This window comes from Ruegeria sp. CDSC025 (genome assembly GCF_059610805.1).
Genome location: NZ_JBXWOJ010000003.1, coordinates 114,225 through 228,678 on the forward strand (window position 1 = coordinate 114,225; position 114,454 = coordinate 228,678).

107 protein-coding genes and 1 tRNA gene (2 of these 108 only partly in view) are annotated in these 114,454 nt (G+C 57.4%); 42 read left to right on the forward strand and 66 right to left on the reverse strand.

The window, feature by feature from the left end:
* The 4 genes from AC2FH8_RS06015 to AC2FH8_RS06030 all read right to left on the reverse strand — a co-directional run.
* On the reverse strand, positions 1-270 hold the 5' end (the start) of the coding sequence (locus AC2FH8_RS06015; protein WP_496676366.1) for a xanthine dehydrogenase family protein molybdopterin-binding subunit. 1,986 nt of this gene lie to the left of the window's left edge; only the first 270 of its 2,256 coding nucleotides appear in the window; its start codon is at positions 268-270; its stop codon lies beyond the left edge, outside the window.
* Entirely contained in the window at positions 270-749 is a 480-nt protein-coding gene (locus tag AC2FH8_RS06020; protein WP_142635794.1) for a (2Fe-2S)-binding protein, read from the reverse strand. Before AC2FH8_RS06020 ends, AC2FH8_RS06015 begins: the two co-directional genes overlap by 1 nt.
* Complete coding sequence (locus AC2FH8_RS06025; RefSeq protein WP_496688818.1) at positions 746-1,612, reverse strand: FAD binding domain-containing protein; 867 nt, start codon at positions 1,610-1,612, stop codon at positions 746-748. The genes AC2FH8_RS06020 and AC2FH8_RS06025 overlap by 4 nt, the downstream gene beginning before the upstream one ends.
* Positions 1,613-1,740: 128 nt before the next feature.
* Positions 1,741-4,953: a reductive dehalogenase gene (locus AC2FH8_RS06030; RefSeq protein ID WP_496688820.1), complete on the reverse strand. Its 3,213-nt coding sequence runs from the start codon at positions 4,951-4,953 to the stop codon at positions 1,741-1,743.
* Between the two features lie 76 nt (positions 4,954-5,029).
* On the opposite strand from AC2FH8_RS06030, the gene AC2FH8_RS06035 reads away from it, so the two are divergent.
* Positions 5,030-5,935, forward strand: a complete 906-nt coding sequence (locus AC2FH8_RS06035; RefSeq protein WP_496688822.1) for a LysR family transcriptional regulator — start codon at positions 5,030-5,032, stop codon at positions 5,933-5,935.
* On the opposite strand, the gene AC2FH8_RS06040 is transcribed toward AC2FH8_RS06035, so the two are convergent.
* The 4 genes from AC2FH8_RS06040 to AC2FH8_RS06055 are packed head-to-tail and all read right to left on the reverse strand — an operon-like array spanning position 5,922 to position 11,635.
* Positions 5,922-7,190 (reverse strand): NAD(P)/FAD-dependent oxidoreductase, encoded by a 1,269-nt coding sequence (locus AC2FH8_RS06040; protein ID WP_496688824.1) that lies wholly within the window; start codon positions 7,188-7,190, stop codon positions 5,922-5,924. The two genes, AC2FH8_RS06035 and AC2FH8_RS06040, sit on opposite strands and share 14 nt — an antisense overlap.
* A 41-nt stretch (positions 7,191-7,231) precedes the next feature.
* Positions 7,232-8,266: an ACP S-malonyltransferase gene (locus tag AC2FH8_RS06045; protein WP_282021580.1), complete on the reverse strand. Its 1,035-nt coding sequence runs from the start codon at positions 8,264-8,266 to the stop codon at positions 7,232-7,234.
* The gene (locus AC2FH8_RS06050) at positions 8,263-10,455 is read right to left on the reverse strand and encodes a dehydrogenase E1 component subunit alpha/beta (protein WP_496688826.1); all 2,193 of its coding nucleotides are present in this window, start codon (positions 10,453-10,455) and stop codon (positions 8,263-8,265) included. The genes AC2FH8_RS06045 and AC2FH8_RS06050 overlap by 4 nt, the downstream gene beginning before the upstream one ends.
* Before the next feature lie 10 nt (positions 10,456-10,465).
* Positions 10,466-11,635: a pyridoxal phosphate-dependent aminotransferase gene (locus tag AC2FH8_RS06055; protein WP_496689151.1), complete on the reverse strand. Its 1,170-nt coding sequence runs from the start codon at positions 11,633-11,635 to the stop codon at positions 10,466-10,468.
* Positions 11,636-11,733: 98 nt separating this feature from the next.
* Between AC2FH8_RS06055 and AC2FH8_RS06060 the strand changes: the two genes are divergently transcribed.
* A complete protein-coding gene (locus AC2FH8_RS06060) occupies positions 11,734-12,627 on the forward strand; it encodes a LysR substrate-binding domain-containing protein (RefSeq protein ID WP_142635780.1) in 894 nt (297 codons plus the stop codon).
* A 55-nt stretch (positions 12,628-12,682) separates the two neighbouring features.
* Here AC2FH8_RS06060 and AC2FH8_RS06065 read toward each other — a convergent pair whose 3' ends face one another.
* Entirely contained in the window at positions 12,683-13,840 is a 1,158-nt protein-coding gene (locus AC2FH8_RS06065) for an acyl-CoA dehydrogenase family protein (protein WP_496688828.1), read from the reverse strand.
* 106 nt (positions 13,841-13,946) lie between these two features.
* Positions 13,947-14,522, reverse strand: a complete 576-nt coding sequence (locus tag AC2FH8_RS06070) for a TetR/AcrR family transcriptional regulator (protein ID WP_496688830.1) — start codon at positions 14,520-14,522, stop codon at positions 13,947-13,949.
* Between the two features lie 296 nt (positions 14,523-14,818).
* Here AC2FH8_RS06070 and AC2FH8_RS06075 point away from each other — a divergent pair, with 296 nt between their 5' ends.
* The 7 genes from AC2FH8_RS06075 (at position 14,819) to AC2FH8_RS06105 (ending at position 23,239) form a co-directional block, all read left to right on the forward strand.
* Positions 14,819-15,283: a nuclear transport factor 2 family protein gene (locus AC2FH8_RS06075; protein ID WP_142635774.1), complete on the forward strand. Its 465-nt coding sequence runs from the start codon at positions 14,819-14,821 to the stop codon at positions 15,281-15,283.
* Positions 15,284-15,295: 12 nt separating this feature from the next.
* The gene (locus tag AC2FH8_RS06080) at positions 15,296-15,916 is read left to right on the forward strand and encodes a pyridoxamine 5'-phosphate oxidase family protein (RefSeq protein ID WP_496688835.1); all 621 of its coding nucleotides are present in this window, start codon (positions 15,296-15,298) and stop codon (positions 15,914-15,916) included.
* Positions 15,917-15,963: 47 nt separating this feature from the next.
* Positions 15,964-16,125 (forward strand): hypothetical protein, encoded by a 162-nt coding sequence (locus tag AC2FH8_RS06085; RefSeq protein WP_185956647.1) that lies wholly within the window; start codon positions 15,964-15,966, stop codon positions 16,123-16,125.
* 103 nt (positions 16,126-16,228) lie between these two features.
* Positions 16,229-18,709, forward strand: a complete 2,481-nt coding sequence (locus AC2FH8_RS06090) for a heavy metal translocating P-type ATPase (RefSeq protein ID WP_496688837.1) — start codon at positions 16,229-16,231, stop codon at positions 18,707-18,709.
* The gene (gene cueR / locus AC2FH8_RS06095) at positions 18,706-19,095 is read left to right on the forward strand and encodes a Cu(I)-responsive transcriptional regulator (protein ID WP_142635768.1); all 390 of its coding nucleotides are present in this window, start codon (positions 18,706-18,708) and stop codon (positions 19,093-19,095) included. The genes AC2FH8_RS06090 and cueR overlap by 4 nt, the downstream gene beginning before the upstream one ends.
* A gap of 97 nt (positions 19,096-19,192) precedes the next feature.
* Positions 19,193-20,065 (forward strand): NAD(P)-dependent oxidoreductase, encoded by an 873-nt coding sequence (locus tag AC2FH8_RS06100; RefSeq protein ID WP_281972465.1) that lies wholly within the window; start codon positions 19,193-19,195, stop codon positions 20,063-20,065.
* A 108-nt stretch (positions 20,066-20,173) separates the two neighbouring features.
* Positions 20,174-23,239, forward strand: coding sequence for an aminotransferase class III-fold pyridoxal phosphate-dependent enzyme (locus AC2FH8_RS06105; RefSeq protein ID WP_496688839.1), 3,066 nt, complete (start codon positions 20,174-20,176; stop codon positions 23,237-23,239).
* Between the two features lie 52 nt (positions 23,240-23,291).
* Here AC2FH8_RS06105 and AC2FH8_RS06110 read toward each other — a convergent pair whose 3' ends face one another.
* Together AC2FH8_RS06110 and hemP are read right to left on the reverse strand one after the other, a co-directional pair.
* A complete protein-coding gene (locus AC2FH8_RS06110) occupies positions 23,292-23,768 on the reverse strand; it encodes a hypothetical protein (RefSeq protein WP_142635764.1) in 477 nt (158 codons plus the stop codon).
* Positions 23,765-23,932, reverse strand: coding sequence for a hemin uptake protein HemP (gene hemP / locus AC2FH8_RS06115; protein ID WP_142635762.1), 168 nt, complete (start codon positions 23,930-23,932; stop codon positions 23,765-23,767). The genes AC2FH8_RS06110 and hemP overlap by 4 nt, the downstream gene beginning before the upstream one ends.
* 220 nt (positions 23,933-24,152) lie before the next feature.
* Here hemP and gph point away from each other — a divergent pair, with 220 nt between their 5' ends.
* Complete coding sequence (gene gph / locus AC2FH8_RS06120) at positions 24,153-24,818, forward strand: phosphoglycolate phosphatase (RefSeq protein WP_496688840.1); 666 nt, start codon at positions 24,153-24,155, stop codon at positions 24,816-24,818.
* Positions 24,819-25,142: 324 nt separating this feature from the next.
* Here the strand turns inward: gph and AC2FH8_RS06125 are convergent, their stop codons facing one another.
* The 5 genes from AC2FH8_RS06125 to AC2FH8_RS06145 all read right to left on the reverse strand — a co-directional run bounded on the left by AC2FH8_RS06125 (position 25,143) and on the right by AC2FH8_RS06145 (position 30,356).
* The gene (locus tag AC2FH8_RS06125) at positions 25,143-25,898 is read right to left on the reverse strand and encodes an ABC transporter ATP-binding protein (protein WP_142635758.1); all 756 of its coding nucleotides are present in this window, start codon (positions 25,896-25,898) and stop codon (positions 25,143-25,145) included.
* Between the two features lie 9 nt (positions 25,899-25,907).
* Positions 25,908-26,663, reverse strand: coding sequence for an ABC transporter ATP-binding protein (locus tag AC2FH8_RS06130; RefSeq protein WP_142635756.1), 756 nt, complete (start codon positions 26,661-26,663; stop codon positions 25,908-25,910).
* A gap of 9 nt (positions 26,664-26,672) precedes the next feature.
* On the reverse strand, positions 26,673-27,878 hold the full coding sequence (locus tag AC2FH8_RS06135; RefSeq protein WP_142635754.1) for a branched-chain amino acid ABC transporter permease: 1,206 nt from the start codon (positions 27,876-27,878) through the stop codon (positions 26,673-26,675).
* 3 nt (positions 27,879-27,881) lie between these two features.
* The gene (locus tag AC2FH8_RS06140) at positions 27,882-28,913 is read right to left on the reverse strand and encodes a branched-chain amino acid ABC transporter permease (protein ID WP_142635752.1); all 1,032 of its coding nucleotides are present in this window, start codon (positions 28,911-28,913) and stop codon (positions 27,882-27,884) included.
* A gap of 96 nt (positions 28,914-29,009) precedes the next feature.
* On the reverse strand, positions 29,010-30,356 hold the full coding sequence (locus AC2FH8_RS06145) for a substrate-binding protein (protein ID WP_142635750.1): 1,347 nt from the start codon (positions 30,354-30,356) through the stop codon (positions 29,010-29,012).
* 759 nt (positions 30,357-31,115) lie between these two features.
* On the opposite strand from AC2FH8_RS06145, the gene AC2FH8_RS06150 reads away from it, so the two are divergent.
* Together AC2FH8_RS06150 and AC2FH8_RS06155 are read left to right on the forward strand one after the other, a co-directional pair.
* The gene (locus AC2FH8_RS06150) at positions 31,116-31,961 is read left to right on the forward strand and encodes a helix-turn-helix transcriptional regulator (protein WP_496689153.1); all 846 of its coding nucleotides are present in this window, start codon (positions 31,116-31,118) and stop codon (positions 31,959-31,961) included.
* Complete coding sequence (locus AC2FH8_RS06155; RefSeq protein ID WP_496688841.1) at positions 31,961-32,452, forward strand: A24 family peptidase; 492 nt, start codon at positions 31,961-31,963, stop codon at positions 32,450-32,452. The genes AC2FH8_RS06150 and AC2FH8_RS06155 overlap by 1 nt, the downstream gene beginning before the upstream one ends.
* A gap of 13 nt (positions 32,453-32,465) precedes the next feature.
* On the opposite strand, the gene AC2FH8_RS06160 is transcribed toward AC2FH8_RS06155, so the two are convergent.
* The 9 genes from AC2FH8_RS06160 to AC2FH8_RS06200 all read right to left on the reverse strand — a co-directional run bounded on the left by AC2FH8_RS06160 (position 32,466) and on the right by AC2FH8_RS06200 (position 40,983).
* Positions 32,466-33,440 (reverse strand): type II secretion system F family protein, encoded by a 975-nt coding sequence (locus AC2FH8_RS06160; RefSeq protein WP_496688843.1) that lies wholly within the window; start codon positions 33,438-33,440, stop codon positions 32,466-32,468.
* A gap of 22 nt (positions 33,441-33,462) precedes the next feature.
* Positions 33,463-34,491: a type II secretion system F family protein gene (locus AC2FH8_RS06165; protein ID WP_496688845.1), complete on the reverse strand. Its 1,029-nt coding sequence runs from the start codon at positions 34,489-34,491 to the stop codon at positions 33,463-33,465.
* Between the two features lie 11 nt (positions 34,492-34,502).
* Positions 34,503-35,900: a TadA family conjugal transfer-associated ATPase gene (locus AC2FH8_RS06170; RefSeq protein ID WP_142635741.1), complete on the reverse strand. Its 1,398-nt coding sequence runs from the start codon at positions 35,898-35,900 to the stop codon at positions 34,503-34,505.
* A 48-nt stretch (positions 35,901-35,948) separates the two neighbouring features.
* Complete coding sequence (locus AC2FH8_RS06175) at positions 35,949-37,154, reverse strand: CpaE/TadZ family protein (protein ID WP_142635739.1); 1,206 nt, start codon at positions 37,152-37,154, stop codon at positions 35,949-35,951.
* A gap of 11 nt (positions 37,155-37,165) precedes the next feature.
* Positions 37,166-37,804, reverse strand: a complete 639-nt coding sequence (locus AC2FH8_RS06180) for a TadE/TadG family type IV pilus assembly protein (protein ID WP_281995342.1) — start codon at positions 37,802-37,804, stop codon at positions 37,166-37,168.
* The gene (locus AC2FH8_RS06185; protein WP_142635735.1) at positions 37,801-38,292 is read right to left on the reverse strand and encodes a TadE/TadG family type IV pilus assembly protein; all 492 of its coding nucleotides are present in this window, start codon (positions 38,290-38,292) and stop codon (positions 37,801-37,803) included. Before AC2FH8_RS06185 ends, AC2FH8_RS06180 begins: the two co-directional genes overlap by 4 nt.
* Positions 38,289-39,773, reverse strand: a complete 1,485-nt coding sequence (locus AC2FH8_RS06190; RefSeq protein ID WP_142635733.1) for a pilus assembly protein TadG-related protein — start codon at positions 39,771-39,773, stop codon at positions 38,289-38,291. The genes AC2FH8_RS06185 and AC2FH8_RS06190 overlap by 4 nt, the downstream gene beginning before the upstream one ends.
* A gap of 30 nt (positions 39,774-39,803) precedes the next feature.
* Positions 39,804-40,631 (reverse strand): Flp pilus assembly protein CpaB, encoded by an 828-nt coding sequence (cpaB, locus tag AC2FH8_RS06195; RefSeq protein ID WP_142635731.1) that lies wholly within the window; start codon positions 40,629-40,631, stop codon positions 39,804-39,806.
* A gap of 163 nt (positions 40,632-40,794) precedes the next feature.
* Positions 40,795-40,983 carry a Flp family type IVb pilin gene (locus AC2FH8_RS06200; RefSeq protein ID WP_281972471.1) on the reverse strand — a complete coding sequence of 63 codons (189 nt, stop codon included), beginning with the start codon at positions 40,981-40,983 and terminating at the stop codon, positions 40,795-40,797.
* 381 nt (positions 40,984-41,364) lie between these two features.
* Here AC2FH8_RS06200 and AC2FH8_RS06205 point away from each other — a divergent pair, with 381 nt between their 5' ends.
* Complete coding sequence (locus AC2FH8_RS06205) at positions 41,365-42,363, forward strand: LacI family DNA-binding transcriptional regulator (RefSeq protein WP_496688849.1); 999 nt, start codon at positions 41,365-41,367, stop codon at positions 42,361-42,363.
* On the opposite strand, the gene AC2FH8_RS06210 is transcribed toward AC2FH8_RS06205, so the two are convergent.
* Together AC2FH8_RS06210 and AC2FH8_RS06215 are read right to left on the reverse strand one after the other, a co-directional pair.
* A complete protein-coding gene (locus AC2FH8_RS06210; protein ID WP_496688851.1) occupies positions 42,364-43,497 on the reverse strand; it encodes a Gfo/Idh/MocA family protein in 1,134 nt (377 codons plus the stop codon).
* Between the two features lie 37 nt (positions 43,498-43,534).
* Positions 43,535-44,638, reverse strand: coding sequence for a Gfo/Idh/MocA family protein (locus AC2FH8_RS06215; RefSeq protein WP_281995346.1), 1,104 nt, complete (start codon positions 44,636-44,638; stop codon positions 43,535-43,537).
* A gap of 126 nt (positions 44,639-44,764) precedes the next feature.
* On the opposite strand from AC2FH8_RS06215, the gene iolC reads away from it, so the two are divergent.
* The 3 genes from iolC to AC2FH8_RS06230 are packed head-to-tail and all read left to right on the forward strand — an operon-like array spanning position 44,765 to position 47,415.
* On the forward strand, positions 44,765-45,733 hold the full coding sequence (iolC, locus tag AC2FH8_RS06220) for a 5-dehydro-2-deoxygluconokinase (protein WP_496689155.1): 969 nt from the start codon (positions 44,765-44,767) through the stop codon (positions 45,731-45,733).
* A gap of 9 nt (positions 45,734-45,742) precedes the next feature.
* Entirely contained in the window at positions 45,743-46,579 is an 837-nt protein-coding gene (locus AC2FH8_RS06225; protein WP_496688854.1) for a 5-deoxy-glucuronate isomerase, read from the forward strand.
* Complete coding sequence (locus tag AC2FH8_RS06230) at positions 46,576-47,415, forward strand: class II fructose-bisphosphate aldolase (RefSeq protein ID WP_496688856.1); 840 nt, start codon at positions 46,576-46,578, stop codon at positions 47,413-47,415. The genes AC2FH8_RS06225 and AC2FH8_RS06230 overlap by 4 nt, the downstream gene beginning before the upstream one ends.
* 49 nt (positions 47,416-47,464) lie before the next feature.
* Here AC2FH8_RS06230 and AC2FH8_RS06235 read toward each other — a convergent pair whose 3' ends face one another.
* The 9 genes from AC2FH8_RS06235 to iolG all read right to left on the reverse strand — a co-directional run bounded on the left by AC2FH8_RS06235 (position 47,465) and on the right by iolG (position 57,157).
* Positions 47,465-48,223 (reverse strand): SDR family NAD(P)-dependent oxidoreductase, encoded by a 759-nt coding sequence (locus tag AC2FH8_RS06235; RefSeq protein ID WP_496688858.1) that lies wholly within the window; start codon positions 48,221-48,223, stop codon positions 47,465-47,467.
* Positions 48,220-49,026 carry a 5-deoxy-glucuronate isomerase gene (gene iolB / locus AC2FH8_RS06240; protein WP_281995349.1) on the reverse strand — a complete coding sequence of 269 codons (807 nt, stop codon included), beginning with the start codon at positions 49,024-49,026 and terminating at the stop codon, positions 48,220-48,222. The genes AC2FH8_RS06235 and iolB overlap by 4 nt, the downstream gene beginning before the upstream one ends.
* Positions 49,027-49,065: 39 nt before the next feature.
* Entirely contained in the window at positions 49,066-50,247 is a 1,182-nt protein-coding gene (locus AC2FH8_RS06245) for a phytanoyl-CoA dioxygenase family protein (protein ID WP_281995350.1), read from the reverse strand.
* Between the two features lie 48 nt (positions 50,248-50,295).
* A complete protein-coding gene (iolE, locus tag AC2FH8_RS06250) occupies positions 50,296-51,195 on the reverse strand; it encodes a myo-inosose-2 dehydratase (RefSeq protein ID WP_281995351.1) in 900 nt (299 codons plus the stop codon).
* The gene (gene iolD / locus AC2FH8_RS06255; protein WP_496688861.1) at positions 51,192-53,024 is read right to left on the reverse strand and encodes a 3D-(3,5/4)-trihydroxycyclohexane-1,2-dione acylhydrolase (decyclizing); all 1,833 of its coding nucleotides are present in this window, start codon (positions 53,022-53,024) and stop codon (positions 51,192-51,194) included. Before iolD ends, iolE begins: the two co-directional genes overlap by 4 nt.
* A gap of 83 nt (positions 53,025-53,107) precedes the next feature.
* Positions 53,108-53,929 (reverse strand): ATP-binding cassette domain-containing protein, encoded by an 822-nt coding sequence (locus AC2FH8_RS06260; protein WP_142635708.1) that lies wholly within the window; start codon positions 53,927-53,929, stop codon positions 53,108-53,110.
* 1 nt (position 53,930) lies between these two features.
* Positions 53,931-55,037: an ABC transporter permease gene (locus AC2FH8_RS06265; RefSeq protein WP_142635706.1), complete on the reverse strand. Its 1,107-nt coding sequence runs from the start codon at positions 55,035-55,037 to the stop codon at positions 53,931-53,933.
* A gap of 68 nt (positions 55,038-55,105) precedes the next feature.
* Positions 55,106-56,026: a sugar ABC transporter substrate-binding protein gene (locus AC2FH8_RS06270; RefSeq protein WP_142635704.1), complete on the reverse strand. Its 921-nt coding sequence runs from the start codon at positions 56,024-56,026 to the stop codon at positions 55,106-55,108.
* 117 nt (positions 56,027-56,143) lie between these two features.
* Entirely contained in the window at positions 56,144-57,157 is a 1,014-nt protein-coding gene (gene iolG, locus AC2FH8_RS06275) for an inositol 2-dehydrogenase (RefSeq protein WP_271948273.1), read from the reverse strand.
* Positions 57,158-57,522: 365 nt separating this feature from the next.
* Here iolG and AC2FH8_RS06280 point away from each other — a divergent pair, with 365 nt between their 5' ends.
* The 6 genes from AC2FH8_RS06280 to AC2FH8_RS06305 are packed head-to-tail and all read left to right on the forward strand — an operon-like array spanning position 57,523 to position 68,221.
* Positions 57,523-58,950 (forward strand): tyrosinase family protein, encoded by a 1,428-nt coding sequence (locus AC2FH8_RS06280; protein WP_496688863.1) that lies wholly within the window; start codon positions 57,523-57,525, stop codon positions 58,948-58,950.
* A 6-nt stretch (positions 58,951-58,956) separates the two neighbouring features.
* Positions 58,957-59,658, forward strand: coding sequence for a copper chaperone (locus tag AC2FH8_RS06285; RefSeq protein WP_281995353.1), 702 nt, complete (start codon positions 58,957-58,959; stop codon positions 59,656-59,658).
* Positions 59,645-61,252 carry a S8 family peptidase gene (locus AC2FH8_RS06290; RefSeq protein ID WP_496688865.1) on the forward strand — a complete coding sequence of 536 codons (1,608 nt, stop codon included), beginning with the start codon at positions 59,645-59,647 and terminating at the stop codon, positions 61,250-61,252. Before AC2FH8_RS06285 ends, AC2FH8_RS06290 begins: the two co-directional genes overlap by 14 nt.
* Before the next feature lie 7 nt (positions 61,253-61,259).
* Positions 61,260-63,068 (forward strand): S1 family peptidase, encoded by a 1,809-nt coding sequence (locus tag AC2FH8_RS06295; protein ID WP_496688867.1) that lies wholly within the window; start codon positions 61,260-61,262, stop codon positions 63,066-63,068.
* On the forward strand, positions 63,065-66,202 hold the full coding sequence (locus tag AC2FH8_RS06300; protein WP_496688869.1) for an ATP-binding protein: 3,138 nt from the start codon (positions 63,065-63,067) through the stop codon (positions 66,200-66,202). Before AC2FH8_RS06295 ends, AC2FH8_RS06300 begins: the two co-directional genes overlap by 4 nt.
* 36 nt (positions 66,203-66,238) lie before the next feature.
* Positions 66,239-68,221, forward strand: a complete 1,983-nt coding sequence (locus AC2FH8_RS06305; protein ID WP_496688871.1) for a DNA/RNA non-specific endonuclease — start codon at positions 66,239-66,241, stop codon at positions 68,219-68,221.
* 37 nt (positions 68,222-68,258) lie between these two features.
* On the opposite strand, the gene AC2FH8_RS06310 is transcribed toward AC2FH8_RS06305, so the two are convergent.
* From AC2FH8_RS06310 to hutC, 5 genes are all read right to left on the reverse strand, one after another.
* Positions 68,259-68,336 (reverse strand) — tRNA-Arg (locus AC2FH8_RS06310).
* Between the two features lie 313 nt (positions 68,337-68,649).
* Positions 68,650-68,787, reverse strand: coding sequence for a hypothetical protein (locus AC2FH8_RS06315; protein WP_496688873.1), 138 nt, complete (start codon positions 68,785-68,787; stop codon positions 68,650-68,652).
* 175 nt (positions 68,788-68,962) lie between these two features.
* The gene (locus AC2FH8_RS06320) at positions 68,963-70,339 is read right to left on the reverse strand and encodes a formimidoylglutamate deiminase (RefSeq protein WP_496688875.1); all 1,377 of its coding nucleotides are present in this window, start codon (positions 70,337-70,339) and stop codon (positions 68,963-68,965) included.
* A 44-nt stretch (positions 70,340-70,383) separates the two neighbouring features.
* Positions 70,384-71,187 (reverse strand): N-formylglutamate deformylase, encoded by an 804-nt coding sequence (gene hutG, locus AC2FH8_RS06325; protein WP_496688877.1) that lies wholly within the window; start codon positions 71,185-71,187, stop codon positions 70,384-70,386.
* Positions 71,188-71,283: 96 nt separating this feature from the next.
* Complete coding sequence (hutC, locus tag AC2FH8_RS06330) at positions 71,284-71,988, reverse strand: histidine utilization transcriptional repressor HutC (RefSeq protein WP_496688879.1); 705 nt, start codon at positions 71,986-71,988, stop codon at positions 71,284-71,286.
* Positions 71,989-72,204: 216 nt separating this feature from the next.
* Here hutC and hutI point away from each other — a divergent pair, with 216 nt between their 5' ends.
* The 3 genes from hutI (at position 72,205) to hutU (ending at position 76,724) form a co-directional block, all read left to right on the forward strand.
* On the forward strand, positions 72,205-73,413 hold the full coding sequence (hutI, locus tag AC2FH8_RS06335; RefSeq protein WP_496688881.1) for an imidazolonepropionase: 1,209 nt from the start codon (positions 72,205-72,207) through the stop codon (positions 73,411-73,413).
* Positions 73,410-74,945: a histidine ammonia-lyase gene (gene hutH, locus AC2FH8_RS06340; RefSeq protein WP_142635679.1), complete on the forward strand. Its 1,536-nt coding sequence runs from the start codon at positions 73,410-73,412 to the stop codon at positions 74,943-74,945. The genes hutI and hutH overlap by 4 nt, the downstream gene beginning before the upstream one ends.
* A 105-nt stretch (positions 74,946-75,050) precedes the next feature.
* On the forward strand, positions 75,051-76,724 hold the full coding sequence (gene hutU / locus AC2FH8_RS06345; protein WP_496688883.1) for a urocanate hydratase: 1,674 nt from the start codon (positions 75,051-75,053) through the stop codon (positions 76,722-76,724).
* A gap of 101 nt (positions 76,725-76,825) precedes the next feature.
* Here the strand turns inward: hutU and glyA are convergent, their stop codons facing one another.
* Positions 76,826-78,133, reverse strand: a complete 1,308-nt coding sequence (gene glyA, locus AC2FH8_RS06350; RefSeq protein WP_142635675.1) for a serine hydroxymethyltransferase — start codon at positions 78,131-78,133, stop codon at positions 76,826-76,828.
* Between the two features lie 103 nt (positions 78,134-78,236).
* Between glyA and AC2FH8_RS06355 the strand changes: the two genes are divergently transcribed.
* A complete protein-coding gene (locus AC2FH8_RS06355; RefSeq protein ID WP_496688886.1) occupies positions 78,237-79,106 on the forward strand; it encodes a LysR family transcriptional regulator in 870 nt (289 codons plus the stop codon).
* An 8-nt stretch (positions 79,107-79,114) separates the two neighbouring features.
* Here the strand turns inward: AC2FH8_RS06355 and AC2FH8_RS06360 are convergent, their stop codons facing one another.
* The gene (locus tag AC2FH8_RS06360) at positions 79,115-79,591 is read right to left on the reverse strand and encodes a GNAT family N-acetyltransferase (protein WP_142635670.1); all 477 of its coding nucleotides are present in this window, start codon (positions 79,589-79,591) and stop codon (positions 79,115-79,117) included.
* Positions 79,592-79,903: an ETC complex I subunit gene (locus tag AC2FH8_RS06365; RefSeq protein WP_496688888.1), complete on the reverse strand. Its 312-nt coding sequence runs from the start codon at positions 79,901-79,903 to the stop codon at positions 79,592-79,594.
* A gap of 158 nt (positions 79,904-80,061) precedes the next feature.
* Here AC2FH8_RS06365 and AC2FH8_RS06370 point away from each other — a divergent pair, with 158 nt between their 5' ends.
* Both AC2FH8_RS06370 and uvrB read left to right on the forward strand, forming a co-directional pair.
* On the forward strand, positions 80,062-80,541 hold the full coding sequence (locus AC2FH8_RS06370; RefSeq protein ID WP_281972492.1) for an SRPBCC family protein: 480 nt from the start codon (positions 80,062-80,064) through the stop codon (positions 80,539-80,541).
* 81 nt (positions 80,542-80,622) lie between these two features.
* Positions 80,623-82,809, forward strand: a complete 2,187-nt coding sequence (gene uvrB, locus AC2FH8_RS06375; protein WP_496676451.1) for an excinuclease ABC subunit UvrB — start codon at positions 80,623-80,625, stop codon at positions 82,807-82,809.
* A gap of 832 nt (positions 82,810-83,641) precedes the next feature.
* Here the strand turns inward: uvrB and AC2FH8_RS06380 are convergent.
* A complete protein-coding gene (locus AC2FH8_RS06380) occupies positions 83,642-83,932 on the reverse strand; it encodes an antibiotic biosynthesis monooxygenase family protein (protein ID WP_142635662.1) in 291 nt (96 codons plus the stop codon).
* 275 nt (positions 83,933-84,207) lie between these two features.
* Positions 84,208-84,654 (reverse strand): MarR family winged helix-turn-helix transcriptional regulator, encoded by a 447-nt coding sequence (locus tag AC2FH8_RS06385; protein ID WP_271948315.1) that lies wholly within the window; start codon positions 84,652-84,654, stop codon positions 84,208-84,210.
* Positions 84,655-84,764: 110 nt separating this feature from the next.
* On the opposite strand from AC2FH8_RS06385, the gene AC2FH8_RS06390 reads away from it, so the two are divergent.
* Entirely contained in the window at positions 84,765-84,989 is a 225-nt protein-coding gene (locus AC2FH8_RS06390; protein ID WP_142635660.1) for a hexameric tyrosine-coordinated heme protein, read from the forward strand.
* Positions 84,990-85,032: 43 nt separating this feature from the next.
* Here AC2FH8_RS06390 and AC2FH8_RS06395 read toward each other — a convergent pair whose 3' ends face one another.
* The 4 genes from AC2FH8_RS06395 to AC2FH8_RS06410 form a co-directional block, all read right to left on the reverse strand.
* Positions 85,033-85,386: an MmcQ/YjbR family DNA-binding protein gene (locus AC2FH8_RS06395; RefSeq protein ID WP_142635658.1), complete on the reverse strand. Its 354-nt coding sequence runs from the start codon at positions 85,384-85,386 to the stop codon at positions 85,033-85,035.
* A gap of 38 nt (positions 85,387-85,424) precedes the next feature.
* On the reverse strand, positions 85,425-85,826 hold the full coding sequence (locus AC2FH8_RS06400; protein ID WP_496688891.1) for an excalibur calcium-binding domain-containing protein: 402 nt from the start codon (positions 85,824-85,826) through the stop codon (positions 85,425-85,427).
* Positions 85,827-85,984: 158 nt separating this feature from the next.
* Positions 85,985-86,392 (reverse strand): universal stress protein, encoded by a 408-nt coding sequence (locus AC2FH8_RS06405; protein WP_496688893.1) that lies wholly within the window; start codon positions 86,390-86,392, stop codon positions 85,985-85,987.
* Positions 86,393-86,463: 71 nt separating this feature from the next.
* Positions 86,464-86,784: an antibiotic biosynthesis monooxygenase family protein gene (locus AC2FH8_RS06410; protein ID WP_142635654.1), complete on the reverse strand. Its 321-nt coding sequence runs from the start codon at positions 86,782-86,784 to the stop codon at positions 86,464-86,466.
* 123 nt (positions 86,785-86,907) lie between these two features.
* Between AC2FH8_RS06410 and AC2FH8_RS06415 the strand changes: the two genes are divergently transcribed.
* Positions 86,908-87,591, forward strand: a complete 684-nt coding sequence (locus AC2FH8_RS06415; protein WP_246097186.1) for a hypothetical protein — start codon at positions 86,908-86,910, stop codon at positions 87,589-87,591.
* 43 nt (positions 87,592-87,634) lie between these two features.
* Here the strand turns inward: AC2FH8_RS06415 and AC2FH8_RS06420 are convergent, their stop codons facing one another.
* The 5 genes from AC2FH8_RS06420 to phhA all read right to left on the reverse strand — a co-directional run bounded on the left by AC2FH8_RS06420 (position 87,635) and on the right by phhA (position 93,370).
* Positions 87,635-89,923 carry a glycosyl hydrolase family 28-related protein gene (locus tag AC2FH8_RS06420; protein ID WP_496688895.1) on the reverse strand — a complete coding sequence of 763 codons (2,289 nt, stop codon included), beginning with the start codon at positions 89,921-89,923 and terminating at the stop codon, positions 87,635-87,637.
* 138 nt (positions 89,924-90,061) lie between these two features.
* Positions 90,062-90,463 carry a DUF4864 domain-containing protein gene (locus tag AC2FH8_RS06425; RefSeq protein WP_496688897.1) on the reverse strand — a complete coding sequence of 134 codons (402 nt, stop codon included), beginning with the start codon at positions 90,461-90,463 and terminating at the stop codon, positions 90,062-90,064.
* Between the two features lie 48 nt (positions 90,464-90,511).
* Complete coding sequence (locus AC2FH8_RS06430) at positions 90,512-92,086, reverse strand: lysine--tRNA ligase (protein WP_496688899.1); 1,575 nt, start codon at positions 92,084-92,086, stop codon at positions 90,512-90,514.
* A gap of 122 nt (positions 92,087-92,208) precedes the next feature.
* Complete coding sequence (locus AC2FH8_RS06435) at positions 92,209-92,562, reverse strand: 4a-hydroxytetrahydrobiopterin dehydratase (RefSeq protein ID WP_496688901.1); 354 nt, start codon at positions 92,560-92,562, stop codon at positions 92,209-92,211.
* A 7-nt stretch (positions 92,563-92,569) separates the two neighbouring features.
* Positions 92,570-93,370, reverse strand: a complete 801-nt coding sequence (phhA, locus tag AC2FH8_RS06440; RefSeq protein ID WP_496688903.1) for a phenylalanine 4-monooxygenase — start codon at positions 93,368-93,370, stop codon at positions 92,570-92,572.
* Positions 93,371-93,476: 106 nt separating this feature from the next.
* Between phhA and AC2FH8_RS06445 the strand changes: the two genes are divergently transcribed.
* Positions 93,477-93,944, forward strand: a complete 468-nt coding sequence (locus AC2FH8_RS06445; protein WP_246097185.1) for an Lrp/AsnC family transcriptional regulator — start codon at positions 93,477-93,479, stop codon at positions 93,942-93,944.
* Positions 93,945-94,025: 81 nt separating this feature from the next.
* A complete protein-coding gene (locus AC2FH8_RS06450; protein WP_142635642.1) occupies positions 94,026-94,448 on the forward strand; it encodes a tellurite resistance TerB family protein in 423 nt (140 codons plus the stop codon).
* A 2-nt stretch (positions 94,449-94,450) separates the two neighbouring features.
* Here the strand turns inward: AC2FH8_RS06450 and dacB are convergent, their stop codons facing one another.
* The 3 genes from dacB to AC2FH8_RS06465 all read right to left on the reverse strand — a co-directional run bounded on the left by dacB (position 94,451) and on the right by AC2FH8_RS06465 (position 96,903).
* Positions 94,451-95,932, reverse strand: a complete 1,482-nt coding sequence (dacB, locus tag AC2FH8_RS06455) for a D-alanyl-D-alanine carboxypeptidase/D-alanyl-D-alanine endopeptidase (protein ID WP_496688906.1) — start codon at positions 95,930-95,932, stop codon at positions 94,451-94,453.
* Between the two features lie 66 nt (positions 95,933-95,998).
* Positions 95,999-96,619, reverse strand: a complete 621-nt coding sequence (locus AC2FH8_RS06460; protein WP_496688908.1) for a nicotinate-nucleotide adenylyltransferase — start codon at positions 96,617-96,619, stop codon at positions 95,999-96,001.
* 32 nt (positions 96,620-96,651) lie between these two features.
* Positions 96,652-96,903, reverse strand: a complete 252-nt coding sequence (locus AC2FH8_RS06465; RefSeq protein ID WP_416383917.1) for an MOSC domain-containing protein — start codon at positions 96,901-96,903, stop codon at positions 96,652-96,654.
* A gap of 415 nt (positions 96,904-97,318) precedes the next feature.
* Between AC2FH8_RS06465 and AC2FH8_RS06470 the strand changes: the two genes are divergently transcribed.
* The 5 genes from AC2FH8_RS06470 (at position 97,319) to AC2FH8_RS06490 (ending at position 101,563) form a co-directional block, all read left to right on the forward strand.
* Positions 97,319-97,828: a DUF2059 domain-containing protein gene (locus tag AC2FH8_RS06470; protein WP_496688910.1), complete on the forward strand. Its 510-nt coding sequence runs from the start codon at positions 97,319-97,321 to the stop codon at positions 97,826-97,828.
* An 81-nt stretch (positions 97,829-97,909) separates the two neighbouring features.
* Positions 97,910-99,565, forward strand: a complete 1,656-nt coding sequence (gene ettA, locus AC2FH8_RS06475) for an energy-dependent translational throttle protein EttA (protein ID WP_496688912.1) — start codon at positions 97,910-97,912, stop codon at positions 99,563-99,565.
* Positions 99,562-100,308 (forward strand): hypothetical protein, encoded by a 747-nt coding sequence (locus AC2FH8_RS06480; protein WP_142635632.1) that lies wholly within the window; start codon positions 99,562-99,564, stop codon positions 100,306-100,308. Before ettA ends, AC2FH8_RS06480 begins: the two co-directional genes overlap by 4 nt.
* A 311-nt stretch (positions 100,309-100,619) precedes the next feature.
* Positions 100,620-100,826, forward strand: coding sequence for a cold-shock protein (locus AC2FH8_RS06485; RefSeq protein WP_142635630.1), 207 nt, complete (start codon positions 100,620-100,622; stop codon positions 100,824-100,826).
* Positions 100,827-101,005: 179 nt separating this feature from the next.
* Entirely contained in the window at positions 101,006-101,563 is a 558-nt protein-coding gene (locus AC2FH8_RS06490) for a L,D-transpeptidase (protein ID WP_142635628.1), read from the forward strand.
* On the opposite strand, the gene AC2FH8_RS06495 is transcribed toward AC2FH8_RS06490, so the two are convergent.
* Complete coding sequence (locus tag AC2FH8_RS06495; protein WP_496688914.1) at positions 101,564-102,223, reverse strand: arylesterase; 660 nt, start codon at positions 102,221-102,223, stop codon at positions 101,564-101,566. It abuts the gene before it with no gap.
* 26 nt (positions 102,224-102,249) lie between these two features.
* Here AC2FH8_RS06495 and AC2FH8_RS06500 point away from each other — a divergent pair, with 26 nt between their 5' ends.
* Entirely contained in the window at positions 102,250-102,945 is a 696-nt protein-coding gene (locus AC2FH8_RS06500; protein ID WP_271948339.1) for an ABC transporter ATP-binding protein, read from the forward strand.
* Entirely contained in the window at positions 102,942-105,470 is a 2,529-nt protein-coding gene (locus tag AC2FH8_RS06505) for an ABC transporter permease (RefSeq protein WP_496688916.1), read from the forward strand. The genes AC2FH8_RS06500 and AC2FH8_RS06505 overlap by 4 nt, the downstream gene beginning before the upstream one ends.
* 2 nt (positions 105,471-105,472) lie before the next feature.
* Here AC2FH8_RS06505 and AC2FH8_RS06510 read toward each other — a convergent pair whose 3' ends face one another.
* Positions 105,473-105,919 (reverse strand): RrF2 family transcriptional regulator, encoded by a 447-nt coding sequence (locus AC2FH8_RS06510; RefSeq protein WP_142635622.1) that lies wholly within the window; start codon positions 105,917-105,919, stop codon positions 105,473-105,475.
* A 93-nt stretch (positions 105,920-106,012) separates the two neighbouring features.
* Here AC2FH8_RS06510 and AC2FH8_RS06515 point away from each other — a divergent pair, with 93 nt between their 5' ends.
* Positions 106,013-106,579, forward strand: coding sequence for a gamma-glutamylcyclotransferase family protein (locus tag AC2FH8_RS06515; RefSeq protein WP_496688918.1), 567 nt, complete (start codon positions 106,013-106,015; stop codon positions 106,577-106,579).
* Positions 106,580-106,634: 55 nt separating this feature from the next.
* Here AC2FH8_RS06515 and gltX read toward each other — a convergent pair whose 3' ends face one another.
* The gene (gltX, locus tag AC2FH8_RS06520) at positions 106,635-107,960 is read right to left on the reverse strand and encodes a glutamate--tRNA ligase (RefSeq protein ID WP_496688920.1); all 1,326 of its coding nucleotides are present in this window, start codon (positions 107,958-107,960) and stop codon (positions 106,635-106,637) included.
* Between the two features lie 140 nt (positions 107,961-108,100).
* On the opposite strand from gltX, the gene AC2FH8_RS06525 reads away from it, so the two are divergent.
* Positions 108,101-109,033 (forward strand): MBL fold metallo-hydrolase, encoded by a 933-nt coding sequence (locus tag AC2FH8_RS06525; RefSeq protein ID WP_496688922.1) that lies wholly within the window; start codon positions 108,101-108,103, stop codon positions 109,031-109,033.
* 3 nt (positions 109,034-109,036) lie between these two features.
* Here the strand turns inward: AC2FH8_RS06525 and AC2FH8_RS06530 are convergent, their stop codons facing one another.
* The 3 genes from AC2FH8_RS06530 to AC2FH8_RS06540 form a co-directional block, all read right to left on the reverse strand.
* Complete coding sequence (locus AC2FH8_RS06530) at positions 109,037-110,365, reverse strand: NAD(P)/FAD-dependent oxidoreductase (protein ID WP_496689157.1); 1,329 nt, start codon at positions 110,363-110,365, stop codon at positions 109,037-109,039.
* Between the two features lie 154 nt (positions 110,366-110,519).
* Positions 110,520-110,771 (reverse strand): hypothetical protein, encoded by a 252-nt coding sequence (locus AC2FH8_RS06535; protein ID WP_281972510.1) that lies wholly within the window; start codon positions 110,769-110,771, stop codon positions 110,520-110,522.
* Positions 110,772-111,059: 288 nt separating this feature from the next.
* Complete coding sequence (locus tag AC2FH8_RS06540; RefSeq protein WP_281995373.1) at positions 111,060-112,718, reverse strand: NAD+ synthase; 1,659 nt, start codon at positions 112,716-112,718, stop codon at positions 111,060-111,062.
* A gap of 146 nt (positions 112,719-112,864) precedes the next feature.
* On the opposite strand from AC2FH8_RS06540, the gene AC2FH8_RS06545 reads away from it, so the two are divergent.
* Positions 112,865-114,334, forward strand: a complete 1,470-nt coding sequence (locus AC2FH8_RS06545) for an MORN repeat-containing protein (protein ID WP_142635608.1) — start codon at positions 112,865-112,867, stop codon at positions 114,332-114,334.
* A 6-nt stretch (positions 114,335-114,340) separates the two neighbouring features.
* Here the strand turns inward: AC2FH8_RS06545 and AC2FH8_RS06550 are convergent, their stop codons facing one another.
* Positions 114,341-114,454, reverse strand: the 3' portion of a protein-coding gene (locus tag AC2FH8_RS06550) for an SDR family NAD(P)-dependent oxidoreductase (protein ID WP_496688925.1). The gene runs 552 nt beyond the window's last position; only the last 114 of its 666 coding nucleotides appear in the window; its start codon lies beyond the right edge, outside the window; its stop codon occupies positions 114,341-114,343.

The following is a 114,454-nucleotide window of genomic DNA, read 5'->3' on the forward strand; positions in this document are numbered from 1 at the left end:
ACCTTCAAGACCGGGCTTAAACGGCACCTCAGCGAAATCGTCACGGGTCACAACGGCTTTGACGTCTTTATGCGCTTGGGCCTTGGAGGTGTCGATCTTTACGATCCGCGCATGGGCATGGGGCGAGCGCAGAATAGCCCCGTGCAACATGCCCGGCGCGGTGGCGTCAGCACCAAATTTCGCGCGCCCCGTGACCTTGTCCAGCCCGTCAGGGCGGTTCGGTCGGGTGCCAACGAAAGTGAATTCAGATTTGCGATCGTCGAGTGCCATTACGAAGCCTCCCGCAGTTCAGCCGCTGTATCCATCACGGCGCGAATGATCTTGTCATACCCGGTGCAGCGGCAGAGATTACCAGCCAACCAATACCGTGTCTCTTCCTCGGTCGGGTTCGGGTTCTTTTCCAGCAACGATTTGGCCGCGACCAGAATACCGGGGGTGCAGATACCGCATTGAAGAGCAGCATATTCAATCATCTTCTTCTGCAGCGGATGCAGAACGTCCCCGTCTGCAATACCTTCGACCGTCTCGATCTGTTTACCCTCTGCTTCGATCCCAAGCATCAGGCAGGAACAAACCAAACGGCCATCGACAGTTACCGAGCAGGCACCGCAATCGCCGGTGCCGCAGCCTTCTTTCGCACCAGTAAGGTTCAGCTTGTCGCGCAGACAGTCCAGCAGGGTCTCGCGTGGGTCACACAGGTATTCGACCGTGTCACCATTGACGGTGGTGGATACGTGGAACTTGCTCATGCTTGCTCTCCCTTGGCGCGGGTATAGGCGATTTTCGCGGCGCGTTTGGCCAGAACCCCGGCCACTTCGGTACGGAATGCGATTGTGCCGCGCTTATCGTCGATCGGGTTACAGGCAGTAGATGCGGCAGCGGCAAGCGCGTCCAATGCAGCATCGTCAAGGGTGCTGCCCATGATCGCCTTGGCGCAGTCTTCGACAAGCAGAACAGTCGGAGCCACAGCGCCCAGCGACACGCGGACCTCGGTGATGGTATCCCCGTCCAGACGGAGATTCACACCTACGCCAACCACCGCAATATCCATCTCGGTCCTGGGGATGAACCGCAGATAGGCATCACCTCCGTTTTCGCCGCGTGCAGGAATATTGACCGCCGAGATCAGTTCACCCTTGGCCAAGGACGTTCTGCCCGGGCCGGTCGGAATATCTTCGACGGCAACCTCACGGGTGCCACCTGGTCCGGTTACTGTCACGGTCACGCCCGCTGCCACCATGGCTGGCACCGAATCCGCCGCAGGCGAGCCATTGCACAGGTTGCCAGTCAGCGTCGCCCGCCCCTGCACCTGAGTCGATCCGATCAAATCCATCGCTTCGACCACGCCGGGCCAATCGCGGCCCAACCCGGGATGTTCGCTCATTTCCGCACCCGTCGCCGCCACGCCCAGCGTCCAGCTGCCGTCAGCATTGCGGGTGATATCGCTTACGCCATTGATTTTCTTGATGTCTATCAATGTATCAGGCGTCACCAATTCCGAGCGCAACTGCACCAGAACATCGGTGCCACCGGCAAGAAACCGTGTAACGCCATTTGCATTTTCTGCCAGAGCCGACGCCTCGGCAAAGCTGGCAGGGCTGTGATAATCCATGATTTTACCTCGCGCCTGTTGGTCAGGATCCACTGGGGTTCGCAGGGACGTTAGTGCAGCAACACACTGGCGTCCATGGCAAGAACGACCTATTTTTCGATCCCGAAATGTCGTTTCCAGACCTCGGATCAGAGGTCGATCTCGACCACCCCGTCCGGGTCCGCAGCACGGCTTTGGCACAGGATGATTGCACCTTCGCGCTGCTTGTTCGACAGCACGAAATCCCTATGCTCGATTTTACCCGAAATCACACCGCATTTACAGACGCCGCAAATTCCGTCCGAACATTTCACATCGACCTGAATTCCAGCTTCGTTCAGCACCTGCGCCGCGTGTTTGTCGGCGGGAACCTGCAGCTCTCGCCCCGATTTGGCCAGTTTCAGCGTGAAAGAATGGTTCTCATATTCGGGCTGCTCGGGGACCGAGAAATACTCCAGATGCCGCGCCTCGTCTGGGAACCCCTGACGTTCAGCTGCCTGTATCACGCCTTCCATGTACCGATCTGGGCCGCAGGTATAGACGTGCCAACCTGCCTGATATCCCGACAGGATTGACTGTAAATCAGCGCGCGTACCTTCGTCCGAGAAATGATAGTGCACGTGATCGGCCCAGGGCATTGCAGCCAGATCGTCCAGATACCCCGCCCCAGCGCGGGTACTGGCCGAGTAATGCAGGTCAAAGGGTTTGCCCAGACTGTGCAGGCGGTGGGCAAAAGCGATCATCGGCGTGATACCGATCCCGCCGCCCATCAGGAATGTCCTGGTGGCGGTCTCATCCAGTTCGAAATGGTTGATCGGTTTCGAGATGAAAACCTTGCGCCCTTCGGTAAAAATCCGATGCAACAGGGCCGAGCCGCCCCGCCCCTCATCCTCGCGCAAGACACCGATCTGATAGGTCACTGGGTTCGCTGGATCGCCGGACATTGAATATTGCCGCAGGAACTCTGGCGCGACCAGCACGTCCAGATGGGCGCCTGCGGTCCACTGAGGCAGCGGCGCACCATCCAACGTTGAGAACTCGTACTTGGTTACATCATCCGTCATCCGGTCGACCATGCTCAGCTCGACCCGCATGACAGGGGCATCACCTGCGATGGAATAGTTGTGAACAACAGACATGTCCCCGGCGGCCTTGCGTGCCTTGTACTCCTCTGCCGTGACCATCGCTTCATAAGCTGCAATCCCGGCTTCGCGGTCCATGGCAAAAGGATAGGGCCAGGGATGCGGGGCCAGATAGGCGGGATAGACCGCCAGCGTCTGATCCTCATATTTCAGGGCAAGGTCCGTCTGCAGGTTGCGCCGGTTCAGCGGATGCTGGGTCGGGCGATACGCGCCGTCGGGCTGCAATTCGATATCCCACCACCATTTCTTGGTGTCGTTCAAGCCACCATTGCCCACCGCATCGTCCAGTTTCGCCAGCGCTGGCGCGGCTTGGGGGAAGTTCATCGCGGCCCAGCGGAAGGGACGCTCCTTGAAGATGCCTTCCAGATTCCATGGGCAGGTTTTCATGCACCGCCCGCACATCGCACCACCCGATGTTGTCACACGGTAAGTTGCGCATTTCTGGCTGTCGGACTTCCAGATTTCATAGCCGTTGAACATCAGTTTTGGCCCGGCGGTGATCGCCCCCGAGGGGCATTCTCGCGCGCATTTATTGCAGCTTTCACAAAAACTCTGCAGTCCGAAATCTATCGGCTTGTCATGAGCCAGAGGCATATCTGTTGTGACCGCACCGGATTTCAGACGCGGGCCCAGATAGGGGTTCAGGATGACCTCGCCAATCCGGCTGACCTCTCCCAGCCCCGACAACAGCAACAGCGGAGGTTGCAGCACCTCACCATCCATCACCGTATGAGCCTTGGCCTTATACCCAAGGTTGCGGATTTGCTGTGCCATTACCCCGCCCAAAAGCGAGAACCGCAGATAGGCGCGCATGGATTGAGCGACCGCAATCCAGTCGTCACCGCTGGATCCCTCCATCGTCTCATAACCTTGGTCGATGATCATGCTGATGGCTTGATCATGTGGCGGTGTAATCTCTTCTCCGGCGGCATCATGTGAATACCACGCCCATTCGGGGCAGCGGCTGAGGCCCACCGCATCCGCACCAAGGAAATAGCTCGCCGCTTTGATATTGGCGGCGTTCCGGACGGCATCTGTCGGCGGCGCTGTCTGGGCACTGTCCCCATCCTGCAGCAGAACAAAGGCGCCCAGCGCGCGCCGCTGCGCGAAACTGGGGGCCGCCTTGCGCACGTAATGCCCGCCCTTGGCCGCGTCCTGCATGGGTTTTCCCATGTCGCCGAATTGCGCCCGTGCAAACATGTCGGCCCGTTTGGGGACGCGGGCGACGTTTTCTTCATCAATGTAGGTGGTCGGCGTTTCGACGCGCTTGAGCTTTTCGAACGGATGCGCCCCATCCACATAACGGCGCTTAGCATAGGGGTCGCGGTTCAGCGCATTCTTGGCAAAACCCGACCCCAACCACCATGCCGGACCTTGCGTACGAAACCACGGTTGTTGAGCCATCGGACACAGCGGCTTGTCATGCGTGATCTGCAGCTCGGTCGTTACCACGGCCAACCCGAACCGGGTCCCAAGCCACGGGGCAACAAGTTGTCCACCTTCGGCCGAGGCCAATCCCGCGGCGACCGCCAGTTTGCCCAGATCAACATCCGACGACATCGCCGTATGCGCCCGTGCATCAAAGCCAAGCAATCGGATGTAGTTGGCAATCACCACCGCATTCTCGGTTGCCAACAAACAAGCGCGATGATCCTGCGCATCCACGATCCAATCGGTTCCGGGCTCGGACAGGTCCGGGTCTCGGTTGTGTTCGTACAGAAACACGATTGCATGGCGGTGGCTGTCGATTGGCTTTGGCGCAGCCTCGATACTGTCCTTCAAATCCGCCATGATGACATCAATGCCCGAGGCCAGCGTCTTGGTTTGCCGTGTCCTCAGGGCATCAGCCAGCCGGTCTATATCAGGGTTGCGGCGCGGCTCGGGCAACAGTGCTTCGGGCGGCAGTGGTCCGCACCCAATCATCGACGCATCGTTGAAATAACCAAAGGCTTTCAGATGGTTGGCGCGCGCATTCGGATCTGACGGGATATCGCCCATTGCCGGGTTCACCAACCCGTCGCGGATCGCATCCATCATCGCCTGAAACTCACCCATCGCATTGACGATGCTGTGGGGCTGATCGGGGCGGCGAAAACTAAGATCGCCCATAGGCGGCACCTGTGACAGGTCCGGCATTGTGTCTTGCCGCGCCAACCGCTCTAGCGGGTAGCCGCCCATATGAACTGGCCTGTTCCGGTCTGAAAAGAAACGGATTCCCATAGCGTGCCTCCCCTAGCCCGTCTGACCCTTAATGCCCGGTAGACAGCAAAACCATTCATACTTAATCATAAATAATATGAATAAAAATGATTTTACTGATTTGGACGGCAAAGTCCTGCGGGTCTTTCTGACAATACTCGAGGAAAGCTCGGTCTCGAAAGCAGCGGATCGGCTGGGGGTCACGCAATCGGCAATCAGCCACACGCTGTCCAAACTGCGGCAGGTGCTGGGCGATCCGTTGTTTGTACGTTCAGGTCAGGGCCTGACCCCGACCGAACGTGCCTTGTCCCTGAAGGACCCTATTCAAACGGTGCTGGACGGGATGCGTGCCTTGACTGACGGTCGCCCCTTTGACCCGTTATCCGAACAGATCGACATTCGCATCGCCACAAATGACATGCCACGCGAAGTGATATTCCCAAGGCTGTTGCGCGACACACGCGCCGAGGGTGCACGGCTACGGTTGGAGTTCATCCCATCGGGCGTTCCCGATCCGGACCTGTTGCGCAGCGACCGGTGTCAGTTGATGGTCACCCCTCTGCCACCGGATGGGCCGGACATTTACCAGAAACGGCTGCTCGAAAGCCCGCTGATGATGTTTTATGATGCCGGCCATTGCACCCCGCCAAACAGTTGGCAGACCTACTGCGAGAGCGACCATATCGAGGTTCGCTTTTCCGATGGCCGCAACACCCGTGCCGTCATGCGGGGCGTTGATCAAAGCCAGATCAGGGCACCGGTTGTGACTCTGCCCCATTTCAACGCGATACCGGCCTTTGTGCGGGGCAGCTCGTTGATCTCGACCGATACCGCCTTGATGAGACAAGGTCCTCTGGCCGGGTTGGACTGTGCGCATTTGCCCTTCGAATGCACCCCGGTTCCGCTTTACATGGTCTGGCACCAAAGGTCGGCCAATGACCCGGCGCATCGTTGGCTGCGCAGAAGGATCGAAGCCATAGCAGCTGACATCAGCGCGCCTTGATCAAATGGGTCAGTGCAGCACCGGTTTCAAAGTAGGCGTGACGCAGGCGGGTCCAGCGTTCAGTATGTTCCGCCACAGCGGGAACTGGCAGCAACGCCGGATCCCCTGCCAAAAGGCTCTCAGCCGCCATACGGCCAAACACCGTGCCCGGCCCGATACCCCGGCCTGAATAGCCATGGATCGAAACCGCATCCGGTCCGATCCGGGTGATCTTGGGAATGTGGTCCGAGGTCATCGCAATGCGGCCATGCCATCCCTGCTGCAAGGGTTGATCCGCAAGCTGAGGATAAAGCTCTGACAGTTTGCGCTTGATCCATCCGGTGTGCGCGGCGCTGCCCGCATGTTCTAGATTGCCCATTGCGCCGAGGATAAAGCGCCCGTCGTGATCCATTCGGAAAGAGGTCATGATCAGGCCGGTATCCCAACATCCTTCGGCTCCGGGAAGAATACTCGCGCGCAGATTGTCGGACAACGGCGCAGTAGTGAATTGAAAATACGAGACAGGAACATAGGCCGGTGCCGTATCGGGCAGGTTCCGATGATACGCGTTGGTGGCCTGGATCACTGATTTGGCGCGCACCGTGGCCTGCGGGGTTTCCAACAGCCACTGGCCATCGACATGGCGCATCGTCATCACTGGGCTGTGCGTGTGAACGCGTGCCCCGGTTGCGGCAGCCGCGCGGGCCAGACCACGCACATATGCCATCGGCTGGATCGTTCCGGCGCGCGGGTCGAACAGAGCTCCACGAAAGGTGGCGCTGCCCGTGCGCTGGTACGTCTTGTCCGACGACAGCAACTCGACCGGAGCGCCTGCCTGACGCAACTGTGCATGGCGTATTTTCAAATCAGCAAGACCAGAGCCAGAATGCGCACAATGCAACGTGCCCTTGCGCATCGGCTCGCACTCGATCCCATGTGTCTGGATCACGCTGAATACTTCACTTGGGGCCGCCGCAAGGATTTCGATCAGACGCGTTCCGTCCGCATCCCCCAGATGGGCGCAAATGTCAGCAGGGCGCACCCAGAGTCCGGCATTGACCAGCCCCACATTGCGCCCGGATCCCCCATGCCCGATCTCCTGTGCCTCCAAGACACAGACCGAGGCTCCGGCCCGTGCGGCCGTCAAAGCCGCGGAACAGCCAGTATAACCGCCGCCGATCACCGCAAGGTCCACAGACAAATCGCTGGTCAGCGGGGCGCTCTCCACATGCTCGCGGCAGGTGTTTAGCCAAAGGGATTGATCGTAGTCGCTCAATGCGGGCTCCTTGCGGTGTCAAAAACCATTAGGACGCGGGATCAGGTCGTCGCAAGAGCCCTTTGATCCTCACGCCCCATCGCGATCAGGAAAGGCCGCGCCTTTTGCTGCGACTGAAACGCTGCCCGATCGCACATCCCCTGCCACCCGGCCAGAACCAGCGATTGCGCAACGGCACCGCCCAAAGTCGCTCCGGGGCCTGTCACGATGAACAGGTCAGGCGCGAATTCGCGCGCGGCGGTCTGGATTGCGCGGGTGAAGTCATAGGCAGCGGTCACCTGATGTCCCAGGGTGTAATCCCACAGTGCCTGCGTGTCCGTCGCACCCGGCCACCAGATTTTGCCACGCCCGTCGATCAGAGGCCGGTCAGGCTGTTTGAACAGCTCCGCACCAAGTTGCGTGCGCCCTTCCGCAGCCACCGGAGCTTGAAGGTGGGTGTGAAATGCGGCGTGATTTGCCAACCTCATGGGAAACCTGTCTTGCACACTCGGCCACGATGCCTCGAACGCTCGCAAGCCCTCTTCGTTGCCCGCCAGAACCAGCATTCCACCCAGATCAATCGACAATGCCAGAACCTGACCGTCCTGCGCGTTGATCCGCGCCACATCGGCCAGCAATTCAGCCTTACGCTGTGGGTCATCCGCCCAGCTATTGTCTGTGAATGGGTATACGAGCTGCCCACCAATTAGGTGGTCCTGCATCAACGTCCCCATTGTATTCACCACACGAAAGCCATCCTCAGGCGACACCGCGCCTCCGGCGGCGAGGGCGATGTACCAGCCCATCGAGTTGCCGGTGACAGCCACCACTTCAATGTCATCGGCCAGCACCTGAGCATCAGCCAAAGAGGCCGCATAAATCAGGGGTGAGGCCACATCACCGCGCGAGTACTTACTGACCGTGAACCGATCAGCACCGTCCAGCGCCGTGACTGCCGCTTGCCCCGCATTGGCGCGGATGGCGTCAAACCCGCCAATCATCTGCATCCGGTTTGCGTGATGACGGTGCAAATACCCCAGCTCGGCCTTGTTATAGGTGCCCCGACCCGGGCAGATCACAACGGCGGTACGGGTCATGAGCGGTTTCCAGTCAGATTGAGCGCAGCGGTGACAATATTATCCTTTGACGGCAATGGCGCAGCATATGCAGGCCCGGTCGCGATAAAGCTGTCTTCTGCCACTACCCGGGCGATTGGGGTGTCGGGGCTTTCTTCGACGAAGAAAGTTGTCAGCGCCTCTGACTGGCTTCCGGTCCGGCGGCATTCGTCAACGACCAGAATATGCGCACAGGTTTTGCTGGCCTCGCGCAACGCTTCTGCAGGTAATGGAGCCAACCATCGCATGTCGATAATCCGGGTTCGGATCCCTGCGGCCTCAAGTTCGGGCAAGGCTTGCCGCGACAGGTAGTGGCCGTTGCCATAGGTCACAATCGCCAGATCGGTGCCGTCCCCCTGTACCCCGACCTCGCCCAGGCGGATGCTGCGATCCGGCGAAGGATAGGTCGTCATCCATCCGGCATCCTGCGCCTGATGAAGGTCGCGCATCGGATAAAGCGCAATGGGTTCCAAGAATGCCACGACGCGTTGTTCTTCGCGCGCCAGCCTTACGCATTCGCGCAGCATCTGCACCGCGTCCGAACCGGTCGAGGGGCAGGCAATGATCACACCGGGAATATCGCGCAGAACGGCCAGAGAGTTGTCGTTGTGGAAATGCCCTCCAAACCCCTTCTGATATCCCAGCCCCGCGATCCGCAGGACCATCGGGTTGGTGAATTGCCCGTTCGAGAAAAACGGCAAGGTCGCGGCCTCGCCCCTGATCTGGTCCTCGGCATTGTGCAAATAGGCAAGAAACTGAATTTCAGGGATCGGGACAAAGCCGTTATGCCCCATACCGATGGCCAGCCCCAGAATGGACTGTTCGTCCAACAGCGTGTCGATCACCCGATCCGGGCCGAACCGCTGTTGCAGCTTTTGGGTCACGCCATAGACGCCACCCTTGCGTCCCACATCTTCGCCCATACACACGATCTCGGCGTGTTCCAGCATCAGATCGGTCAGTGCCCAGTTAATCAGACGACTCATCGGCTGGGGATCGTCCATCGCGCGCATGTCGCCGCCAAAAGCGGCTGCACGGGCCTCGGCCCCCGGACCATTGGTGGGTTTGCAGGTGCGTTTTGGTGGGATCAAGCTGGCCATGACTTCGGACGCGGTGGTCAGATGCGGGCGGGTCACGGCCTCTGCCGCGATCCTGTCGGTGCGGGCGCAGGTATCCTGATATATCTTCAGCGCCTGATCCGACGATAGCGCCCCGGCCTGTTCCAACAGCCGCACCGAATGCAGCAGCGGATCATTTGCCTCATCAGCTTCGACTTCGGATTTCGCCATATAGGTCGTCGGGACGTCCGCCCCCGCATGGCCATAAAGCCGAACGGTTCTTAGATGCAGGAAAGCCGGTTTGCGCCGAGTGCGCACGTATTCCGCTGCCTCTTTCGCAACCGCATAGGTTTCGAAAATATCCAAACCGTTGGCCTGAAAATATTTGATCCCCGGCCGGTGCTGCATCGACGCTTGAACCCATCCCTTTGGCGTTCTGACCGAGATACCGATCCCATTATCCTCACAGACGAACAACAGGGGCAAAGGGGTCGACTGTACGCTGGTCCACCCCGCCGTATTGATCGCCCCCTGCGCAGTCGAGTGGTTGGCCGATGCGTCCCCGAAGGAACACATGGCGATCCCGTCGGCAGGCAGTTCGCGATGGTCGGGCGGGTGCCGCCGTGCCGCGCCAAGCGAATAGGCCGCACCCACAGCTTTGGGCAGATGACTGGCGATTGTCGAGGTCTGCGGCGGGATCATCAGTGCCTTCGAGCCCAGTACCTTGTGCCGACCACCCGAGATCGGGTCCTCTTTCGAGCAGGCGAAACTCAGTAACATATCCCAGGCGATCTGCTGACCCGGCACTTGTTCGGAACGTGCGATCTGAAAGGCGGCATCTCGGTAGTGCAAAAACGCGATGTCCGTGGGCCGCAGCGCGTGGGCGACAGCCGCCATGCCCTCATGCCCGGAAGAGCCGATGGTATAGAACCCCTGCCCCGCCTTCTGCATTGCGCGGCTGGTACGGTCCAGTGCCCGGCTGAGAACCTGAGACCGGTACAGCGACACCGCATCGGCGTTGCTTAATCCCGGTCGCGGTGCGGCGCCGTCAGGCAGGTGGTGCTGCGCCACGCGTGTCAGGAAATTCTCATGAACGATCTGAGCGCGATCCATGGCGGCCCCTCTACTTCAATCTGGCGGTCGCAACAGAAATGCGCCGCAACCCTTCTTGCAGGCTTTCGGTGGCGTAAGCAAAAGAAAGCCGCAGGTGGCCCGGCAAACCAAAGGCACGCCCCGGCACCAGTGCCACCCCGACTTCGTCCAGCAGATACCGGCAGAATTCGTGATCGACCGGCATTTCAGCCGGTGTTTTGGGAAAGACATAGAACGCGCCATCTGGAACGGCACACTCCAGACCCGCGGCATTCAACCCAGCAACCACAAGATCACGGCGCGCCCGCATCGCCTGCAGGCGTTCGCCCAAAAGCGTTTGCGGCCCGGTAATCGCAGCCAATGCTGCCGCCTGCGCGATGGAACATGCGCCAGATGTAATCTGTCCCTGAACAGCGATCATCGCCTTGATCAGGGGGGACGGCCCGATGCCCCAACCGATCCGCCACCCGGTCATCGAATATGCCTTGGAAACCCCGTTCACGGTCAGCACCCGATCCGCCAGATGCGGCAGGGCCTGAACAAAGGGCGTGAACGGGACATAGGACAGATGCTGATAAATCTCATCCGAGATCACCCAGACATGGGGATGCCTGTCCAAGACGCGGCCCAACGCCTGCAGTTCCGATTCTGTATAGACGGCGCCGGTCGGATTTGAGGGAGTGTTCAGCAAAAGCCAACGGGTGCGCAGCGTAATCGCGGCCTCAAGCTGTGCGGGGGTCAGTTTGAACCCCTGAGACACAGGACAGTCCAGAACGACCGGAACTCCGCCGGACAGTCTGACCATATCCGCATAGCTGGTCCAGAACGGCGCGGCGGTGATCACCTCATCCCCGGGGTCCAGCGTTGCCATCAGCGCGCCCGACAAAACCTGTTTGGCCCCGGTTGAGACGATCACGTTTTGCGACTGCACACCGGCGTCCTCGGCTATGGCCGCCCGGAGGTCCGGCGCCCCTGCCGTCGCCGGGTACCGTGTTTGCCCGGCCAGCGCCGCTTTATGGGCCGCTTCGACCACATGTTCAGGGGTCGGAAAATCAGGCTCGCCGGTACTGAGCGCGACCACATCGACACCCTGCGCCTTAAGGCGCGCAGCCTGCTCAGAGATCTGAACAATCTCTGACAACTCAATCCCGCGCAGCCTGTCTGCACGCCTAAAACTATCTGCTGCGATTTCCCTGGACACTGCCAACGTCTCTCTTGACCAAAATATTCATTTGGTATCGGGCTGGCGGGCCCTAAAAGCCAGTGATATTCCATCCGAAAGGTATGAGGAATTATCATATGATCGCCCCCCGTCGTTTTCTGCCGTCTATCCCCTCTCTGCTGGCACTCGAGGCCGTTGACCGCCTTGGCAGTGCTTCAGCGGCAGCGGAAGAGCTTTCGCTGACCCAAAGCGCCATCAGCCGACAGCTCAAGTCGATGGAGGAACAGCTGGGCATCGAACTGATCCAGCGAACCCAGATGCGGCTGCAGCTTACCCCGGCGGCAAAAGAATACGTTCAGGTCGCGCGCAAAAGCTTGCACCAACTGGCGCAGGCCTCCCTAAAACTCAGAGCCAATCCGACCGGAGGATCGCTGAACCTGTCGATCCTGCCGGCGTTTGGGATGCATTGGCTGGCGCCGCGTCTTCAGGACTTTGCTCGCCGACATCCCGAGGTGACCGTCAATCTGAACACCCGGCTTCGCCCCTTCGATTTCGAAACGGAACATTTCGACGCCGCGATTCATTTCGGGCGTCGAGATTGGCACGGCGTCAACTACCTGCCGATCATGCGTGAAAATGTTGTACCGGTTTGCGCTCCGGAAATTCTGCCCAAAAACCCGGAACAGATTGACTGGCTAATGAATGCCCCGCTGCTGCACCTGGAAACGCGCCCTGATGCCTGGGAGCAATGGTTTGCCGCACAAGGGCTTGTGGCATCAGGGCTTGGCGGCATGTTGTTCGACCAATTCTCGACCATGGGACAAGCCACAATTCATGGGCTTGGGGTGGCGCTGCTGCCCAGCTATCTGGTCGAAGACGACCTGAAAACCGGGCGACTCGTTCCCGCCTGGAAAGGCCCGGGCGTCAGTCTGGGCGATTTCTTTCTGGTCTGGCCGCAATCCCGGGTGGCATCCGAGCCGCTGAAGTCGTTCTGTTCTTGGCTGCAAGGCCAAGTCGACCAAATCTCGTGACCGGGCCATTCCGACCACCCTAGAAAACTGCGGGGCGGGAGCGTTCCGAACAGGATTATGTGTCCAACGACCGAGCGATGAGTTCCTTCATGATCTCATTTGTCCCGCCATAGATCATCTGAACCCGCGCATCCGCGTAAAGCCGAGCAATCGGATATTCCATCATGAACCCATAGCCACCAAACAGCTGCAGACATTCGTGCATGATCTCATTCTGCACCTCAGACCCCCAGTATTTGGCCATCGACGCGGTCGATGCATCCAAAGTTCCAGCCTCAAGCCGGGCAATACAGTCGTTGACAAAACTGCGCAGCACTTCGGCCTTGGTTTTACACTCGGCAAGCTTGAAGCGGGTATTCTGGAAATCCATCACGCGCTGACCGAAGGCTTTGCGCTCCTGCGTGTATTTCACTGTTTCGGCAATCGCGAAATCAATCGCACCCAGGGCACCGATTGCAATCGTCAGGCGTTCCCAGGGAAGTTGCCGCATCATCTGGTAAAAACCCTGCCCCTCTTCCGCACCAATCAGGTTTGTCATCGGGACCTTGACGTCCTCAAAGAACAGCTCGGCCGTGTCATTGGACTTCATGCCCAGTTTCTTGAGGTTCCGCCCCTTGCGGAACCCATCTGCACCCTGCGTTTCGACCGCGACCAACGATACCCCTTTCGACCCTTGGGTCTTGTCGGTCTTTGCGGCCACAAGGATCAAGTCCGCAGATTGCCCATTGGTGATAAAGATCTTGGACCCGCTCAGACAGTAGGAGTTACCGTTCTTTTCCGCAGTTGTGCGGATCGACTGCACATCCGAACCGGTTCCGGGCTCTGTCATGGCCAGCGCGCCGACCATCTCGCCCGAGGCGAGTTTCGGCAGCCATTTCAGCTTTTGATCTTCGCTGCCATAAGCGGTGATATAGTGGATGACAATCGACTGGATCGCATAGCCCCAACCGGAATCTCCGTGCGAGGTCTGGGCGTACATGGTCAGAGCATCAAATCCCATGCCACCACCGACACCACCGTGTTCTTCGGTGATCGCGCCAGCCATCAGTCCCATGTCACCGGCCTTGCGCCAGAACGCACGATCAACAACCCCGTTTTCGGTCCAGCGCTCGATATTGGGCACCAGTTCGTCCTGCATGAAACGGTCCGCCATTTCGGCAAACATCTGGTGCTCTTCTGACACCCAGCTGGATGTAGGGGTAATAAGAGACATTGCGCATCCTCCAAGATCAACTTGCTGCCAGCGTAATTTGGACCGCCAAGTAATCCAATGCGTTGGATGAAACGCTACGCAACGTCTTTTGGAAGATTTCGCCGGGTCACGGGATCGGTGCGGCCAACGCGTTTTCCAGCAAGACCCGCGCTGCAGCTTTGGCATCTTGCGCGGGATCACAGCTTTTCAACAGAACCGCCGTCACGATTGCCCCTTCTTTCAGCAGAAGAATCTGACATCCCAGGCTTTCAGGGTCGAAGGCACCGGCTTTGCGGGCCAGATCCGTGAAATATTCCAACAACAACCGCTTGTGCTCCGCCGCCTGCACGTGGATCGGGTGCTCTTTCTCCTGGAACTCGGCGCCAGCCTTGATGAACATGCAGCCGCAAAACCCGTCTTCGGCGAACCACTCGCCCAGTGCATCAAAGCTTGAAATCAACTGGTCCGCAGGGGTCTCGGCCAATTCCTCGACACGACGCATGAACCAGTTGCGGAAATTCTCGTCCCGCAAGCGCAAAGCCGCCAGTATCAGATCTTCCTTGGTGCGGAAATGTTTGTACATCGAAGTCTTCGACACACCCGTCTCAGCCACCAGCTTGTCCATGCCGGTCGCATGAAAACCGTCACGATAAAAGACCTTCAGGGCCTTGCGGACCAGCTCATCCCTTTTGTTTGGGCGCATGATTCGCCTCCTATACGTACCGATCTGTACATAATTATACCCTCCATAATCCGCAAGGGCCACCAATGTTCAGGAAATTCTCTTTATTTTCCACCTGGATAGAGAAAAATTTTAGATATTTTACAGGCGCCCCTTGCAAAGAGGTACCGATCAGTACACCTTAACGACACGATGTACCGATCAGTTAACTATGGAGCCGTCATGAAACGCCGTACCAGCCCCTTCAACCGCCAGTACATCCCATTTCTGTTGACCCTCGCGCTGCTCGCTGCATCGCTGACCTGAAGGACCATGACATGAGCCGCCCCCCTCTGCCGCCATTCACTGCTGAGACCGCTACACAAAAGGTCCGCATGGCTGAAAATGCTTGGAACAGCCGCGATCCGGATATCGTGACGCCCGCCTATACCGAGGACAGCCAATGGCGGAATCGGGCGGAGTTTGTCGCGGGCCATGCTGAAATTCACGCGCTTTTGACCCGCAAGTGGAGAAATGAGCAGGAGTACCGGCTGATCAAAGAACTCTGGGCCTATTCGGAAAACCGTATTGCCGTGCGCTATGCCTATGAATGGCGGAACGACAGCGGCCAGTGGTTCCGCTCATATGGTAACGAGAACTGGGAATTCGATAGGGATGGTCGGATGGCCAAACGTCATGCCTCGCTGAACGACCTTCCGATCAGGCAGCAGGATCGGGTTTTCCTTTGGCCTCTTGGTCCGCGCCCTGACGACCATCCCGGCCTGTCTGATCTGGGCCTGTAGAAAGGACCTATTATGCCACGTGCTTTTTCCAAACTAACCTTCACGCCTGCCGTTCTCATCCATCAAGAAAGGATGGGATCGGCAAAAACCTATGCGAAATTCCTGGAAAGCGGCCCTGTGCAGGGTCACGAAATTAGAGCCGCCGAAAAAGAGTTCATCGAGGCCCGCGACGGGTTCTACCAATCAACCGTGTCCGAGACCGGCTGGCCATATGTGCAGTATCGTGGCGGACCCGCGGGGTTTTTACGAGTTCTTGATGCGCAGACCATCGGGTATGCTGATCTTTCGGGCAACAAACAGTATATCTCGCGCGGGAATTTGGATGGCAATGACCGGGTTGCGCTGATCCTGATGGATTATGCCAACCAGCGACGCCTGAAAATACTTGGGCGTGTCGAAATTGCCGAAGGCGCTGCGGCGGCTGCCAGCCCCTCCCCTGAAGGCACCCAGACCCCGGCCGAGCGCGCCGTCATTATCAAGGTCGAAGGTCTGGACTGGAATTGCCCAAGTCACATTACCCCACGATTCACCGAGGCCGAGCTGCGCCCCCACCTGAACGAATTGGGCCAGCAGCTGGCCCAACTTCAGGCGGAAAATGACCGGCTGAAACGGGAACTGGAAAATAAGAAATAAGCCCCAGTGCCAGGCATTCCCCAACTTGTGATTTAAGGACTGACACCATGATAACGTTAACGCTGCACCGAGCCTTCATAGTCCTGTTTGGTTTCGCTCTGTCGATTGCCTTTCTTATGCTGGGATTTTTCGCATCCCCCGAAGCTGTTCGGACATCCCCGCCCGCGCTTTATAATTCGCTGCTGCTGGAAAAACTGGCCCAAGACTAAGAACCGTACGGCCCTCGAAACAATAGATTGTGCCTAAATCATGATCTCTGCCCTTGACCTTCCTGTGACTGGAACCCCCATCTAGGGTTGGAAACAGGACAGGATGAGTCGATTGGCCACTCCACATACTATCAGACTGAAGGTCACCGGAATGAACTGCGCATCCTGCGTAGGCCGCGTGGAATCTGCGTTGCGCAATGTTCCCGGGGTTACCGAGGCTTCGGTCAACTTCCCAACCGAGACCGCACAGGTCACTTATGACGGGCCGATCAGCGACCTGACCGGCGCGCTGGACAAAGCTGGTTATCCGGTGTCAGTGGCAGAAGCCGTTCTGCAAATTGACGGTATGAATTGTGCTTCTTGCGTCGCAAGGATTGAACGAGCACTCTGCGCAGATCCGGCCGTCATAAGTGCTCGGGTCAACCTGGCCACTGAAACCGCGACCATTCGTTTTGCCGACGGGGCAACTGATCCTGTGAAGCTGGCGCAGCTAAGCACCAAAGCGGGCTATCCGGCGCATCCTTCCAGAATGGCCGAAAGCAAAGATGAGAAACCGGGTGAAGCCTCTGCGCTGATTCGTACCACCCTGATCGCTGCGGCGCTGGCTTTGCCCGTGTTTATACTCGAGATGGGCGGGCACATGATCCCAGCCTTTCATCACTGGGTTCAGGCGACAATCGGGATTCAGACCAGCCATCTCATCCAGTTTGTGCTGACATCGGTTCTCCTGATCGGCCCCGGAAGGGTGTTCTATGCCAAGGGTATCCCGGCCTTGCTGCGCGGGACACCTGATATGAATGCGCTGGTCGCGATGGGAACCGGTGCCGCCTATCTGTATTCCGTCCTGGCCACCTTTGCGCCTCAGGTTCTGCCGCAAGGCAGTGCAAATGTGTATTACGAGGCCGCCTCGGTCATCGTGGTCCTTATCCTGCTGGGTCGCGCGATGGAGGCGCGGGCAAAAGGCCGGACCGGGGCCGCTATTCGCAAACTGGTCGGGCTTCAACCGAAAACAGCCCGGCTAGAACAGGACGGGGGCACGGTCGATCGGCCCATATCCGAAATCCTGGTTGGCGATGTGCTGCAGATCCGACCCGGAGAGCGCGTCCCAGTGGATGCTCAAGTGTTGGACGGCACCTCATACGTGGATGAAAGCATGATTACCGGCGAACCCGTTCCTATAGGGAAATCGGCCGAAGATCAGGTGATAGGGGGCACGGTCAACGGCACGGGCGCGCTGCGCGTGCGCGCCACGCGTGTTGGGTCCGAAACGGTGCTGGCGCAGGTCATCCAGATGGTTCAGCAAGCTCAGGGTGCCAAGTTGCCGATACAGGGGCTAGTCGACCGGATCACGGCGTGGTTTGTTCCCGTTGTGATTGGCGTTGCCCTACTGACCATTGCGATCTGGCTGATCTTTGGCCCTGCGCCTGCCTTGCCGATGGCGCTGGTCGCAGGGGTTTCGGTTTTGATCATTGCCTGCCCCTGCGCCATGGGGCTGGCGACTCCGACGTCGATCATGGTGGGCACGGGGCGCGCGGCTGAACTGGGCGTGCTGTTCCGCAAAGGCGATGCTTTGCAGCAGTTGCAACAGGCCAAGATCATCGCTTTGGACAAGACCGGGACTCTGACACTGGGGCGCCCTGAACTGGCGAATGTCACGACCATAAATGGGTTTGACCGCGATACCGTTTTACGGCTGGCCGCTGCGGTCGAGGCGCGATCCGAGCATCCGATTGCCACGGCCATCACGCGGGCCGGACCGGCGGACCTGCCCCCTATCGCCGGCTTTGAATCGTTGACTGGGCTGGGCGCCCGCGCGTCTGTCGATGGGCACGATCTGCTGATCGGCTCACCCAGATTAATGGCGCAGAACGGCATTGATCTATCCGCGCTGAGCCAACAGGCCGACCAGCATGCCGCCGAAGGGGCAACCCCCGTATTCGTCGCGATCAACGGTCAGGCTGCGGCACTTCTTACGGTCTCGGATCCGGTCAAACCGGGCACGATCGAAGCTTTGCACCGGCTGCACACTATGGGCCTAACGCTGGCGATGGTCACCGGGGACAACGCCCTGACTGCGCAGGCTTTGGCAGACAAGCTGGGCATCGATCATGTCACAGCCGAGGTCCTGCCGGACGGAAAGCTCGCTACAATCAACGCCCTGCGCGACCAGTTCGGAGAGCTGGCCTTTGTCGGTGACGGGATTAACGACGCCCCGGCATTGGCTGCGGCGGATGTCGGCATCGCTATCGGCACGGGTACAGATGTGGCGATTGAAACGGCGGATGTGGTACTGATGTCGGGCGATCTGCGCGCGGTTGCCAATGCAGTCGAAATCAGTCGCCGGACCATGAGCAATATCCAACAGAATCTGGGCTGGGCGTTTGGATATAATGTTTTGCTGATACCTGTCGCCGCCGGGATTCTGTATCCTTTTGGCGGCCCGCTTCTTTCCCCGGTTCTGGCGGCTGGAGCCATGGCTTTGTCCAGCGTCTTTGTCGTCACCAACGCGTTGCGACTTCGCAGGGTTCGCGCCAGCCTGCCCGAGGGATCACATACGGCGGCTCCACAAATGGTGACGTCATGAATATCGGCGACGTTTCCAACCAAACCGGTCTCCCGGCCAAGACCATCCGCTATTACGAAGATATCGGACTGATCAAACCGCTGCGCGATGATAATGGCTATCGCCGGTTCCGCAGTCAGGATGTGCACAAACTGAACTTTTTGGGCCGGGCCCGCGCATTGGGATTTACGATCGAAGATTGCCGGACCCTGATGGCCTTGTATGAGGATGAAACCCGCGCAAGTGCAGATGTGAAGAAGGTTGCCCGCGCGCATATGGTCCAGATCGAAGCGAAGATCGCCGACCTTAATGCGATGCGCGATACGTTGGGTCATTTAATTGACGCCTGCGCCGGCGACGACAGGCCTGATTGTCCGATCCTGAAGGATTTGGGCGGACAACCCTGACACGGGGTTGCCCTTTGTCTTCAGCTTTGCTTTGTCTCTGCCAAACAATCCGGCTTGCGGCGTCTGACCGGACCCGGACAGCAGAGAGGTTCACCAAATGGCAAAAGTTGCGTTCCTTGGTTTGGGTGTCATGGGATATCCAATGGCCGGCCACCTGCAGGCTGCAGGTCATGAGGTCACGGTTTTCAACCGAACAACCGCTAAGGCCGAGGCTTGGGTCGCCCAATATGGCGGCTCAATGGCCGCTACCCCGCGCGAGGCGGCTGAGCGAGCCGAGTTTGTCATGGCTTGTGTGGGCAATGACGATGATCTGCGCATGGTCTGCACCGGCGACGATGGTGCCTTCGGCGCAATGTCAAGCGGCGCGGTTTTCGTCGACCATACGACCGTCTCGGCAAAGGTAACCCGAGAGCTTTATGGCGCGGGCAAAGCCGCAGGGATTGCCTTTGTGGACGCGCCGATTTCGGGCGGTCAGGCCGGGGCTGAAAACGGCGTTCTGTCGATCATGTGCGGGGGGGATCAGGCTGCCTATGACGCGGCCGAGCCCATTATGCAGGTCTATTCCAAAATCTGTCGCCGCATTGGGGACAGTGGCGCCGGTCAGATGACCAAGATGTGCAACCAGATCGCCATTGCCGGACTGGTTCAGGGCCTCAGCGAGGCGCTGCATTTTGCCGAAAAAGCCGGGCTGGATGGCCGGGCGGTTGTGGAAGTGATCAGTCAGGGGGCCGCAGGCAGTTGGCAGATGGCGAACCGCTATGAAACCATGTTGGACGATCATTTCGAGCACGGTTTCGCGGTGGACTGGATGCGCAAGGATCTGGGAATTTGCTTGGATACCGCAGATGAAACAGGGGCATCCCTGCCGGTGACGGCTTTGGTTGATCAGTTCTATAAGGATGTGCAGAAAATGGGCGGGAATCGGTGGGATACTTCCTCGCTTATTAAACGGTTGCGCGCATTGGGGTAACGGGAAAAGGGGGCTGTCTGCCCCCTCTTGGCCCGCAGGGCCAATTCACTCCCGAAGATATTTTTAGCCAGATGAAAAGGACCCCGGTTTACTGGGACAGGGTTTCAAATGAACGACATCATCGCATTTTGGGCTAATGCTTTGCGGCAAAACTGGGGGCTGGACGCGCGGCTGACCCGATTGGACGGCGAATACGATCTTAATTTTCTGGTCCGGGCAACCAACGGACAGGATTATGTTCTGAAAGTCATGCGCCCCGGATGCGAAGCAGAGCTTGTGGACCTCCAGGTCAAAGCCTTGGAACATATCGCCTCAGAAGCACCGGGGCTGCCATTTCCTACAGTGTTTCCCGATTTGCAGGGGGATTATCTGCCCCGGATCGAAGATCACGAGGGGGTACCGCGCCTTGTTTGGTTGCTGGAATGCCTGCCTGGGCAATGCTATGCGAAATCGGCACCCAAATCCGAAGAGTTGATCCTAAAGCTGGGTCGCGTTCTGGGTGCTACAGACCGTGCATTAGAGCGGTTCACTCATGAGGGTTTGGCCCGGGGCGATTTCAAATGGAATCTGACGCAGGCAGGGTGGATCGAACAGCATCTGGACACCGTTAGTAGCCCCGCACGGCAGGCAGTGCTGGCCGAGATATGTTCCGAATTCAATGCGATATCAGACAAGCTGGCAGGCTTGCCCAGTCAGGCGATTCATAATGACGCCAATGATTATAACGTTCTGGTCGAAGCAGAGCCTGGCCAGCGCCCGGGGGTGTCGGGCTTGATTGACCTTGGCGATATGTGTGCCGCGCCACGCGTTTGCGATCTGGCGATTGCCGGGGCCTATATCGTATTGGATCATCCGCAACCCGATCGCGCATTGGCGGCACTGGTGCGCGGCTATCAGGCGGCAAACCCCCTGCGCGCGGACGAAGTCGAACTGATCTGGCCTCTCTTGCGGATGCGACTGGCTGTGTCGGTTGTGAACTCGACCCTGATGGCCCTTGAAAACCCGGATGATCCTTATGTCACTATCAGTCAGGCGCCGGCCTGGCGGTTTCTTGAGGACCAAAGCGTCAACGGCGGATTGATGCCAGCGCGCCTGCGCGTCGCCTGTAGTCTGCCGGTCACCGATGGGGCCGAACGCATCCATGCCTATCTGTCCGCGCATCGCGGTCAATTCGCCGAGATGTTTGGGCAGGGACTAAAAGATGTGCCCATTGGCTCGCTATCGGTCGAAAACTCGGTGTGGCCGCAAAATCCTTTCCACATGCCCCTGGCCGAGGCGGCACGTGTTGGCGAGGAATATGGCACAGACTTCTGGTTGGGATATTACAATGAACCCCGCCTGATTTACGCAGAGCCGGGGTTCCGCAAAGGGCCATGGAAAGCTTCGGACCGACGCACCGTGCATCTGGCGGTGGATGTGTTCGCGCCTGCCGGCACTGTCCTGAATGCCCCGATCAGTGGCCGGGTCGAGGCGGTCGAGAATCGCGACAGTCACCTTGACTATGGCGGGGTGGTGATCCTGCATCACGAAACACCCCAAGGCGATCCGTTCTATACACTCTACGGACATTTGGACCCCGAGGTCTGCGACAGGCTGAACCCGGGCGATCCAGTCGCACAGGGAGCGGCGTTTGCACGGCTTGGGGATGTCACACAGAACGGGGGCTGGGCCCCACATGTACATTTCCAGCTGGCCCTGACTACGAACGGGATGCGGGCCAACTGGCCGGGTGTTGGCGACCCTGACGAGCTTGAACTGTGGCACGCCGTCTGCCCGAATCCGGCGGCTCTGCTGAACCTTCCCGATGACAAGGTGTTCTATCGGCCGACCGATAAACAGGCGATCCTGCAGGGACGGCAGGACCACTTCGGAGGCAACCTGTCCCTGACCTATGACGATCCAGTCATGCTGGTACGCGGTTGGAAGCATCACCTGTTTGACGAATGGGGTCGCCCTTATCTGGATGCGTATAACAATGTACCCCATGTGGGCCACGCCCACCCGCGCATTCAGGCTGTCGCAGCAGATCAGCTCAAGCGGATGAATTCCAACACCCGGTATCTGCATCCGGCCCAGACGGCTTTTGCCGATAAGGTTCTGTCCAAGCTGCCCGATCACCTCGAGGTCTGCTTCTTTGTGAATTCCGGCACCGAAGCCAATGAGCTCGCCCTGCGGCTGGCCCGCGCCCATACCGGCGCCAAAGGGATCGTGACGCCCGATCACGGGTATCACGGCAATACCACCGCCGCCGTGGCAATTTCGGCCTATAAGTTCAACAAACCGGGCGGAGTTGGTCAGGCGGATTGGGTGGAACTGGTTGAGGTCGCGGATGACTACCGAGGGTCTTTCCGGCGCGACGACCCCGATCGCGCCCAGAAGTTTGCAGATCTAGTGGACCCAGCGATTGCAGCCCTACAGGACAAAGGTCAGGGCGTTGCCGGTTTCATTGCCGAGACCTTCCCTTCAGTTGGCGGGCAGATCATACCACCCAAAGGCTATCTGCCCGCGGTTTATGAGAAAATCCGCGCCGCTGGTGGTGTCTGCATCGCCGACGAGGTGCAGACAGGTCTGGGGCGTCTGGGCGAATATTATTTCGGCTTTGAGCATCAAGGCGCGCTGCCGGATATCGTGGTCATGGGCAAACCCATTGGCAACGGTCATCCATTGGGCGTTCTGGTTACTACCAAAGAGATCGCCCGCAGCTTTGATAACGGGATCGAGTTCTTTTCGACCTTTGGCGGATCGACCCTGTCCTGCCGCATCGGCAAAGAAGTTCTGGATATCGTCGATGATGAAGGCTTGCAGGACAATGCCCGCCTGATGGGCGACAGGTTGATGACAGGCCTGCGTCAGATCGAGACCGATTTCGGATCTGTCGGTGATGTGCGCGGCATGGGCCTGTTCGTTGGAGTCGAACTGATCAACCCCGATGGCTCTGAAGGCCGTGAGATCTGCCAATATGTCAAAAACCGGATGCGCGACCACCGGATTCTTATTGGCAGCGAAGGCCCAAAGGACAGCATCCTGAAAATTCGCCCGCCGCTGACGATCGAGGCGGAAGATGTGGACATGATCCTGTGGGCATTACGGGATGTGCTGGCAGAAGTTGGTGATTACAGCCCGCCACCCTCATGCGATCATGACCATCACCAAGCAGGGTGCGGCTGCTGCTGAAGGCACGGAACCCCGGCGCGCATTCGCCGGGGTTCTGCACCTGCCCTGCTGCTTAGTGCAGCGTGGCAGTGGGGTTCTGATGTCTTGGGGTTGGCATCGGGATCGAGACCGTCATGCGTCGCAAAGCCAGCCCTAATTCCTCAGACAAAGCGGCCAATGCGGGGGCAAAATCGGGACGGACGATCAGGGACGCCATCATCATAGCGTCTTCGCGCGCGCCTTCTGATGCCGCCGCAATCATCTGGGCGAAACAGTTTTCATCCGCGCCAAGGCAGACACAGCCCAACCCATGCCGGATCAGCGGGCGCCGCCCGTGATGGGCACAAAGCGAGCACAGCCGGTCCAGCGTCAACATCGCTGCCCGGCCCTGATCCGTACCCAGGGCGATCTGAAAGTCCTGCGCCGCATCCATACGCGTTTGCATTCCGTCCCCCCAGAGGCGCAGATACATGACCGCACCGGCCTCGACAGGGCTTAGGTCGGACAGACGGCCAACGGTCGCGCCACCCCGGGCTGCAGGCGCGCTCATTTCGTCAAGATCAGTTTGCCCGCGCGCGTGATGCGCAGGGTGTACAGCTGATCGCCCAGCTCGATATGGGCCAGATTGCCCCCTTTGGTCAGATCTTCAGCCTTATGTGCAGGCAGCATTGATACGGCAAAAGACTGGCTGGGATTCGGGTTCTGAACATTCATCAGGATCACTCCGGAAGGTTTCGGGCAATGCGCCTTATCGGTTTACTTTTCAGGTATCTGGCTGGCCCGATTCTGGGGTTGCTGACGGCTTGAAATATAATCTGATTATTTTAGTCAGGTATGTCAAGCCTCAATATCTCACTCTCGCAACCGGGTTGAATTGCACTGCCTGAACACACCAGTTAGGACTTGCGGTGCAGCTTCAGAGGCAAGGATTTCAATGAGCGCTACAATTATGTTCGATTTGGACGGAACACTGGTCGACAGCCTTCCGGACATCACCGCCGCTGCGAATGCAATGCTGCGGGACACTGGTGTCTCGCCCCTGCCCCAGGACACGATCAAACAATTCGTCGGCAATGGCCTCCCGAAATTGGTAGAACGCATGATGTTTCATTGCGACCTGCCTATGGATCGCCATGCCGAGCTATCGGAACTGACGCTGACCCACTACAACGCAGCCTCCAGCGACAAAACCGTCGTCTACCCCGGCGTGGCCGAAGCGCTTGAACAGCTGCGCCAGATGGGATGTGTTCTGGGTGTTTGTACAAACAAACCCAAAGCACCGGCTGACCATGTTCTGAAGTCGATGGGCCTGACCCATCATTTCGATGCCACCCTGGGTGGTGACAGCCTGGCCACGCGCAAACCAGACCCAGCCCATCTTGAGGCAAGTTTTAACGCAGTGGCCGCTATAGGTCCGCGCCTGTTCGTGGGTGACAGTGAGGTCGATGCAGAAACCGCTGAACGGGCCCAGGTTCCCTTTTTGCTATTCACGGAAGGTTATCGGAAAAGCCCGGTTTCTGAACTGTATCATACCCGTAACTTCGCCGACTGGTACGAAGTGCCTGCGCTTGTAAGTGAGCTTTTGGGGGAATTGGGTTGATGTCCCCCAACTAGTGAGGGGCCGGCCGAGGGGGTAAGTAGCCAGCCCCTCAAGGGGGAAAAGTGGTAGGTCCTTGGAAACTCCTTGGATGATTTGAAGTTAACGAATCGCTCCAATCAAAGATATAGGGGGTTTCCCGTAGCCCTAGATAGGGTATTGAAATTACATAATAAATTATCCGTAAATTCTAGAAATTCGTTGAATATTGTCATTTTCCGTTGGTGACCCGGCCCCAGGACACCGCCAATCGAAAATTGAACAACGAAAAAGGGCGGGGATGAACACCCCGCCCGACGGTTCAGAAAAATTGCTGAATCCGCATGTTCAGATTGCCAGATATTCCTCGCGCAGCTGTGGATTCTCTAACACCTCGCTGGCGGCTCCATCAAACACGATGCTGCCCGTATCCAGAATGATCGCACGGTCCGCCAATTCCAGGGCGCGCACCGCGTTCTGCTCGACAATGATCGTGGTCATACCCTGCTGTTTGACGTGAAGCAGAGTCTTTTCGATCTCATCCACAATCACCGGGGCAAGCCCCTCATAGGGTTCATCCAGAAGCAACACCTTGATGTCCCGTGCCAAAGCCCGCGCAATCGACAGCATCTGCTGCTCTCCGCCAGACAGGGTAATTCCTTCTTGCTTGCGGCGCTCACCCAGCCTTGGGAACAGCTCATAAAGCCGTTCCAGCGACCAGCCGACAGGTGGAGCGATCTGGGCGAGTTGCAGGTTCTCTTCGACCGTCAGACCGGGGATGATACGGCGATCCTCGGGCACAAGGCCAAGGCCTGCGGCGGCGGCCTCATAGCTGGTCATTTTGTGCAGCGGCTTGTGATCCAGCCAGATTTCACCATGACGCACCTCGGGGTCACTGACCCGCGCGATGGATCTGAGCGTCGAGGTTTTGCCAGCACCATTCCGGCCCAGCAGGGCCAGAATTTCACCTTCGTGCACGTTAAAGCTGACGCCCTGCACGATATAGCTTTCGCCATAGTATGAATGCATGTCCCATACGGACAAAAACGCAGGGGCGGTGCTGGCCATATTGGCGTTTTTCGAAAAGTCAGGTTTCTCGTTCATTGCTTTTCCTTACGCGGCCTCACCCAGATAAGCTTCGCGAACCTTGGGATGCCCGCGGATGTTTTCTGGCGTATCTTCGACCAGAGGTGTTCCCTGCGCCAGAACGGTGATGCGCTCGGCCAGGCTGAACACCACATGCATGTCATGTTCAATGATGGCGATGGTAATGTCACGCTCGTCCTTGATCTGTTTGAGCAGGTCGATCGTGTTGTTGGTATCTGCCCGGGCCATCCCGGCGGTGGGTTCGTCCAGCAAAAGCAGGCGCGGGTTCTGGCTGAGGCACATGCCGATCTCAAGTCGTCGCTTGTCCCCACGTGACAGCGATGCCGCGTGCATCTCGCGTTTGTCAGCCATGTTCATCTCTAACAGCATCGCCTCGGCCTGCTCGACAATCGCCTTTTCACTGGAGATGGTTTCATAGGCGTGCATCCGAAAAGCGCCGTCCCGCATCGCAAAGATCGGGATCAACATGTTCTCCATCACAGTCAAATCGCCGAAAATTTCGGGCGTCTGGAACACACGGCTGATACCCATCTGGTTGATCTGATAGGGTTCCAACCCCAGAACAGAATTGTTGTCGAACAAAACAGAACCGGTATCCGGCATCAGCTTTCCCACCAAACAGTTCAGCAAGGTTGACTTGCCCGCACCGTTCGGGCCGATGATCGCGTGGACCGAGTTTTCTTCGACGTTGAGGTTCACATCCGACAGCGCCTTGAGGCCACCGAAGCGTTTGCTGACGTCTTTGACTCGTAGAATTGCCATGGTGCCCCCTTATTCCGCTGGCTCGGTTTTGCCCTTCGGGGCATCATCGGCGCCCGGTTTCTTACGCTTGAACCAGCCCATCAGCCGCTGACCACCTTCAACCAGCCCACCCGGCAGATAGATCACCACCAGCATGAACAGGATACCCAGCGTCAGATGCCAACCCTTGCCGATGAACGGATGGATCAGGAACACAACCGCGTCCTCAAGCCCATCGGGCAGGAAAGCGAACCAGCTGTGCAGAACATTGTCGTTGATCTTCGAGAAGATGTTTTCGAAATACTTGATAAAGCCTGCTCCCAGTACCGGCCCGATCAGGGTCCCTGTACCGCCCAGAATTGTCATCAGTACCACCTCGCCCGAGGCAGTCCACTGCATCCGTTCGGCCCCGGCCAGCGGGTCCATTGCGGCCATCAGCCCCCCCGCCAGACCGGCATACATGCCTGAAATCACAAAGGCTGCCAGCGTGTAGGGTTTCGAATTTAGACCGGTATAATTCATCCGCTGCTGGTTGGATTTCACCGCCCGCAGCATCATGCCAAAGGGCGAGCGGAAGATGCGGATAGAGAGATAGAACACCGCCATCATGATCACCGCACACAGGTAATAGCCCGCGTTAAAGTCAAAGCTCCAGGCACCTACATCCAACGTATAGGTCGCGCGCATGGGAATGCCGAACAGATGCGGTAGGTTCGGCGCGCTGGCCGATTGCAGGATCTGCGGATCGTCCGCATAGACCTGCAAGCCGGTCTCACCATTTGTCAGGTTGAATTTTGGGTTCGAAAGCACCGAATAGGCCAGTGCAAAGCTCATCTGTGCAAAAGCCAGCGTCAGGATCGAGAAATAGATGCCCGACCGACGCAGGCTGACAAACCCGATCAGCAGCGAAAACACCCCGGCGACAAGAACGCTGAGCGCGATGGCCGGAACGACGTTATAGCTGAGCAGTTTGAACATCCACACTGCGGAATACGACCCCACCCCAAGAAAGGCCGCATGGCCAAAGGACAGGTATCCGGTCAATCCAAACAGAATGTTGAAGCCGATCGCAAAAATCCCAAAGATCACGAACCGCTGCATCAAATCGGGATAGCCCGCGTTGAACTGCGCCATGGCGCTGCCTTCAGGGAACGGGTTCAGGATAAAGGGCGCCAACAGGGTCAGTATGGCGACGATGATCAGCAGGCTGGTATCTCTCTTGTTCAGTCCCAACATGGCTTATTCCTCCATCACGCCTTTGCGCCCCATCAACCCGCGTGGACGGGTCAAAAGCACGATGATGGCGACAAGGTAGATGATGATCTGGTTGATGCCGGGGATCGTGGTCGTGGCCCAGGTGGTCGACGCAAAGCTTTCGAGCACGCCCAGCAGGAACCCGGCCAGAACCGCGCCCGGCAATGAGCCCATCCCCCCCACAACCACAACCACAAAGCTGAGAACCAGAAAGTCCATGCCCATGTGATAATTCGGGGGGTTGAGCGGCCCGTACATCACCCCGGCAAGACCCGCGACCGCGGCCGCAATCCCGAACATGATGGTAAACCGCCTGTCGATATTTATCCCCAGCAGGCCCACCGTTTCACGATCTGCCATGCCAGCCCGCACGACCATGCCAAAGGTTGTGAATTGCAGGAACGAGAACACCGCTCCGATAATGCCAACGGCAAACCCGAAATAGACCAGCCGCCAGATCGGATAGATGATGGCGTTGGGATCGAATCCAACCATGATGCCAAGATCAACAGACCCACTCAGCATATCGGGGGGCGGGGTCTGGATCGGATTGGCACCGAAGAAATATTTGATGATCTCCTGCAGCACGATCGCCAGGCCAAAAGTCACAAGGATCTGATCCGCATGAGGGCGCTTGTAAAAATGTTTGATCAGCCCGCGCTCCATCACGTAGCCGACAAACAACATGATCGGAATCGCGAACAGGACAGCCAGAGGAACGGACCAATCTATGATTGACGCGCCAATCTCGGGACCGAACCAGGCCTCAATATACGGGGTTTCAACCTTCAGCGGGTTGCCCAGAAAATCTTTCTGACTTTCATCAAGGGTCACGTAGCTCAAGTTAAAGAGTTTTTGCAAAGACACGGCGCAGAACGCACCAATCATGAACAGCGCCCCATGGGCAAAGTTCACAACTCCAAGCGTTCCGAAAATCAGCGTCAGGCCAAGCGCGATCAGCGCATAAGCCGACCCCTTGTCCAACCCGTTCAGAATTTGCAGAAGAATGGCGTCCATAGTCCCCACCTTTGGCCTGTCCAGTGGACTCCCCCATAGGCGGGAGAGCCCGTTTTCTAGGTCAGAGAATTTTCGTCGAAAATTCTCGCGCTTGTGTTACGCGCCCGGATTGCATTTACCCAATTCGCCACCGGCAAACATCGGGTGCTCGGGATCGTATTCGACCTGCGCGCGTGGGGTGATCTCGACGATCTCCAGCGTGTCATAGGCGTTAGTCGGGTTCTCGTTGCCCCGCACCACCAGCACATCCTTAAAGCACTGATGATCCGCGCCTCGATACCAGGTCGGTCCGTTGCCCAGACCGTCGAACTCGAAATCTTCCAGCGCTTCGGCGACACCACAGGGGTTGAAGGTACCCGCTCGTTCGCACGCATCTGCATAGAGCAGAACCTGTGCATAGCAGGTCTGAGCCGAATTGGACGGCGGCTTGCCGTATTTCTCACCAAAGGATTTCACAAAGGCCTTGGTGCCTTCGTCTTGCAACTGCCAGTTCCAGTTCATCGAACCCAGCACGCCCTTGATGTTCTCGCCAGCACCGGCAGCCATCAATTCGGAATACAGCGGCACGACAATCTTAAAGTCTTTGCCGTTGGCCACCTTGTCGAGCAGGCCGAACTGAATCGCATTGGTCAGCGAGTTCACCATGTTACCGCCATAGTGGTTCAGAACCAGCACATCCGCACCCGAGTTCAGAACCGGCGCGATATAGGACGAGAAGTCCGTCGACGCGAGCGGTGTTTTGACCGTGTTGACCGTTTCCCATCCCAAGGCTTCGGTCGAGGCCACAATCGACTCTTCCTGAGTCCAGCCCCAGTTGTAGTCAGCGGTCAGATGATAGGCCCGGCGTTCACTACCCATTTCGGCAGCAAGAACCGGCGCCAGAGCAGCGCCCGACATGTAAGCATTGAAGAAATGGCGGAAACCGTTCGCCTTCTTGTCCTTACCGGTCGTGTCGTTGGCATGGGTCAGGCCAGCCATGAAGATCACGCCCGCTTCCTGACACAGACCCTGAACTGCGACAGCCACGCCCGAGGACGAGCCGCCGTTGATCATGATCGCACCGTCTTTTTCGATCATCGACTTGGCCGATGCGCGTGCGGCGTCCGATTTGGTCTGGGTGTCGCCGGTTACGAACCCGACCTTTTTACCAAGAATCCCGTTCCCTTTCAGGGCCTTGGACGTAAAGGTGTTCAGGCAACCGCCATCGCCCTCACCGTTCAGATGCTCGACTGCAAGCTGCTGTGCCAGCAGTTCATCATTACCCTCTTCTGCATAAGGCCCGGTCTGCGGAACATTGAAACCCAATGTGACAGACGACCCAGAAGGTTCGTTAGTATATGCAGCAGCCGACGATGCGGTAAAAATCGTAGGTAGGGCCAGACCGGTACCGGCAACAGCACCAGACTTCAGCACGCCGCGGCGTGTGACAGATTTATTAGTCATTCATTCCTCCCAGTTCCCTGTTTTACGTCTGTTGGCTCCTCTTCCAGCAAACGATTGCGCAGGTTTACGCACCGCGAGTATGGCGGGGGTTCTGAAAATTTCTCAATAACCTATTCAAAAAGCAGCTATGTTATGTAAACAAATGAACACCTAGGTGCGGATTTTTGTAAATTCTTAAACATCTTATGCTTCTTAAGAATTGAAATTAAAAGGTATTATTTGAAAACATGCGGGTGATCGCCATGCAGGCAGTGCCGCTCTGCTCGGCAAGCAAGAAGTTGTTGCTAAATCTAAAGGAGAGCCCGGGCCGCATGATACAGCTCAGATGGTCACCGGGACGAGCTGACTTCCCCTGCAGATCAAGCCGTTTGAACCTGGATTCTCAAACCCGAAGCATCGTGCAAATCAAGAATTGTGACAAATTGAAAAACGGTTAATCCCTCCACGGCTGCATCGGTGAATACAGGCAACCGCCCGACCAACCGACGACCAAACAAGCGCAATAACCTTACAAAAAAGGCATAAACCACTACGCTTCGCCCCGTATTCCGCGAACAGGTCAAAGAAATAGTCCGCGAATTTTGTGCAGTTTGTTTACTGAAACGCGACGAATTGATCGTACATAATTAGGTTAATGATTTTTTAGATGAGTTTTAGACGATTATATAGAACTATAGGAATGTAAAGAATCGGTAGGAGGTTGCGCACTCTTATATTGCAAATGCGCGTTTATGTTTGTTCGAGTACAGGTTGTTATCTATGGTCCGGGGGAATGCTCAGAGCGCAGCGTGGTTGCCAAACGCGCTTCATGCCAGAGCCATCATTAATTTCATTCATTGGAGCCAGGCAGGCGTCGTTCTTGATGCCGCGCTTGAAGGTATCGTCAAAGCATTTGGCGCCGATTGTGCTGTCATCAGCCGTGTGTGGCTGAACAAAGGGGCCCATCGTGTTGCCGCACGGGCTGACACACGGGATCCAAAATTCCAAAGACCGTTGTTTCATTCTTTCGCCAACGACGCCCTCGGCCCGTTTCGGAACAAACCAAAACGCGCCTCGGTGTTTAGTCTGCGAGATGACGGGGCAGACCCAAGTGATATCTCCGCAGTTTTGTTAGATTGGATGTCGCACCGCAAGCTGGATGACATTCTGTTCATATGCCTGGACCATAACGGCGGCGAAATCGACTTTCTGGAACTTCATTTCGGGCAGAGTTCCGAACCCGGTTACCGCGAAGCTATTGAACAGGTGGCTCCGCAACTATCCGAGACCTATCAGGCCCGCCGAGCCGGACTGATCACTGAATCATTGTCTCGGCAATCAGTCACCGCACTCAGAAAATCATACAGTGAAGCACCTATTCTCAGCACCGAGAACCCAACGGGCCTGACCCGTGCCGAATGGCGTGTTTGCGTTCTTGTTTCACGCGGGTTGTCGCCTCAGTCCATTGGTGCCGAACTTGAGATCGGACCAGCGACAGTTCGCACGCATCTCAAGCATATCTATTCAAAAACGGCGCTGGACACCTTCCACATGCTGGCCCGGCGCTTGGTATCGGTAGAAGAGCGCGAGGCCCTTCATGGGAAACCTAGCCAGGCACGTGCCTGATGCCTGAACTGGACTGGCAGTCCTGGCTGACATTGTGGGTATTCACACCGCTGTTCGTAATGATCGCCTGGACGGATTTCACCCAAATGCGCATCCCTAACCTGTACTGCCTGCTGGGCGGTGCAGTCGTGCTTATGACCGCGCCGTTTCCGGATTGGAACCAACTGCTGCTGCGCCTTCTTGTGGCCGCAGCGTGTTTTGCGATTTGTTTCGGTCTGTTTGCAGCGGGTTGGCTGGGCGGTGGCGACGCCAAGATATTGCCAATCGTATTTGCCGCAATTCCGGTCCCGGTCGTATCGACCTATCTGCTAATACTGGCAGGCTGCATGGCAGCGGGGCTGATCGGAATGTCGCTGTTTCGGCGTCTCGCCCGACAAACTTCCCCGCATATCAAGTCAACCGCCCAGTCGCGCGAATTTCCTCTTGGAATCGCTATCGGATCATCCGGGGTGATCCTAGCAATCTGGTCGGCTACTGCGCTTTGGTTCTGACCATGCCAGCGTCTTAGGGGCCAAACGCATCCATATAACGGATCACGATCGGGGCCAGGATCAGCCCAGCGATTGCAGGCAGCATAAAACTGGCCATAACCGCCGACATTTGGACAGGCAACTTGTTGGCCTTTTCCTGTGCCCGCACCTCGCGCAGTTCACGCATTTCTTCGGCATAAGTGTTCAAAGCCGCAGCCAGGGGAACGCCAAACCGGGTCGATTGCAGCACAACGCTTACGAATGAGCTCATTTCCTCGATACCTGTTCGACGCGCCATACGCATCAGCGCGGTATCTCGGTCACGCCCTGCCTGAATCTCGGAAAGCGCAATCAGCATCTCTTCGGACATTTCTGGCGCGACAAGTTGCATTTCGACCGCCACTTTCAGCAAGGCCTGATCAAAACCGAGGCCAGCCTCGATACCGATCTGAAGCAGATCCAGCATGTTCGGAAACGCATTTTCCATCAGACGCTTGCGCTCTTTGATCCGGGCGCCCATCCATAACTGCGGTATGAGATACCCGATCCCGCACAATACGCCGACATTCCGGATAATCTCGAACGCGTTCAGGCTGGACGTATATTCCGCGATCCGCGCACCCAAGTTGTTTGCCGGTTGCCAGGACATCAGGAAGAGGAAGGCCAGCGGCAGGAACGTCGCCAGCCCCAAACGGATAAGATAGAAATTCACGATTGCGTTTTTGCTGCGAAATCCGGAACGCGCCAACACTTGCCCAACTTCGAAACGTACACTGGCATCGCTGGGTATCAGGGCCGCACTCAAACCTGTCGGCGCTTCGCCCTCGACTTTTTCAGGAACTGCCCGTGACAAAGCCTGACGTGGTCGGCTTGACACCATGCGCTCTGCGGCTGTGGACCGTTCGCTAAGCGAGGACGAGATACCAAGAAACGCTACGACCGCACCTATCAGCACACAACCCAGAACCAGGATCTGCGTTGATAATTCGCTATCAAAAATCGAACTCAAATACTCCATCGAATACGCCTCTTCAAATCCGGAAATTCACAAGCTTGAACATCACAATCGCGTTCAGGACGATGGTCACTGCGATAACGCTCATGACTGGCACAAAGGCCGGAGAGTCCGCGACATCGCCATAATATGTCGGCGTCATGATGGTCATGAACACGGCAATGCCAACGGGAATGGATGACAGGATATAAGCCGTCATGCGGCCTTCGGCCGAGATGGCCTTGACCTTGCGACGCAATGACATTCGCGCTCGGATCACGCGGGCCAGCGTGCGCAAGATGCCGGCCAGGTCACCACCTGTGCCGTGCTGCATCATCAGCGCAACAGCTAGATACTGGATATCTTCTTCATCGATGCGGTCAGCCATGCTTTTGATCGCAGTCGTCAGTTCTTCGCCATAAGAGACCTGATCAACGACCAGCCCAAACTCAGTTCCAATTGGGTCAGGCATTTCTTCGGCGACACTTTGTAAGGTTGTGTTCAGTGGGTGCCCCACCTTCAATCCACGGGACATCAGGTCCAGCGCATCGGGCAACTGCTTGATCAACGCCGCCTTGCGCTTGCGCAACGTCACCCCCAACGCAACCAGTGGCGCGATCAGGAAAACAAGGGCGCAGGTGGGGACCACTTTCAACGGATCAGCCACCATAGACCCACCAATGGCCGAGATCAGAAAGGCTGCGCCGCAACCGGCCAGAAACATTTCGGGAACCATGTTCAGGCCCGAAACCTTCAACGCCAGAGGCAAATCCCCCACCAGCGGGAAACTCCGCAACAGTGGCTTGGCTTCCTGCGGTTTCAACAGGCTGAGGACATCCTCACCCGACTTCCCCTCGGACAGCATCTGAATTCGGCGGTTGATCGCCTCTTCGCGGTTTTCGCCACGCCGCATAAACTGACGCAGCCCTTCAAAAGCAATCAGCGCACCCAGGAAAACCGCAAGCGCCAGAACAAACCTGACATCGAACCCGGCAACTTCCATTTCCGGGCCGATCAGGTTGTTGATGTTCAGATTGGCCAGATATGACCTGATTTCCTCGAACATCCCGGACCTCCTTAGTTGAACTTGACCGTGGACAGGTCGACCCCGGCAGCCGCCAGTGCATCGCTGGATTTTGGCCGAATTCCCGTGGGCATGAACCGGCCCAGAACCTTGCCATCTTCATCCTTGCCTTCGCGCTTGAAGACAAAGATGTCCTGCATGGTGATGATGTCGCCTTCCATTCCAGTCACTTCCGAGATTGAAGTAACCCGGCGCGTCCCGTCTGACAGTCGGTTCAACTGAAGCACAAAGTGGATGGCCGAAGCGATGGTGGCCCGGATCGCCGAATGCGGCAGCTCCATCCCGCCCATCTGTACCATCTGTTCGACCCGAGACAGCGCATCGCGTGGACTGTTGGCATGAACGGTCGTCATCGAACCGTCATGGCCGGTATTCATCGCCTGCAGCATGTCGAAGGCCTCTGATCCGCGCACCTCGCCGACCACAATACGGTCAGGGCGCATCCGCAGCGCGTTGCGGACAAGATCACGCTGGGCCACAGCGCCGGTCCCGTCCAAACCGGCTGGGCGGGTCTCCATGCGGAGAACATGTTCCTGCTGCAGTTGCAGTTCAGCAGCGTCTTCGATGGTCACGACCCGTTCGTTGCCGCCGATATAGGAAGACAGGGCATTCAGCATTGTCGTTTTACCTGATCCGGTTCCTCCGGAAATCAGGACATTCATCTTTGCCTCGACCAGACCGCGCAACAACGCCGCAGCACTGTCATTCAATGCATCGTTCTTAACCAACCGCTCCATCGTCAGCGGTACGCGCGCGAATTTACGGATCGACAAGGCCGGCCCGTCCAGCGCGCAGGGCCGAATGATCGCGTTTACACGGCTGCCATCCTCAAGCCGCGCATCCACCCAGGGTTGGCGTTCATCAATACGACGGCCGACACGACTGACAATCTTGTCGATGATCCGAAGCAAATGACGTTCATCCCGAAAACGCGCCGAGGTTTTTTCCAGAATACCTGAACGTTCGACGAAAATCTGCTTGTGACCGTTCACCAGAATATCGTTGATCGAAGGGTCGGCCAGCAAAGGCTCCAGTGGCCCAAGCCCAAGCACCTCGTGCATCAGTTCTTCGACCAAAAGCTTGATTTCCTCAGACCGCATGGCCCGGCCCTCGGACCGCAACAGATCAGTTGCGTGTTTGCCGATTTCGCCCCGCAATGTGTCTTCTTCGACCTTGTCGATCACAGCCAGATTCAGCTTATCAAGCAACGAGTTGTGCATCCGGGCCTTGAGGTCGATACGGTCCATCTCGCGCTCGCGCTCCATGGCACGGCGTTCGGCGTTCTTGACCTCGATATCAGCAACATTTCCGTTCGGCTGTTTCGTGTCCAACGGCACAACTTTTGGGGATTGGGATGTTGTGCGACCCGTTCTGTCAAATTCACGAAACATTCTGCTTTACCTTTTACTTAACTGATCTTCACATCTTCGGACTTCGATTTACTGTTTGCCCACGCGTGGCGGCAGAGAAACTGTGGTTTCCTGCGCGATGCGGCGGATGGCCCGTGTCAGAGGCGCCCGGTTTGAGACCTCTTGCAGAGGTACGCCCCGATCCACGCATTCACGAACGGTTCGCTCATCCTTGGGGATCCAGTGGGCGAAATCCTGTTCCAACAGCTTTGCCGCTGCGCGGTGGTGCGCGGCCGGGATCAGGGGTTTCTTTTCCAGGCTCGCAACCAGCTGGATTTCCAAGGCCGGGTTTTCGGCGTGATAGAAATCCATCAATTTCCGCGCTGACCGGATCGAAGGCACTGCGACATCCGTTACCAAAAGCAGCCGGTCGGCTTGCGACAACACCGGCGTGATCCACTCGACCAGAGCTCGCGGCAGATCAATAATCACATAATCATGGCTGCGCTTAAGGCTGTCCAAAATGGCCGAGATCTGTTCTTCATTAATGGCACTGAGAGGACCAAAGCGCGACGGTGCAGCCAGAACATCAACCCCACAGGGGGATTTGGTCATGGCCTGTTCCAGAAAGGCGCCATCGGGAATGCTCTCATCCATCGCCATCCGCCACATGGCGTCACTTTCCTCAACATCCATCAGGGCGGCAATAGATCCGAACTGAAAATCCAAATCGACAACCGCGACTTCGTTGGCGGCTTTCTTCTTGAAGAACCCTTCCTTGGCCTGTAGCTCGTTGGCCAGATTGGCAGCGACGATAGACGATCCAACCCCACCACGGGATTTCGCCACGGCGATCACTTTGCCCAGGGTTGCCTGACCGCCCCACACGGCCGGCAACTGCGCCTGACGGCGGGCCCGGATTGCGTCCACCTGCGGCACAATTTCCTCGTCGATCCACTTTCTCGGAAGAACGTCGTCGACACCAAGCTTTTTCAGCTGGCGCGCCTTTTCCAAGGGCAGATCCTCGTGGGCCAACGCAATGATGATCGCATTTGGCATACGGGCATCACAGATTTTCCGTGCGGTTTGCAGTAGGTCCCCGGAATTCTCATCCACATCGAACAGAACAACATCATGCTCTGCAGTCAGCGAGATCGCAGAGCCGTTTACCCCCGCAACGGTGTCCTGACGACCGGTGAACCGGCAGTTCGCCTGCCCCCGCAACGAGCCTTCTATGGCCGAGTAAATCTGCTCGTCCGGTGAAATCAACAATACTGAAATCTGCTTGGCACTCATTATGTTTCTCCTTACTCACTCGCCCCGGCCGCCAGATCTTCGGCGGGAACCGATGTGCTCATCGCGGGAAGAGAAATACTGTTGGGGGTATTTGACGCAGGGGTTGTGCCGTTCGACGCAAGAGCGGCAAGACCGGCGATTGGCATCATGAAGTTAAAGTTTACGTTAACAAGTTCGGCGGTAACGACCGGCGTGTATGGCCCCCCTAAAAATCCAAGGCGCGCGTCATGCGAATATCCGATCTGTACGTTGGCGGCAGTCGTTCCCGGTGGCAGCAACATGCGGATATCATTCCAGACACGTGCGCCGTAATCCGTCGCGGTATTCAACGGGCAAGGCGCAGGCAGGGCAGGCACGGCACAGACATTGCCACTGCGGCAGAGCACCCCAAATTTCGTACTTGTAGGAGCGCCGCTTGCCAGCGTGTGCTCGGTCGGCAACGCACCGCAAAGCGGAGGCCCAAGAGTTGCCAGCCTGGCTGCTTTTTGCATCGCCTTCTGCGCCATGGTTGTCGACCAGAACAACCGGCCATAATCCACAATGCCGAACATCAGCAACAGGAACAGTGGAATGACCATCCCCAATTCGACCAGGGCGGCGCCACGCTCCTGACGCCGGAAGGTCCGCAGGATATGCGACACTCGGGTCATACGCCGAACACCCGGCTCTGATCCGAAATCACCGTGTCAAGCGTGCTAACAGCCCCGCCGAACAGGCCCAGAACATTGCCCAGGATAAAATCAATCTGGATTTTCGCGGTCACTTCGACCACTGAGGTCGGGTCAATACGATAGCTGCCAGACCGCGATATGCAGGTCGGGGTTACATCCACCAGCGTTGTTCCGACCGGCAAATGCGCCCCACCGCCCAGTCGGTTGGCGACAATATCTGTGGCCATTGCATCATAGCTTGCGACGCCACCCGCGCTGCATAGATCCAGCGGTGCGATGCGAGCGATCATGCGTGACGCATCCCGTACGCCGGCAGATGTCGCCTGATGTATCCAGGTGATCCGGCTGCCCTCGATGATCACAACAAAGAACAGCAAGATAACCGGCAGAACCATGGCGAACTCGACCATCGGCGCGCCAGACTCGCAGCGCCGAAAGCGTGAGAGGAAGCGACCCAGCGGCTTCATCGGTACAGCCTCACAACATCGCGGAAAATGCCATCAACGGCACTGCCGCCAACTCCGCCGCCAACCTGTTTGACCACCTCGACGAAGATGTCGAAATCCGAGCCTGTGGATTCTTCAAGCGGCTGAAACAGAAAGACTTTTACGAACTCCTTCACCGGCACATCGGTGGCCCGCCCGGAAACCGGGTTCGCGGTGCAGTCAATCGCTGCGGCGATAAATGTCCGGCGGTCGGGGTCGGTGCTGGGCTGGCTTGAACATTGGGCGCGGCCGGTCTCGTCCCGTCCGGTGACGATATCGCCTGACCCGGCCCGGCTGACCTCGTCCAGATATACCTGATACCGGGTGTTTCCTGTCGGTGCACCCTGCGCATGCGGTGTCAGCGTACCGTCCGGTCCAACGCCATAATTCATAAGGTTGTAAGCTGCTTGCCCTGACGTCCAGTTGCCATCGCCAAAACGGCTGCCATTGCAAAGACCACTCACCGGGTCAAAGCAATCATCCGGCGGCATTGGAATAGTATTGGTCGACAGGGTCGGATTGTTGTTCAAACATCCCCCACCAGTATGGTCCCAGCCCGAGATCACATTTGGGCCCGGTGCATAGTCTGGATCGTTCTTCAGTTGGTTCATGGTCGCCTGGAACATATCGAACCGCGAATTGTAGATCGCGCTGCCAATCCCGTTCCGCTGACCGGGTTCGGTGTCGACACCGCGCTGAGACACGCATTTGGTCAGGTTCCCATTCGCAGCAATGAGGCAGATATACAGCTTTGAACCAGTCAGACCGGCGCATGGCCCGTTTGGATTGATCCCGATATCCGTTGGATCCAGAAATCCGAAATTCCCCGGCCCCCAGGCCGAGTTGTTGCCGCCAGTACGCAATTTGATGGAAGCGCCGATATTGGCGCTGGAGGTCCAGCCCGACGGGATGCAGAACATCAACGGCGTTACGTCACAGGCATATGCTGAATACCCAGCGATCGAGACTGAATTCACCTCTCCGGACGGGCTGGCGACGCCCAGCAAGCTGGCCAGCGATCGGCCAAAAGGCAGGAAAACAGTCCGTGGTGTCGCGGTCACCTCGACCAAGACAGCACGCGCCGGGTCTGTCGTCACAAAGGGCGTAACCGAGTCGTTATCGTCTGGGTCTGCCCCCGGAGTAGGCAATCCGGTCAGAAAACGAAGCGAAAAATCCGCAGAAGTTCCAAGGCTTTGGCTGCCATCAGCGAAAAACTGTTCGTCGTCGATCATGCCGGATGCCGCAGCTGTTGCACGTGTAATGGCGTCAGCATTGCCATCCAGCTCTCCTGCGGCGGCAAGCGCCACGTGGTCGGTATAGGCTTGCATGTCAGTTTGGGTAGAGGCGATACGCCCCAGATCAAAAGTCAGTGCAGCCATTCCGATCATGACGACCATGAACATGCCGACAAAAACCAGAATTGTGCCGTCTTCTTTGTCCCTGATTTTGCGTAGCGAAGTCATATCAACCTCCCTCGAAAGACCAACCTGACCTCAGTTCACCGGCTCAGTTGTTGCACTGGTGTTCCCAAAGACCTGAATTTCCTGAACGTCGGTTGCCCCACGGCGAACTTTCACAATCGGCCTGGGCGTGCCCTCTTCTAGCGGTGATTTTTCAAGGAGGATGTCGCTGAGGCGAACCGCTTCCAGCGGCTTATCCTCTTCTGTTTGCAGAGACCGCAGAGACAGGCTGAGCTGCCCAGCCTTCTGCGCCAGAGCCAACTTCTGACCTTCATCCGGGGTGACCTCGATCGTAACCGTGCGGGCAATGCCCGGTTGGTCAAGCTCTTCATCCGCGGTTTGGTCCACGCCGATGACCCGGATATTCTGCAGGATCGTCACTGCACGCAGTGTATCATTGGTGCCGCGGGTCAGAACAATGTCGACAAAGTCGCCAGGCGTAACAAATCCGCCTACCCCTGTCTGCGCGTCGACATTGATCGCCATCGCGCGGTTATTCTCGCCAATCGTCTGAACGATTGTCACTTTTTCACCAAAATCGGAAACTTTCGAGGTCAAAAGAATTTCGCCCTGCGCCAAAGCGCGCTTGGCCCGGCGAGGTTCTATGCCTGCGGCAGGCAGGACATCATCAAAACTTGTAAAAACACCTGCAGGCACAGATGCAGTAGGCCAATCAATGGTCGTCAGCTTGTGCCCTTCGATCGGCGTTCCGAACGCGATATCTTCGGCCACGGCCACAACACGAACTATGGTTGGTTCACCCGCTGACTGATTCCTTCGGATCTGATCCTGTGCCAGAATGACTGCGCCACCCGCCAAACCTATTCCCAGGAAAGTCATCAAAAATGATTTAATACGCATGGTATCCTCCAATTCCCGGGAAAACTCAGGATAATTACTTAATTGGGCCTGAATGGCCAAACAGACCGCTTATGCAAATCAAAGGTGGTCTGGTAGGAAACTGACGCCCCACACTTGCGAATGGGAAGTCAGGTTTTTTTCACTTAGGAAATTGGCGCGCAGCTTAAGGCGTTGTCCGCTGGGCTGCCGAGTTTGCATCACTAAAGTTGCTGCTGGTCGTGCCAGCCAAATTGGTCAGAATTGTCCCGCCGACGACAATCGCAACAAACAGCGCGATGCCATATTCAACCAGGGTGGCGCCACTCTCGTCTTTGCGTAGCTTCAGAAATACTTTGCGAATTCCATTCAACATTACTTGAACTCCAGACTGTTTTACCAAAGTGCGAAATCCCGCACTGACACGAGGAACACACCCCCGTTAACTAAATCGTTACCGATGAGGCGGTGCCGAAACCTCCCCACAAACGAAAAGAAATTCCCGCTTAGGGCGAATTTTCGATCATTTTGGGCGGAAATGTGTAAAATCGCGGACCGATTTACGGTGCGCGGCAGCAGATTTACCTGATCTCCCATCAGAAAGAATCGACTGTTGAGAAGCTGCTCGGGGTCAATAAACCGGGCCCCGCGTCAAACGAGCAATCATTTGCAACCGATTGCAGCCACCAGACTAACTGGCTTAGTATCACGACATGAAAATGTCTGTCATCCCACCTTTCTTCTGCAGGTACGAAACATGAGCGTCACCCTAAAAGACGTCGCAGCTCTGGCCGGGGTGTCGCGCTCTGCCGTGTCGCGCACCTTTACCGAGGGTGCCTCGGTTTCGGCAAAAACCCGAAGCAAGGTGGAAAAGGCCGCGGCGGAACTGGGTTACAGCCCAAACGCCCTGGCCTCGTCCCTGACCACGGGGCGGACAAAACTGATTGGGTTGATCTCGAACAACTTTCACAACCCGATTTTCCTTGAAGTCTTCGATCAATTCACGCGCGCCTTGCAGGAACGCGGTCTGCGCCCGTTGATCGTGAACCTGACCGATGAGACCGAGCCTGCCAATTCCGTTCGGATGCTGCGCCAGTATTCTGTTGACGCTGCCATCGTGGCCTCTTCGACCCTGCCGCCAAGTTTCGCCAAGGCCTTTCACGACGCTGGCGTCCCGGTTGTGCATACGTTCGGGCGCTCGGCGACCTCACCAGAGGTACATGTCGTCGGGATCGACAATGTCGAATGTGGTCGCATGGCAGCCCGCGAGCTGCAGGCGCGGGGTTATCGGCGCGTTGGATATTTGGGCGGGCCAAAAGATGCGACCTCGGCCATGGATCGATATCAGGGCTTTATGGAAGAGGCGGAAAAGCACCCTGATCTTGAGGTCACATACTCTTTCGCCGGGGCCTATTCATTTGAGGCGGGGCGCGCGGAAATGCTGGATCTGCTAAAGGGTCAACCAGCCGAAAGCTATTTCTGCGGCGATGACATTCTGTCCGTCGGTGCGCTGTCCGCCCTGTCGGATCACGGGCTGAAACCGGGCAAGGATATCGGGATCATCGGCCTGAATGACATGGAGATGTCGCGTTGGGAAAGCGTGAATCTGACGACCATCCACCAACCGATCAAGCAAATCATCACCTCGTCTGTGGATCTGGTGGAAGAGATGCTGAAAGACCCCGAGCGTTATCCCGAGGCCCGCATTTTCCCCTGCCGCGTAGTCGAAAGGGGCACGCTGCGCCCCCGCACCTAGTCAGCGGAACATAGGGGGGCGCGCATCCTTCCAGGCTCCGTCTTCATTGCCCGACGCAACGGCAGCATGGACCGCTGCGATAGACCGCACCCCATCCGCTGCGCCTGGCAACCCGTCGCGGGTTTCGCCACGAATGGCATCGGCCAGATCGCAATAGATGTTGGCCACAGCCAAGGGAAACCCTTCAGGATGTGCGATGGCCACCCGCGACAGGCGCTGGGCGTCCTCGTACAAGCCACCTTCGCCCTTTTCAATGATCTGTGTGCGGCCGCCGACCGGTGTATAGAGCAACTGGTTGGGCTGTTCCGAGGTCCAGCGCAGACCGCCGGTTTCACCGAAGACCTGAATGTCGAACCCATGTTGGCGCCCGATCGCAACGGACGAAGTCCACAAGCGCCCGACGGTGCCACGCTCTGTCCGGAAGTTGACCATGGCATCATCCTCCAGCACGCGGCTTGAGATGGTCGAGGCCATGTCGGCGGACAGCGACGTGACCTCATCATCGCAAATGAAGCTGGCCATATGCAGCGCGTGTATACCGCAATCCGCGAACTGCCCCGAGACACCGGCCATCGCCGGATCATACCGCCAGCGCACGCGCGGATTGTCGGCGTCAGTGGCATCCCCGTGGTGGCCGTGGCTGAAATTCGTCACGACCAGACGCACCTTGCCGATATCCCCGACCCTCACCATTGCACGTGCCTGGCGCACCATCGGATAAGCCGAATAGCAATAATTCACGGCGCATAGCTTGCCCGATGCTTCGGCGATGCGCACGATCTCTTCGCCTTCTTCCACGGTCATCGTCATCGGCTTTTCGCACAGAACGTTAAAACCCGCCTCGAGATAGGCCTTGGCAATTTCAAAATGGGTCGAGTTCGGTGTCGCGATTGTAACCAGATCGATGCGGTCGCTACGGTCTTTTTCACCGGCTAGCATCTCTTGCCAGTCGCCATAGGCGCGATCAGTTGCAACGCCCAGACGCTGTGCATATTCACGTCCCACGTCGGGGCGGTGGTCCAACGCTCCGGCAGCGAACTCAAACAGCCCATCGGCCTGTGCGCCAAGGCGGTGCGCAGGGCCAATCTGGCTGCCTTCACCGCCACCGATCATGCCCCATTTCAGCTTTGTCATGGTCTTGGTCTCTCTTTGGAAATTGGGTGGTGAGCTTTCAGAAATCGCTGATATCTGTCCATTGCCGTGCGTCTGACGAGGCCAATGCAGCCGCCAGAACGCGGTTCACATCATGCCCGGTGCGGAAGGTGGGCCAGATGTTCTCTCCCGAATGGATGGCCTGCAGAAAATCCTTGGCCTCGATAATGATCTGATCCTGATATCCTGTCCCGTGGCCAGGGCCCTGGCAAAAGGGCTCGTAATCCGGATGCGCGGGGCCGGTCAGGATCTTGGTGAACCCGCGCGTGGCCTCGGGGCCTTCGCGGCGATACAGCCACAGGGCGTTCTGATCCTCTTGATCGAACCGGATCGCACCTTTGGTACCCGAGATCTCATAGGCGTAACCCATCTTGCGACCCGTTGCGACGCGGCTGAAATAAAGGTTTCCCATGACCCCGTTTTCAAAACGGCACATCATCTGCGCGTGATCATCATTGGTAACTTCGCCGCCGGGGCGATGCCGGTGCACCGTCTCCACATCGGCCATAACCTGAGTGATCGGCCCGATCAGCGCCAACGCACCATTCACCATATGCGGAGCAAGATCGCCGATGGTTCCATTGGCCATTCCCGTTGTGCGCCAGGTTGCCGGGGCCTCGGGGTCGGCATAGAAATCCTCAGTATGTTCGCCACGGAACCATGTGACCTGACCGATTTCCCCTTCAACAATAAGCTGACGCGCATATTGGCTGGCGGGCGTACGGATATAGTTGAACCCGACCATGTTGATTGCACCTGTGGCCTCGGCTGCCGCCACCATCGCGCGGCTGTCGTCCAAGGACGCCCCCAAGGGTTTTTCGCACAGCACCGGTTTACCAAGGGCAAACGCCGCCTCAGCGATTTGACGGTGTGTCGACTGAGGTGAGGCGATCACAATGGCCTCGACCTTTGGATCCTCGACCAACATGCGCCAGTCATCGGTGGCGCGCTGGAACCCGTAGGCGGCACGATAGACTTCCGCGCTTGCAGATGTCGAGGCACAGATCACCTCAAGTCGCGGGCGCAGCACGGTGTCGAACACCGCACCTACCGCTGACATCGCGACCGAGTGGGCCTTGCCCATATAGCCGCCGCCAACAATTCCAATTCCAATTTCAGGCATCTGCCGCGGCCTCGCACATATCATTTGCAACCGGTTGCAAAATCAGTATCGTGTGAATCGATTCAACGCAAGGATCAACACACCTTGCCGACCCTTTTCGCCGGAGGAAATGACTTGACCGCTTTGATGGACGGTATCAAAGGAAACCGCTTTGGCGTCTTGGGTCGTGCGGGCATGGACCTGTTTGCCGATCCCATCGGCGAGAAAAGTGAGGATGCCGACGCGTTCCGGGCCGATCTGGGCGGTTCATCGGCAAATATATGTGTGGGTCTGGTCAAGCTGGGCAGTCAAGCGTCGCTGATCACCTCGGTATCTGACGACGCGGTCGCGCGGTTCTGCCTGAACCGGCTGGCGCATTACGGCGTCGATACGTCCAACATACGGGTTGTAAGGGGCGAATACCGCATGTCGCTGGCAATCTACGAAAGCCGGACAGAAGATTTCCAGAATGTCATCTACCGCAATGGCGCAGTCGATTTCCAAGTCACCGAAGAGGATATGGACCAGGTCGATTTCAGCTCCTTCTCGGCTGTGATCTCGGCCGGAACCGTCTTTGCGGCCGAGCCTTCGCGCAGCGCCACATTCCGGGCCATCGACACGGCCCGTAAGGCCGGTGTGCCCGTAATATTTGACATAGACTATCGCCCTTACAGTTGGCCCTCACCCGAAGTCGCGTCCGAGGTCCTGTCCCGCGCCGGTGACGCCAGTGATCTGATCGTAGGCAATGACGAAGAATTCGGTTTCATGGCGGGCGGGATAAACAAAGGGTTTGCCAAGGCGCAGGAACTGGCGGCCAAACCAGGCCGCGTGGTGATCTATAAAATGGGTGAAAAAGGCGCCATCACGCTGATGGGCGGGCAGGAATTTCAGACAGGCATCTATCCGGTGACTGCCGTCAAGCCGAATGGCGCAGGTGACAGTTTCATGGCCGGGTTACTGGCCTCGGTTGCAGCGGGGTACTCGCTGAAGGACGCGGTGATGCGCGGTTCGGCCTGCGCCTCGATCGTCGTGTCTCAACCCGGCTGCGCGCCCGCGATGCCGACCACCGAACAGCTGGACGCGTTTCTGGCCACCCATCCCGGCCCCACGGCATAGGAGATCCCAATGCATATCGCCCCCTATGACAACCAGAACAAACCCATCGTGGATGTCGATGACCCAATGGTGCCCCTGAACTATTTCAACATCGTCAAACTGAAACAGGGCGAGGCGTTCGAATATCAAGTGCCGGGATATGAGACCTGCATCGTCCCGGCCACAGGTACGGTCGATGTGGATGTCGAAGGCGTGCAATTTGCCAAGCTGGGCAACCGAGGAGAGGATGTCTGGGATGGAGAGCCAGAGGGCGTTTATGCACCTGTTGGCGCGAAGGTGCAGATCGTCTGCATCTCGGATCATTCCGAAGTCTTCATCGCAGGCGCCAGATACGACAAGGTTTTGGACCCGTTCGATGTCCGCCAGCACGATCTGGTGCAATACGGCAGCGACGACACCAAAACCCACCGCAAGATCAAGCACATCCTGGGCCAGAAACAGCATGACAAGGTGGGCCGTCTGCTGGTGAGTGAGCTGTTCACCGTGGGTCAGGGCGGCTGGTCGGGATTTCCCAGCCACAAACACGATACCAACCGCCTGCCGGATGAGACCCGCCATGACGAGACCTATAATTTCCGTTTCAAACCCAACTGGGGCTCTGGCCTGCAGATGCTGCAGCGCGAGGATAACGAACCGGGCGACGCCTATCATATCATGGACGGATCGACCGTCTGTATCGACAAGGGTTATCACCCCTGCTGCGTCCTGCCGGGGTATGAGATGTATTATTTCACGATCCTCGGCGGCCTGACCCAACGCTCGCTAGTCCAGTATTTCCAACCCACCCATGCCTATCAGATCGAAACCATACCGGGCATCAAAGACATGATTGCAAAATTCAAATGACCCTCGCCACACTGAAAGACGTTCTGCAACCGGCTTATGAACAAGGCTATGCCGTGGGCGGCCTGGTCACGTTAGGATGGGAGGATATGCGCGCCTATGTGGCCGGAGCCGAGGCCGAAAACGCGCCTCTGATCCTGCAGGCCGGACCCAGTTGCCGCGAGCACACACCCCTGCCCATTCTGGGCAAGATGTTCCGCTATCTGGCCGAAAACGCCTCTATCCCCGTCGTCGCCCACCTGGACCATGGGTACACGTTCGAGGACTGCAAAATCGCGTTGGACAGCGGCTTTACCTCGCTGATGTTCGACGGGTCGCGTAAGCCATTGCAGCAAAACATCGATGAGACCGCGGCCATTGCCGAAATGGCCCATGCGGCAGGGATTTCATGCGAGGGAGAGATCGGCTTTGTGGGGTATTCCGGTGGCGAAGGCTCAAATGGTACCGACCCCGAGGAAGCCGCGAAGTTTGCACGCGAAAGCGGCGTCGACGCGATGGCGATTTCGGTTGGCAATGTTCACTTGCAGCAAAACAAAGAAGGTGGCCTGGATGAGGCGCGTATCGCCGAAATCGATGCCGTGACCGAAGTGCCTTTGGTCATTCATGGCGGGTCCGGTGTGCCGGTAGAGCAGCGTATGAAGCTGGCGCGCGAGACCTCGATCTGCAAGTTCAATATCGGGACCGAGCTGCGTATGGCATTCGGAAATGCCATGCGTGAAGCCGTCAATCGTGATCCTGAACGGTTTGACCGCGTCACGATCCTGAAGGAAACGCACGACCCAGTTGAGGCTGCTGCCCGCACCGTGATCCGTGCCTTTGGCGCCCCGCCGCAGCATTAGGGCGTCAAGTTACCAGTCGGTCGGGAGCGCACCGTCAAGCGGCATCACCTCAGATCGAGCCGCCTTCGACCATGAAATTCCCCGCGCTGCACATGGCCGCGTCGTCCGAGGCCAGAAACAGGACCATGCGCGCCACATAGATCGGCTCAATCGGGTCCGGGAGACATTGACGATCCACCTGCTTGGCCAGCGCCTCGGGTGTCACCCATAACTCTTTTTGCCTCTCCGTCATGATCCAGCCCGGAACTACCGTGTTCACCCTGATGCGATGGTCGCCCAGCTCGCGCGCCATGGTGCGGGTCAGGCCGTGAACGGCAGATTTGGCGGTGGCATAGGCCGGGAACCCCGCCCCGCATTCCCACCAGGAATTCGAGCCTAGGTTGACGATGGCCCCCTTGCCCTTAGCGATCATGCCCGGGGCCACCGACTGGATGGCAAAGAACATATGGCGGATATTGGTTGCCATTCGGTCATCCCAATACTCCGGCGTTACCTCGCGCCAGTCGTGGCGTTCGTCATGGGCAGCGTTGTTGACCAGAACATCCGCCTCGCCCAGCGCGGCGACCAGCCGCTCGAAGGCGGCCTGCAATGCCTCAATGTCGCGCAAATCGCATTGGGCAAAGGCATGCTGCCCATCCAGTTCTGCCAGCAGCGCTTGGCCCGCATCTGCGTTCAGATCAACAAACCCGACCCTGGCCCCCTGGGCGGCAAAGGCGCGAACCGTTTCGGCGCCGATCCCCCCGGCCCCGCCGGTGATAAAAACTGTTTTTCCCGCAAGACCGGGGTAATTCGCAAAATTCGCGCTCATGCGTCACGCTCCATGATCCATTCAACTTCGGGGGCGGCAACAAAGCGCCATTTCCGCAATGGGCCGGCCATGACGTTCAGATAGTACATCTCAAACCCATAGGGCGCACCGCAGGGATGATGCCCGCGCGGGACGATCACGACATCGCCATCAGATACAGCCATAGCCTCGTCCAGATCGCCATCATCGGTATAGACCCGCTGAATGCCGAACCCGTTCGAGGGGTTCAAACGGTGGTAATAGGTCTCTTCCAGATAGGTTATGCGAGGAAAGTCATCCTCATCATGGCGATGGCTGGGGTAGGAGGACCAGTGGCCATTGGGCGTGAAGACCTCGGTCACCAGCAGGCTGTCAGCGACGTCTTCGGCCTCCATCGCGATATTGTTGATATAGCGGGTATTCACACCCTTCCCGCGTTCGGTCAGTGTGATGCCACCCGGCCCGATCCGTCGCGCCGGGTGGCCACCTGTGCCGGGAGCCGAACACACGGCCACAACACAATCGGTTTCCGCCACGGCCTGCCAATCGGTTCCGTTGGGCAGGTACAGACAATGCGGCGGCGTCTTTTCAAAGACATCCATGCGGTCACCCAGCACACCCCAATCCTGCCCGGCCCCGGTGATATGCGCCTTGCCCTCGACCATGACCAGGATGACCTCATTGTCACCGGTTTCTTCGGTCGCCTTGTCACCTGCGCGTAGTTGGTAAAGACCGAACCCGACATAGCGCCATCCCGCAGAGGCAGGGGTGATGTCATGCACCTTGCCATGGGGGCCGCGTGGTTTCCTGAGCAGGTTGGCCATGGGGCCTCCTTTCTGGGCGCGCCGGCCCGGTTCGTAACGTCAGGCGGATTGTCGGGTTTTCAACGCCGAAAGTGCCGAGGTCAGTTGCTCTGGCGTCCATTCTTCGGCGACCGCACGCCGCAAGATATCCGCCTGGCTTTCCGGAGCGTTACCGCCAATCGGGGGATCTGTGTCCAGATTTGTCGGAAACGGATAACCTTCGGCCGTCGCCGCGATGGCCGCGTCCAGTTCGGACCCAGTCAGCTCGCCGCTTTGCTTCAGGGCCACCAGTGACGGCAGCACGGCCTGCGCCATGGACCGGCGGTCGATGGCCTCCATCGCACGACCAAAAGCGGATGAGATCTGCAACAAGTTCGCCATGCGGTCGATATCCGTGCTGCGGTTCTCGCCGGCCGAGTGGAACAGTGCGGGGTTGAAGAACACCGCGTCGCCTTTGTTCAACGGCACCTGAACATAGCTCTTCTCAAAGTGGTCCCTGTGCGCGGGGTCGTGAAAGCCAATATATCCGGCTGGATATAGCTGTGAAAACGGCAACAGTTTGGTGGGCCCGCTTTCCACCGGCATGTCACAATGTGCCACTGCCCCCTGCAAGGTCAGCGCCGCCGTCAGCAGATGTGCATGCACCGGGTACCGGGCAGCGCTTTCAGCGGTCTGAAAGCCCAGATGGTAGTCCCTATGCGCCTGCTGTGCCTTGCCGCCGGGGCGGACCTGATTGACCTGAGCCGTGACCTGATAGTTCGGCCCCAGCCATGCCTCGCAGGCGGTGGCAACAGCAGCGTTGCCGAAGTATTTTGAGAAACCTTCCGGATCGCGCAGGCAGTGCTTTTGCAGCGCATTCCAGATCCGGTCATTCGCACCCGAGGCGGCAAAATGATCACCCTCGCCTTCGCCGCTTTGGCGTTCCTCGTCGATGATCTGCCGAAAAACCTCGGTCGCCCGGTCGATCACCGACAGATCCTGATAGGCCCCTTTCAGCGCGATCACCCCGGCGGATTGGTTCAGCACATGGCCCCATTCCGCCATCAAAGCGCGCCGTTGCCCTGTATCTTCCAGCGCGGGACGCAGGGCATTCATGTCATAGACGGGGACGTTCTTTTCGATCATCGCGGCCTGCGGAACCATGTCCGAGGTCAGTTTCCGAGAGGTCAACACCTTGAATTCGTCCAGATCACAGGATTCCCGGTCAAAATACCCGACATATCCAATTCTTTGACTTACCATGATTTTCTCCTTCTTCATGGCCTTGGTGTTGCCCCTTGGGGCGGTTTGTTAGTTGGTGATCTCCAATCTTGCCTGAGCGCAGACATCGACAATGTGGTCGTAGCCCATCTTGGAATACTCTTGGGGTGGGGCCTTGGCGGGGTCCTGTTCGGCCTCGACCACGATCCAGCCGCTATAACCCATAGATTTCAACGCATTCGCCACGGCTTGAAAATCAATGCAACCATCGCCAGGCACAGTGAACGCTCCCGCGACGACAGCATCCAGGAAGCTGCGGTTGTTTTCGCGCACATCCTGTACGACCGCCGGACGGATATCCTTGAAATGGACGTGATGCACCCGGTCACCCCACCGATTGAGGGTCGCCATCACGTTGCCGCCACCAAACAGCAAGTGGCCGGTATCAAAGCACAAGCCGACCTCGGGGCCCGACCCTTCCATCAACCAGTTCACATCCTCTTCGCTTTCGATAATCGTGCCCATGTGGTGGTGATAGGCCATCGGCATGCCCTGATCAGCCATCCATTTGGCCAGCTCGGTGATTTTGGCGGCATAGGCCAACACCTCATCCCGGGACAGTTTCACCCGGTCATTAACCGCGACCCCGATCTGCCCCTGCACGGTGTTCGAACATTCGGCATAGACGATGCACGGGCTGTTGAGCGCTACGAATTGTTCGACCTGCGCGCGCACGGCCTCGCGCTCGGTGACAAAATCGTTAACCAGAGAAGCCCCAGAACACCAACCGCCACACAGGACGATATCATTGGTGTCGAGATAGGCGCGCAGACCTTCGGTATCGCCGGGCATCCGCTGACCGCGTTCGACGCCGGTATAGCCGATCTCGCGCGCCTCTTTCAGGGCCTGTTCCATCGTGTAAGCCGCGGTCAGGTCCGGCAGATCATCATTCTGCCATGCAATCGGAGAGATGCCGATCTTCACGCTCATTTCGTGTTTCTTTCCTTGATGGCAACCTCATAGGCTGCGCGCTTTTCATTCACTTCCGGGCGGATGCTGACTTCGGGCACGGCCACTTCCCACCAGGTGCCGCCATATTCGGTCGACGGGTACGGATCGGTGTCTATGACGACCACATAGGGGCCGGTGACCTCGCCACGTTTGGCCAATGCCTGCTCCAGCTCAACGATCGAGCCCACCTTGACCGAGGTCGCCCCCATCGCCGCCGCATGCGCAGCGAAGTCTATGGCCGAGGGCGTTTCGTGCACCGCGTGATCCAGCAAATTGTTAAACTCGGCCCCGCCAGTGCCCATTTGCAGACGGTTGATGCAGCCGAATCCACGATTGTCGGTCACGACGACAGTAAAGGAAATGCCCATCATCGCTGCCGTCGCCATTTCGGAGTTCGCCATCATATAGGTGCCGTCACCGGTAAAGCAGATGACGTCGCGATCAGGCTGGGCCATCTTGATGCCCATTGCACCGGCGATTTCATAGCCCATGCAACTGAACCCGTATTCCATGTGATAGGCACCTGGGCGGGGCGCTTTCCACAGCTTGTGCAGCTCACCCGGCATCGTGCCCGCGGCGCACATGACTACCGTGTTATTGTCCGAGGCGCGTTGCACCGCACCCACTACCTGCATATCCGTAGGCAACGCGTTTCCGTCACCGGGCGCGTCGGTCAGTGCATCCACCTTGCCAAACCAATCTGCCTTCAGCGTGTCCGCCACCGGGTCGGCCCGGTAGCCGTGCAAGGCTTCGCCAAGTTCCTCTAACCCGACACGCGCATCGCTTTGCAGCGGCATTGCGCCGTGTTTTTCGGCGTCATAGGCGGCTGTGTTCAGGCAGATCATCTCGCGGTTCGGATTGGAAAACAGCCCCCAGGACCCGGTGGTAAAGTCCTGCAACCGCGTCCCAACAGCAAGCACCAGATCGGCCTCGGCGCAGGTGGCGTTGGCCGGTTCACCACCGGTTACACCAACCGGGCCAAGGTTCAACGGATGATCCCAGGCCAGCGCCGATTTCCCGGCCTGCGTCTCGGTGATCGGGATATTGTGGGATTCCACAAAGCTCTGCAGCACATCCGTCGCTCCGGAGTAATGCACGCCACCTCCGGAAACGATAACGGGACGTTTGGCTGATCTGATCGCAGCCACCGCACGGGCCAACTCCGCCTCATCCGGGCGAATGCGGCGCTGATACCAGACCCTCGGCTCGAAGAAACTCTCGGGATAGTCATAGGCTTCGGCCTGAACATCCTGGCAAAAGGCCAACGTCACAGGCCCGCAATCGGCCGGATCGGTCATGGTGCGAAAGGCACGAGGCAAGGCCGTCAACAGATGTTCAGGCCGCGTGATGCGATCATAGTACCGGCTGACCGGGCGAAAACAGTCATTGGCACTAACCGTACCATCACCAAAGCTTTCGATCTGTTGCAACACAGGGTCAGGCCCGCGGGTGGCAAACACATCGCCGGGGATAATCAGAACCGGCAACCTATTCACATGCGCCAACGCCGCCGCGGTGACCATATTGGTCGCCCCCGGTCCAATGGATGAGGTCACCGCCATCGCCCGCATCCGCCGCGTCTGCTTGGCATAGGCAATCGCGCAATGTGCCATTGTCTGTTCATTTTGCCCGCGATAGGTTGGCAGGCTGTCTTTCGCGCCGTGCAGCGCTTCGCCCAGCCCGGCCACATTGCCATGGCCAAAAATGGCCCAGACACCGGCGATAAAGGGCTCGCCCGCTTCGTTCATCTGCGCGCCCAGATAGCGCACCAAAGCTTGCGCTGCGGTCAGTCGGACTGTGTTGCCCATAGTGATACCTTTCAACACAAGGCCATCTCGGCCATTCCTGCAATTTCGAAATTAGCGGGCCTGTGGCCCAGACGGGGGAACGGTTAAACCGTTCCGCCCAAAGAGCCTTCCAGCTGGGCCATTTCCTGACCTCCGGCCATCAGGTCCTGCAATTCCTCGGGTGTGATCTCTCCACGTGTGGCCGTGCCCAGCGTCTTGCCACGATTGAGCACGGTAAAGCGATCACCCACTGCCAGCGCATGGCGCACGTTATGGCTGATAAACACCACACCCACGCCCTGATTACGCACCTTGTCGATGGTTGCCAAAACATTCGATGTCTGACGTACCCCAAGTGCCGAGGTCGGCTCATCAAGGATCAAAACCTTGGCCCCGAAGTAAACCGCCCGGGCAATGGCAACCGTCTGACGCTCGCCCCCTGACAGGGTTCCAACGGCCTGATCCGGCCCGCGCAGATTGATACCCATCTTGCGCATCTCGGCCATACAGACCTCATTGGCCTGGTCGATATCGAACCGTTTCAGCAATCCCTTGCCCTTGGTCGGTTCGCGACCCATGAAGAAATTCCGCGTCACACTCATCAGCGGGATCATCGCCAGATCCTGAAACACGGTCGCAATGCCCGCCTCCATCGCATCGCGTGGCGTGTCAAACTGCAGCGGTTTGCCTTCGAAAAAGATCTCGCCCTTGGTGGGTTTGTGAACTCCGGACATGGTCTTGATGAAGGTCGACTTTCCGGCACCGTTGTCGCCCAGCAGGCAGTGGCATTCGCCAGGCCTGACGTCAAAGCTGACGCCTGCCAGGGCAATAATGTTACCAAAGTGCTTTTCGATATTCTTCATTTGCACGATCGGCGCGACATCCTTTACCGCATCCCCGTGATGGAACTTGCTGTCTTCAGTCATATCAGCGCTCCCCGGTTACGCGTTTGCGGATGGCGTTGTTGAACAATACCGCGATCAGAAGCATTGCGCCCAGGAACACCTGGAACCAGTCCTGATCGAAATCCGTGTAAGTCAGCCCGATGACCACCATGCCAAAGATGATCGCGCCAAAGAACGCCCCGATGGCCGATCCATAGCCGCCGGTCAGCAGACAGCCCCCGATCACCGCCGCAATGATGGCCTCAAACTCTTTCTGGAAGCCACGGCGCGCATCGGTCGATCCCGCGTCGATCACGGTGATGATTGCAACCAGCGCCGCGCAACAGGCGGTTAGCATGAACAAAGAAACTTTGATACGGCTCACCGGCACACCAGAATTCGACGCCGCATTACTGTCGCCACCGGCGGCAAAAATCCAGTTTCCAGCTGGGGTCCGCAGCAAAACATAGGTCGCCGCTAGGGCCAGAACGATAAACCACAAAATCTCGACCGGAATGCCCGGTACTTTCGGCGCCCCGTTTTTGAATGTGTCGATCAATCCGTTTGCAGCCAGCCAGGCAAACAAACCGGCAAAAGCTTCGCCCGAGAAGAACGGGGCCAGCCAGTCGTTTTCGACTACGTCGCGCACGCCACGCAGCTGGGTTGACCCCCCAGTGGCTGCTTTGAGACCCACCAGTGAGAGACCGCGCAGAATGAAAAGGAAAGCCAGAGTTACAATAAAAGAAGGCAAACCCGACCGTATGACGATATTGCCGTTCACCGCCCCAACAAAGGCCGCAAAAACAAATGTCATTGGGATCGCAATGATCAGAGGTAACTGCCAAGTCACCACGCAGACACCAAAGAACAGGCCTGCAAAGGCAACCATCGAACCGATCGACAGGTCAAACTCACCCCCGATCATCAGCAGCGCCGCTCCGATAGCCAGGATACCCAGCTGTGCCGCGGGCGTCATGAAGTTCATAACTCCAGCCAGCGTGAACATGGAATCGTCTGCCGTGAGCGCGAAGAAAATGACCACCAGTACCACACCGGCCATGGCACCAAGCTCTGGACGTTTCATCAGCTTGGTCAGAAACGGTTCTTTCTTTACGCGTTCGTCCGTAGTGACGGGTGCTGACTCACTCATGTTTCCCTCCCAATTCGGTTGAAACGGCGCACCTGGCGCCGTTTCTGTTTTTCACTGTCCCAAACGGATCAGCGGATACCCTGTGCCGACAGGTCGATAACCTGGGCTGCCTTGTCCTGTGTGATCAGGTTCGGACCCGATGGCACGTTGCCACCTGGCATCAGGCCGTATTTGGCATGCAGGCCCATGAAGTTCACAGACAGATAGCCCTGCAGATACTGCTGCTGGTCAATGGCAAATGCCGCATCTCCATCGGCGATGGACTGCAGGAAGTTCGCAGACAGGTCGAACGAGGCCACGTTCACATCACGGCCCGATGCTTTCACAGCCGCTACCGTGGGTTCACCAGCCGAACTTGCACCCAGCGCCATGACTGTGTCGACAGCGTCATTCGCGGCCAGAGCGGCCGAGACCTTCGCTTCGATTTCTGAAGGATCGTTCGAGGTCGGCAGAACTTCTACGCTGCCACCAAAGCCTTCGGCAAAACCGGCGCAACGCAGGTCAAGCGCCACGTTTCCTACTTCGTGGTTCACACAGATCGCATTCGCGCCACCCATCGAAGCCAGCTTTTCGCCTGCGGCCTTGCCCGCATCAAACTCGTCCTGACCGACATGCAGCAATGCGCCCAGCTGTTTGGACACGTCCGAACCCGAGTTGATCGAGATCACTGGAATTCCGGCAGCAACAGCACGTTCGATTGACGGGCCAAGCGCATCGGCATCCGGGATCGAGACAATCAACCCGTCCGGTTCCTGGTTCACGGCGGCGTCGATCAGCTGTGACATCGCAACCATGTCAAAGGTCTCGGGTGCGCGGTATTCCACGTTCACGCCGACATCCTTGCCCGCTTGCTCAACGCCGTTTTTCACGACGTTCCAGAAGGCGTCATTGGCCTGACCATGAGACACAACGACGATCTCCTGCGCGAATGCAGGCGTGGCCATCGCCAGTGCACCAGCTGCCAGTGCGCCTTTAAAGAAATTATTCATATGGTTTCTCCTCCCGTTTGAACAGTGTGTTGGGGTCTTGGCCCCAATCTTCCGATTAAACCGAATCTTCTTCGCCCCGATCCGGGGCGAAGCTGCCCCAAGTTTCCGCATATCCGATCATTTTGCAACCGGTTTCAAAACTTTGGCCAAAACCATCGACTGTCCGGACTGCGCAGAACGGGTTGCGGCCTCGGCCATAGCAAGCGCGGCGACACCGTCGTCCAGAGTTACAGGCACCCCTGATCCAGAATTTACTGACCTAACGAATGCATCCCATTCGGCGCGATAGGCAGACATGTAGCGTTCAAGGAAAAAGTAAGTCGGCTTGGCACCGGTCACGCCATTCGAAGTTGACTTAACCACTGAGTTTTCAAGGATATTTTGCGCCTGAAGCATCCCTTCTGATCCCAGCAGTTCAACCCTCTGATCATACCCATAAGCCGCACGCCGAGAGTTTTTGATCACAGCGATCCGGCCATCTGCATAAGTCATTGTCACGACCGCCGTGTCCACATCACCTACGGCACCGATTTCGGGGTCAACAACCGATGTGCCCACTGCCGAGATTACTTCCGGCAGGTCACCCATCAGGAAGTTCGCCATGTCGAAATCATGAATCATCATGTCCCGAAACAGCCCTCCTGATACTTTGACATAGCTCACCGGTGGCGGCGCTGGGTCGAAAGATGTAATGGACAACAACTCGGCCTTGCCGACCTCACCAGCCTCAAACGCAGCCTTCAAAGCAGCAAAATTCGGGTCGAATCGACGATTGAAGCCGACCATGACAGGCTGGCCGGTGGCTTTTGCAACGGATTGACAAGCAAAAGCCCTCTCAAGGCTCAAATCAACCGGCTTCTCGCACAATACCGCTTTCCCGGCTTGGGTGGCCGCTTCGATCAGGTCGGAATGCGTATCCGTCGGCGTGGCGATCAGCACCGCATTTATCGAAGGATCGGAAATAATCTCTTGTGACTGTCGCGCATTGGCCCCGAATTCCTCAGCCAAACGCGCCGAAGCTTCGGGCAGTGCATCAGACACCGCGCTCAGTTCACTGTAAGGATGCGCTGCAATAGCCTGCGCGTGAACACGCCCAATGCGCCCAGCCCCCAGCAATCCTACTTTTAGCATCCCGCGCCCCCGATTCCCTTTTTTCGACACCACAATGATTCTCTTTGCAACCGGTTGCAAGAATTATTTCACAGTTACGTGAATTCACCCTTGTTTTCGGGTACTCGGCAAGTGTGCCCACTGCAGCTGCGGCCGTCCAATTCACAAATAAACAGTAACTGGCGCCTCTGACTTAGAATGCAAGCGAAAGGCCGCGCGTCACTCTGAAATCACCTTATCTGGGAAACGCACATCGGCACTGTCAACACCTGTCTAGGCCTACCCTGCTATGGCTTGGATTCATTTTGGTTAACATAAAACCACGCAAGTGTTACACTCGGCGCATTATTAGATTCCAAGATTTATTTGCAGTTTGAGGTATTGTTATGGCCACAAGAATCCGCAAAAACGTTTGGACCCTGCCAGCCAACGACGAAACTCTGATCTGGTATGAGCGTGCTGTCGAAGTTCTCTGGGACCGAGATCTGGAAGACCCGACATCGTGGTTTTTCATGGGCGCAGTTCATGGGCAGCCGCAGAATTTTCCGGACATTCCCGGTTCCGGACAATTCTGGAACCAATGCCAGCACCAAAGCTGGTTCTTCCTGCCCTGGCACCGCGGATATATCACCGCATTTGAGGCCGTCGTCGGCAAAGCCGTCGCCGATCTGGGCGGGCCGCAGGATTGGGCGCTGCCTTATTGGGACTATTCCCAACCCCTGTCAGAAAACCCGAATGCGCGCCGCCTTCCTGTGGCGTTCCGTGAGCCGACCAAGTCAGACGGCACGCGCAACTTCCTGTTTTCCCGCCGACGTGTAGTGGTGAATGGAGATTTCGGATTTCCGGACGACGTGGTGTCGCTGGATGCGTTGGATCATGAAGATTTCACCAATGATACGCCCGGCTTCTCATCAGGGTTTGGTGGCCCGCAAACCGGGTTTCACCCCGGCGGTGGGGACAATGGCGCATTGGAAAGCACGCCCCATAACGATATACACGTTTGGATTGGGGGCTCTGGCGGTTTTATGGCAAATCCGGCCACTGCGGCCTTTGATCCGATTTTCTGGCTGCACCATTGCAACATTGATCGGCTATGGGAAGTCTGGCGCAACGCCGACCCGAGCCATGTCGCCCCACCCTCGCCACTGTGGCGCACAGGCCAGACATTCTCGATGCATGATGGCGATGGCGCGGCATTCACCTTCAACAGCGAAGAAATGCTGGACAGCACAAGCGTCCTGCACGGGTTTCAATATGACGGCGTTCCAACAGCAGTAGAACCCGCCATTCCAGCAGAGGAGTTCGTCATGGCAGGCAAGGAACCCGAGCTTGCCGGCGCAAGCGAAGCTCCGGTCAAGTTGCGTGGTGCAATGACCACTGCCGGCGTAAAGCTCGACACTTCAGTCGCGTTGATTTCCGGCGCCGAGGCCCCCGGCACCACCCGGCGCGTTCACCTGCATCTTGAGGGGATCAAGGGCCGTGGCATGCCCGGATCTTACCGCGTCATGCTGGATCTTCCGGATGACGCTTTGCCGCCAGCGATTATCGGCACCTTGTCGCCGTTTGGCCTTGAACAGGCAAGCAACCCGGACGGCCCACATGGCGGCAACGGCCTTGCGGTGACTTACGAGATCACAAAGCTGGCCTTCGCACTGGGGCTGAGCCAAGGCGACGCCAACAGGTTGCAAATCCGGTTTCAACGGATGTTTGATGACAGCGAGGCCTTTGGCCAAGTACCAGGGTTGGAACAGATCGCCCCAACAGAACAGCAGCCAGACATTGAGATCGGCCGCATAAACCTTTATTTCGACTGATCGCCCATGGCGTCGGCTACCGGAATAGATCGCCCTCGCCTGTTTGGACGGGCCGATATCGAAATACGCACGACACTTGGCGTGGCCGCGCTTGCATGGCTTTGGCTTGCTTTGGTGCCCGCGCCCTCATTGCATTGGCCGGCGATGGTTCTGGCGATGATGCTTCCAACGCTTGTTCCGCAGATCGCACATGTCCGCGCGCGCAGCTTCGCAGATCGAAGATCACGCGCGGCACTTCTGTTTGTTCTGCCATATCTGTTGGCCTGGCTGGTCGCAGGCGCGCTTGCTGCGTTTCTTCTGGCGCCGGTTCTGCACCAAACCGTGTTTGCACCGTTGGCTTGCCTGTGCGCCGCAGCATGGCAGTTCAGCCCGCAAAAACGCAGCGCATTAAGGAAATGCCACAGCCGTCCGGTCCTGGCCGCCTTTGGTCCAAGTGCCGACCGCGATGTGCTGATCTTTGGGCTGACCTATGCGCGCGATTGCATCACCTCTTGCTTGCCGATGATGCTTGTCATGCTGGGGACCCACGACTTTGCCGTCATGATCTTTTTGACAGTGATCATCCTGTCGGAGCGCGCCGTTCTTCGCCCCGACCCCCGCGCCAGCGCATTCACCCTGTTGCTGACCGCGCTGGCGCTTACGGCGTTGGCCCATGCGCCCCACCATCTTTTGCTTTTGTATAAGGATATTTGCCATGCAGGAATATGACGCCCTAACAAGGTCCGATGTCTCGCTCGACGGCGATCCGCTAGTCATTGAAGTGGTCTCGGATACACCGCAATCGTTGTCGGCTATTCAAGAACGTGTGGGTAGTGCACTTCCTGATGTTGCCACCAGTACCCAAGCGGTCTTCGACGCAGATGCGGATCGATTTTTCTTTGTTGAATTCCCCGAGATCGATCCAAAAGGCCAAGAGCGTGAGGTTTTTGCATTTGGCCGTGCCCTCCGTATGGCGCTGGACGTAGCCGAGGCCAACCCGGTCTTGCCAGACAGCCTGTACGGGGCTGCACATGTGGGTACGGAAAGCTTTCTCAGTTTCTGCGAAACCAAGCGCGACAACTCTCGGCCCTATGGCTGGCACCACAAACGGATCAAGACACCGCTGGCCTGGCAGCACACCCGGGGTCAGGGCAGCAAGGTCGCGGTGATCGACACTGGCTATTCCGACCATAGCGAACTGGCGGGCGTGATTGAAACCAACGGCATGTGGAATTTTGTCGAAGGGAACGGGGATGCGCGTGACCGGTTTTCAGGCGGCGTCCTAAAACATCCTGGTCATGGCACGCTTGTCACCTCGGTCGTCGGATCGCGGGGCGGGGCCGATATGAATGGCGATACCACCTCGCCCGGGGCAATAACCGGTACGGCCCCTGCGGCCAAGGTTCTGCCGATCCGGGCGATCAAATCGGTGATCGACATGACCCAGCTGCGTATTCCTGCGGCAATCTCTCATGCGGTCAACCAAAACGCCGATGTCATCGTGATGGCGCTTGGCGGGCCGGTGCGGGTCTCTTCAACCGAACAGGCGCTGCGCAATGCGGTACAGGCCGGACTGGTCATCGTCTGCGCCGCGGGCAACTGTTATCCGAACGTGGTCTTTCCCGCCGCCTATGCATCACTGGAAATCTGCACAGCGGTCGCTGCACTGCAGCCCGACAGACGCCCCTGGCGCAAAACTGGGCGTGGCCCCGAGGTCAGCTTTTCGGCCTATGGCGAAAACGTGTGGGGCGCGGCCAAGAACAAGGCGACCGACCCAAACTCGGGTATCCGCGCCAGCCAGGGCACCACGCTTGCCACCTCGATGACAGGCGGTGTCGCTGCACTTTGGGTCGCGCATCACGGCGGTCGGGCGGCGCTGTTGCAAAAGGCCCAGAATGCAGGAACAACCGTTCAGGCGATGTGGTTGCACTGTGCCAAACACGGGATGAACAAGCCAGCCGTCTGGAACGGGGCTACCGATCTTGGCGCGGGCATCATCAACGCTCAGGCGGTCCTGGACGCGCCGCTACCCACAGGCGCCGAAAGCCCGGCGGCACCCGATCCGAATGCGACCCCAACATTGAACATTCTAGTCTCGCATCTTGCGGGAACAGACAGCTCCGCCGCCGGAGAGGTTACCCCTGACATGGCCGATTACGCCAATGAGATCATCTGGCTCAGCTATCGCCGTGGGGCCCGCAAACGCATCGCCGAAAGCGATGGTGGGGCCGAGGCCATGGTTGGCGAAGACGCCCCGACCTCGGGGCTGGACACCGCATTGTCGGACAAACCGGCCCTCAGCGCCTATTTGGGCATGGGATAAGCCACGGATGGTGAATGCAGCGCATATCCGGATTGCAATCCGAAAGCATGAACCGATTGTGCGTCATGCTTTGACTGCGCTGTTTCCCGACCCTGATGACCCGGTGAATTATGAAGCCGTCGAGGAAAGTGTAGACGAAGATATCGGCGAAACGCTTGCCGATGTCTTGCTGGAAATTCTGGTCGACGCTGCGAAGGTCAAACAGTTCCTCAATTTTCTGCGCGCGCGCGGCGCCGACCCTGTGCCGCGCGACCGTAACCTGATTTTTGCCGAAAACATCGCTCGGTTTGACGGCACCCTGATCGGCACACCGGCAAATAATTCGTTCGACTTTGCCGCATTGGGCGATTTTGCCCCGCGCGCGGAAAGCTTTCGCTGTCAGATCTGGATCAACAACACATTCGAAGGATCCGGCGCGTTTGTGGCCCCAAACCTGGTGCTGACCGCAGCCCATGTTCTGGACCCGCTAAACGCTGTGCCCGCCGGGGTCGACCCTCGGCTTGAAATACTGGCCTCGGACGAAAAGCGGTACCGGGCAAAATGCGTAAAGCTCTGGCCCTATCACGACAGTGAAAAGGCCGGGAACCTGCCGCCGGGCGATGAGGTGGATATCGCGCTGCTGCGGATATTCCTGCCGCTGGGGCATACCTATGGCAGTGTCGATGTGACCGGCGATCCCCCCGATTTTGAGGGTGCAGACCTGTTCACATTGGTCCACTACCCCGAAGGTGTCACCAAGGGGTTCATGCCCGGCAAAGTGCACCGAGAACCTGGCGCCAAGCGGTTCCCTCATGACATCGACACATCCGGCGGGTCATCGGGTGGCCCAGGTTTTGACAGCCAGTTCAGGTTTCTGGGCATCCACCAGGGCAAATGGGAGACGACCAAACGGCTTGTCCCTTTCGAGCAGTTCCACGATGACCCCGACTTCCAAGATCTGATCAGCAAAAACTCGAACCAGCGGGACATGTGGTCGCTGAGCCGCGACATTGACGGAACCATCATCATCGGCCGCAACCAATTCGTAACCGGGCTTGCCCATATGCTGGATCATCCCAAATCCAAACTGCGTGGGATCTGGATCAGGCGCGAGGATACGACGTCTATTCGCGGTCTCGGTTTCAGCTATGACATGCTGGAATCCTATCTGCTGATGCAAGAAGCACCTAACGCCGCGCCGCAACATCGTTGCATCCGTTTGGGGCCGACCCTGAATACGGACGATTTACTTGCAGATCTGGCCGAGAAGGCCAACGGGACCGTCGCCTCGCCAGACGCTGCTGCTGGAACAACCGCCGCCCAGACCACCGATGTTGCATTCGAGGGCAGCCGCGCGGAGACCCTGATTACGGACATGGACCTGGCCGCCCAAACCGCAGGGCAAACATGGTGGATCTATTTCGACAACCCGCCCGAAGGGCTCTCACCACGTGCCCAGGTACAGTTCGAGCACATCGCCAAATGCTTGCCCACATCCGAGAACCTGCGCCTGATCCTCGCAGGCTATGAGACCTATCGCCTGTCGCCCCTGCGTTTTGCCAATGTCGGCGCGGTCGACGGCGCGCAGCGCAGCGGCCTATTGGTGGAAGAGCTGGGACCATTCACACGTAGCGATGTTGAGGCTACACTGAACAGCATGATCACCTCGCTTGACCCGGCAAAAGAGCTGACACCGGCTGCTCGACGGGCAATGGTGGACTCTGCTCTGGCCGGGTTGAGCCCTGACAACACAGGTGAATTCGATGGCGAACATCTGGAAACCGTTGTCACCCGTGTTCGCCAAGAGGCCAAACGCTTTCTGGAGATAGAAGAATGAACCAGGCGCAGGAAGAACTTCGTTCGCGCCTGCTGCGCGCCGCCGCCCTTCGAGGGGCATTTGAACCACGGCAGCTTATGCGCGAGGTGCTGAGCGAAGATGAGTACCGCAACCGGGTGCTACGGGCCCGGCTGATGTCATCCCTGCGCGAGTTGAGCCATGTTGATAAGTCGGGCAGCTCTACGAAATGGATACTGCGCCTGACTGCACGACATCGCGAATTATCCGGGATCGAAGAGTTCGACTCGGCGGCAACGCAGACCGAGATCGTGCAGGCTCTGTCGGGACGAGAAGGTTTCGCACCGAGCGCTCTGGATCACCTTATCGAGGCGGAAACAGATGAACAAAACCTGTCGCAGCACCTTGTCACGTTAGAGCGTGCAGGCCAAAAAGCGCCGGGATATGACCGCCTGTTCAGGCTGCGCAGCCGATTGAACCTGCTCAGACGCGAGCGCCGATCAAAAGAGCGCCTGGGTGAGAAATTCGTGGGGCGAGTCAGCGAAATCGACATGATTCAACGCTGGATCGACCATCCGTTGCGCCATGCCCCTTTGAAAACCCTGCATATCGAAGGTCAGTACGGAATCGGCAAATCCTACCTTCTGGAACGCATCATCCAGATCACCGGCGAACGCGACGACGTCATCCTGATCCGGCTGGATTTCGATCAGCCCTCATTGCAGACCGGTCCGATCTTTGAAGAGGTCTCGCGCCAGATCGGCACCGCGATACCACAGGCGGCGCCCGATTTGCGCAGATTGCGGCTGCGCTATTCCGAACAGGTCACCCGAGAGATCTACGAAAGCTCGGACCTTACACCGCGTCAGTTGATCCGGGCGATGATCAATGCGGTGGCTGATGCCGGTCTGCGCCTGGTTATCCTGCTGGATACGCTTGAAGTTCTGGATGGTCAGGGCGCTACTTTCGTGAACAACCTGATGAGCGATCTGGACCGTTTTGTGGAAAAGGAACAGATCGAAGTATCGATCATCTCTGCCGGTCGCGGGCCGATTTTCGGCGATGATCACCCAAGACGGGGCGAATACATCAAGCTCGACCAGATCGAAGACGAGTTGGTCAATCAAACGCTGGATGAGGCCGGAATCCCCGAGGAATTCCGCGATCAGATCATTTTGCGCTGTCAGGGCAACCCGTTGAAATTGCGGCTGTTGATTGACGAGGTGCAGACCGAGGGCCGATTGGCCGAAGTCTCCGAAGACGAGAATGACCCGATTGCTGCAGGCATCGTAAACCGGGCCGTCACATCGCGCCTGCCCGTGCATCTGCGCGGCATTGCCAATTACGGCATGGTTCTTAGCGAGATAAACGCCGACAATCTGAACGGCATCGTCGCACCGGCGCTTGGGCTGGGCGACCTCAGCGACGAAGCAGGCACAATCGTCGCGGATCTTGGTCTGCAATCCTGGCTGATGGACGCCGCCACCGAAGGTCAACTGACCCATAAGGCCGATATGCGGCGGGACCTGTTGGAACCGACCTACAGCCAAAGCCCCATCGAAACCGCGCAGGTCAACCGCGCGGCCTGTGCGTATTACGCCGACCGCGATCCGCTGCTGTTCCTGTACCATTCGCTTCAGCTTATGCGCGTCGGAGAAGCCGCGCCAAGCATCGACCCCTCATTGGCCGAACGCTTCCCCGAACATCTTCTGACCGAGCTGCCAATCGACGCGCAGGACCTGATCCGTCAGGCACGCGGCCAGCGTTCGGCCCCGGTGCAAAAGACCGAGCAGCGGGAATACAGCGCAGCCGGGCTGGACAGCGGTTCCGATCTGCCCCCATCGAAACTGGTACAAATTTCCCCAAAAGCGGCCACTGCACGGGCGCAGATTATCAAAAGCCGCGGATATGTCGCCTCACCGGATGAGCGCGCTGTCAATGACCTGCGCGCGATGTTGGAACAGGGCCAGCGTCGCGAAGCGACCCATATCATCCGCGAGGGGCTGCGGGGCGCCTATGTTCCGGCAAGCGAGGTTGGTATCCTGATCCTGTGCCACAACTGGCAAAGCGGTCATTGGTCCATGGCACGTGATCTGTTCAACCTTCTGCCCGAAGACACAGTGCTAAGGCAAATGCACGAGCGGCCCGAGCTGGAAGGCCGCATCCTGCTGGAGGTATTGGGGGAGTTCCGGTTCAGACAGTTGATCGAGAACCTGCACGACAAGGAATTCCACGAAGTCGCGTTGCGCGTTGTGAACCGATCATCCCGGATTGGAATGCAGTCCGCAGCGCTGGAATTCGCGCTTATCGCAATGGGCATGAGCTTTGAGGGGGATCATGAGGTTCTGGGCCTGATCGCCCCCTATCTGGATCACGGCCCGCGTGAACTAACCTATGAAAGACTGCGCTTCGCGGGGGGTATCCGTCAGGAATTCGGGTTGGAGTATTCGGAACCAGACATGCCCAACCCAGACTTACCGACGGATGATTACGGGCTCGCCCTGGCCCCGTTGAACCCCTATTTCGACCGGATGCTGGCACTTGTCGACGAGTTTCAGGTGAGCGGCCGGGGTCGTGTTCTGAGCGATTTGTCCAACCTTGCCACCGGCCTGTATGAGGCGGCTGACATCTTTGCCCCGGGCCTGCAGGGGATCGATGACGCAATGGCCCAGATGTCCGACCGGCCCACCGACGTGCTGTCATTGCTGCGCGCCATGGGCCTGACCTCGGACTGGGCCGAAGGATACAGCTTTTACCACCCGATTCCCGATCTCCCAACGCTTGCGCGTGCGGCCAGACGTTGGCAGCAGGTCATCGGCGGCTATTGGGCCTTCCCGTCGCCCCCGCCTCCGGAATGGAATTCCTCTCGGAAATGGAGCGACCTGACGTCCAGCCGAACCCTCGAGCTTTTGGAACGTGGCAGTCATGGCCTGGCAGACCGTGTTCTTAGCTTTTGGGCGGACCCATTGAACGAAGGGCGCAAGAAAACCACTCAGACCCTGCAACGCCGTCTGGCGAGTGTTGCCAAAGGGCTTACCCAGGGGTCAGGACCCGAGGCCATCCTGGGTCGGCTGACCAAAAGCCGGGCGCCGGTGGTGTTTCACCCGGCGCTGGCCATGCTTGTCGAAACCGGGATGCGGCCAGATTACCTCGATCCCAAAGGTCAGACCGATTGACTTAGAAGACTTCATATTAGCTGAGGAACCAATGTCATGAGCGATTTCGAAAAGGAAACCTTCAACCGGCTGGAAGGCCTTGGAAATGCCGGCGCGATCGACAAGGCGCGCGAGGTTCTGGATGCCAGTCCCGGCATTCTTGGCGAAATGGGCCTGACGCCGGATCGTGCCCGTGAACTGATGGGCGCGCAGCTGAACGAGCTAGAGAGCTTTGGCTCCACGCCCTCGCAACTTGAAGCCATCGTGCGCGCCGTGGGACGCCCTCCCCTGATTGTGCGTGGCGGCAAGGTTGAAGGCAAACAATCGCTGTCATCCGACTTTCCGCCGGATATCGACATTCGTATCGGCAAGGCCGAAGACAATATCGCCTCGGTCGGGCGGATCGAGTTTATCAATCATGACTTTAGCTGGGGTGGCACTGGCTGGGTGATCGAAAAGAAGGACGACCATCTGCTGATCATCACCAATCGCCATGTTGCCAAGCTGGTCGCGCGGCGCAGTTTCCTGGGCGATGGTGTCTTCATGTTTGCCCCCGGCAATGCCCGCTATGGCGCCCGGATAGATTTCCTGGAAGAGGTCGGCTCGACACCCGACCCCGACCGGCTTTTCGACATTCGCAAGTTCACCTATATCGCCGAAGATGCGGCCGCAGATATCGCGCTTGGAAAGATCGACCTGCCCGCAGATACGGCCAATTTCACGCCTACGCCGATCCCGCGCGCCGATACGGATGCCCAGCACGGCGAATGCGTCGCGGTGATCGGGTATCCCGCCAAGGATTCCCTGCGCAATGACCCCACGCAGATGTCCAACTATTTCAACGACCTGTATGACGTGAAACGCTTTTCGCCCGGATTTCTCATCGAAGATGGCGGCGTGACGATCCTGCGCCATGACTGCACGACTTTGGGCGGCAACTCGGGCTCGCCTGTGATCTCGTTGGACAGCGGCAAAGCGGTTGGTCTGCATTATGCAGGTACCTTCGGTGTCGGAAACTCGGCGGTCAGGATCAGCACGGTCAACGCATTGTTGGACCGGGCGGTGCCGACCTCGATCCCCGGAACTGAAATCGTCCGGCCAGAACGACCTGACGGAAACCATGACGCAGACCATTTTGAACCGCGCGACGGGTACAACCCGGACTTCCTTCAAGTGGCAGAGGTCCCTCTGCCGATAGTACCGAATGCGTTTGGACTTGCCACTCCGTCGGATGCGACCCCGGAACGCCCCAACGAATTGCGCTATCAGAATTTCGGCATTCTCTATTCTGCGACTTTCAAAACACCGATCATTGCCGCGCTGAATATCGATGGTGCCAAAACCCGACCGCAAAAACGAGGTAGCGACAAGTGGTTCGCTGACCTGCGCATCCCGGCAAATGTCCAACTCGGCAAAGAGGATTATGATCACGCGGATATTGACCGGGGCCACCTGGTTCGCCGTGCGGCGACAAATTGGGGTGTCGATGATGCACAGGCCAAACAGGCCAATGATGACAGCTTTCACTATACCGCTGCTGCCCCACAGCACCGGGCCTTTAACCGGAGCCACGCGCAATGGTTGGGTCTTGAGAACTTTATCATGACAAATGTGCGCACACATGGATTCAAGGCCTGTGTGTTCACCGGACCAATCCTGACCGGTGACGAGCCGATGTTGAAAGATACCGGATCGCCGGTACCCCTGAAGTTCTTCAAGCTTGTGACCATGCTGGCCGAAGAGGATGGCAGCGAAGGCATTCTTCGCCTTCATTCCACCGCCTATGTACTCAGCCAGGTTGAGGTCATCCAACAGATGCTCTCGAACCAGGGGAGCGTGGAATCTGTCGGTGGATTTGAGTTTGGTGCCTATAAGACATTCCAGATCCGCGTCCGGGATCTGGAAAAATTAACCGGGCTGAACTTTGGCCCCCTTAGCGATGCCGACCCATTGGCGCAGCGTCTGACCGATGCAGAAAGCCTGGCGGGACAACCACGTCCGATCGTCACAGTCGAGAGCTTTGCCAACGTCGTAATCTGAGGGCGGCGGATGTATACTCAACTAGGAATTGTGCATTTGGCGAGCCGTGGAGGACTCGAACCCCCGACCTGAGAATTAGAAGTTCCCTGCTCTAATCCAGCTGAGCTAACGGCCCGCTCATATTCTGGCTGTATCAGTCAAATCCCTCGCCTTGTCAACTTGATGGAGAGATGAGGTTTTGGGGCAAAAAACCTCTCTGATTTCAGCATTATCTCTGACCGGAGCAAGCTTATACAGGTACCTTGATTGCTGGGTGAACTGCACCTCGAAGCCATGCCTCAAAAGGCCCTAACCGAGTCGAACTTACCAGACTAATTCAGGCCGCATTTGCAGCCTGTCACGATGACAGAATACATCGGCAAACTGGGATGCCGTCACCTGCATCACTGCAATTTGATATTGCACCGCGCAGTGGCAAACCTGTTTGATCAGATCTTCCGCAGATCCCAGCTGATTGCGGTGGCCGGAATTGTTAATAGCACCGCACACATGCCCAGACCCGTCATGGGGGGGGTACGGTGATCCAGTTCCGTTTCGCTCAGATCCGCCAGCATCACGCGCGCCATTGATGTGACAAGGTACGGAAGGCGCGAACCAACTGGAATGTTCGAAACCAATGGGCTGGGTGACAGAAAATTCCTCGGCGATCTCGGACAATGATTTCAGCCTGACCAGCACCAAGTGCCCCAAGGTTCTTAAGCTCGCGCAGTAATGAGTTCCGTTGGTTCTATTCACCCTTCATCATAGTTTTTGCGCCAACCGACGCATGGTGGAAATATATCCGGCGTCGATGGACTCGTGATCGGGGTGCTGACCATCTTCAATGACCTTTTGACCAGCAACATAGACGGCAATGATTTCTGCCTGCTGACCCGAGAACATGTGGAAATCCAGCACGGCTCCGGGCGACACCGCCGCCATCAGACCATTCCTATCGTAAGACAGTTCTACAAAATCGGCACGGCACCCTTCTGCGATACGGCCGATATTGCGCCCGGCTGCACGCGCTCCACCTTGGGCGGCTGCTTGCCAGAGATAACCGCCGACATTGGGCATGTCCTTGGAGCACATAACATTGCGCTGCCGGTGCAGCAGGCGCTGACTATATTCCAGTGTGCGCAGCTCCTGAACTGCCTGGGTACAGATGTTGCTGTCCGAGCCGATACCAAAATGGCCACTTGCTGCCACGAAATCGACCGCCCGGAAAATCCCGTCTCCAAGATTTGATTCCGTCAGCGGGCACAGACCCACGGTCGCGCCCGAAGCGGCAATGGCCGCAACCTCGGCGTCATCCAGATGGGTGGCATGGATCAGGCACCACGCGGCGTCAATCTGGACCTGGTCCATCAGCGCCGAAACAGAGCGTTTGCCACTATGGGCGATACTGTCTTCCACCTCTTTGGTCTGTTCGGCCACATGGATGTGAACTGGACACCCCGGCAACTGGTCTTGCCGAAGCTCCATAAGCCATGACATTTCATCCTCGGTTACGGCGCGCAGGGAATGCGGCGCGATTCCGAGGTTAAGCTTTTCATGCTGCTGCTTCAGGGTTTCGATCAGCAAAGCGTATTGATCACGTGTGTTGGTGAATCGCCTCTGAGCATCTTGCGGAGACACGCCGCCGAAATTTGCGTGTGCATAAAACACCGGAAGATGCGTCAGGCTGAGGCTCGTTCGATCTGCAGCAGAGACAATTGCAGAAGACAGCTCCTCAGATTGGGCATAGTGCGCTCCATCTTCTTCATTGTGCAGATAATGAAACTCGACAATCTCGGTATAACCGCCTTTGAGCAATTCCATATACAGCTTGGCAGTGATTGCCTGCAGGTCCTCGGGCGATACATTATGAGCGAAATAATACATCATTTCGCGCCAGGACCAGAAGCTGTCGACCGGATTCCGGCGCACTTCTGATAACCCCGCCATCGCGTATTGAAAGGAATGACTGTGAAGGTTGGGCATGCCCGGCACAACCGGGCTTTCAATCACCGGATAGGCGTTGGGATTGTCGTCCGCGACCAGTGCTCCGAACTCACCAGATTCCGTAACGGTTACGGAGATATTGCTAAGCCAGCCCTGGTCCGTCAGTGCCTGTTTGAAATGAAATCCAGTTGTCATCCACTTTCCTTTACTTGGCTGCCGTATCGGCGAGTCTGTTTGGGTCATCCACGGGTGGTGTTAACTTCATCCAACAACGCGGTAACAAGGTTCTTGATCGCGACGCCAAGCACCTCTGCCTTGGGGGGCGCAAGGTCCCAAGGAGCGTGCTCGATCATATAGGTGGACTGTGCAATTTCGAGTTGCAGCGCATGAATGTTCTGGTCGGGTTGGCCATAGTGCCGGGTAATATAGCCTCCCTTAAAGCGGCCGTTTTTGACAAAGCTGTATTGGCCGGACCCCAGCGATTTTTCGGCGCAGGCCTCAAAGCGCGCGGCTGTGCTGGCCCCGCTATTTGTGCCCAGATTCAAATCCGGCAGCACCCCATCAAACAGCCTTGGCACTTCGGAACGGATGGAATGCAGATCCAACAGTATGCAGGTGCCAAACTGCGCCCTGATCCGCAGAATCTCAGCCTTGAGCGCCTGATGATACGGTGCCCAATAGGATTGGATGCGCGCCTGTGTCTCCTGCCCATCTGGCTCTTGCCCTTCCAGATAAAGCGGCTGACCGTCAAAATCGATTTGCGATATCAGGCCGGTTGTCGGACCGGAATAAAGCGGCGCGTCATCAGCTGAACGGTTCAGGTCCACCACATAGCGCGAATACTGCGCCGCCATGACACCCACACCCAATTCGGCACAAGGCAGCGCCAGCTTGTCCATGTGCCAATCCGTATCCTTCAGCTCCTGCGCGGCGGGTCGCAAACGGCGTTCAACCTCCGGAGGCAGCAAGGCTCCGGCATGTGGGACATTCAGCAAAATCGGCGTTGAACCCGCCTTAAACGTCATCAGATTCTGAACAGCCATCGCGTTCCCTTTGTTTGATGTTCTGTCAGCCCATAGTTCGGCGGGCCGACGAAGAGCGACATTTTTTACCGCCCCAAAAGCTTGACTCCGGTCAGATCAGAGATGCGTCGTCATCCGGTATCCCGGTGCAAAGTAAAGCTTGGCATATGTCACCGGCGCGCGACGCAGCCAGGTAATGCGTTCGGCGGTAAAGATCGGGTCGCCAGGTGGCGTGTCCAGGAATTTGGAAATTTCACCATCAGCCTTGGTCGCCATGAAACTAAGCTCCAGATTGCTGAATGGCACCTTGTTAACCAACCAGTCATTCGGCCCCGATTGTTCGAAACTTTCCTCCAACACTTCAGGTACAACGTCGGCAACTATCCATCGCACCTCAAGCTGAAACGCTACGTTGTCGGCATAATGCATACATCGCAGGTGCAAGACGTCCTGCTCTTTTTTCAGGTCGAGGCGTGATGCCAGCCAGGACGGTGCGGGTTGCACCTCTCGGTCCACCAAAGAGTACCGATAGGCCGCACCGGTGGCCGTTATCTCGTCACGCACCAAAGGGATCGCAAATTGCGCCTTTCTGATGGGAGAATTCAGAACCCGCGTGCCGGCCTTGCGTTTTCGTTCCAGATATCCTTCTTCGGCAAGCTCTCTCAACGCCCGGTTGACCGTTGTTCGTGTACTTGAGAATTCAGCGGCCAAATCCATCTCGCTTGGCAAAATGGAATCCGGGCTCCAGATACCGGTTTGGATTCGATCCAAAACCACCTGCTTGATGTCCCGAAAGCTCATGTTCCCCTGAGGTCTTGCCATAAAACTCCCCAACTCAAAAGCCGGCCTTATTTGGCTTATACATACACATAAGACATCTGCAATGAAGCATGCAACTCTGCCCCGCACCTAAGACCTCCACCTAATTTGACTCCAAGAAGGCGGCTTCGGCGCGATGTCTTTCATTATTTTGTGTACACATTATGCAGTAATCAGTATACCTATTTCAGAAGCATTGCAACTTGGGATCAGATTCTCATGACTGGTAAAACAACCCTTCGTGGCGCAAAAATTGCAACACAAGCCAGCCAGCAGGGCCCTTATGGGCTAATCGAGGATGGCATCATCGTAATATCAGGTGAGTTTATCGAATGGGTCGGACCCAGCGGCGATTTACCCGATGAATATACCGAACTTGAGGCCGAGGATCTGAACGGACGCCTTGTGACGCCCGGTTTGATCGACTGCCACACCCATGTTGTATTTGGCGGCGACCGCGCCCAAGAGTTTGAAATGCGCCTGAATGGTGCAAGCTATGAACAGGTTGCGCGCGCCGGAGGCGGTATTAACGCAACCGTTCAAGCGACACGGGCCGCCAGCCTGGAAGAGCTGATAGAAAGTGCATTGCCCCGCGTCGACGCGATGATCCAAGAGGGCATGACCACTATCGAAATCAAGTCCGGCTATGGGCTAGAACAACAGACAGAGCTGAACATGCTGCGCGCCGCGCGCGAAATTGGAAAACGTCGCCCGGTTTCTGTTCAAACCACATATCTGGGCGCCCACGCGACTCCGCCAGAGTACAAGGGGCGCGATGACGCCTATATCGACGAGGTCGTCATTCCGACCTTGCGGGCCGCCCATATAGAAGGGCTGGTCGATGCGGTTGACGGATTCTGCGAAGGGATCGCCTTTCAGCCCAAACAGATCGCCCGTGTCTTTGACGCCGCCGCTGCCCTTGGCCTTCCGGTTAAACTGCATGCCGAGCAGCTTTCTAATCTGGGCGGGGCACAGCTTGCCGCCTCCTATGGCGCATTGTCTGCGGATCATATCGAGTATCTTGACGAAGACGGCGTGATCACCATGGCCCAGGCGGGAACAGCGGGCGTAATCCTGCCCGGTGCGTTCTATACTCTGCGTGAAACGCGTCAGCCTCCGATTGAGCTGCTGCGCAAACACGATGTCCCAATGGCACTGGCAACCGATTGCAATCCGGGATCATCCCCCCTGACATCTCTTCTTCTGACCATGAATATGGGCTGCACCCTGTTCCGCATGACGCCAGAGGAAACACTTGCGGGCGTAACCTGTAACGCAGCGCGTGCCCTTGGTTTGAGTGATCGCGGTATGATCGCCGCGGGTCAGCGGGCCGACCTGGCGGTCTGGAATGTGGGCCGTCCGGCCGAGCTTTCTTATCGTATCGGGTTCAACCCGCTTCACAAACGCATCTTTGGAGGTCAAGCGTGACAACTCTCACTCTGGCGCCCGGGCAGGCTACTCTGCCTCAGCTTGAAACCATCTATTGGGATGAAGCCTCGGTCATACTTGATCCGATGTGTCGTCCTGCGGTCGAGGCGGCCGCGAAACGGATCGCTATCGCCGCTGCGGGTGATGTACCGGTTTATGGCGTCAACACGGGTTTTGGCAAATTGGCCAGCCTCAAGATCAAATCTGAAGACACCGCCACTTTGCAGCGAAACCTGATCCTCAGCCATTGCTGCGGCGTAGGAAACGCGATGCCCCGCCGGATGGTTCGGCTTATGATGTCTCTTAAGCTATTGAGTTTTGGCCGTGGCGCATCTGGCGTCCGCTGGCAACTGGTCGAACTTATGCAAGGCATGCTGGAAAAAGGCGTCACCCCTGTTGTTCCAAATCAAGGATCGGTTGGCGCGTCAGGCGATCTGGCACCTCTTTCACATATGACCGCAGTAGTGATCGGTGAGGGAGAGGCGGAATATAAAGGCGAAATTCTTCCGGGTGCCGAGGCGCTTGCAAAGGCTGGCCTGTCCCCGATCGAGCTAGGCCCCAAGGAAGGTTTGGCCTTTATCAATGGCACACAGTTTTCAACGGCCTATGCGCTTGCCGGTCTGTTCGAAGTCTGGCGTGCTGTGCGCAATGCGCTGGTCATCTCGGCCATGTCCACCGATGCCATCATGGGATCTACCGCTCCGCTGCAGCCCGAAATCCATGCGCTACGAGGACATCGTGGCCAGATCGAAGCGGCAGGTTCGATGCGTGAGATACTGGCGCAATCCGAAATTCGAGAAAGCCACCGGGATGATGATACACGTGTTCAGGATCCCTATTGCATCCGCTGTCAGCCGCAGGTGACTGGTGCGGCGATGGATGTCCTGCGACAGGCCGCACAGACCCTTTTGATCGAAGCGAATGCTGCAACAGACAACCCGCTTGTGCTGACCGAGGCGGATATGATCGTGTCCGGTGGTAATTTTCACGCGGAACCCGTAGGGTTCGCTGCTGACATGATTGCGCTGGCATTGTCCGAGATTGGCGCGATCAGTCAACGGCGTATCGCTCTGATGGTCGATCCAACGCTCAGCTTCGATCTTCCGCCCTTCCTGACACCTGAACCCGGATTGAATTCCGGCCTGATGATCGCCGAGGTGACGACAGCCGCTTTGATGAGCGAGAACAAGCATCTGGCCAACCCTTGTGTCACCGATTCAACACCCACCTCCGCCAATCAGGAAGATCACGTCTCGATGGCAGCGCATGGTGCGCGGCGGCTGGCCCGGATGGTCGAAAACCTCAACCACATCCTTGGGGTCGAGCTGCTCTGCGCCGCGCGTGGCATCGAATTCCGCGCCCCCCTCCAGACGAGCCCGTTGCTGCAACAGGCCATCGCACGGCTGCGCGAGGATGTTTCGAGCCTGCAAGAGGATCGCTATATGGCGCCCGATCTGAAAGCGGCAAAGGAATTGGTCGCGTCGGGTGCGTTGCTGAACGCGCTGAACGCCTCTTTGCCGGGCCTTACCTGATGGCGGCCTTTGCCATGATGGCGCGCGACCGCAGCCGAGACACATGATTGAAAACTTCAATGCCCTTGCCCTGTCGGGCTCTATCCAATCTGAAGGGAATGACCGATGAGCGATCCTCGTAAGAACAGCCGGGACATCTATCCGCCAACCGGGACCGAACTGAATGCCAAAAGCTGGCTGACCGAAGCACCACTGCGGATGCTGATGAACAACCTGCATCCTGACGTGGCAGAAAACCCGCACGAGCTGGTAGTATATGGCGGCATTGGCCGGGCCGCGCGAACCTGGAAGGATTTCGACCTGATCGTCGACAGCCTGAAAGACCTGGAAGCGGACGAAACCCTGGTCGTGCAGTCGGGAAAGCCCGTCGCCATCGTCAAAACCCACAAGGACGCACCGCGCGTGCTGATTGCCAACTCGAACCTGGTGCCGCATTGGGCGAATTGGGATCACTTCAACGAGTTGGATAAGAAAGGTCTGGCGATGTATGGCCAGATGACTGCGGGTTCCTGGATTTACATCGGGTCGCAGGGCATCGTCCAAGGCACCTATGAGACCTTCATGGAAGCAGGACGTCAGCACTATGGTGGCAGTCTGAAAGGCCGTTGGATCCTGACCGGGGGTCTGGGTGGTATGGGCGGTGCTCAGCCACTGGCTGCTGTGATGGCGGGTGCCTGCTGTCTGGCCGTGGAGTGCGACGAGAAATCCGCCGATTTCCGGCTGCGCACGCGCTATGTCGACGAAAAAACCCACAGTCTGGACGAGGCGCTGGACATGATCGACCGCTGGACCAAGGCGGGCGAAGCCAAATCCGTGGCGCTGATCGGAAACGCCGCCGATATCTTCCCCGAAATACACAAGCGCGGCGTCAAGCCCGACATCGTCACCGATCAGACTAGCGCGCATGACCCGATCAACGGATACCTGCCGCAGGGCTGGACCGTGGCCGAGTGGCGCGCCAAGGCTGAAACCGCTCCGAAGGAAGTGGAAAAGGCAGCCCGCGCCTCGATGAAGGTGCAGGTCGCGGCGATGGTCGCCTTTCACAATGACGGTGTTCCAACCGTTGACTATGGCAACAACATCCGGCAAATGGCGCTTGAGGAAGGTCTGGAAGACGCCTTTGCCTTCCCCGGCTTTGTGCCTGCCTATATCCGCCCGCTGTTTTGCCGTGGCATCGGCCCGTTCCGCTGGGCGGCCCTGTCGGGCGACCCCGAGGACATCTATAAGACCGATCAAAAGGTCAAGGAACTGCTGCCCGACAACACACATCTGCACAACTGGCTGGATATGGCGCGCGAACGGATCGCATTCCAAGGCCTTCCTGCGCGTATCTGTTGGGTTGGTCTGGGTGACCGACATCGCCTGGGTCTGGCGTTTAACGAGATGGTTAGAACGGGCGAGCTAAGCGCGCCGGTGGTCATTGGTCGTGACCATCTGGATTCCGGTTCAGTCGCCTCGCCCAACCGCGAGACCGAAGCGATGAAGGACGGGTCTGACGCGGTCTCGGACTGGCCTCTGCTAAATGCACTGGTCAACACCGCCTCGGGCGCGACTTGGGTATCTCTGCACCATGGCGGCGGCGTTGGCATGGGCTTTTCCCAGCATGCGGGTGTGGTGATCTGCGCCGACGGCACCGATGATGCTGCCAAACGCCTGGAGCGCGTTTTGTGGAACGACCCTGCCTCGGGCGTGTGGCGTCACGCCGATGCTGGTTATGACCTAGCCAAGGATTGCGCTCGTGAACACGGGCTGCGCCTGCCTGGAATTCTGGGAAACTAAGCCCGGATCAACCGGAACAGATCCCGGCCATTCATTTGTGAAGGCCGGGTTTGAACGATCACAAAACACCGTGCGCGCCGGTTGCTTTCAGAAACGGTGATCTAATGGACAAAGCAGAGCGTGTTGAACGCGCGTCTCCAGGCTGAAACCTCGGAGGCAATCGGCGCGCCTTGCAGACCTTGTTTGATCAAGCCCGCCAGACGACCCGCATCGCCTGCGGTCATCCCCCAACGGATAAGCTCGGGCGTGCCAATCCGCAAACCGTTCATATCACCCTCAACCGCCGCCACGGGCAGACCGATGCCGCAGGCAAGGAACCCAGCTTGGCGTAAGGTTTTTGAGGCCGCCTGCCCGCCCCCGAATGGCTCGGCCAGCACAGCGAACTGGTGAGAGTTGGTAAAGCCCTCGGCCCCAGCGAACACAGGCACATTTTGTGCATCCAAAGCCGCAGCCAATGCCTGCGCCATAGCGATCATCTCTTTCGCATAGGCCGCGCCAAAGTCTTTCCAGTCCAGCATCGTGACCGCAAGCGCGGCAGTTTTCGCCGCATCAAAATTGGCCGTCATGCCGGGAAAGGCGATAGCGTCCAGCGTTTTGGCGATTTCTGCATCATTCGAAACGATCAGCCCACCTGCAGGGCCACCAAGGCTTTTATAGGTGCTCATCGTCATGAAATGCGCGCCCTCGGCCAGCGGGTTGGACCAGGCGCGCCCGGCAATAATGCCGCATTGATGGGCCGCATCGAACATGACCTTGGCCCCGACCTCATCGGCGATGGACCGCACTTCGGACACGGGATGCTCGAACAGGTTCAGGCTGCCACCAATCGTAATCAACTTGGGCCGCTCGGCCCGTGCCAGCGCCCGCAGTTGGTCCAGATCAACGGTATAGCCATCGGCATTCACCGGGGCCTCTATGGTGCGCAAGCCGTATAAGCCGGCGCAGCCATCGACATGATGAGTCACATGCCCGCCAATGGATGCGGGCGGCGCAATGATTGTGTCGCCCGGTTTGCATGTGGCCATAAAGCCATAGAGGTTGGCAATCGCACCAGAAGGCACACGAACCTCGGCGAATTTGGCATCGAACACATCCGCGCAAAGCTGGGCCGCGATCACTTCGATTTCCTCGATCGCTTCCAGTCCCATTTCGTATTTGTCGCCGGGATACCCCAAAGAGGGGCGCGACCCGATGCCAGAGGATAATAGCGCTTCGGCTTTCGGGTTCATCACATTGGTCGCAGGGTTGAGGTTAAAGCACTCTTCCTCATGGATCACTCGGTTCTGCTCGGCCAGCTGCTCGATACGGGCCAGCAGATCGGCAGACGTTGCGGACGCCGTCGTGGCCGCTATGTCCTGAATCAGGGTTTCACTGGTGCTCGGCACCCAATCTCGTTGTGCAAGCGTCATTGGACGTCCTCCGTTTTGCAGCATGGTGGCAGCCATTCCGTGACAGCGCAAAGCAGATTTGCTATTTCTTGGCGTAGAAAAACTAAGGCTTGAAATGAGTGTCATGCCCAAACGCCCGAAAGGGCCCCCGCTGAATGCAATGCGCGCCTTTGAAGCTGCCGCACGTCATGTCAGCTTTGTCGCCGCCGCTGAGGAATTGAGCGTCACGCCCGGAGCGATATCGCAGCACATCAAGACATTGGAGGGCTGGGCAGGTACCGCGTTGTTTCGGCGCAACGCGCAGGGGGTGGAACTGACCAAGGCCGGGGCTTCGCTGGTGGCTGAATTCTCTGCGGCCTTCGACGGGTTGGCCGAGGCGACGCGTGCCCTCCGCAACCTTAAACCCAACGCCGATTTTCATATCGCCGCCTTGCCATCTGTTGCGCAGCTTTGGCTACCGAAACGGCTAAGCCGGGTCAGGGCGCAGTTTCCGCATATCAATTTTTCGGTGACCGCGATGGAAAACCCACCCAGTCTTGATCGGGAATTGTTCGATCTGGCCATATTCATTGGCGAACCCGATGCTGAGCCCGAGCAGATTTGCATTTGCCCCGATCTCATCTCTCCGGTCGGCGCGCCTAGCCTGATTGAACATATGAACCACTTTGGCGACGCCGTCCTTCTGCATGACCAGACCTGGAACGACGATTGGACAATCTGGTCACAGAACACGGGAATTGAACTGCAGGATGCGCAGACCGGGCCGCAGTTCTCTCTGTACAGCCTGGCCGTGGAAGAAGCGAAGGCAGGTGCGGGTATCCTGATGGGGCATCTATGTTTGCTTGAGGATGCCCTGGCAAGCGGCGCTCTTAAGTCTGCAAGCGAATACACCTGCCCAACGGGCCGCTTTCTGTTCGTCCAGATACCTGGCGCAACGCGGCAAAGGCTCGAATCGCAACAGGTCGTGGCATTGCTGAACGAAGGTAGTGCCTAACAACCGGCCTATTCTGCGGGCTTTAGATCCAATCGCATGAAGGCGCTGTTGGGGTCGGCCTCATAGCCGTAGATCGGGCCGCAATAGGAATAGCCCAGCGCTTCATACAGCCTGCGCGCGGCGTCGTAGTAGGACAGATGATCGGCGCCCGTCTCAAGAACCAGCGCCGAGGTCCCTTCGACCCGTGCGTGATCAGCAAGATGGGTCATCATCACTCGCGCCAGACCGCGGCCACGTGCGGTGGCAAGGATATGCACGGATTTGACTTCGGCGGTCCCATCCGGCAGCGCCTTGAGCGCGCCGCAGCCCAGCACCTTGTTACCCTCATACAAAGCCCAGAACCGCATTCCGGGCCCGGCCAAGGCACTGGCATCCATCGTGTGATTGCTCTCGGCTGGCCCGGCGGTTTCGCTATGGGCAAAATGCGCCTCGACCACCGGGCGCAATGCGTCGGAGGTTGGGTCAGCCTCGCGAATGTCGATCATTTAATGCGTCCAGGGTGCGCGCCGATCGGTGGCAAAATTCTCGCCATAACCGCGCGCGCGCAGGTTCAGCTTGCGTTTATGCGGTTCACTGACCTGTGCGTCGATACCGTTGTCCTTGGCGTAATCCAGCGCCTCTTCCTTGGTGTCGAAATTCAGACGCACCTGGGTCTGGGTGTCACTGGAAGACGTCCAGCCCATCAACGGATCAACCTCGCGCGTGGATGCTGGGGCATATTCCAACACCCAATGCCGGGTCTTGGCCGTACCCGATGTCATCGCATTCCGCGAAGGCTGGTAGATCCGTGCGCGCATGTCGCCTCTCCGTACTCACTTGGCTGAAGTTGTTTATGCGTCAGAGCGAGGCCTGGGACAAGGTGGCAAATGTCGCGGAGGACAAGGATGTTCTGATGACGAAAACTGTCATTAGGGAAATGGTATAATCATTCAAACGCCACAACAAGGACAGCAAGATGATCCACCACGAACGCAGCCTCGACATTGATACCCGACCCGAAGATATCTGGGCCATTTTGAGCCGGTTCATGCATATCGACGATTTCGCCCCGCAGGTGACATCAGTAGATGCGCTAACACAAGGTGCGGATGGGGTGGGATCGAAACGACGATGCCATTTTGAAAATGGGACGTCTCTGGTCGAAGAAGTCACGGATTGGCAAATCAACCGGGGCTACCGTGTCCGCTTGTCTGAGATGTCTGCAATGCCTCTGACCCAAGCACATGCAGCAATCGCCGTTGAACCCCTTGCCAACAACCAATCCAGAGTAGTCTGGAGCATAGATTATCAAATGAAGTTTGGCCCATTGGGATGGCTGATAGGGCAGACTGTGCTGAAAGCGATGATGGGGCGTGTCCTGGGTGACAACCTGAAAGCGCTTGAAGAAAAGGTGCGTTCGGATCAAATTCCGGATCATCGGTTTGCGTATTACTGAAACTGCCGTTTCTAGATCGGATCAGGTCTTGCAGTTGGACAAAATAAGAACAAATGTAGGGGCCTGACCCGGAGCCTGCCCATGCCTTACGCCCATTCCGACAAGACTCAGCTGACTGCTGATGACGTCCGCGCCCGCCTGAAACTGGAAGGCGGTAAAGAATTCGTCATGCATACCGAGTTCTCACCGGCAGGCGACCAGCCCACCGCGATCAAAGAGCTGACCAACGGTATCTTCGACGGCGAAAGAGAACAGGTCCTGCTGGGCGCGACCGGGACGGGCAAGACCTTCACAATGGCCAAAGTGATCGAGGAAACCCAGCGACCCGCCATCATCCTTGCGCCCAACAAGACACTGGCGGCGCAGCTCTATGGTGAGTTCAAAGGTTTCTTCCCGGAAAACTCGGTCGAGTATTTCGTGTCTTACTACGACTACTACCAACCCGAGGCCTATGTCGCGCGCAGCGACACCTATATCGAGAAAGAATCCCAGATCAACGAACAGATCGACCGGATGCGCCACTCGGCCACGCGCGCGCTGTTGGAACGCGATGACGTAATCATCGTCGCCTCAGTGTCGTGCATCTACGGTATCGGCTCGGTCGAAACCTATGGGGCGATGACGCAGGACCTGAAGGTCGGCGGTGAATACAACCAGCGCCAGATCATGGCCGATCTGGTCGCCCAGCAATACCGCCGAAATGATCAGGCCTTCCAGCGGGGCTCGTTCCGGGTGCGGGGTGACAGCCTGGAAATCTGGCCCGCCCACCTTGAAGATCGCGCTTGGAAATTCTCGTTCTTCGGTGAGGAATTGGAAACCATCACCGAGTTCGACCCGCTGACCGGTGAACGCGCCGCGAATATGGAACAGGTGCGGGTTTACGCCAACTCGCACTACGTGACCCCGAAGCCAACGATGAACCAGGCGATCATCGGCATCAAGAAGGAACTCCGCATCCGACTGGATCAACTGGTCGGAGAGGGCAAACTGCTGGAAGCGCAACGTCTGGAACAACGCACGAATTTCGATCTGGAGATGTTGGAGGCCACCGGCGTCTGTAACGGAATCGAAAACTACTCGCGCTATCTGACCGGTCGCGCGCCGGGCGAGCCGCCCCCGACCCTGTTCGAATTCATCCCCGACAACGCCATCGTCTTTGCCGACGAATCCCACGTCAGCGTGCCGCAGATCGGCGGCATGTACCGGGGCGACTATCGGCGCAAATTCACCCTGGCCGAACACGGGTTCCGCCTACCATCCTGCATGGACAACCGACCCCTCAAGTTCGAGGAATGGGACGCCATGCGCCCGCAATCCGTGTTCGTCTCGGCCACGCCTGCCAAGTGGGAGATCGAACAGACCGGCGGCGTCTTCACCGAACAGGTGATCCGCCCCACAGGCCTGCTGGACCCCGAAGTCGAAATCCGCCCGGTCGGCATGCAGGTCGACGATCTGCTGGACGAGGTGCGCAAGGTCGCCGCCGACGGTTATCGCACGCTGGTCACAACGTTGACCAAACGCATGGCCGAGGACCTGACCGAATACATGCACGAACAGGGCATCAGGGTCCGTTACATGCACTCGGATATCGACACGCTGGAACGCATCGAGATTCTGCGCGACCTGCGTCTGGGCGCGTTCGACGTGCTGATCGGCATCAACCTGCTGCGCGAGGGGCTCGACATCCCCGAATGCGGGTTGGTCGCCATTCTGGACGCCGACAAAGAAGGCTTCCTGCGCTCGGAAACGTCACTGGTTCAGACCATTGGCCGCGCCGCGCGCAACGCCGACGGGCGGGTGATCATGTATGCCGACAAGATCACCGGTTCCATGGAGCGCGCGCTGAACGAAACCGATCGCCGCCGCGCCAAGCAGATCGCCTATAACGAGGAACACGGCATCACCCCAGCAACGGTGAAGAAAAACGTCGAGGATGTTCTGGCCGGTCTCTACAAGGGCGACGTCGACATGAACCGCGTCACCGCCACCATCGACAAACCGATGCACGGCGCGAACCTCGAGGCCCATCTGGACGGGCTGCGCGACAAGATGCGCAAAGCCGCCGAAAATCTGGAATTCGAAGAGGCCGCCAATATCAGGGATGAGATCAAACGCCTGGAAGCGGTCGATCTGGCCATCGCCGACGACCCCATGGCGCGCCAATGGGCGGTCGAGAAAGCCTCGGAAGACGCGGTGAAATCGAAGGGCCGGTCAACGGCTGGGAGACCAGGGCAGCGGGGCGGGAATGTGAAGCGGCGGAAGAGGTAGGCTGAGAAGATATCTATTTGCGAACCTTCCATATCGCGCCCGCGTACCTATTCACTCTCATTGCTTCAGTCTCGCAAAAGTTAACTTTTCTGAAACTACCGACGCACGTTCCCTTCGCGCACGACCAAGTTACTTGGTTCTTGCACCAATTTATGCAGGTTGGCGCTTGTGCTTGATAAATTCCCAAATCATGAAAATTACCATCAACGGCATTAGAATCAAAATGCTAAAGTCGGCATATCCTGACCACCCAGACGAATAATAGATTTCAGGGTACACAAATTTCCAAACGACACCTGGGCTCAAGCAAACCAGCACTTTTAGAGCGCCAGAGTTAAAGACACAGAATTCTTTAATCAGGGTTATCAGCCCAATCATCAGATGCTTCCTTTGAAGTTCCACGTATACTGATTCCAAGCTGCGCGTATGAACTATGCGGATACTACTTTACCTGTGCAAGCGATCTGTAGATATCAATCTATTGGAGTCTTACGCACCCGCTCTCTAGTCTATCAGTCGAGCACTGCGAATTTCGTCTATTGCTCGCTCCCATTTTTTCGGATTGCCAACCAAATATGGGTGAAAGCACTACCCAACACGTTCGCAATTCAAGGTACCCGCACTTCAAACTTACAGCCTTGCGCCCTCTCCTCCACGTTTGAAATCACGAATTGTGATCCCAACCTGTTGCCATGACAACCTCCCACACCCTGCCCAGTACCCATGAGTACCAAAGCGCCATTCACCGGGTGCGCGGCACCCGTGTGGTGCTGGCCGAGGATCTGGCACAGGTTCTTTTGCAAAAAAGGGCGGGAATATCCCGCCCGATACCTTACCCCTTATCCCAATGGGCAATCACATCATACCCAACCGGCGTTGGCGGGCTTTCCATGAACTCGGCGAAATGGCCCCATAGCTCGGCCACTTTGGGTGCGTTTGCGTTCGAGGTCGCCTCGCTTTCAACGACCGAGATCACATAGCCCGACCCGTCCTCGTTCATCACATTGGTAAAGCTGTGCATGCCGGGCATGCCCATGATTTCTGATTTCAATGCGTTCATTTTCGCCGTCGCCGCCTCGCGCGTGCCGGGCTTCATCTTGAATTGAGTAATACGTGCAAACATGATCTTCCTCCCTCGTCCGGCGATATCGCCATGTGGCGCGGTCGGAACGACCCCGCCGCACGCAACCTAGCACGGCAGCCCGAAATCTCACATTGATACGCGTGATTTGTGGCCATTTTCAACCATACGCCTCACTGTATTTGGGCCACTGACACGCCAGAGTTGCTGCCCAGCGCGGAAGGCTCGACATCTGAATTCACATATTGTGATTCCACAGCTGCAGCCAGATCGAACCCGAACTACCAAAGCGCCGTTCACCGTGTTTGCGGCCTGCGCTAATTGCCGGCCTGTGACAAGCCGGCTTTCAGCTTCTCCAGCGTATTCAAAAGGCGGTCTAGGTCAGGTTCGTCCAGCCCGGTATCGGCGATCATGCAGGCGGTGATCTCATGCGCCACAGACCGCAAGGCCGATCCCGCCCCGGTCAGAGAAACAACAACCTGGCGTTCGTCCTCTTTGCTACGGGTGCGGTCGACAAGCCCGTCGGCCTCAAGGCGTTTCAGCAGCGGGGTCAGCGTGCTGGTTTCCATCGACAACGCGTTGGCCAACTCACTGACATTTCGCCGGTCTCTCTGCCACAGCAGGGTCAGGGTGATGTATTGCGGATAGGTCAGCCCTAGCGGGCCGAGGTGTCTCTTATAAGCGCGGTTGATCACATGCCATGACGTATAGACCGCATGGCAAAACATCTCGTCGGTCTTCGGTTGGGTCGGAGAATCTGTCACGGCAGCACCTTCGCTCACTTATATCGTGCACGATATAATTCATTGACCCACGCCCACAAGGCAGTTTATATCGTGCTCGATATTATTGCGCACGATATAGGAGGCAACACATGTCCTGGCTACCAACGCTCATCACCGAGACACCCGAGGAGGGATTTGACCTGGCAATCAAACTATCACGGATGGCGGTTAAGAAGACGCAGCCCAATGACGAGATTCGTCAGCGCCTGAGGCCGATCTACGAAAACGATGCGGACAGCCTGACTATGGTGTCGCATGTCGTGGCGACAAATTACCAGACTGTGGCGGCAGCGAACAACTATTGGCGCAAGTGAGTAAAGGTGAAATGGGCTGGGTGGCGGAAGGAATGACCCATTCCTATACGCCCAGTTCCGCCCGCATCTTCTTGGTCAGCTTGGCCACGACCAGATCATAGGACGTCACGATATGCTCGCGCAGCGACGTGTCGCTCATCCCGCGGTCCTCATAGACCTGCAGCCATTTCATCCCGCGCGAGGCCAGATATGGCGCAGGGCGAATTCCGGGTTCGTCGCTCAGCACCTCAAAGGCCAGTTCAGTGGCTTTGAAGGTGAAGGCGTCCTGACCGTCGTTCCAGCCGCAGATCGCAAATACCTTGCCCCCCACTTTCCACACGTCTGCGTTGCCCCATTGAACCACATGAGAGCTGGCCTTCAGGCCCGCGCAGAAACTGTTGAACTCTGCTCGCGTCATCGGCTCAGCCTCTTTGTTCCGAAGTCCTTACCCACCTGTCAGGGCCTCACGAATTTGGCATTGCCAACGCGTTTTTGAGGGGCAGCGCTTTGTTCTACATTCGGGGCAATCACCCCACAGGCCACACCATCCTGATCGGGATCGTTTTGCAGGTGATAGCCCGGCTCGCCCTCCAGAAACGGACCAGGAAGAACCGAGAGCGCAGCACCACATCCGGCAAGGGCAACAAGATGTAAAACCGCCTCATCACGCTCGAATTCTGAAGTGCGCAACCAGACGCTCAGGGCAATGATGCCTGTCGTCAGCGGCAACATGAGGACCATCAGCAGAATCCGCACCGGTGACAATGCGCGCCGGCGCAGAGCTTCGGCGCGTTGAACACGTTTGGCCGATTTCGGATCCGTGAACAGCGCCTTGGGAGTGGTCTTTTCTGGCTGCATTCCCGATCAATACACCAGTATCCGTGGGATGCCGATACCTAAGGGACAAACATATCTGTGAAACTCTGTCACGATGCAGGACGCTCTACGAACCTGGGCCAAGCAAACAAGACAGACCGGCCAATTTCTTGGCTGCTCGCTTGTGATCTGGCAGAGACCTAACGCACCACGTGCACTGAGCATGCAGCGTGGCGGACAACATGGGTAGCGGTGGAGCCCAAAAGCAAATCCTGCATACCTGGTCGATGAGACGCGATGATGATCAGATCCGGCTTATTCACGTCGGCCCAGTCAAGGATCGTCCGACCGGAATGCCCCTCGACAACGACTCCGCGGGCGCCCGAAATATTTTCCGCCAGCGCATCCAACTCGGCCTGAACGGCCTTGCGCGCCTCGTCCAGGTACCCGACCGGCATATAAGCGCTGGCATAGGCCGGTATATGTTCGACCACGTGCAGCAGCGTGACCTGTGACTCGGGAGCTGCCAACAGTTGCGCCAGTTTCAATGCGGACGGCATATCACGCGCGTCGTCGAATGATATTGGTACAAGAATATTGTGATACATGGCACGCGCCTCCTTGGTTGCTCAAGTATACTGTTCGATTACCAGACGCGTGACCTTGATCCAGGTCAGGATCAGTTGAAGGTTTCCGCAACATCGTACATGACGGGCTCAAAACTCTTGCACAACTCGTTGATTTTACGGTTTCTATCACGCATTTCTGACGTACGCAGCATGGCCAGAAAATCCTCGCGACGCTCCCATTGCGAATAATTGGCAATCCGGGTCTGGGCGTCGTTCACGTGCAATCCCGCTGCAACAAATCCAGGTTGCTTTGAGATGAAGCTGGCATAGGCATCCGTCAACGCCTCAAGCAGATCCTGGCAGGTGCCAGGCGTCATTTCAAATGTTGTGATTACGGTCTGCACAGTAGCGTTTTTGGAAATCTTTGGCATCTTGAAACTCCCTTGTCTGTCTCAAACCTAACACAGGATTCTGAAAGGTCTTGTGTTTCCTTTTGGCCTAGGCGCGCTCTTTTCAATTCGAAAAATAAACAAAACACTAACACTCCGTTAACCATGCTGACGGAAGCTGCAAGCATGTATCGCATTGCCCTGATATTGCACCTGTTGCTGATGGCCTCTCCTGCCTGGTCAGGTGCATGGCTGCGAGAAAAGGATGCAGCATTCACAGCCGCCTCACTGACAGCTTTTCGGCTCCCTGAGGATGGGTACGACTATAAAACTTCTCTCTATGCGGAATGGGGATACAGCCAGAACCTGACGGTCGGCTTTGATTTCGAGCAAAACCAAGACCTCTATGGCCATGCACTCATCTTTGCCCGTGTCCCAGTAGCGGATTTGGGCCAATGGGGTCGGTTCGCTGCTGAATTTGGTGCCGGTGCATATCACAAACATGAACGGGCCTGGGCACAGTACAAAGTGACGCTGTCTTACGGCAAAGGATTCCAGAGCGCCTTGGGAAGCGGTTGGATCGCGATTGATGCCGCCATCGAAAACCGAACACATGATGACATCTATCGAAAGCTCGACCTGACAACAGGGCTTTCATCGGACAGGTTGATCAATCCCCTAATCCAAATCGAAACGGCCTACAGGTCTGGGCACTCGATATATTGGAAGGCACGCCCCTCGGTCATGATCCGAACCAAAGACAGTTCTACTACCTGGGTTCTGGGGGTGGAAAGAAATGATGCCCGCAAAAACACGGGCATCAAACTGGCTTTGTGGAACGAATTCTAAGTCCAATCCGTTCCTACATTAATTCCGGCAGACGCCCGCACCGTCAGCGCTCCATCCTCAGGATTGCTGAAACCTCGCCCTTCAGACCCTCAGGCCAGCGTAACTGGATATCAGATCCATCCACCCCGTGCTCCAGCAGGACATAGGGGTGCGAATATTTGGTTGACCCAAGCGCTGTCTTCAAAGGTCCCAGAACGGTAACCGAGTCACAACTGCGCGCCTTGCCACCAAAGGGCAACCGGTCCTCAGAAGACACCGTCCACGCCGTTGCAGCTGTGTTCTGTGCGTGCCGTACCCTCAGTGGATTTGCGGTTTTAGCAGTGACACCATGGAACGTATTGTTTTCAAACGTCACGTTCAAATGGGCTGTGTTGTTCAGATCAGCGAATGTCGTGTCCACGCGTTCGGCCCGGTCGATCCCTCCGTTGATGGACCGGAATTTGTTTCCCGTCACGACGACGCCGTTCAGGAAATGCCCGGCGCCATAGGGACGAATGACAATGCTGCTGAACCAGGGCGCGACCTCGTTCGAGTAGAAGATATTGTCGGTAATGCTCATGGCGCTGAATGAGAAGCCAGCGGTGTAAACAGGGTCTGAATCCCGCTCATTTGTCCATTCGACAAAACAGTTATCGACATAGTTCTCGGCGATGGTCGAGCTGTTGTAAGTTCCGATCATGACCAAACCGGCCGAGCGCACCCCCTGAGTGATGCTGTCTCCCTGGAAAAAATGGTTGCCTAGGACCATGTTGTTGGTCCCTGCCAGCACCGCAAAATGCAGGAAACGAACCGCGCGATTGTGGCGCAACTTGATGTCATTGGCCATTGAGTTCAACGCAATCGACTTGCGATCCGAGACGTCAAAGGACTCTTCAGAAGACAGGAACTGACAATTATCGACCAACATGCCCTGACACCCTGTACCGATCGAGGTGATACCGCGATCCAAAGGTCGGCTGATAAAACAGTTCGTTATGGCAAATGTGCTGCCTGACGGCGCAAGGCGGATTGCGCTACAGCGGCCATTGCATTGAAACTCGATCTCTTCCATTCCGAACTTGCGCAACGTGCTGAAACCGCTGAAATCAAGCAAATATTTGAAAGACAAAAAGGTAAATGTCTGCGTCCCGGATGCGTTATGGATCGGCGCGTTCAAAGTGATCTCTCCCGCCCCCTCATCCTTGGACCGGACATAGATCTCGCGGCCAACGCCGCTGCCCTGCACCAGCGCGCCGACAGGAATGTTGGCAACATTCGCAACATTGGTCAAACGCGTTGGGTCCGACGGGCTGTAGGTTGCCAGAGATGTGAATGTCTCGGTGCCCCAGGCCGAACTGCTTTGAACATCGAACTGGCCATTGCGGATGATCCGGCGTGTCGAAAACCCTGTTTGTTTGTTCGGAACCGCCGCTGCCATGTCAATCGGCTCACTCACCGAAATCTTGCGCCCGCCCAGATCCAGCGATTCATGATCCGAGTTGTTCAGCAAAGCCTGAAAGGCCTTTTTGAATGCCAGGTCCTCGGCGCCGAAGGCCGTGATATAGGCCGGCAGGTTAAAGTTCTTCGTCAGCAAGAGCATCTTGTCATCGGGCATTGTGACCATGCCCTCAAATTCAATCTCAGACGAGATCGTCGTGTTTTCCGTCAACAGGTAGGTGCCCTCCGAGACAAAGACACGCCGTCCATTCGCCGCCTGATCAGCGGCGACAAACGCTGCTGTGTCATCCGCTACACCATCACCGACCGCCCCGAAATCACGGATATCGACCAGAGAGATCATGTCGCGCAGGAACACATTGGTGACATCCGTAATCTCGATATCGTCGATCCGGACCACAGCGCCGTTAGTGCCTTCAATATCCAGCCCGAAATGCCCGTACAGGGCGGAAACCCCCCAAGGCATATCCACGCCCGTCCGTTGCCCCGCGCCCACAATGGCTGTGATTTCGTGCACTGTGCCATAGCCAGACAGCTGTGTTGCCGGGCCCTGTTCGACCACGCCCGGCACCTGAACATCACCTGCCCCGCCCGCCCAGGCGGCGATACGAACTTCGGGCAAGGGGCCGCTAATCGCTTTTATTCGGGCTTTGATCTGTAAGTAGCACCCGGGCAGCAGCGGTGTCTGACCCATATAGCGCAGCTGTTGTGTTGCGTTCACCTTCAGAATTTCCAGACATCCGCCAAAATCCGCGTCCGCCGGAACAAATACACCATTCCCCGATCCATGATAGGTTGGCGAACCCGGTGTTCCGTCACCACTTGACCATACGTTCAGACCGTTTGCGAATGCAGGCGGCATGAACACGATGCCGTCGGTGATTGCCTTGTTCATAGAAATCCCTTTCCCATTCGCGCAGCGGCCAATCACCACGCGCATAAACCCAGTGTTCGGGGTCGGCCCCGAACGCAAAAGCCTGAGTATCGAAAAGGAATTAACCGCCGCTCATATCACCGTGACGGTGGTGTTGCGCTAGGCCGCCGGATCCGAATTTCCCAAAAGCTGCACGCCGTTGATTTTCCAGCCCCGTCCCTGAGGGATCATCTCGTAGTCCAGAATGTGAACCTGCCCGTCGCCATCCGTGATCATCACCTTCTGCCACAACGCCCCTGAAATTTCGCGAAGTTCCAGAAACCGCACGTCCGCAGGCCGCCAGACCATCGGATAGCCACGCCGGACCATCACCCCGAAATTCTCAGGCGTTCCGAAAAGGCGCTGGATAGTGGGGCTGGCAAATATAAAGGCGGTTGCGAAATCATCCGCCTTGAACGCCTGTATCTGCCCCGCGATATTCGCCTCGATCTCGGCGTTTTGGGCAATGGCTCCGGATGCCAGTCCGGCACTCAAAGATACAGCAAGCAATAAACGACGCATGGGGCCACCTCCTGATCGAAGGATAGCCCCACACGCGATCAGGTCAAATCAGACCAGCTCTCCGGCCAGCGCCTTGTCGATCAGCGCAATGGTTTCCGGCACGCCGTAAAGCGCGATAAACCCGCCAAATCGCGGCCCCTGGGATGCGCCCAACAACACCTCGTAGAGCGCGGTGAACCAGCCCCGCATAGGGTCAAACCGCTCGCGCCCGACAGAGTAGACCACCGATTGCAGCGCCTCATCCTCGATCGGTCCGTCATATGCCGCCAGCTCTGCTTTCAACGCCTCCAGCGCTTCGCGCTCTTGATCCGTCGGCGCCCGGTGCTGGCGGGTGGGCTTGACGAAATCGTTAAAGTAGCGGACCGCAAAGCCCGCCGCCTGATCGAGATCAGGATGCGTCTCAGCCGTGGCCTCAGGCGCATAGCGGCGGATGAACCCCCACAGCGCCTCTTTGTCTTCAGCCCCGGAAACCGAAGCAAGATTCAGCAACATCGCAAAGGGCACCATCAGCGTCGATTCAGGAACCTCCCCACCGTGGATATGCCACACCGGATTGTTCAACTGCGCCTTCAGCTCCTGCCCCGGATAGGCCCGCAGTTGCTGATGATATTCATCATAGGCCTTGGGGATCACATCAAAATGCATCCGCTTGGCGGTCTTGGGCTTTTGATACATAAAATACGCAAGACTCTCAGTCGGTGCATAGGTCAGCCATTCGTCGATCGAGACGCCATTGCCCGAAGATTTCGAAATCTTCTGACCGTTCTCATCCAAAAACAGCTCATAACTGAAATGCTCTGGCACACGGCCACCCAACGCCCGGCAGATCGCGTCATAGATCTTTTCGTTGGTGGCATGTTCCTTGCCATACATTTCAAAATCAACGCCCAGCGCGGCCCAGCGCGCACCGAAATCCGGCTTCCATTGCAGCTTTACGTTGCCCCCCGTGACCGGCAGCGTCCATTCCTTGCCGTCGTCGTCATCAAAGGTGACGGTATAGGTCTCGGCGCAGACCTTTTTCATCGGCACGTACAGAACCCGACCCGTTTCGGGGTGGATCGGCAGGAAGATCGAATAGGTCTGCTGCCGCTCTTCTCGCAGGCTTTTCAACATGATGGCCATTACGGCATCATAGTTGTCGACCGCCCGCTTCAGAATCTCGTCAAACTGACCCGAGCGATAAAAGTCGCGCGCCGAATAGAAATCATACTCGAACCCAAAAGTGTCGAGGAACCGGCGTAACATTGCGTTGTTGTATTCGCCAAAGCTTGGGTATTCGCCGAACGGATCAGGGACCGAAGTCAGAGGACGCTGCAAATGCTCTTCAAGCGCTTCGGGATTCGGCACGTTGCCGGGAACTTTGCGCATACCGTCCAGATCGTCCGAGAAACAGATCAGCTTGGTCGGAATATCCGACAGCGCTTCAAACGCACGCTTGACCATGGTGGTCCGCGCCACCTCGCCAAATGTCCCGATATGCGGCAAGCCGGACGGGCCATAGCCCGTCTCGAACAACACATACCCCTTGTCCGGAGCCCCTTTCTGATAGCGTTTGAGCAACCGGCGCGCCTCTTCAAAAGGCCAAGCCTTGGACGACATCGCGGTTTCACGCAGTTCAGACATTTTCTTTAAGCTCCATCGGGAAAACAGCGTCGGCTTTCGTTTGCCGCCGACCGACCCCTCCTATTGTGCCGGTGCAGCATGAGTCAATAAAGCAAGCTGTTTTTCCTGTCTGGAAACTGGCCTCAGACGACTAACTGATCCAACTTGGCCGCCCAGATGAAATCATTCTCACTAAGGCCGTCAATTTCGTGGGTCGTCAGCTGAACATCCACATATCCCCATCCAAATCTGATGTCAGGATGATGCCCTTGCTGATCGGCAAGCCAGGCGCAAAGGTTTGCCAGATAGGCCGCCTTGGCAAAACCTTTGAGTTTGAAATGACGGCTGAGTGTTTTTGCATCCGCATCCAGCGACCAATCGGAGGTCAACTGGGCCAGATGCGCGCTTGCCGCATCACGGTTCAAAGCTGGAATGCCGCCGGAACAAGGGGCACAGGTCCGATCCGATAGGGTGCAGGTTTGTTCTGATGTGGTCATGTCCAGCTTACTCCGCCGCTGTTGCCTTTTCGGGAAACTTATTCGGCAACAGGCCCAGTGATTGCGCCTTATGCACATCCGCCAGCAAATCCCGATCGGCGGCAGCAAACAGTTCCTCGGGGTCGTCCAGCACGAAATAGCCCATCTGGTGCACATCAATCCGGTAGGGCGTGCGCAGGATCGTCAGAACGTCAAAGGGATCGCGGTCGGGTATTTCGCTTTCCACCGCGTAGACAAGTTCGGTCGGGGATGAGGCAAGCCCCGATCCCAGCGCCTTGATCACCCCATCCTGACGCCGCAGACCAAATTCGATCGAAAACCAATACAGTCGGATCAGCCAGGCATAGTCCTTTTCACCGGCCCGCACCCCAGCCATTCCGATAGCATGACTGAACGCAGCAAATCGCGGATCGCTCAACAACGGAGTATGGCCGAAAATTTCATGAAAGATGTCCGGTTCCTCGATATAATCGAAATCCTCGCGGGACCGGATAAACGAGGCGGCCGGGAAAACCCGGTCGGCCAACATGCCAAAGAAGGTCTTGAACCCGATCAGCGCGGGTACAGGCTGCACTTTCCAGCCTGTCATATCCAGAAGCCTCTCAGAAATATCAGCGCATGATGGAACACGGGTTTTCGGAAGCTCCAGCCGGTCCAGCCCCGCGAGATAATCACGCGCCATATAGCGCTGTATGTTCTCTTGCTGAGCGGCATAAAGATCAGCCCAGACAGCATCCTCTTCGTCGGTATATGTGATGTGACCATCGGCATTGGCCACCTTGGCGACGTATTTTGTCGACTTTGGCATGGAAGCTCCTCCTGAAAAGAGCATAGCCAGCCATCGTGAAAAATTTCATTTGAATGTTTTTCAGGATCATACAATATGAACGAAACATTTCACAAACTCAAAAGATATGACGCAAATGCTTCAAAACGCGGATATCGCCATCCTGCAAGAGCTTCAGACCGATGGCCGTCTGTCTATGCAAGAGCTCGCGGATCGTACCGGCCTGTCTGCCTCGCAATGTTGGCGGCGGGTTCGCGATCTCGAAGCTGCTGGGGTTGTGGCAGGCTATACCGCTCGTGTGCCCGCCAAATCCGTTGGCCTGAACGCAATAGCCTATGTTCATGTTGCGCTGCGCGATCATCAGGAAGACAGCATCACTTCGTTTTTGCGGCTGGTTGAGACCGAGGCTCAGATTGTCGAGTGCGCCTCAATCACCGGGGATCATGACTTCATTCTGAAAGTCTATTCGAAAACACCCGAAGATCTTGAGGCGTTCATCATGCAAAGGCTGTTGAAATCGGGGTTAGTCCGCGACACTCGCAGCAATTTTGTACTGCGGCAGACGAAAACACGTGGCCCTTTGCCCATTCTTTGATCTATCGCTCCAAAATCCGTTGAACCTATTCCCTGCCCCACCTATCGTGCGGGATCAGAACAGTTCAATCAGGACACCCCTATGACCAACCAAGTGCCACACCCGATGTCTCCTCAAGATTGCCTCGTGGCGATTATGGTTGCGATCTCTGCATCAGATGAGACCATCCGCACCGCCGAGCTGGTCAAAATCGAGGGCGCGGTCAACATGCTGCCTGTCTTTGCAGAATATGACATCGACCGGATGTATCGCGTTTCCCAGATCGTCTTCGATCTGTTTGAACAAGAAGATGGTCTGGATGCCCTGTTTGGACTGATTCGCGACAACCTGCCCGAACGCCTGAACGAAACCTCCTATGCGCTTGCATGTGATGTTGCGGCTGCAGATGGTACGCTGGCAGAATCCGAATTGCGGCTGCTCGAGGAAATCCGTTACGAGTTGGACATCGACCGTTTGCATGCCGCTGCCATCGAGCGCGGCGCGCGGGCACGGCACACGACCTGACATCAGCTGCTGCCGGCCAGCTTCCCCCACCTTTCGATCAGTGCGCGCTGCAATTTGCGCGACCTGTTATTCCAGCTCCGCCCGCCTTCGGGCCGTTCACGATACGCTCGGGGGATCGTTGCGCGATGTTCTATGTCGGCCGTGAATATCGCAAAGGCCAGCTCTGCCCCATCCGGTGAGGTTATGAACCCACCAAGGCCCGAGACAAAGTTCAGGGTTCCGGTTTTCGCATTCACTCTGATCGGATGATCCTTGACCGGCCGCCCCTGACTGTCGGCAAGGGTAAATTTCTTCAGCAAAGGCCGGAGGTCTCCGGCTTTCTGCGCCGCCAGCAGCGCGACCACCAAGTCCTCGGGCGCTACGCGTGAATCGCCCCCAAGCCCTGAATGATCGACCATCGCAACCCCGGTCACACCATAGGTCTCTGTGGCCCATCTGTTCATCTCGGCGGCTGACTCCGCCAAAGTCTGCGGTCGCGTACCACGCGCCCTCGAGGCAGCGAGCCCCACCATCTCGGCAGTGAGATTGGTCGAGTATTTCAGCATGCCCTGCAATATGCTCTCGAGCGGGTCGCTTTGATGAATGACCAAAGGGGTTCCATTCGGCATCTCCCGCGTGACCTGCGTCCGCCCCAGCACAATTCCGTTGGATCGGGCCAATGTTCTGAAAACGTCGCCTGCATAAAGCGCGGGCTTGCGGACAGGCAGCCACCGCGCCCCATCGCTACCCAACGCGCCTTTGGCAACAGTCCACCGGTCCTGACGGGCGCTGGGTTCGTAAGTATAGATCGGCAGATTGCGGCCCTCGACCTTCATCGACGCCACTTCAACTGCAGGCGTATAGCGCGTGCTTCGGGCATCCATGGTCACGTCATAGCTGGCGCCCTGCTTTTTCCACTCGAAATGCACGCGATTGAAATTCAGAGAAATGCCGCTGATCGCAGGGCTGTACCCCAAATGATCTGGCTGCCCCGGATCAATGCTGAACACGTAAGGCAACGCGCCATCATAAACTTTGAACGCGCCGCGGACCTCGGTGATTCCGGCCTCGCGCAAGTTTGCCGCCATCGTGGCCAGCGCATCCGTATCCAGCAAAGGATCACCACCGCCAACAAGAACAAGATCGCCGTTCAAAATGCCGTTTTCTATGGGCCCCTCAGCGACCAACGCAGTTTCGAACCTGTAGTCAGCACCCAACACATTCAGCGCGTAAAGCGCGGTCAGGGCCTTGCCAACACTTGCCGGTGGCAAACCCCGGTCGCCACCATAGGCTTCAAGCACCGTGCCTGTATCAGCGTCGGCTACAGCAAAGGCGACTTCGCCGCGCAGGTTCGCGGCTTCGACCAAGCGCACAACACCTACGATCGGCTCATCACGAATCTGAGGCCTCAATGATGTAAGCGGTGCCTCAGCCATAACGGCTACAGGCATCAGGGCCGCGCCCAGCCCAGCAATAAATCCTCGTCGCGAATAACGATCATTCATGGGTTAATTAAAATCCCAGAGATCACAGGCAAACAACCTGAGATCCGAATTATGGGCCCACAGGGGCTATTCAGGCAACACCTTGTTGCCCCAAACCCCATGAATGCGCAACTGGGTCGAACTGACATCCAGCATCGGCACATTCACAAAACACCACGCCGGGGCCTGTGCCCGGCCGAGTAAATGCCGCGCCTGCCCGTCGATGCGGTATTTGGCATAGCGACGCGCCGCAGGGGACATACGTGCAGAGATGCGGTCTCCGGGACGGGCAACAACGCCAACCGGTACGGTTTCAATAATCGACCGCCAATCCTTCCACTTATGGAATTGCGCCAGGTTATCCGCGCCCATCAGCCAGACAAACCTGACCTGCGGATAAAGCTTCTGCAGGGCGGCGACAGTATCCGCCGTGGCGCGTGTGCCGGTCTGGGCCTCGATATCCGTCACCTCGACACGTGGATGCTGCATCACAGCTTGCGCTGCCTTCACCCGCCGCGCCAATGGCGCAGGCCCGCGCTCTTTCAAAGGATTGCCCGGAGAGACCAGCCACCACACCCGATCCAGCCCAAAGGCCTTCATTGCCTCGAGTGTCACATGCACATGGCCCTTATGCGGCGGATCAAATGACCCCCCGAACAACCCCACGACCTGCCCGGGCCGTACATATGGGATAGAGCTACGCTGCATCTCTTGCTGATGTTCAGAACTCGGCGGGGTTGTCAATCAACAGGTTGCACAGCGTCGCCCAACCTGACCCGCCCGGGCCGCACCACCTCGGCGCACCAACCGCCATGACCCCGAACGGCGGAATAACCACACTTGCCCAGCGCCTCCTCCATCCGGCTGCACGGCGCGCAGATCACAGTGAAACGCAGGATGGCCTCGCCCACCTGCACCTCACGCCCCTTGAGCGCCGCCAAATTGATTCCTGATACCACCAGATTGCGTCGCAGGGTTTCAGGCGCAACCAGACCCTACCCGAGATAGGAGCCTATCGCAGACAGATGTTCCCGCTGGATCAGGGTCACGGCTCGCTTGCCCGCGCAGCTGCGGTCTCCGTCCGGCCCATTAGCAGAGAACATGGCCCCCTCTACAGCGACTATCTCATTCCGCAGCGCAGGCCGCAAACTAATCCAGTCAGCGCAACCTGCTTGTGAGTAGCAAGAAATAACGTATTGGAATGCCGTTGTTATAGCGGTTCCTTCAGTCTGCGTTACTGAACGGACCTTCTTGCAGTTTCCTAGCTTCCCTCCAAGCCCACAACGCAAGGATTATTTGCAGAGTCAAGGCACTGCCATAGCTTGCAGCACCTGTACTGACTGGATAAGCACTACCCCGACAGAAAAACACTAAATCAATAGGAACAATCTATTGCGCAACCTATCATTGGCCACTGCTTTCCTCGCCCTCTCGTCGAATGTTTTGTATGCAGGCGCACAGGAGGATGCCGATTATATAGCCAACGTCACCGTAAACGAAGAAGTCATGCAAGGTGTGCTGGTCGCAATGCGTCCGGTCCTGATACAAGCGGTGCAACAAGATCTAATTTCCAGGGGCATAAAAGTATCTGATACCGAAGCGTTTTTCGACATTGTGATGGACGTATTCATGGATGGATTCATCCACGAACTGCGGATTCCAACGGCTCAATTCTATGTTGAAAATTTCTCAGCTTCTGAATTGCACGAAATAACCCAGTTCTACGACAGCCCGACGGGAAAGAAGCTACTCCGATTAACGCCTGCAATGATGCAGCATGGCGCAAAAACGGGTCAGGTGGCCGGTGCAAAAGCGGCTCAGATGGTTCAACCCGAAATTGTTCGGCGCATCCACGAAGAAGGTCTCGTAATCGAAAATAGATCTTTCACCGACAAATTGCTGGAAGCCTTCGAATAAGCTCAGAACTATTCTTGCTCGCCCTTGTCGGCTCGGGTATCACACCGTCCAACCAAATTCCTCCGACCCAAAGGACGCGACATGGCCGCCTATCAATATGTCTACCACATGCAGGGTGTCTCCAAGACCTATCCCGGTGGCAAGAAGTGCTTTGAAAACATCCACCTGAGCTTTCTGCCCGGCGTGAAAATCGGTGTTGTCGGCGTCAACGGCGCGGGTAAATCGACGCTGATGAAGATCATGGCCGGCCTCGACAAGGATTTCACCGGCGAGGCCTGGGCGGCCGAAGGCGCCAAAGTCGGTTACCTGCCGCAGGAACCGAAGCTGGACGAAAGCCTCAGCGTGCGCGAAAACGTCATGCTGGGCGTGGCCGAGAAAAAGGCGATCCTCGACCGCTATAACGAACTGGCGATGAACTACTCAGACGAAACCGCGGATGAGATGGCCAAGCTGCAGGACGAGATCGACAGCCAGAACCTCTGGGATCTCGACAGCCAGATCGACGTTTCGATGGAGGCGCTGCGCTGCCCGCCAGACGATGCCAATATCGCCAACCTCTCAGGCGGTGAAAAACGCCGCGTCGCGCTGTGCAAATTGCTGCTCGAAGCGCCCGACATGCTGCTGCTCGACGAGCCGACCAACCACCTGGATGCCGAAACAATCGCCTGGCTGCAACAGCACCTGATCGACTACAAGGGCACCATCCTGATCGTCACTCACGACCGCTATTTCCTCGACAGTATCACCGGCTGGATCCTCGAACTCGACCGGGGTCGTGGTCTGCCTTACGAGGGCAACTATTCCGCGTGGCTGGAACAAAAGGCCAAAAGGCTGGAGCAGGAAGCCCGCGAGGACAAGTCTAAGCAGAAGACCCTGCAACGCGAACTCGACTGGATGCGCCAAGGCCAGAAGGCCCGTCAGGCCAAATCAAAGGCCCGGATCAACGCCTATAATGATTTGGCGGAACAGTCCGAGCGCGAAAAGCTGACCCGCGCACAGATCGTCATCCCCAACGGCCAGCGCCTTGGCGGTAAGGTGATCGAGGTCGAAGGCCTGTCCAAACACATGGGCGATAAGCAACTGATCGAGAACCTCGACTTTACCCTGCCCCCCGGCGGTATTGTCGGCGTCATCGGGCCCAACGGCGCCGGTAAATCGACCCTGTTCAAGATGCTTACTAGTCAAGAGCAGCCCGACGCAGGCACCATCACACTTGGCGACACGGTTGAACTGTCCTATGTCGACCAATCCCGCGATGACCTGAAGGACAACGAAACCGTGTGGGAAGCGATCACCGGCGGCGCCGAGATCATTCAGTTGGGCGATGCGCAGGTCAATTCCCGCGCCTATTGCTCGTCCTTCAACTTCAAGGGCGGCGACCAGCAGAAAAAGGTCTCCTTGCTGTCAGGGGGTGAGCGCAACCGCGTCCACATGGCCCGCCTGCTGAAAGAGGGCGGCAACGTTCTGCTGCTCGATGAACCGACCAACGATTTGGACGTCGAAACCCTGCGCGCGCTGGAAGACGCGCTGGTCGATTTCGCCGGCTGCGCCGTGGTCATCAGCCACGACCGCTTCTTCCTCGACCGGATCTGCACGCATATCCTGGCGTTTGAGGGTGATGCCCATGTCGAATGGTTCGAGGGCAACTTCGAGGATTACGAAGAGGACAAGAAACGCCGACTGGGACCAGACGCGCTGGAGCCGAAGCGGTTGAAGCATAAGAAGTTTGCGCGATGAGACGGAAGCTCAAAAGACGGTTGGAAAAATGGCAACGTAGCGCGCTGAAAATCAGCGCACCGCTGCGCAAGCGCATCCGGCAAATGTACAAGACAGATTACTGTGTGATCGTCGCAAGCAATGGCCGGTCGGGCAGCACCATGACCTACCATGCGCTGCGCGATGCACTGGAAAGGCTGGACCCAAACCTCTCGGGTCAGGCCAGTTTCGTGTCTCGGTTGGACGACGCCACCTTCCAGGCGCCGTTTCTTTACAAGACGCATGATTTTCCGCAGGTTTTGTCAAACTGGTCAAAAGATACCCGAGTCGTCTTTTGCTTTGGCTCGACAAAGGACTCTACCTTTTCAGTCTACACAGCGATGGAAGGCTATGGCCCTGAGTGGATAAAAAAGCACTTCTACAATCTGCATGCGACGGGCACATATGACGAGCTTTTCGAACGGGATGTGCTGCAACAGGCACGGCAGATCAAGGAATGGGTCACTTATGACGACATCCCGGTATTGTGCGTTCACTACGATGCGTTGTGGGAATATCAGGACGAAATCTCTGAATTTACCGGATTGAAATTTGTACCGGCTCCGCGGCGTGAACGGGCTGAAAAAGATATTCCGGAAGATCTGCGAAAGGCCGCGAGCCAAATCTACGATCCGATTGACGAAGTGATTTCCCAGCTTCCCAGATGTTTTGTGGCCTCGCCAGAAATGAACGAGATCGTGGGCAAATTGCCGCTCGCAAAGTGATCCTCGGACGGTCTGGCGCGTGACGTTCTTCCGGGCGTTCGTGGATCCAAAAAATTCAGTCTAACCTCATACATTGTATAGATTGTTTCAGGATATTCTGATGCGTAGATTCTGATGCCTGGCGCTAGTTTCAGCCGTTCAGGATTGCAAATCCGGCTTGTCACATCTCGTCTGAACTGGCATACTCAGAGTGCTACCGTTTTTCTATTTCGACCCACTGTCTCCTTCTACGGCGTTCAGTCTATCGATACAGACGACGACGCCAGGCTGTCGCAACTCCGTGGGCAGCACCAGATAAGGAGAACACGGATATGCCTTCAGGCACCGTAAAATGGTTCAACACCACCAAAGGCTACGGCTTTATTGCACCCGAAGATGGCGGCAAAGACATCTTCGTTCACATCTCGGCCGTCGAACGCTCGGGCCTGACCGGTCTGGCCGACAACCAGAAAGTCACGTACGAGCTGCGCTCGGGTCGTGACGGTCGCGAAAGCGCCGACGACATCCAGCTGGCGTAAGCCGCTGTAAGGGCAGGGTTTTCCTCTGCCCTTTTCTATTTGTGCCTGAGCGACCACCTGTAAAAGTGTGTCCCGGCGATTACATCACAATTCAGTTACTCTTCCCCGACGATTGACCGGATCGGATATCATCCGGACACTATGGTCATGATTTTTCTGTTGTATTGAAGAGAGCTGATATGTTGACACGCCGTACATTCCTGACTGCAACAGCAGCAGCAAGCCTTGTTTCGACCGCCGCGTCGGCAAAGAAAGCCGTCGAATACGACCCCACTCCTCAATTTGTTCGAATCAAAAAGCAATTCCTGCCAGGCCAGCTTCTGGTGGTTCCACGCTCGTTCTATCTGTACTTCGTAACAGAACCTCGCAAGGCAATCCGTTACGGGTGCGGGGTGGGCAAAGCCGGGCTGGAGTTCACCGGAACAGCGACCATAGACGTCAAAAAGGAGTGGCCCACCTGGCGCCCCACCAATGAAATGATCGAGCGTGAACCAATTACATATGCTCGTTTCAAGGATAACGACTATGTGCAGCCTGGCGGTGACGGCAATCCGTTAGGTGCACGGGCGCTTTATCTGTTCCAGAACGGCGTTGACACTTATTTCCGAATTCACGGGACCACTCAGCCGCAGACCATAGGCCGTGCGGCCTCGAACGGATGTATACGCATGCTGAACACGCATGTCATCGACCTGTACCAGCGGGTGCCGATTGGAACAGTTGTGACGGTCGTCTGATCAATCTTCTGCTGATTTCACAAGTACCAAAACCTTTGGTCCAAGGTCTTCAACGATGAGGGCCACACCACTGGCGTTGGGATGGATGCCATCTGCCTGCATGTGTTCCCGTACTTCTTCGGGGTTTCCTGCCGCAGTCAAACCTGTGAAAAAACTTGGCGCATATCCAGTCTGATATCGATCCGCCAGATCGGAGTAGATCGCATCAAATGCGGCTTTGTAATCTGGGCCGTAATTCCCCGGCGCCTGCATCCCGACCAACAACACGGCGACCTCAGCGCCATCTGCTGCTTTCAGGATCGTCTCAAGATTTGCGCGTGCAACTGCCGGATCAAGCCCTCGCAACAGATCGTTCCCGCCCAATGCGACGATCATCCCATCCACGTCGGGCGTCAGTGTCCAGTCCACACGTGCCGCCCCTCCGGCGGTGGTGTCCCCGGATACACCCGCATTGATCAGGCGCACATCCGCTCCGTGATCTTTCAACCAACGATCCAGCTGCGGGACAAATCCGTCTTGCTCGGGCAGGCCGTACCCTTGAGTCAAAGAATCCCCGAGAGCGGCAATCACTACGGTTTCTGCTGTGGCCGCAAAGCCGCAACACGTGATAAGCACCGGCATCAAAGCCTTGCGCAACATCTCAACTGCTCCATATCCCATTTGATTACCTCGGTTCGGACCAACCCATGATCGCAACTGTTCTATCGCTTGAAAATGCCGCTTTATCGCTGGATGGCAATGCCGGTCAGGTAGATATCCTGCACGACATCACGCTTTCCGTACACAAGGGCGAGACACTGGGTCTGATTGGGCCGTCCGGGTCAGGAAAATCGTCGTTACTAATGCTGATGGGCGGGCTGGAACAGGCGACGGGCGGCCAGGTAACTGCACTCGGGCAAAATCTGACCCGCATGAACGAAGACGAGCTCGCGCGGTTCCGACGCAACAGCATGGGCGTTGTATTTCAGAATTTCCACCTGATCCCCACGATGACTGCCCTTGAGAACGTGGCCACACCGCTGGAGTTGGCCGGCCACAAAGATGCCTTTCAACGGGCCGAAGCCGAATTGGAGTCCGTAGGGCTGACGCATCGACGCGACCATTATCCGGCGCAGCTCTCCGGTGGAGAGCAGCAGCGCGTCGCGCTCGCCCGTGCCTCTGCCCCGCGACCACAGATCCTGCTGGCGGATGAGCCTACCGGCAATCTGGACGAAACAAACGGAGCCGCCATCATTGATCTGCTGCTTGGCCTGCGCGACAGGCATGGTGCTACTTTAGTTCTGGTGACCCATAGCCACAGCCTTGCGCGCAGATGTGACCGTGTTGTCCGGCTGCGCGATGGAAGGATTGCCGATGACACAAGGCAAGAGGCCGCCGAATGAGCCTGCGGATGGCCGGGCGGCTGGCGCGGCGGGAACTGCGCGGAGGTCTGCGCGGTTTTCGGGTGTTTCTGGCTTGTCTTGCACTTGGGGTCGCTGCCATTGCCGCAGTGGGTTCGGTCCGCCACGCCATCCAAACCGGACTGACGCAAGAAGGCGCGGCTCTGCTGGGCGGGGATGCACAGCTGGAATTCACCTATCGCTTTGCGGATGAGGCTGAGCGTGCATGGATGAACGACGCGGCCTTAGCCATCTCCGAAGTCGTCGATTTTCGGTCAATGGCAGTCGCGCAGCAGAATAGTGACCCACAGCGGGCGCTTACGCAGGTCAAATCCGTTGACGACTCCTATCCATTGTTGGGCAAGCCAATACTAGAGCCCCAGATGCCCCTGCGTGACGCCTTTACAGGCCAGCAAGGGGCGCCCGGTGCCGTAATGGCTCCCGCTCTGATCGACCGGCTTCAGCTATCGGTTGGGGATCGGTTTTCACTTGGAACTCAGGAATTTGTCCTGATGGCAGCCCTGATCCACGAACCGGACGGGGCGGCAGACGGGTTTGGATTGGGTCCGCGCACGCTGATCCGCACACAGGACTTGCTGACTTCCGGATTATTGGCACCGGGTACTCTGTTTTCCACCAAATACCGCCTGGATCTACCGCCGGGGTCTGATCTTACAGCTCTTTCGGCGCAGGCAAGCGAAGCCCTTGAAGGCAGCGGAATGCGGTGGACCGATGCACGGAACGGTGCCCCCGGCATTTCAGAATTTGTTGCCCGGCTCAGCGCTTTTCTGGTTCTGGTTGGACTATCCGGGCTGGCTGTTGGCGGCATCGGCGTATCTGCAGCGGTGCGCGCCTATCTGGCGCAAAAGACTGAAACCATTGCTACCTTGCGTACTTTGGGTGCCGATCGGGCGACCGTGTTTCAGACTTATCTGATCCAGATCGGTATTCTCTCTGGCATCGGCATTTTTCTGGGCATCATATTGGGTGGATCGGTGCCTCTGCTGCTTGCGCCGCTGATCGAAACTCGCCTGCCTGTGCCCGCAGTGTTCTCGTTCTATCCGCAGCCTCTGGCTGAAGCCGCGCTTTACGGCGTGCTCACCGCCTTTTTATTCACACTCTGGCCCCTTGCCCGTACTGAAGAAGTCCGCGCTGCGACCCTGTTTCGCGATGCGCTGTCTTCGGCGCGCTTCCTGCCCCGTGCAAAATACATCCTAGCGACAGGCATCGGGCTTGCGGCGCTGATCGGCGCAGCTGCCTTTTTCAGCGGATCGGCGCGCCTGACCCTTTGGACCAGCGGCGGGTTGGCCGGAGCGCTGGTTCTGCTTTCGATGGCAGCGCTGGCGATCCGCAAACTGGCGCGCCTGACCACAAAACCCGCCCGAGGGAATCCTCCCCTGCGATGGGCCCTGTCGGCCATTTCCGATCCGCGCGAAGGGGCCGCATCGGTTGTCCTGTCGCTGGGGTTGGGCCTGTCGGTACTGGCCGCAGTCGGGCAAATCGACGGCACCCTGCGAAACGCGATTTCAGGAAACCTGCCCGATGTCGCCCCTTCTTATTTCTTCGTCGATATCCAGAAAGAGCAGATGCCCGGCTTTACCGAACGGCTGGAAAACGACCCTGCCGTAAGCCGGATCCAAAGCGCGCCCATGCTGCGCGGGATCATCACGCAGATTAACGGGCAGCCCGCGATTGAGGTCGCCGGGGACCACTGGGTACTGGAAGGCGACCGCGGGGTCACCTATTCCGACGCCCCGCCCTCGAACGCACGGGTCACCGCCGGGGAATGGTGGTCCGAGGACTATTCCGGAACGCCTCAGGTCAGCTTCGCCGCTGAAGAGGCCGAAGAGATGGGCCTGAAGCTGGGTGACCAACTGACCGTCAACATATTGGGGCGCGACATCACCGCAGAGCTCACCTCTCTGCGCGAGGTGGATTTCTCGACCGCCGGGATGGGTTTCATCATGTCCATGAACCCGTCGGCCCTGGCCGGCGCACCGCATAGCTTCATTGCCACCGTCTATGCCGAAGAGCAGGCCGAAGCCGCGATCCTTCGTGATCTGGCGGGTAAATTCCCCAATATCACCGCAATCCGTGTCCGCGATGCGATTGACCGGGTCTCGGGTCTGCTGGCCGGGTTGGCCGCTGCGACGTCTTATGGGGCTGGTGTATCGCTGCTAACCGGCTTTCTGGTCCTGATCGGCGCCGCGGCAGCGGGCGAACCAGCCCGGCGGTACGAGGCCGCAGTCCTGAAGACCATCGGTGCCGACCGTCGGCGCATATTGATCAGCTTTGCCCTTCGGGCTGTTCTGCTGGGGTCTGCCGCTGGAATTGTGGCCCTGATGGTGGGCATCCTCGGCGGCTGGGCGGTTGCGACATATATTTTCGACACCAGCTTTGACGTCATCTGGCCATCTGCCATCGGCATCGTATTGGCCGGGATCATCGTCACGCTGGGCGCGGGGTTGATCTTTGCCTTGAAACCCCTTGCCGTTCGCCCGGCGCGCATCTTGCGCGCCAGCGACTGAGTTTATCGGACGCAGGCGACGGGCTGCAAAATCGTCAGCAGATTTGCATTGTCACACACCAGCGAATCCAACGTGATTTCGTCCAGCGAGGCATAAAAGACCTCGGCCGCGTCCCGCAGCGCAAGACGCAGCCGGCAGGCGTTGGTGAGCGGGCATGTATTGTCGGCATCCGCAAAGCACTCGGCAATCGGCAAGTCGCCCTCGATATGCCGAAAAACCGAACCGATCCGTATCTGATCAGCAGATCTAGCGAGTACCATACCGCCATTGCGACCGCGATGAGTGCTCAGATAATCTAACTGGCTGAGTTGGTTGATCACCTGCGCCAAATGGTTTTCCGAGATATTACAGGCCTTTGCGATCTCGGATTTGGTCACCAACCTGTCTGGATTTGCTGCACAATACATCAGTAGGCGCACAGCAATATTTGTCCGCTTGGTTATCCGCATGTTTGCCTCCCTAAGTTCAACATGCTGCCTTATTGCATGTTGGGCAAAAAAGCGGTTTGACATACATCAATTCCCGGTCAGAAGTGATCCCGCATGGCAGACCCCTATTTCTTTGGCTACGGCAGCCTCGTGAACCTCGCGACCCACGATTTCCCCGACCCGCATCCCGCGCAGTTGAAGGGATGGCGGCGGGCCTGGCGGCATACCGATTTGCGCCCGGTCGCTTTCCTGACCGCCATTCCGGATCCCACTTCTGAAATCGACGGCATGATTGCCCATGTCCCGGGAAATGACTGGGACGCGCTGGATCAACGTGAGTGGGCCTACGACCGCGTTCCAGCGACTAAGGCCGTCACCCATTCTCTGCCACACGAGGTTGAGATCGCTGTTTATGCCGTACCTGATGACCGTCAATCCGCGGCCAGCCGGCGCCACCCCCTGCTGATGAGCTATATCGACGTGGTTGTGCAAGGCTATTTGCGTGCGTTCGGGTGCGAGGGCGCCGATCGCTTTTTTGCTACCACTGATGGCTGGGACGCCCCGATCCTGAATGACCGGGCAGAGCCGCGGTATCCGCGCCACCAGGCATTGAAACCAGATGAGACTTGTTTTGTGGATGATCGGCTGAAGCGAATAGCAGCCCAGATCGCAGAGACCTAATAGAAAAATGGCGCGGCCAGCAGACCACGCCTTATCACAATCTAAGGCACTAAGATCAGCCGCGCGCGCGGATCACCTGCAGAAGGGGCAACAGGGTTGCCATCTCGGGGCCGCGCTCCATCCCTGTCAGTGCCTTGCGCAAAGGCATGAACAGACTCTTGCCCTTGCGGCCTGTCGCGTCTTTCACCGCGCTGGTCCACTGCCCCCAGGTCGCGCCGTCGAACGGGCCTTCTGGCAACAACGCCACAGCCTCGGTGATGAACTCTCGGTCTTCATCGGCAATCAGTGGTTCGGCACCGTTAAGGCACAGCTCCCACCACCCTTTCAGGTCTGCCAGAGTGGTGATGTTCTCGCGGGCCATGGCCCAGAACGGTTCGGCCAGTTCGGCCGGTACGCCCGCATCTGCCACAGCATCCGCAACGTCGGCCAATGACAAAGATTGCAGGTGTTTTGCCGTCAACGGAAACAGGTCCTGAACGTCAAACTTGGTCGGCGCGGCACCAAAACGACCAATGTCAAATCCATCGATCAGCTCGGCCATCTCTGTCCGCAACTCAACCGGGTCGGATGAGCCCAGACGCGCCATCAAGCTGAGCAATGCTAACGGCTGTACGCCCTGCTCGCGCAGATCACGCAGAGCCAGCGTGCCCAGTCGCTTAGACAGCGCCTCGCCCTGGGGGCCGGTCAGCAGAGAATGATGTGCAAAACGCGGGCAAGTACCGCCCAGCGCTTGGATGATCTGAATCTGCGTCGCAGTATTGGTTACATGGTCCGAGCCACGCACCACATCGGTCACACCCATTTCGGTATCATCGACCACCGACGCAATCGTGTACAGAACCTGACCGTCGCCCCGGATCAGTACTGGATCCGACACCGAGGATGCATCAATCGAGATATCGCCTAGAATACCGTCGGTCCACTCGATCCGTTCATGATCCAGCCTAAAGCGCCAGACACCGTTGCCACGTTCTGCCCGCAGCGCGTCTTTCTCGGCGTCGTTAAGGTTCAATGCTGCGCGGTCATAAACCGGCGGCTTGCCCATATTCAGCTGCTTCTTGCGCTTGAGGTCCAGCTCGGTCGGGGTTTCGAAGGCTTCATAGAACCGGCCCATCTCCCGCAGCTTGTCGGCTGCCTCAGCATAGCGGTCCAGACGCTCGGACTGTCGTTCGACCCGGTCCCAATGCAGGCCCAGCCACTCGAGGTCCTGTTTGATGGCATCGACATATTCTTCCTTCGACCGCTCGGGGTCTGTGTCGTCGATACGCAGGATGAACGTGCCGCCGGCCTTGCGGGCAATCAGGTAGTTCATCAGCGCTGTGCGCAGGTTGCCCACATGGATGTAACCGGTGGGTGACGGGGCGAAACGGGTGGTTGTCATAGGAGTCTCCTGTTGGCGCGGCTCTTCTCACAGGATGGGCAAATTGTCCAGCCACCGCACCGGTTCACGCCAACGTCAGGTGGCAATCCTCGGGCGATACCCTATCTTCAAAGTGCTGGCACACACAGGGAGATCTCAAAATGACCGTTACACTAACTCGTAGGGCCGCACTGGGCGCGGCGGCAGCATTGCCTTTTGCATCAGCTGCTACCCCCATCCTGGCTGCAGCAAGCGATACCAAAGCGAATTCAACTATCGCGAAATCGTTCCAGCTGGGCGATTTCACCGTAACAACTCTGCTGGATGGCAGCCTGCCGCGCGATGGCGCCAAAGAGATTTTCGGCGGCGGTGCCACGGATGAGGAATTTGCAAACGTATCGGCCCAGAATTTTATTCCTGCCGATAAAGCCCAGTTCTTTTTCACACCAACGCTGGTCAATACCGGATCTGAACTTGTGCTGTTTGATACTGGCCTTGGGCAAGGCGGCATTCAGGCGGCATTGGCAGATGCAGGCGTGAGCCCGGATCAAATCGATGTCGTCGTCATCACCCACATGCACCCTGACCATATTGGCGGCATGACCACAAATGACGCGCCAACCTTCCCGAATGCGCGCTATGTCACCGCATCATCCGAGTATGACTTTTGGGCCGCGCAGGATTCCGGCAATCGGGTCGGCGATCTGGTCGCCGCCAAAGTGACCCCAATGGCCGAAAAGATGACCTTTGTCGGCGATGGCGGCGAGGTTCTGTCCGGAATAACCGCCGTTTCAGCGCATGGGCATACCCCCGGACACACGGTCTTTCATCTGGAAAGCAACGGTCAACGTCTGGTGCTGACGGCCGATCTGGCCAATCACTATGTCTGGTCCTTCGCCCAACCCGAGTGGGAAGTGAAATTCGACATGGACAAAGCCGCAGCCGCCGCTTCTCGGCGTAATGTGCTGGGAATGCTGGCGGCGGACAAAATCCCGATGATCGGATATCACATGCCCTTCCCTGCCGCCGGTTTCGTCGAGACGCGCGGCGATGGGTTCCGATTTGTCCCGGTCAGCTATCAGATGATGGGTTAACGTCTAATACCCCAGGTCCGGCCGGATTTTCGACCCGTCCGTAAAGCGGGACAGGCGGAAAACGGCCGGATTAACACAGGGGACATTGCCCGAGACCAGATCAGCCATCAGCCGCCCGGCACCGGGCCCGATTCCGAACCCATGACCCGAGAAACCCGTAGCGATGAACAGGCCGGGCCTGTGGTCCACGTGCGAGATGATCGGGATCGCATCCGGCGTTACATCAATCATCCCTGCCCAGCTTTGAACGATTTCAACCTGCTTTAGCGCGGGAATACCACTGATTGCGCTTTTCCAAGCCCGCCGCAACACCCGGAGCGATGGTTCGGGATCCAGAGTGCGGCAAAGTTCGAACGGTGTCACATCCGTGGGCAACCACCTCCGATCTTGTCGCGCCTCTTCGGCCCACCGCTTCGACACCCGAAACCGCAGCGACCGCCACTCCTGGCGAAACGCAGGAAGAAATTGCCACGCCAGACGAAGGCTATCCGGCACGATATCAACGGTGTTTTCGTGCCCGGACGCAATCGTATACCCTCCGTCGTCCCGCTTGCGTATTGCAAAATTGTCCGACCACAAGGCAGCCTCAGGACCGGAAACCGGAGAGGTTCGGAATACGGTGTTCAGCACCTTCAGTTGTGGAAAATCAACTCCAGCATTCCCTGCAAACAAGCGCGACCACGCACCGCCCGCCAGTACGACATTGCCGCAGGCCACGCGACCGCGTTCTGTGAAGACACCGACGACACGGTCCGCCTCTGTATCCAGACAGCGCACTGCACAGTTGGTCATCAACAGGGCCCCCCGGTCACGCGCAGCTTCGGCGATTGCGGGTGCAGCCCATTGCGGTTCCGCCCTACCGTCTTGCGGCATAAACAATGCGCAATCCAACCCCGTCTGATGGTCTGGCATAAGTTCCGCCAACAGAGCCCCGGACACCATCCTTGCCCCAGTATTCAACCCCTTCACATGGCGAAGCCAGCGTTCAAGATTGCTCTGTTCCCGCTTGCCTGAGGCGCCGAACAGGATACCGGCCTGTGTGAAACCTGTCTTGCGCCCGGTGCGTTGATCGAGCTGCGCCCAGATACGCTGTGATTCCTGCATCAGCGGGATTTCCCGAGGATCGCGCATACCCAAACGCACCCATCCCCAGTTCCGTGAACTCTGCTCAGAGGCAATTTGTCCCTTTTCGCACAGAAGGACAGACATTCCCCGCTCTGACAGTTCGAGGGCGGTTGATGCCCCAATAATTCCTCCACCAATGACAACAACATCAACGGCTTTTGGCAGCTTTAGATCGGGTTCAACAGCATTAGGCTTGGGGCCAGGCATCAACCGCTCATAACTCATTGCACGGACCGCAATGAAGGCGCGGGATCAGGACAGACGCAACAGAAGAAACTTCGCTTCAATGACTATTGCTCAGGCCTGTGACCATTCGGCCAACGTGGCAAGCCAGCGCATCTAATTCAGGATTTTGAAAACTTCAGGCCGCGCCGCACAATTCAGCCAGTTTCTGACGCAAAGAGGTAGCGATACTGCCTTCCGGCACCTTGGCTTCTGTTTCCAGAAACTGCGCGCCGGGGCCCACCGTCGTGGATTCCTCTTTGGGCACCTCTTCATTCAACAAATTGGCAATGGCAGCATCTACCTTTGCCTCATCCAGAGACCGACCTTCGGATTGCATAGACCGCCATTTTGGCGGTGAATGAAGCGGTTTATCGTATTCATCGTACATAATGGCACCAAATCGTTAACTCAGACATCCAATTTCGGACGCGTCGCTAAAGACCGAAGGGAAAGCTCATAAACACCTATTTCCCACAATGCGTCGCATCCGCCCCACATGGGGCAACAATCAAGCTAAAATGTGGCAAAAAAAAGACCGAGCATCAAGTGGGGCTCGGATACGCCCAAGAAAATCTAAGCCGCTGCATTCAAAAACAAAAACAGTTCCAGAAGCAGGCGACTATTGCCCATAAATTGGAAACAGTTTTCGCGTCAGAATGGTGATTCCTGTAATGCGTCAGGTCCTGTCGCGCCAACGATTCACGATAGGATACCTACGATCCAGCCAGAATGCCCGCTTGGTCAAACGTGTCCCCGGGGCGGACTGAAACCGTTTGTATTCGCTGATATAGACCAAATGTTCGATCCGGCGCGCAACGGCTTCTTCGAACCCGGCGGCTACGCAATCCGCGATCGACCCATCCTGATCAACCAATATATCCAGAATGGCGTCCAGAACCGGATAATCCGGCAGGCTGTCACTGTCCTTCTGGTCTTCGCGCAACTCGGCACTAGGAGGTTTGTCGATGACCGAGGGTCGGATGACTTCACCCTCAGGGCCTTTCATCCAGCCGCGATGATTGGCATTGCGCCAGCGGCAGGTCTCGAACACGCGGGTTTTGTACAGGTCTTTGATCGGATTATAACCACCGTTCATATCCCCATAGATCGTGGCATATCCAACGGCGACTTCGGATTTGTTGCCTGTGGTCAGCAGCATCTCGCCGAACTTGTTCGACAGGGCCATCAGCAACAGCCCCCGCAGGCGGGACTGGATGTTTTCTTCGGTCAGATCTTCGTCTCGCCCGGCAAACAATGGGGCAAGCGTATCCGTGATCGCCGCGCGCCCCTGTGCAATAGGGACGAAATCATAGTGAACACCCAACGACTTAGCCACCGCTTCGGCATCATCCAAAGAATCCTGGCTGGTATATTCCGACGGCAACATCACGCAGCGAACATTTTCAGCGCCAATCGCATCCACCGCTATTGCCGCGACAAGGGCTGAATCAACGCCGCCAGAGAGACCCAGAACACCCTTTTTGAACCCGGTTTTGGCCATGTAATCACGCAGAGACTGGACCATCGCGCGATAGTCCTGCTCCCACGCATCTGGCTGCGGCACAATCTCGTCCGGAATTATGCGCCAACCTGCATCGCCGCGTTCAAGATCCACATGCGCTATCGCTTCGTCGAACACAGGCATTCGGAATGCCAGTTCTCCGCCTGGATTCAACCCGAAGGTCGCCCCGTCAAAGACCTGATCGTCCTGCCCTCCGACCATGTTCAGGTAAATCAGCGGCAATCCGGTCTCAACCACGCGCGCCACCATATGGTTCAGGCGCACATCATATTTGTTTCGGAAATAAGGCGAGCCGTTGGGGATCAGCAGAAACTCGGCTCCTGTCTCCTCCAGCGTCTCGGCAACATCCGGATGCCAGCTGTCTTCGCAGATCGGGCTGCCGATCCGAGAGTTGCCAACCGAATAGGGACCGCCCAGCGGGCCGGAATCATATAGGCGCACTTCGTCAAAGACTGTCTCATTCGGCAGGTGATGTTTCAGCACTTTACTGCTGATCCTGCCGTTCTTGAGGATGAGATAGGCGTTATACAGCCGGTCATCTTCGAACCACGGCCCACCGATCGCAATCGCAGGTCCATCGGCGCAACGTTCCGCAAGCGCCTCAACAGCTTTCATTGCGGCTTTGTGGAACGCGGGCTTGATCACAAGGTCCTGCGTATTATAGCCGGTGATGAACATCTCGGGGAAAGCAACAAGTTGGGCACCGGCCTCGCGCGCCTGTTCCCACGCAGAAAAAGCCTTGGCCGCATTGCCTTCCAAATCCCCGACAATGGGATTGAGTTGCGCCAGAGTGATACGGAAACGGTCGGCCATACTGCCCTCTTGCCCTCGTCTGTCCTATTGCCATTTACCAGATCGCACCGCGAGTGAAAGACCAATAAGGCAAAAGCCGTTGCCCTGCCTGCGTCGGTATCCTAGTTTTGCGCAAAAGCACGATGCTCGCGCAGACAGGACCAAACATGAACGTTTTTCGCACTTCAATCGCCGCAGTTGCATTGACCCTGTCAGCGCTGACCGCCTTCGCGCAGAACGATCAGGTAGTCGTGGCCGATGACGAAGTGGGCGGCGTATACGAAGGCACGTTCCTAAATGGCCTGCGGCACGGAACCGGCACCTACCAGTTGCCGGATGGTTTCGAATACGAAGGCGAATGGATCGAAGGCGAAATTCAGGGTCAGGGTATCGCGCGCTATGCTAACGGGTCGATCTATCAGGGCGCCTTTGCCAACGGTCAACCCGAAGGGTTCGGAACGATCATCTATGCTGATGGTGGCAGCTATGAAGGGGAATGGGCCGATGGCTCGTTCAACGGCCAAGGAGTCGCCGTCTATGCCAACGGAGCGAAATACGAAGGTGGGTTCAAGAATGCCCGGCACCACGGCAAAGGCACTCTGACCGACCCGACCGGAGAGGTCTACGAGGGCGACTGGGTCGACGGGGTCAAGCAGGGCAAAGGCAAGATCACCTCAGCCAAAGGCAACGTGTATGAGGGCGACATCAAAGACGGCAAGCGTCATGGCACAGGTAGCCTGACACGGCCGGAAGGTATGAGTTATACGGGTGACTGGTCCGAAAATCGCATGACCGGAAAAGGCCGTCTACTGCAAGCCAATGGCGATTTGTATGAAGGCGACTTTTTTGATGGGCGCCGACAAGGCAAGGGCAAGGCAACCTATGCCAGTGGCGCCATTTACGAAGGTGACTATCACGATGATCGCCGCCACGGCAAAGGCCGTTTTCTGGGCACGGACGGGTTTGACTATACTGGTGAATGGAAAGACGGCCAGATTGAGGGCCTCGGAGAGCTGACCTATCCTGACGGTTCGACCTATGTCGGTGATTTCAGTGCAGACCTGCCCCATGGCAAAGGAATGCACACCTATCCTGATGGCCTGATTTACGACGGCGACTGGATCGCCGGCGTCTTCGAGGGTCAGGGCAAGGCCACTTACCCGAACGGCGCCATCTACGATGGGCAGTTCAAGAACGGTCTGAACCACGGCACCGGTGTTCTGACATTTGCAAACGGGTACAAATATGAAGGCGATTGGGTCGACGGTGCGCGCCAGGGCGAGGGCACAGCCAGCTTCCCGGACGGAACGACCTACAAGGGCGATTTCAAAGATGGGCAGCGCCACGGGCAAGGATCGATAACCACACCGCGCGGCTTCACCTATACAGGCGGTTGGGTCGAGGGGAAGATCAGCGGCACCGGAACCGCTACCTATGCGACTGGTGACGTGTACGAAGGTGGGTTTTTGGACAACAAACGCCACGGTGACGGCACGATGCGCTATGCAGACGGCAAAGAAGAAACCGGCGTCTGGGAAAACGGTGTTCTGCCGGGTGAAAACACCAGCGAGCCGCAGGAGAGTGCTCCGGCAGACGACAGCGCGACAACGGCAACCAGCCCTGCCTCTGACGGTTAGCGGGTCTCACCACGGCACAGGTTTTCCAGCCCAGTCGAAGAACCCGCCCGTGTCTGCGGGCACAAGCGCCTTGGCGACGCTCAGCAGGTTTCGCGCGGCTTCATCCGATTCAACGGCCGG

Excerpts from the sequence above, each read along its gene's own strand:
- iolD (WP_496688861.1), bottom strand. The coding sequence starts at position 53,024 with ATGGGCAACACAGTCCGACTGACCGCAGCGCAAGCTTTGGTGCGCTAT.
- AC2FH8_RS06085 (WP_185956647.1), top strand. The coding sequence starts at position 15,964 with ATGATAACGTTAACGCTGCACCGAGCCTTCATAGTCCTGTTTGGTTTC.
- AC2FH8_RS06485 (WP_142635630.1), top strand. The coding sequence starts at position 100,620 with ATGCCTTCAGGCACCGTAAAATGGTTCAACACCACCAAAGGCTACGGC.
- AC2FH8_RS06540 (WP_281995373.1), bottom strand. The coding sequence starts at position 112,718 with ATGGCCGACCGTTTCCGTATCACTCTGGCGCAACTCAATCCCATTGTC.
- AC2FH8_RS06515 (WP_496688918.1), top strand. The coding sequence starts at position 106,013 with ATGGCAGACCCCTATTTCTTTGGCTACGGCAGCCTCGTGAACCTCGCG.
- AC2FH8_RS06370 (WP_281972492.1), top strand. The coding sequence starts at position 80,062 with ATGATCCACCACGAACGCAGCCTCGACATTGATACCCGACCCGAAGAT.
- iolE (WP_281995351.1), bottom strand. The coding sequence starts at position 51,195 with ATGAGCGTGAAGATCGGCATCTCTCCGATTGCATGGCAGAATGATGAT.
- AC2FH8_RS06315 (WP_496688873.1), bottom strand. The coding sequence starts at position 68,787 with ATGGCGCGCGTGATGCTGGCGGATCTGAGCGAAACGGAACTGGATCAC.
- AC2FH8_RS06290 (WP_496688865.1), top strand. The coding sequence starts at position 59,645 with ATGCAGGAATATGACGCCCTAACAAGGTCCGATGTCTCGCTCGACGGC.
- AC2FH8_RS06245 (WP_281995350.1), bottom strand. The coding sequence starts at position 50,247 with ATGGTAAGTCAAAGAATTGGATATGTCGGGTATTTTGACCGGGAATCC.
- AC2FH8_RS06265 (WP_142635706.1), bottom strand. The coding sequence starts at position 55,037 with ATGAGTGAGTCAGCACCCGTCACTACGGACGAACGCGTAAAGAAAGAA.
- AC2FH8_RS06300 (WP_496688869.1), top strand. The coding sequence starts at position 63,065 with ATGAACCAGGCGCAGGAAGAACTTCGTTCGCGCCTGCTGCGCGCCGCC.
- glyA (WP_142635675.1), bottom strand. The coding sequence starts at position 78,133 with ATGACGCTTGCACAACGAGATTGGGTGCCGAGCACCAGTGAAACCCTG.
- AC2FH8_RS06175 (WP_142635739.1), bottom strand. The coding sequence starts at position 37,154 with ATGAGTGCCAAGCAGATTTCAGTATTGTTGATTTCACCGGACGAGCAG.
- AC2FH8_RS06060 (WP_142635780.1), top strand. The coding sequence starts at position 11,734 with ATGATCGCCCCCCGTCGTTTTCTGCCGTCTATCCCCTCTCTGCTGGCA.
- AC2FH8_RS06215 (WP_281995346.1), bottom strand. The coding sequence starts at position 44,638 with ATGCCTGAAATTGGAATTGGAATTGTTGGCGGCGGCTATATGGGCAAG.
- AC2FH8_RS06050 (WP_496688826.1), bottom strand. The coding sequence starts at position 10,455 with ATGGATCGCGCTCAGATCGTTCATGAGAATTTCCTGACACGCGTGGCG.
- AC2FH8_RS06380 (WP_142635662.1), bottom strand. The coding sequence starts at position 83,932 with ATGTTTGCACGTATTACTCAATTCAAGATGAAGCCCGGCACGCGCGAG.
- iolG (WP_271948273.1), bottom strand. The coding sequence starts at position 57,157 with ATGCTAAAAGTAGGATTGCTGGGGGCTGGGCGCATTGGGCGTGTTCAC.
- AC2FH8_RS06205 (WP_496688849.1), top strand. The coding sequence starts at position 41,365 with ATGAGCGTCACCCTAAAAGACGTCGCAGCTCTGGCCGGGGTGTCGCGC.
- AC2FH8_RS06150 (WP_496689153.1), top strand. The coding sequence starts at position 31,116 with ATGGTCCGGGGGAATGCTCAGAGCGCAGCGTGGTTGCCAAACGCGCTT.
- AC2FH8_RS06490 (WP_142635628.1), top strand. The coding sequence starts at position 101,006 with ATGTTGACACGCCGTACATTCCTGACTGCAACAGCAGCAGCAAGCCTT.
- AC2FH8_RS06495 (WP_496688914.1), bottom strand. The coding sequence starts at position 102,223 with ATGGGATATGGAGCAGTTGAGATGTTGCGCAAGGCTTTGATGCCGGTG.
- AC2FH8_RS06075 (WP_142635774.1), top strand. The coding sequence starts at position 14,819 with ATGAGCCGCCCCCCTCTGCCGCCATTCACTGCTGAGACCGCTACACAA.
- hutI (WP_496688881.1), top strand. The coding sequence starts at position 72,205 with ATGACTGGTAAAACAACCCTTCGTGGCGCAAAAATTGCAACACAAGCC.
- AC2FH8_RS06365 (WP_496688888.1), bottom strand. The coding sequence starts at position 79,903 with ATGCGCGCACGGATCTACCAGCCTTCGCGGAATGCGATGACATCGGGT.
- AC2FH8_RS06180 (WP_281995342.1), bottom strand. The coding sequence starts at position 37,804 with ATGACCCGAGTGTCGCATATCCTGCGGACCTTCCGGCGTCAGGAGCGT.
- AC2FH8_RS06450 (WP_142635642.1), top strand. The coding sequence starts at position 94,026 with ATGACCAACCAAGTGCCACACCCGATGTCTCCTCAAGATTGCCTCGTG.
- AC2FH8_RS06130 (WP_142635756.1), bottom strand. The coding sequence starts at position 26,663 with ATGGCAATTCTACGAGTCAAAGACGTCAGCAAACGCTTCGGTGGCCTC.
- AC2FH8_RS06135 (WP_142635754.1), bottom strand. The coding sequence starts at position 27,878 with ATGTTGGGACTGAACAAGAGAGATACCAGCCTGCTGATCATCGTCGCC.
- AC2FH8_RS06020 (WP_142635794.1), bottom strand. The coding sequence starts at position 749 with ATGAGCAAGTTCCACGTATCCACCACCGTCAATGGTGACACGGTCGAA.
- AC2FH8_RS06165 (WP_496688845.1), bottom strand. The coding sequence starts at position 34,491 with ATGTTCGAGGAAATCAGGTCATATCTGGCCAATCTGAACATCAACAAC.
- AC2FH8_RS06090 (WP_496688837.1), top strand. The coding sequence starts at position 16,229 with ATGAGTCGATTGGCCACTCCACATACTATCAGACTGAAGGTCACCGGA.
- AC2FH8_RS06295 (WP_496688867.1), top strand. The coding sequence starts at position 61,260 with ATGGTGAATGCAGCGCATATCCGGATTGCAATCCGAAAGCATGAACCG.
- cpaB (WP_142635731.1), bottom strand. The coding sequence starts at position 40,631 with ATGCGTATTAAATCATTTTTGATGACTTTCCTGGGAATAGGTTTGGCG.
- AC2FH8_RS06080 (WP_496688835.1), top strand. The coding sequence starts at position 15,296 with ATGCCACGTGCTTTTTCCAAACTAACCTTCACGCCTGCCGTTCTCATC.
- AC2FH8_RS06270 (WP_142635704.1), bottom strand. The coding sequence starts at position 56,026 with ATGAATAATTTCTTTAAAGGCGCACTGGCAGCTGGTGCACTGGCGATG.
- AC2FH8_RS06185 (WP_142635735.1), bottom strand. The coding sequence starts at position 38,292 with ATGAAGCCGCTGGGTCGCTTCCTCTCACGCTTTCGGCGCTGCGAGTCT.
- AC2FH8_RS06170 (WP_142635741.1), bottom strand. The coding sequence starts at position 35,900 with ATGTTTCGTGAATTTGACAGAACGGGTCGCACAACATCCCAATCCCCA.
- AC2FH8_RS06530 (WP_496689157.1), bottom strand. The coding sequence starts at position 110,365 with ATGCCTGGCCCCAAGCCTAATGCTGTTGAACCCGATCTAAAGCTGCCA.
- hutU (WP_496688883.1), top strand. The coding sequence starts at position 75,051 with ATGAGCGATCCTCGTAAGAACAGCCGGGACATCTATCCGCCAACCGGG.
- phhA (WP_496688903.1), bottom strand. The coding sequence starts at position 93,370 with ATGCCAAAGTCGACAAAATACGTCGCCAAGGTGGCCAATGCCGATGGT.
- AC2FH8_RS06525 (WP_496688922.1), top strand. The coding sequence starts at position 108,101 with ATGACCGTTACACTAACTCGTAGGGCCGCACTGGGCGCGGCGGCAGCA.
- AC2FH8_RS06535 (WP_281972510.1), bottom strand. The coding sequence starts at position 110,771 with ATGTACGATGAATACGATAAACCGCTTCATTCACCGCCAAAATGGCGG.
- AC2FH8_RS06140 (WP_142635752.1), bottom strand. The coding sequence starts at position 28,913 with ATGGACGCCATTCTTCTGCAAATTCTGAACGGGTTGGACAAGGGGTCG.
- AC2FH8_RS06355 (WP_496688886.1), top strand. The coding sequence starts at position 78,237 with ATGCCCAAACGCCCGAAAGGGCCCCCGCTGAATGCAATGCGCGCCTTT.
- AC2FH8_RS06065 (WP_496688828.1), bottom strand. The coding sequence starts at position 13,840 with ATGTCTCTTATTACCCCTACATCCAGCTGGGTGTCAGAAGAGCACCAG.
- hutC (WP_496688879.1), bottom strand. The coding sequence starts at position 71,988 with ATGGCAAGACCTCAGGGGAACATGAGCTTTCGGGACATCAAGCAGGTG.
- iolB (WP_281995349.1), bottom strand. The coding sequence starts at position 49,026 with ATGGCCAACCTGCTCAGGAAACCACGCGGCCCCCATGGCAAGGTGCAT.
- AC2FH8_RS06305 (WP_496688871.1), top strand. The coding sequence starts at position 66,239 with ATGAGCGATTTCGAAAAGGAAACCTTCAACCGGCTGGAAGGCCTTGGA.
- AC2FH8_RS06405 (WP_496688893.1), bottom strand. The coding sequence starts at position 86,392 with ATGTATCACAATATTCTTGTACCAATATCATTCGACGACGCGCGTGAT.
- AC2FH8_RS06425 (WP_496688897.1), bottom strand. The coding sequence starts at position 90,463 with ATGCGTCGTTTATTGCTTGCTGTATCTTTGAGTGCCGGACTGGCATCC.
- AC2FH8_RS06200 (WP_281972471.1), bottom strand. The coding sequence starts at position 40,983 with ATGTTGAATGGAATTCGCAAAGTATTTCTGAAGCTACGCAAAGACGAG.
- AC2FH8_RS06260 (WP_142635708.1), bottom strand. The coding sequence starts at position 53,929 with ATGACTGAAGACAGCAAGTTCCATCACGGGGATGCGGTAAAGGATGTC.
- AC2FH8_RS06480 (WP_142635632.1), top strand. The coding sequence starts at position 99,562 with ATGAGACGGAAGCTCAAAAGACGGTTGGAAAAATGGCAACGTAGCGCG.
- AC2FH8_RS06100 (WP_281972465.1), top strand. The coding sequence starts at position 19,193 with ATGGCAAAAGTTGCGTTCCTTGGTTTGGGTGTCATGGGATATCCAATG.
- AC2FH8_RS06545 (WP_142635608.1), top strand. The coding sequence starts at position 112,865 with ATGAACGTTTTTCGCACTTCAATCGCCGCAGTTGCATTGACCCTGTCA.
- AC2FH8_RS06435 (WP_496688901.1), bottom strand. The coding sequence starts at position 92,562 with ATGACCACATCAGAACAAACCTGCACCCTATCGGATCGGACCTGTGCC.
- AC2FH8_RS06155 (WP_496688841.1), top strand. The coding sequence starts at position 31,961 with ATGCCTGAACTGGACTGGCAGTCCTGGCTGACATTGTGGGTATTCACA.
- AC2FH8_RS06110 (WP_142635764.1), bottom strand. The coding sequence starts at position 23,768 with ATGAGCGCGCCTGCAGCCCGGGGTGGCGCGACCGTTGGCCGTCTGTCC.
- AC2FH8_RS06045 (WP_282021580.1), bottom strand. The coding sequence starts at position 8,266 with ATGACCCGTACCGCCGTTGTGATCTGCCCGGGTCGGGGCACCTATAAC.
- AC2FH8_RS06510 (WP_142635622.1), bottom strand. The coding sequence starts at position 105,919 with ATGCGGATAACCAAGCGGACAAATATTGCTGTGCGCCTACTGATGTAT.
- dacB (WP_496688906.1), bottom strand. The coding sequence starts at position 95,932 with ATGAATGATCGTTATTCGCGACGAGGATTTATTGCTGGGCTGGGCGCG.
- AC2FH8_RS06105 (WP_496688839.1), top strand. The coding sequence starts at position 20,174 with ATGAACGACATCATCGCATTTTGGGCTAATGCTTTGCGGCAAAACTGG.
- AC2FH8_RS06430 (WP_496688899.1), bottom strand. The coding sequence starts at position 92,086 with ATGTCTGAACTGCGTGAAACCGCGATGTCGTCCAAGGCTTGGCCTTTT.
- AC2FH8_RS06420 (WP_496688895.1), bottom strand. The coding sequence starts at position 89,923 with ATGAACAAGGCAATCACCGACGGCATCGTGTTCATGCCGCCTGCATTC.
- hutG (WP_496688877.1), bottom strand. The coding sequence starts at position 71,187 with ATGGCTGTTCAGAATCTGATGACGTTTAAGGCGGGTTCAACGCCGATT.
- AC2FH8_RS06320 (WP_496688875.1), bottom strand. The coding sequence starts at position 70,339 with ATGACAACTGGATTTCATTTCAAACAGGCACTGACGGACCAGGGCTGG.
- AC2FH8_RS06395 (WP_142635658.1), bottom strand. The coding sequence starts at position 85,386 with ATGACGCGAGCAGAGTTCAACAGTTTCTGCGCGGGCCTGAAGGCCAGC.
- ettA (WP_496688912.1), top strand. The coding sequence starts at position 97,910 with ATGGCCGCCTATCAATATGTCTACCACATGCAGGGTGTCTCCAAGACC.
- AC2FH8_RS06235 (WP_496688858.1), bottom strand. The coding sequence starts at position 48,223 with ATGAGCGCGAATTTTGCGAATTACCCCGGTCTTGCGGGAAAAACAGTT.
- gph (WP_496688840.1), top strand. The coding sequence starts at position 24,153 with ATGAGCGCTACAATTATGTTCGATTTGGACGGAACACTGGTCGACAGC.
- AC2FH8_RS06230 (WP_496688856.1), top strand. The coding sequence starts at position 46,576 with ATGACCCTCGCCACACTGAAAGACGTTCTGCAACCGGCTTATGAACAA.
- AC2FH8_RS06460 (WP_496688908.1), bottom strand. The coding sequence starts at position 96,619 with ATGCAGCGTAGCTCTATCCCATATGTACGGCCCGGGCAGGTCGTGGGG.
- AC2FH8_RS06410 (WP_142635654.1), bottom strand. The coding sequence starts at position 86,784 with ATGCCAAAGATTTCCAAAAACGCTACTGTGCAGACCGTAATCACAACA.
- AC2FH8_RS06210 (WP_496688851.1), bottom strand. The coding sequence starts at position 43,497 with ATGACAAAGCTGAAATGGGGCATGATCGGTGGCGGTGAAGGCAGCCAG.
- AC2FH8_RS06285 (WP_281995353.1), top strand. The coding sequence starts at position 58,957 with ATGGCGTCGGCTACCGGAATAGATCGCCCTCGCCTGTTTGGACGGGCC.
- AC2FH8_RS06415 (WP_246097186.1), top strand. The coding sequence starts at position 86,908 with ATGCTGACGGAAGCTGCAAGCATGTATCGCATTGCCCTGATATTGCAC.
- AC2FH8_RS06025 (WP_496688818.1), bottom strand. The coding sequence starts at position 1,612 with ATGGATTATCACAGCCCTGCCAGCTTTGCCGAGGCGTCGGCTCTGGCA.
- hemP (WP_142635762.1), bottom strand. The coding sequence starts at position 23,932 with ATGAATGTTCAGAACCCGAATCCCAGCCAGTCTTTTGCCGTATCAATG.
- AC2FH8_RS06390 (WP_142635660.1), top strand. The coding sequence starts at position 84,765 with ATGTCCTGGCTACCAACGCTCATCACCGAGACACCCGAGGAGGGATTT.
- iolC (WP_496689155.1), top strand. The coding sequence starts at position 44,765 with ATGGACGGTATCAAAGGAAACCGCTTTGGCGTCTTGGGTCGTGCGGGC.
- uvrB (WP_496676451.1), top strand. The coding sequence starts at position 80,623 with ATGCCTTACGCCCATTCCGACAAGACTCAGCTGACTGCTGATGACGTC.
- AC2FH8_RS06030 (WP_496688820.1), bottom strand. The coding sequence starts at position 4,953 with ATGGGAATCCGTTTCTTTTCAGACCGGAACAGGCCAGTTCATATGGGC.
- AC2FH8_RS06035 (WP_496688822.1), top strand. The coding sequence starts at position 5,030 with ATGAATAAAAATGATTTTACTGATTTGGACGGCAAAGTCCTGCGGGTC.
- AC2FH8_RS06505 (WP_496688916.1), top strand. The coding sequence starts at position 102,942 with ATGAGCCTGCGGATGGCCGGGCGGCTGGCGCGGCGGGAACTGCGCGGA.
- AC2FH8_RS06145 (WP_142635750.1), bottom strand. The coding sequence starts at position 30,356 with ATGACTAATAAATCTGTCACACGCCGCGGCGTGCTGAAGTCTGGTGCT.
- gltX (WP_496688920.1), bottom strand. The coding sequence starts at position 107,960 with ATGACAACCACCCGTTTCGCCCCGTCACCCACCGGTTACATCCATGTG.
- AC2FH8_RS06070 (WP_496688830.1), bottom strand. The coding sequence starts at position 14,522 with ATGCGCCCAAACAAAAGGGATGAGCTGGTCCGCAAGGCCCTGAAGGTC.
- AC2FH8_RS06280 (WP_496688863.1), top strand. The coding sequence starts at position 57,523 with ATGGCCACAAGAATCCGCAAAAACGTTTGGACCCTGCCAGCCAACGAC.
- cueR (WP_142635768.1), top strand. The coding sequence starts at position 18,706 with ATGAATATCGGCGACGTTTCCAACCAAACCGGTCTCCCGGCCAAGACC.
- AC2FH8_RS06445 (WP_246097185.1), top strand. The coding sequence starts at position 93,477 with ATGACGCAAATGCTTCAAAACGCGGATATCGCCATCCTGCAAGAGCTT.
- AC2FH8_RS06190 (WP_142635733.1), bottom strand. The coding sequence starts at position 39,773 with ATGACTTCGCTACGCAAAATCAGGGACAAAGAAGACGGCACAATTCTG.
- AC2FH8_RS06225 (WP_496688854.1), top strand. The coding sequence starts at position 45,743 with ATGCATATCGCCCCCTATGACAACCAGAACAAACCCATCGTGGATGTC.
- AC2FH8_RS06400 (WP_496688891.1), bottom strand. The coding sequence starts at position 85,826 with ATGCAGCCAGAAAAGACCACTCCCAAGGCGCTGTTCACGGATCCGAAA.
- AC2FH8_RS06125 (WP_142635758.1), bottom strand. The coding sequence starts at position 25,898 with ATGAACGAGAAACCTGACTTTTCGAAAAACGCCAATATGGCCAGCACC.
- AC2FH8_RS06500 (WP_271948339.1), top strand. The coding sequence starts at position 102,250 with ATGATCGCAACTGTTCTATCGCTTGAAAATGCCGCTTTATCGCTGGAT.
- AC2FH8_RS06360 (WP_142635670.1), bottom strand. The coding sequence starts at position 79,591 with ATGATCGACATTCGCGAGGCTGACCCAACCTCCGACGCATTGCGCCCG.